This window comes from Paraburkholderia sp. RAU2J, assembly GCF_003634845.1.
In the GTDB taxonomy this organism is placed as follows: Bacteria; Pseudomonadota; Gammaproteobacteria; order Burkholderiales; family Burkholderiaceae; genus Paraburkholderia; species Paraburkholderia fynbosensis.
Genome location: NZ_RBXG01000001.1, coordinates 287,789 through 400,958, shown reverse-complemented (window position 1 = coordinate 400,958; position 113,170 = coordinate 287,789). Strand labels below are relative to the sequence as shown.

Annotated in this window: 106 protein-coding genes, 2 tRNA genes, 1 other RNA gene and 1 pseudogene (1 of these 110 only partly in view); 71 read left to right on the top strand and 39 right to left on the bottom strand. The window is 63.8% G+C overall.

Annotation, left to right across the window (positions count from 1 at the left end):
• Window positions 1–24 precede the first annotated feature (24 nt).
• From ssrA to ompA, 4 genes are all read right to left on the bottom strand, one after another.
• Window positions 25–394, bottom strand: a transfer-messenger RNA (tmRNA) gene (gene ssrA / locus B0G69_RS01845).
• Between the two features lie 96 nt (window positions 395–490).
• Window positions 491–1,204, bottom strand: a complete 714-nt coding sequence (gene gph, locus B0G69_RS01840; protein ID WP_121315394.1) for a phosphoglycolate phosphatase — start codon at window positions 1,202–1,204, stop codon at window positions 491–493.
• A 31-nt stretch (window positions 1,205–1,235) separates the two neighbouring features.
• Entirely contained in the window at window positions 1,236–1,934 is a 699-nt protein-coding gene (gene ubiG / locus B0G69_RS01835) for a bifunctional 2-polyprenyl-6-hydroxyphenol methylase/3-demethylubiquinol 3-O-methyltransferase UbiG (RefSeq protein ID WP_121315393.1), read from the bottom strand.
• A 239-nt stretch (window positions 1,935–2,173) separates the two neighbouring features.
• The gene (gene ompA / locus B0G69_RS01830; protein WP_121315392.1) at window positions 2,174–2,821 is read right to left on the bottom strand and encodes an outer membrane protein OmpA; all 648 of its coding nucleotides are present in this window, start codon (window positions 2,819–2,821) and stop codon (window positions 2,174–2,176) included.
• Window positions 2,822–3,299: 478 nt separating this feature from the next.
• Between ompA and gyrA the strand changes: the two genes are divergently transcribed.
• From gyrA to cysM, 17 genes are all read left to right on the top strand, one after another.
• Entirely contained in the window at window positions 3,300–5,936 is a 2,637-nt protein-coding gene (gyrA, locus tag B0G69_RS01825) for a DNA gyrase subunit A (RefSeq protein WP_121315391.1), read from the top strand.
• 128 nt (window positions 5,937–6,064) lie between these two features.
• On the top strand, window positions 6,065–6,667 hold the full coding sequence (locus tag B0G69_RS01820) for a DUF2059 domain-containing protein (RefSeq protein ID WP_121315390.1): 603 nt from the start codon (window positions 6,065–6,067) through the stop codon (window positions 6,665–6,667).
• Between the two features lie 323 nt (window positions 6,668–6,990).
• The gene (serC, locus tag B0G69_RS01815; protein ID WP_121315389.1) at window positions 6,991–8,073 is read left to right on the top strand and encodes a 3-phosphoserine/phosphohydroxythreonine transaminase; all 1,083 of its coding nucleotides are present in this window, start codon (window positions 6,991–6,993) and stop codon (window positions 8,071–8,073) included.
• 63 nt (window positions 8,074–8,136) lie between these two features.
• A complete protein-coding gene (pheA, locus tag B0G69_RS01810) occupies window positions 8,137–9,219 on the top strand; it encodes a prephenate dehydratase (protein ID WP_121315388.1) in 1,083 nt (360 codons plus the stop codon).
• 95 nt (window positions 9,220–9,314) lie between these two features.
• A complete protein-coding gene (gene hisC, locus B0G69_RS01805) occupies window positions 9,315–10,427 on the top strand; it encodes a histidinol-phosphate transaminase (RefSeq protein ID WP_121315387.1) in 1,113 nt (370 codons plus the stop codon).
• Between the two features lie 65 nt (window positions 10,428–10,492).
• Window positions 10,493–11,434, top strand: coding sequence for a prephenate dehydrogenase/arogenate dehydrogenase family protein (locus B0G69_RS01800; protein WP_121315386.1), 942 nt, complete (start codon window positions 10,493–10,495; stop codon window positions 11,432–11,434).
• A 19-nt stretch (window positions 11,435–11,453) separates the two neighbouring features.
• A complete protein-coding gene (gene aroA, locus B0G69_RS01795; RefSeq protein WP_121315385.1) occupies window positions 11,454–12,758 on the top strand; it encodes a 3-phosphoshikimate 1-carboxyvinyltransferase in 1,305 nt (434 codons plus the stop codon).
• 35 nt (window positions 12,759–12,793) lie between these two features.
• Window positions 12,794–13,480: a (d)CMP kinase gene (cmk, locus tag B0G69_RS01790; protein WP_121315384.1), complete on the top strand. Its 687-nt coding sequence runs from the start codon at window positions 12,794–12,796 to the stop codon at window positions 13,478–13,480.
• Between the two features lie 165 nt (window positions 13,481–13,645).
• Window positions 13,646–15,379, top strand: coding sequence for a 30S ribosomal protein S1 (gene rpsA, locus B0G69_RS01785; RefSeq protein WP_121315383.1), 1,734 nt, complete (start codon window positions 13,646–13,648; stop codon window positions 15,377–15,379).
• Between the two features lie 21 nt (window positions 15,380–15,400).
• Window positions 15,401–15,724: an integration host factor subunit beta gene (locus B0G69_RS01780; protein ID WP_007180889.1), complete on the top strand. Its 324-nt coding sequence runs from the start codon at window positions 15,401–15,403 to the stop codon at window positions 15,722–15,724.
• 405 nt (window positions 15,725–16,129) lie between these two features.
• Window positions 16,130–16,423, top strand: coding sequence for a LapA family protein (locus tag B0G69_RS01775; RefSeq protein WP_121315382.1), 294 nt, complete (start codon window positions 16,130–16,132; stop codon window positions 16,421–16,423).
• A 70-nt stretch (window positions 16,424–16,493) separates the two neighbouring features.
• The gene (lapB, locus tag B0G69_RS01770) at window positions 16,494–17,669 is read left to right on the top strand and encodes a lipopolysaccharide assembly protein LapB (RefSeq protein ID WP_121315381.1); all 1,176 of its coding nucleotides are present in this window, start codon (window positions 16,494–16,496) and stop codon (window positions 17,667–17,669) included.
• 143 nt (window positions 17,670–17,812) lie between these two features.
• Window positions 17,813–19,216, top strand: a complete 1,404-nt coding sequence (locus B0G69_RS01765) for a UDP-glucose/GDP-mannose dehydrogenase family protein (protein ID WP_121315380.1) — start codon at window positions 17,813–17,815, stop codon at window positions 19,214–19,216.
• Window positions 19,182–20,189 carry a D-glycero-beta-D-manno-heptose-7-phosphate kinase gene (rfaE1, locus tag B0G69_RS01760; protein ID WP_121315379.1) on the top strand — a complete coding sequence of 336 codons (1,008 nt, stop codon included), beginning with the start codon at window positions 19,182–19,184 and terminating at the stop codon, window positions 20,187–20,189. Before B0G69_RS01765 ends, rfaE1 begins: the two co-directional genes overlap by 35 nt.
• Window positions 20,190–20,342: 153 nt before the next feature.
• Complete coding sequence (rfaD, locus tag B0G69_RS01755) at window positions 20,343–21,335, top strand: ADP-glyceromanno-heptose 6-epimerase (RefSeq protein ID WP_121315378.1); 993 nt, start codon at window positions 20,343–20,345, stop codon at window positions 21,333–21,335.
• A 77-nt stretch (window positions 21,336–21,412) separates the two neighbouring features.
• Window positions 21,413–21,778: a helix-hairpin-helix domain-containing protein gene (locus tag B0G69_RS01750; protein WP_121315377.1), complete on the top strand. Its 366-nt coding sequence runs from the start codon at window positions 21,413–21,415 to the stop codon at window positions 21,776–21,778.
• A gap of 315 nt (window positions 21,779–22,093) precedes the next feature.
• Window positions 22,094–22,996: a cysteine synthase CysM gene (cysM, locus tag B0G69_RS01745; RefSeq protein ID WP_121315376.1), complete on the top strand. Its 903-nt coding sequence runs from the start codon at window positions 22,094–22,096 to the stop codon at window positions 22,994–22,996.
• Between the two features lie 102 nt (window positions 22,997–23,098).
• Here the strand turns inward: cysM and mltB are convergent, their stop codons facing one another.
• Window positions 23,099–24,247 carry a lytic murein transglycosylase B gene (gene mltB, locus B0G69_RS01740; protein WP_121319023.1) on the bottom strand — a complete coding sequence of 383 codons (1,149 nt, stop codon included), beginning with the start codon at window positions 24,245–24,247 and terminating at the stop codon, window positions 23,099–23,101.
• A 282-nt stretch (window positions 24,248–24,529) separates the two neighbouring features.
• Here mltB and B0G69_RS01735 point away from each other — a divergent pair, with 282 nt between their 5' ends.
• On the top strand, window positions 24,530–25,453 hold the full coding sequence (locus B0G69_RS01735; protein WP_121319025.1) for a histone deacetylase family protein: 924 nt from the start codon (window positions 24,530–24,532) through the stop codon (window positions 25,451–25,453).
• A 53-nt stretch (window positions 25,454–25,506) separates the two neighbouring features.
• Complete coding sequence (locus B0G69_RS01730) at window positions 25,507–26,307, top strand: enoyl-CoA hydratase (RefSeq protein ID WP_121315375.1); 801 nt, start codon at window positions 25,507–25,509, stop codon at window positions 26,305–26,307.
• A gap of 120 nt (window positions 26,308–26,427) precedes the next feature.
• Here the strand turns inward: B0G69_RS01730 and B0G69_RS01725 are convergent, their stop codons facing one another.
• Window positions 26,428–27,330, bottom strand: coding sequence for an alpha/beta hydrolase (locus tag B0G69_RS01725; RefSeq protein ID WP_121315374.1), 903 nt, complete (start codon window positions 27,328–27,330; stop codon window positions 26,428–26,430).
• Between the two features lie 240 nt (window positions 27,331–27,570).
• On the opposite strand from B0G69_RS01725, the gene B0G69_RS01720 reads away from it, so the two are divergent.
• The 6 genes from B0G69_RS01720 (at window position 27,571) to B0G69_RS01695 (ending at window position 33,946) form a co-directional block, all read left to right on the top strand.
• Window positions 27,571–28,605 carry a methionine ABC transporter ATP-binding protein gene (locus tag B0G69_RS01720; protein WP_121315373.1) on the top strand — a complete coding sequence of 345 codons (1,035 nt, stop codon included), beginning with the start codon at window positions 27,571–27,573 and terminating at the stop codon, window positions 28,603–28,605.
• Window positions 28,595–29,248, top strand: a complete 654-nt coding sequence (locus B0G69_RS01715) for a methionine ABC transporter permease (RefSeq protein WP_121315372.1) — start codon at window positions 28,595–28,597, stop codon at window positions 29,246–29,248. Before B0G69_RS01720 ends, B0G69_RS01715 begins: the two co-directional genes overlap by 11 nt.
• Before the next feature lie 44 nt (window positions 29,249–29,292).
• A complete protein-coding gene (locus B0G69_RS01710; protein ID WP_121315371.1) occupies window positions 29,293–30,087 on the top strand; it encodes a MetQ/NlpA family ABC transporter substrate-binding protein in 795 nt (264 codons plus the stop codon).
• A 239-nt stretch (window positions 30,088–30,326) separates the two neighbouring features.
• Entirely contained in the window at window positions 30,327–31,076 is a 750-nt protein-coding gene (locus B0G69_RS01705; protein WP_121315370.1) for an electron transfer flavoprotein subunit beta/FixA family protein, read from the top strand.
• 23 nt (window positions 31,077–31,099) lie between these two features.
• On the top strand, window positions 31,100–32,047 hold the full coding sequence (locus B0G69_RS01700; RefSeq protein WP_121319021.1) for an FAD-binding protein: 948 nt from the start codon (window positions 31,100–31,102) through the stop codon (window positions 32,045–32,047).
• Window positions 32,048–32,155: 108 nt separating this feature from the next.
• Window positions 32,156–33,946 (top strand): acyl-CoA dehydrogenase, encoded by a 1,791-nt coding sequence (locus B0G69_RS01695; RefSeq protein ID WP_121315369.1) that lies wholly within the window; start codon window positions 32,156–32,158, stop codon window positions 33,944–33,946.
• A 122-nt stretch (window positions 33,947–34,068) separates the two neighbouring features.
• Here B0G69_RS01695 and B0G69_RS01690 read toward each other — a convergent pair whose 3' ends face one another.
• Entirely contained in the window at window positions 34,069–35,355 is a 1,287-nt protein-coding gene (locus B0G69_RS01690; protein ID WP_121315368.1) for a D-amino acid dehydrogenase, read from the bottom strand.
• 168 nt (window positions 35,356–35,523) lie between these two features.
• Between B0G69_RS01690 and B0G69_RS01685 the strand changes: the two genes are divergently transcribed.
• Both B0G69_RS01685 and B0G69_RS01680 read left to right on the top strand, forming a co-directional pair.
• A complete protein-coding gene (locus B0G69_RS01685) occupies window positions 35,524–36,012 on the top strand; it encodes an Lrp/AsnC ligand binding domain-containing protein (RefSeq protein ID WP_121315367.1) in 489 nt (162 codons plus the stop codon).
• A 92-nt stretch (window positions 36,013–36,104) separates the two neighbouring features.
• The gene (locus B0G69_RS01680) at window positions 36,105–37,265 is read left to right on the top strand and encodes a PA0069 family radical SAM protein (RefSeq protein ID WP_121319019.1); all 1,161 of its coding nucleotides are present in this window, start codon (window positions 36,105–36,107) and stop codon (window positions 37,263–37,265) included.
• A 16-nt stretch (window positions 37,266–37,281) separates the two neighbouring features.
• Here the strand turns inward: B0G69_RS01680 and B0G69_RS01675 are convergent, their stop codons facing one another.
• The gene (locus B0G69_RS01675; protein WP_121315366.1) at window positions 37,282–37,749 is read right to left on the bottom strand and encodes a TM2 domain-containing protein; all 468 of its coding nucleotides are present in this window, start codon (window positions 37,747–37,749) and stop codon (window positions 37,282–37,284) included.
• Between the two features lie 253 nt (window positions 37,750–38,002).
• The gene (locus tag B0G69_RS01670) at window positions 38,003–39,094 is read right to left on the bottom strand and encodes a sorbosone dehydrogenase family protein (protein ID WP_241991344.1); all 1,092 of its coding nucleotides are present in this window, start codon (window positions 39,092–39,094) and stop codon (window positions 38,003–38,005) included.
• Between the two features lie 265 nt (window positions 39,095–39,359).
• Between B0G69_RS01670 and rpsP the strand changes: the two genes are divergently transcribed.
• The 6 genes from rpsP (at window position 39,360) to B0G69_RS01640 (ending at window position 43,705) form a co-directional block, all read left to right on the top strand.
• Window positions 39,360–39,614 carry a 30S ribosomal protein S16 gene (rpsP, locus tag B0G69_RS01665; protein ID WP_013090118.1) on the top strand — a complete coding sequence of 85 codons (255 nt, stop codon included), beginning with the start codon at window positions 39,360–39,362 and terminating at the stop codon, window positions 39,612–39,614.
• 120 nt (window positions 39,615–39,734) lie between these two features.
• Window positions 39,735–40,469: a ribosome maturation factor RimM gene (gene rimM / locus B0G69_RS01660; RefSeq protein WP_121315364.1), complete on the top strand. Its 735-nt coding sequence runs from the start codon at window positions 39,735–39,737 to the stop codon at window positions 40,467–40,469.
• A 25-nt stretch (window positions 40,470–40,494) separates the two neighbouring features.
• A complete protein-coding gene (gene trmD, locus B0G69_RS01655; RefSeq protein ID WP_121315363.1) occupies window positions 40,495–41,262 on the top strand; it encodes a tRNA (guanosine(37)-N1)-methyltransferase TrmD in 768 nt (255 codons plus the stop codon).
• A 146-nt stretch (window positions 41,263–41,408) separates the two neighbouring features.
• Window positions 41,409–41,795, top strand: coding sequence for a 50S ribosomal protein L19 (rplS, locus tag B0G69_RS01650; protein WP_020069334.1), 387 nt, complete (start codon window positions 41,409–41,411; stop codon window positions 41,793–41,795).
• A 91-nt stretch (window positions 41,796–41,886) separates the two neighbouring features.
• Complete coding sequence (locus B0G69_RS01645; protein ID WP_121315362.1) at window positions 41,887–42,603, top strand: CoA pyrophosphatase; 717 nt, start codon at window positions 41,887–41,889, stop codon at window positions 42,601–42,603.
• A 163-nt stretch (window positions 42,604–42,766) separates the two neighbouring features.
• A complete protein-coding gene (locus B0G69_RS01640; protein WP_121315361.1) occupies window positions 42,767–43,705 on the top strand; it encodes a CobD/CbiB family protein in 939 nt (312 codons plus the stop codon).
• A 686-nt stretch (window positions 43,706–44,391) separates the two neighbouring features.
• Here B0G69_RS01640 and B0G69_RS01630 read toward each other — a convergent pair.
• From B0G69_RS01630 to B0G69_RS01620, 3 genes are read right to left on the bottom strand one after another with little or no spacing between them, the layout of a single operon-like run.
• Window positions 44,392–44,712 (bottom strand): DUF2007 domain-containing protein, encoded by a 321-nt coding sequence (locus tag B0G69_RS01630; RefSeq protein ID WP_121315360.1) that lies wholly within the window; start codon window positions 44,710–44,712, stop codon window positions 44,392–44,394.
• A 1-nt stretch (window position 44,713) separates the two neighbouring features.
• The gene (gene rsgA, locus B0G69_RS01625; protein ID WP_121315359.1) at window positions 44,714–45,664 is read right to left on the bottom strand and encodes a ribosome small subunit-dependent GTPase A; all 951 of its coding nucleotides are present in this window, start codon (window positions 45,662–45,664) and stop codon (window positions 44,714–44,716) included.
• Window positions 45,661–46,920, bottom strand: coding sequence for a M48 family metallopeptidase (locus B0G69_RS01620; protein ID WP_121315358.1), 1,260 nt, complete (start codon window positions 46,918–46,920; stop codon window positions 45,661–45,663). Before B0G69_RS01620 ends, rsgA begins: the two co-directional genes overlap by 4 nt.
• A gap of 189 nt (window positions 46,921–47,109) precedes the next feature.
• Between B0G69_RS01620 and orn the strand changes: the two genes are divergently transcribed.
• Window positions 47,110–47,721 carry an oligoribonuclease gene (gene orn / locus B0G69_RS01615; RefSeq protein WP_121315357.1) on the top strand — a complete coding sequence of 204 codons (612 nt, stop codon included), beginning with the start codon at window positions 47,110–47,112 and terminating at the stop codon, window positions 47,719–47,721.
• Window positions 47,722–47,747: 26 nt separating this feature from the next.
• Here the strand turns inward: orn and mog are convergent, their stop codons facing one another.
• Window positions 47,748–48,401, bottom strand: coding sequence for a molybdopterin adenylyltransferase (gene mog, locus B0G69_RS01610; protein WP_121315356.1), 654 nt, complete (start codon window positions 48,399–48,401; stop codon window positions 47,748–47,750).
• Window positions 48,382–48,993: a ribosome biogenesis factor YjgA gene (yjgA, locus tag B0G69_RS01605; RefSeq protein ID WP_121319017.1), complete on the bottom strand. Its 612-nt coding sequence runs from the start codon at window positions 48,991–48,993 to the stop codon at window positions 48,382–48,384. Before yjgA ends, mog begins: the two co-directional genes overlap by 20 nt.
• 354 nt (window positions 48,994–49,347) lie before the next feature.
• Here yjgA and pmbA point away from each other — a divergent pair, with 354 nt between their 5' ends.
• Window positions 49,348–50,718, top strand: a complete 1,371-nt coding sequence (gene pmbA / locus B0G69_RS01600) for a metalloprotease PmbA (protein WP_121315355.1) — start codon at window positions 49,348–49,350, stop codon at window positions 50,716–50,718.
• A gap of 146 nt (window positions 50,719–50,864) precedes the next feature.
• On the opposite strand, the gene B0G69_RS01595 is transcribed toward pmbA, so the two are convergent.
• The 3 genes and pseudogenes from B0G69_RS01595 to B0G69_RS01585 form a co-directional block, all read right to left on the bottom strand.
• A complete protein-coding gene (locus B0G69_RS01595; protein ID WP_121315354.1) occupies window positions 50,865–51,365 on the bottom strand; it encodes a dihydrofolate reductase in 501 nt (166 codons plus the stop codon).
• 193 nt (window positions 51,366–51,558) lie between these two features.
• A pseudogene (locus B0G69_RS41700) lies at window positions 51,559–51,747 on the bottom strand (hypothetical protein); the annotation flags it as partial.
• Between the two features lie 165 nt (window positions 51,748–51,912).
• Entirely contained in the window at window positions 51,913–52,371 is a 459-nt protein-coding gene (locus B0G69_RS01585) for a hypothetical protein (protein ID WP_121315353.1), read from the bottom strand.
• Window positions 52,372–52,902: 531 nt separating this feature from the next.
• Here B0G69_RS01585 and B0G69_RS01580 point away from each other — a divergent pair.
• Window positions 52,903–54,297: a sigma-54 dependent transcriptional regulator gene (locus B0G69_RS01580; RefSeq protein ID WP_121315352.1), complete on the top strand. Its 1,395-nt coding sequence runs from the start codon at window positions 52,903–52,905 to the stop codon at window positions 54,295–54,297.
• A 363-nt stretch (window positions 54,298–54,660) separates the two neighbouring features.
• Window positions 54,661–55,632 carry a thymidylate synthase gene (locus B0G69_RS01575; RefSeq protein ID WP_121315351.1) on the top strand — a complete coding sequence of 324 codons (972 nt, stop codon included), beginning with the start codon at window positions 54,661–54,663 and terminating at the stop codon, window positions 55,630–55,632.
• Between the two features lie 129 nt (window positions 55,633–55,761).
• Here B0G69_RS01575 and B0G69_RS01570 read toward each other — a convergent pair whose 3' ends face one another.
• Both B0G69_RS01570 and B0G69_RS01565 read right to left on the bottom strand, forming a co-directional pair.
• Window positions 55,762–58,530, bottom strand: coding sequence for a DUF6600 domain-containing protein (locus tag B0G69_RS01570; RefSeq protein WP_121315350.1), 2,769 nt, complete (start codon window positions 58,528–58,530; stop codon window positions 55,762–55,764).
• A gap of 215 nt (window positions 58,531–58,745) precedes the next feature.
• The gene (locus B0G69_RS01565) at window positions 58,746–59,459 is read right to left on the bottom strand and encodes a helix-turn-helix transcriptional regulator (protein ID WP_121315349.1); all 714 of its coding nucleotides are present in this window, start codon (window positions 59,457–59,459) and stop codon (window positions 58,746–58,748) included.
• A gap of 208 nt (window positions 59,460–59,667) precedes the next feature.
• Between B0G69_RS01565 and B0G69_RS41305 the strand changes: the two genes are divergently transcribed.
• Both B0G69_RS41305 and B0G69_RS01560 read left to right on the top strand, forming a co-directional pair.
• A complete protein-coding gene (locus B0G69_RS41305) occupies window positions 59,668–59,811 on the top strand; it encodes a hypothetical protein (RefSeq protein ID WP_199731133.1) in 144 nt (47 codons plus the stop codon).
• A gap of 191 nt (window positions 59,812–60,002) precedes the next feature.
• On the top strand, window positions 60,003–60,509 hold the full coding sequence (locus tag B0G69_RS01560) for an acyl-CoA thioesterase (protein ID WP_121315348.1): 507 nt from the start codon (window positions 60,003–60,005) through the stop codon (window positions 60,507–60,509).
• A gap of 227 nt (window positions 60,510–60,736) precedes the next feature.
• Here the strand turns inward: B0G69_RS01560 and fumC are convergent, their stop codons facing one another.
• From fumC to B0G69_RS01535, 5 genes are all read right to left on the bottom strand, one after another.
• Window positions 60,737–62,137, bottom strand: a complete 1,401-nt coding sequence (gene fumC, locus B0G69_RS01555) for a class II fumarate hydratase (protein ID WP_121315347.1) — start codon at window positions 62,135–62,137, stop codon at window positions 60,737–60,739.
• A 15-nt stretch (window positions 62,138–62,152) separates the two neighbouring features.
• Window positions 62,153–63,727, bottom strand: a complete 1,575-nt coding sequence (locus B0G69_RS01550; protein WP_241991343.1) for a phospholipase D family protein — start codon at window positions 63,725–63,727, stop codon at window positions 62,153–62,155.
• A 382-nt stretch (window positions 63,728–64,109) separates the two neighbouring features.
• Window positions 64,110–65,069 carry a bile acid:sodium symporter family protein gene (locus B0G69_RS01545; RefSeq protein ID WP_121315345.1) on the bottom strand — a complete coding sequence of 320 codons (960 nt, stop codon included), beginning with the start codon at window positions 65,067–65,069 and terminating at the stop codon, window positions 64,110–64,112.
• A 274-nt stretch (window positions 65,070–65,343) separates the two neighbouring features.
• Window positions 65,344–66,756: an MATE family efflux transporter gene (locus B0G69_RS01540; protein ID WP_121315344.1), complete on the bottom strand. Its 1,413-nt coding sequence runs from the start codon at window positions 66,754–66,756 to the stop codon at window positions 65,344–65,346.
• A gap of 281 nt (window positions 66,757–67,037) precedes the next feature.
• Entirely contained in the window at window positions 67,038–67,256 is a 219-nt protein-coding gene (locus B0G69_RS01535) for an RNA-binding S4 domain-containing protein (protein WP_011489423.1), read from the bottom strand.
• A gap of 311 nt (window positions 67,257–67,567) precedes the next feature.
• Here B0G69_RS01535 and B0G69_RS01530 point away from each other — a divergent pair, with 311 nt between their 5' ends.
• From B0G69_RS01530 to B0G69_RS01520, 3 genes are all read left to right on the top strand, one after another.
• The gene (locus tag B0G69_RS01530) at window positions 67,568–68,023 is read left to right on the top strand and encodes a hypothetical protein (protein WP_121315343.1); all 456 of its coding nucleotides are present in this window, start codon (window positions 67,568–67,570) and stop codon (window positions 68,021–68,023) included.
• A gap of 85 nt (window positions 68,024–68,108) precedes the next feature.
• Entirely contained in the window at window positions 68,109–68,375 is a 267-nt protein-coding gene (locus B0G69_RS01525) for a hypothetical protein (protein WP_121315342.1), read from the top strand.
• A 305-nt stretch (window positions 68,376–68,680) separates the two neighbouring features.
• Window positions 68,681–70,810, top strand: a complete 2,130-nt coding sequence (locus tag B0G69_RS01520; protein WP_121319015.1) for an ATP-dependent helicase — start codon at window positions 68,681–68,683, stop codon at window positions 70,808–70,810.
• Window positions 70,811–70,911: 101 nt separating this feature from the next.
• Here the strand turns inward: B0G69_RS01520 and B0G69_RS01515 are convergent, their stop codons facing one another.
• The 8 genes from B0G69_RS01515 to fdxA all read right to left on the bottom strand — a co-directional run bounded on the left by B0G69_RS01515 (window position 70,912) and on the right by fdxA (window position 75,717).
• Entirely contained in the window at window positions 70,912–71,679 is a 768-nt protein-coding gene (locus B0G69_RS01515; protein ID WP_121315341.1) for a DUF4088 family protein, read from the bottom strand.
• A gap of 280 nt (window positions 71,680–71,959) precedes the next feature.
• Window positions 71,960–72,283 (bottom strand): AzlD domain-containing protein, encoded by a 324-nt coding sequence (locus B0G69_RS01510; protein ID WP_121315340.1) that lies wholly within the window; start codon window positions 72,281–72,283, stop codon window positions 71,960–71,962.
• A complete protein-coding gene (locus tag B0G69_RS01505) occupies window positions 72,280–73,086 on the bottom strand; it encodes an AzlC family ABC transporter permease (RefSeq protein WP_241991254.1) in 807 nt (268 codons plus the stop codon). Before B0G69_RS01505 ends, B0G69_RS01510 begins: the two co-directional genes overlap by 4 nt.
• A 194-nt stretch (window positions 73,087–73,280) precedes the next feature.
• Complete coding sequence (locus B0G69_RS01500) at window positions 73,281–74,111, bottom strand: AraC family transcriptional regulator (protein ID WP_121315339.1); 831 nt, start codon at window positions 74,109–74,111, stop codon at window positions 73,281–73,283.
• 202 nt (window positions 74,112–74,313) lie between these two features.
• On the bottom strand, window positions 74,314–74,790 hold the full coding sequence (locus B0G69_RS01495; RefSeq protein WP_121315338.1) for a CreA family protein: 477 nt from the start codon (window positions 74,788–74,790) through the stop codon (window positions 74,314–74,316).
• A gap of 272 nt (window positions 74,791–75,062) precedes the next feature.
• Window positions 75,063–75,138, bottom strand: a tRNA-Asn gene (locus B0G69_RS01490).
• Window positions 75,139–75,200: 62 nt separating this feature from the next.
• Window positions 75,201–75,276 (bottom strand) — tRNA-Asn (locus B0G69_RS01485).
• A gap of 117 nt (window positions 75,277–75,393) precedes the next feature.
• Entirely contained in the window at window positions 75,394–75,717 is a 324-nt protein-coding gene (gene fdxA / locus B0G69_RS01480) for a ferredoxin FdxA (RefSeq protein ID WP_020069367.1), read from the bottom strand.
• A 291-nt stretch (window positions 75,718–76,008) separates the two neighbouring features.
• Between fdxA and pncB the strand changes: the two genes are divergently transcribed.
• From pncB to rmuC, 5 genes are all read left to right on the top strand, one after another.
• A complete protein-coding gene (pncB, locus tag B0G69_RS01475) occupies window positions 76,009–77,205 on the top strand; it encodes a nicotinate phosphoribosyltransferase (RefSeq protein ID WP_121315337.1) in 1,197 nt (398 codons plus the stop codon).
• A 163-nt stretch (window positions 77,206–77,368) separates the two neighbouring features.
• Entirely contained in the window at window positions 77,369–78,031 is a 663-nt protein-coding gene (locus tag B0G69_RS01470) for a lactate utilization protein C (protein ID WP_121315336.1), read from the top strand.
• A gap of 63 nt (window positions 78,032–78,094) precedes the next feature.
• The gene (locus B0G69_RS01465; RefSeq protein WP_121315335.1) at window positions 78,095–79,525 is read left to right on the top strand and encodes a sodium:proton antiporter; all 1,431 of its coding nucleotides are present in this window, start codon (window positions 78,095–78,097) and stop codon (window positions 79,523–79,525) included.
• 54 nt (window positions 79,526–79,579) lie between these two features.
• A complete protein-coding gene (locus B0G69_RS01460) occupies window positions 79,580–80,569 on the top strand; it encodes a D-glycerate dehydrogenase (protein ID WP_121315334.1) in 990 nt (329 codons plus the stop codon).
• The gene (gene rmuC, locus B0G69_RS01455; RefSeq protein ID WP_121315333.1) at window positions 80,566–82,014 is read left to right on the top strand and encodes a DNA recombination protein RmuC; all 1,449 of its coding nucleotides are present in this window, start codon (window positions 80,566–80,568) and stop codon (window positions 82,012–82,014) included. The genes B0G69_RS01460 and rmuC overlap by 4 nt, the downstream gene beginning before the upstream one ends.
• 155 nt (window positions 82,015–82,169) lie before the next feature.
• Here rmuC and B0G69_RS01450 read toward each other — a convergent pair whose 3' ends face one another.
• The 5 genes from B0G69_RS01450 to B0G69_RS01430 all read right to left on the bottom strand — a co-directional run bounded on the left by B0G69_RS01450 (window position 82,170) and on the right by B0G69_RS01430 (window position 89,124).
• Window positions 82,170–82,445: a hypothetical protein gene (locus B0G69_RS01450; protein ID WP_074764961.1), complete on the bottom strand. Its 276-nt coding sequence runs from the start codon at window positions 82,443–82,445 to the stop codon at window positions 82,170–82,172.
• An 82-nt stretch (window positions 82,446–82,527) separates the two neighbouring features.
• Window positions 82,528–83,829 carry a gephyrin-like molybdotransferase Glp gene (gene glp / locus B0G69_RS01445; protein ID WP_121315332.1) on the bottom strand — a complete coding sequence of 434 codons (1,302 nt, stop codon included), beginning with the start codon at window positions 83,827–83,829 and terminating at the stop codon, window positions 82,528–82,530.
• A gap of 60 nt (window positions 83,830–83,889) precedes the next feature.
• Window positions 83,890–84,516, bottom strand: coding sequence for a molybdenum cofactor guanylyltransferase MobA (gene mobA / locus B0G69_RS01440; RefSeq protein ID WP_121315331.1), 627 nt, complete (start codon window positions 84,514–84,516; stop codon window positions 83,890–83,892).
• Between the two features lie 11 nt (window positions 84,517–84,527).
• Window positions 84,528–85,637 (bottom strand): GTP 3',8-cyclase MoaA, encoded by a 1,110-nt coding sequence (gene moaA / locus B0G69_RS01435; protein ID WP_121315330.1) that lies wholly within the window; start codon window positions 85,635–85,637, stop codon window positions 84,528–84,530.
• A 211-nt stretch (window positions 85,638–85,848) separates the two neighbouring features.
• A complete protein-coding gene (locus tag B0G69_RS01430) occupies window positions 85,849–89,124 on the bottom strand; it encodes an Rne/Rng family ribonuclease (RefSeq protein ID WP_121315329.1) in 3,276 nt (1,091 codons plus the stop codon).
• Window positions 89,125–89,857: 733 nt separating this feature from the next.
• Between B0G69_RS01430 and B0G69_RS01425 the strand changes: the two genes are divergently transcribed.
• From B0G69_RS01425 to B0G69_RS01410, 4 genes are read left to right on the top strand one after another with little or no spacing between them, the layout of a single operon-like run.
• Window positions 89,858–90,883, top strand: a complete 1,026-nt coding sequence (locus tag B0G69_RS01425; protein WP_121319011.1) for an RluA family pseudouridine synthase — start codon at window positions 89,858–89,860, stop codon at window positions 90,881–90,883.
• Window positions 90,876–91,535, top strand: a complete 660-nt coding sequence (locus tag B0G69_RS01420) for an HAD-IIIA family hydrolase (RefSeq protein ID WP_121315328.1) — start codon at window positions 90,876–90,878, stop codon at window positions 91,533–91,535. The genes B0G69_RS01425 and B0G69_RS01420 overlap by 8 nt, the downstream gene beginning before the upstream one ends.
• Window positions 91,532–91,936 (top strand): Rieske 2Fe-2S domain-containing protein, encoded by a 405-nt coding sequence (locus B0G69_RS01415; RefSeq protein WP_121315327.1) that lies wholly within the window; start codon window positions 91,532–91,534, stop codon window positions 91,934–91,936. The genes B0G69_RS01420 and B0G69_RS01415 overlap by 4 nt, the downstream gene beginning before the upstream one ends.
• 29 nt (window positions 91,937–91,965) lie before the next feature.
• Window positions 91,966–92,970 (top strand): S49 family peptidase, encoded by a 1,005-nt coding sequence (locus tag B0G69_RS01410; protein WP_121315326.1) that lies wholly within the window; start codon window positions 91,966–91,968, stop codon window positions 92,968–92,970.
• Between the two features lie 87 nt (window positions 92,971–93,057).
• Here the strand turns inward: B0G69_RS01410 and B0G69_RS01405 are convergent, their stop codons facing one another.
• On the bottom strand, window positions 93,058–93,777 hold the full coding sequence (locus tag B0G69_RS01405) for an SAM-dependent methyltransferase (RefSeq protein ID WP_121315325.1): 720 nt from the start codon (window positions 93,775–93,777) through the stop codon (window positions 93,058–93,060).
• A complete protein-coding gene (locus B0G69_RS01400) occupies window positions 93,774–94,391 on the bottom strand; it encodes a Maf-like protein (protein WP_121315324.1) in 618 nt (205 codons plus the stop codon). Before B0G69_RS01400 ends, B0G69_RS01405 begins: the two co-directional genes overlap by 4 nt.
• Before the next feature lie 256 nt (window positions 94,392–94,647).
• Between B0G69_RS01400 and B0G69_RS01395 the strand changes: the two genes are divergently transcribed.
• The 20 genes from B0G69_RS01395 to pdxJ all read left to right on the top strand — a co-directional run.
• Entirely contained in the window at window positions 94,648–95,292 is a 645-nt protein-coding gene (locus B0G69_RS01395) for a DUF177 domain-containing protein (RefSeq protein ID WP_121315323.1), read from the top strand.
• Window positions 95,293–95,393: 101 nt separating this feature from the next.
• Entirely contained in the window at window positions 95,394–95,573 is a 180-nt protein-coding gene (gene rpmF / locus B0G69_RS01390) for a 50S ribosomal protein L32 (protein ID WP_006051932.1), read from the top strand.
• Window positions 95,574–95,697: 124 nt separating this feature from the next.
• Window positions 95,698–96,804 carry a phosphate acyltransferase PlsX gene (gene plsX / locus B0G69_RS01385; protein WP_121315322.1) on the top strand — a complete coding sequence of 369 codons (1,107 nt, stop codon included), beginning with the start codon at window positions 95,698–95,700 and terminating at the stop codon, window positions 96,802–96,804.
• Window positions 96,804–97,793: a beta-ketoacyl-ACP synthase III gene (locus B0G69_RS01380; RefSeq protein ID WP_121315321.1), complete on the top strand. Its 990-nt coding sequence runs from the start codon at window positions 96,804–96,806 to the stop codon at window positions 97,791–97,793. The genes plsX and B0G69_RS01380 overlap by 1 nt, the downstream gene beginning before the upstream one ends.
• Before the next feature lie 98 nt (window positions 97,794–97,891).
• Window positions 97,892–98,827 carry an ACP S-malonyltransferase gene (fabD, locus tag B0G69_RS01375; RefSeq protein ID WP_121315320.1) on the top strand — a complete coding sequence of 312 codons (936 nt, stop codon included), beginning with the start codon at window positions 97,892–97,894 and terminating at the stop codon, window positions 98,825–98,827.
• A 120-nt stretch (window positions 98,828–98,947) separates the two neighbouring features.
• On the top strand, window positions 98,948–99,694 hold the full coding sequence (gene fabG / locus B0G69_RS01370) for a 3-oxoacyl-ACP reductase FabG (protein ID WP_121315319.1): 747 nt from the start codon (window positions 98,948–98,950) through the stop codon (window positions 99,692–99,694).
• Between the two features lie 153 nt (window positions 99,695–99,847).
• Window positions 99,848–100,087 (top strand): acyl carrier protein, encoded by a 240-nt coding sequence (gene acpP, locus B0G69_RS01365; protein WP_121315318.1) that lies wholly within the window; start codon window positions 99,848–99,850, stop codon window positions 100,085–100,087.
• Window positions 100,088–100,306: 219 nt separating this feature from the next.
• The gene (gene fabF, locus B0G69_RS01360) at window positions 100,307–101,545 is read left to right on the top strand and encodes a beta-ketoacyl-ACP synthase II (RefSeq protein WP_121315317.1); all 1,239 of its coding nucleotides are present in this window, start codon (window positions 100,307–100,309) and stop codon (window positions 101,543–101,545) included.
• 138 nt (window positions 101,546–101,683) lie between these two features.
• The gene (locus B0G69_RS01355) at window positions 101,684–102,043 is read left to right on the top strand and encodes a hypothetical protein (protein WP_347232448.1); all 360 of its coding nucleotides are present in this window, start codon (window positions 101,684–101,686) and stop codon (window positions 102,041–102,043) included.
• Window positions 102,044–102,144: 101 nt separating this feature from the next.
• Window positions 102,145–102,744, top strand: a complete 600-nt coding sequence (gene rpoE, locus B0G69_RS01350) for an RNA polymerase sigma factor RpoE (RefSeq protein WP_006051939.1) — start codon at window positions 102,145–102,147, stop codon at window positions 102,742–102,744.
• Window positions 102,745–102,826: 82 nt separating this feature from the next.
• On the top strand, window positions 102,827–103,438 hold the full coding sequence (locus B0G69_RS01345) for an RseA family anti-sigma factor (RefSeq protein WP_121319007.1): 612 nt from the start codon (window positions 102,827–102,829) through the stop codon (window positions 103,436–103,438).
• A 4-nt stretch (window positions 103,439–103,442) separates the two neighbouring features.
• A complete protein-coding gene (locus B0G69_RS01340; protein WP_121319005.1) occupies window positions 103,443–104,486 on the top strand; it encodes a MucB/RseB C-terminal domain-containing protein in 1,044 nt (347 codons plus the stop codon).
• Window positions 104,487–104,521: 35 nt separating this feature from the next.
• Entirely contained in the window at window positions 104,522–106,042 is a 1,521-nt protein-coding gene (locus B0G69_RS01335; RefSeq protein WP_121315316.1) for a DegQ family serine endoprotease, read from the top strand.
• Window positions 106,042–106,305, top strand: coding sequence for a glutaredoxin family protein (locus tag B0G69_RS01330; protein WP_121315315.1), 264 nt, complete (start codon window positions 106,042–106,044; stop codon window positions 106,303–106,305). The genes B0G69_RS01335 and B0G69_RS01330 overlap by 1 nt, the downstream gene beginning before the upstream one ends.
• 204 nt (window positions 106,306–106,509) lie before the next feature.
• Window positions 106,510–108,303, top strand: a complete 1,794-nt coding sequence (lepA, locus tag B0G69_RS01325) for a translation elongation factor 4 (RefSeq protein WP_121315314.1) — start codon at window positions 106,510–106,512, stop codon at window positions 108,301–108,303.
• Between the two features lie 18 nt (window positions 108,304–108,321).
• Entirely contained in the window at window positions 108,322–109,215 is an 894-nt protein-coding gene (lepB, locus tag B0G69_RS01320) for a signal peptidase I (protein WP_121315313.1), read from the top strand.
• Window positions 109,216–109,390: 175 nt separating this feature from the next.
• Entirely contained in the window at window positions 109,391–110,593 is a 1,203-nt protein-coding gene (rnc, locus tag B0G69_RS01315) for a ribonuclease III (protein WP_121315312.1), read from the top strand.
• Between the two features lie 54 nt (window positions 110,594–110,647).
• Entirely contained in the window at window positions 110,648–111,547 is a 900-nt protein-coding gene (era, locus tag B0G69_RS01310) for a GTPase Era (RefSeq protein WP_121315311.1), read from the top strand.
• The gene (gene recO, locus B0G69_RS01305; protein WP_121315310.1) at window positions 111,534–112,439 is read left to right on the top strand and encodes a DNA repair protein RecO; all 906 of its coding nucleotides are present in this window, start codon (window positions 111,534–111,536) and stop codon (window positions 112,437–112,439) included. Before era ends, recO begins: the two co-directional genes overlap by 14 nt.
• A protein-coding gene (gene pdxJ, locus B0G69_RS01300) for a pyridoxine 5'-phosphate synthase (protein ID WP_121315309.1) crosses the window boundary here: on the top strand, window positions 112,436–113,170 show its 5' portion. It continues 30 nt past the right edge of the window; only the first 735 of its 765 coding nucleotides appear in the window; it begins with the start codon at window positions 112,436–112,438; the stop codon falls past the right edge of the window. The genes recO and pdxJ overlap by 4 nt, the downstream gene beginning before the upstream one ends.

Below are 113,170 nucleotides of genomic sequence, written 5' to 3'. Positions count from 1 at the left end.
CAACGCTATTGCTTGCGCGGTGTTTGGTGGAGGCGGCGGGAATCGAACCCGCGTCCAGAAGCACTCTACGACCAGTTCTACATGTTTAGTTCTGTCATTTGATTTAACCCCAGTGACGCGGACGAACACGCTGCACTAAGGCGATTCACTAGATTTTCGACCCTGACGTCGTGACGCCGCCAAGGCTTAACTGACGTATATGACCTCTGTCGGTATTGCTACCGGTCTTGCGACACTAGCCCGTCAGTGAACTAGGCAGAGGACGGCGGCCCTTAGGCTGCCAGTGCGAACGTATCGTCGTTTGCAGTTACGTTTTTCCCATTGATTAACGAGGTGACGGGTCCTCGACATGCCCTAGCCGCTTCGCAACCCCTGTCGAAACCAGGTCGCCCCCGCGGTTCGTTGCTCAAGATTTCTGAGCCAGACGTAGATTTTACAGTAGTTTGACGGCCGCGTCCTGACTCATTGGCATAGCGGCCACCGTGGTGCTTCAGGCGATATCGCGCAGCAGCTTCTGCAGTTCACCCGGCGATTGGACGACATGCTGTGCATGCCACTGCGTCGGTGGAATATCCTTGCCGCAGTAGCCGTACGCGGCTGCCACGGTCTTCATGCCCGCCGCGAAACCGGCCTGCACGTCGCGCAGGTCGTCGCCCACATAGACGATGCGCTCCGGCGCCACGTCCAGTTCCCGTGCGGCGTGCAGCAAAGGCGCCGGGTGCGGCTTCGAATGCGCAGTCGTGTCGCCGCTCACCACGCAGCCCGCGCGCTCTTCGAGGCCAAGCTGCGCGACCAGCGGCTCGGTCAGCCGCGCCACCTTGTTCGTGACGATGCCCCAGCGCACGCCGCGCGCATCGAGATCGTCGAGCAGTTCGGGGATGCCGGGAAAGAGCGTCGTCTCGATGCACAAGTCCGCTTCGTAGTTGGCGAGAAACTCTTCGCGCATCGACGCGAACTCGTGATCGTCCGGGCCGATGCCGAACGCGCCGCCGATCAGCCCGCGCGCCCCCGCCGATGCCAGCGGACGCAGGTCTTCGAGCGGCACCATCTCGAGGCCGCGATCGTGGCGCATCTTGTTGACGGCGGCCGCGAGATCGGGCGCCGTGTCGGCCATCGTGCCATCGAGGTCGAACAGCACAGCCTGGCAAAGACCGAGCGCGTCGTCGTTGTCTTCTCGTTGGGGCAGGGGAGTAGGGTCGCTCATTGTCGGATTGGGTTGGGCATGTCGGGGCGGATCAGGCGTCGCGGCGGCAGGCGAGCAGGTAGTTCACGCTCGTGTCGGCGGACAGCGTGAAATGCTTGCTGAGCGGGTTGTAGACGATGCCTTTGATGTCGGCCGTGCGCAGGCCGGCGGCGCGCACGAAGCTCGCCAATTCCGACGGACGGATGAAGCGCGCGTAGTCGTGCGTGCCCTTGGGCAGCATCCGCGCGATGTATTCGGCGCCGATCACCGCGAACAGATACGACTTCACGTTGCGGTTCAACGTGGAAAAGAACACCCAGCCGCCGGGCTTCACCAGCGTCTTGCAGGCCTCGACGATCGCACCGGGCACGGGCACGTGTTCGAGCATTTCCATGCAGGTGACCACGTCGTACGTTCCCGGTTCGCGGGCGGCGAGCGCTTCCGCGGCGATTTCTTCGTAATTAACGGTTACGCCGCTTTCAAGGCTGTGAAGATCGGCGACGCCGAGCGCTTGGGTCGACAGGTCGATGCCCTTCACGTGCGCGCCGAGACCGGCCATCGATTCGGAGAGAATCCCGCCGCCGCAGCCGATATCCAGCACGTTCTTACCCGCGAGATGCGCGTGGGCGTCGATCCAGTTCAGGCGAATGGGGTTGAGTTCGTGTAGCGGCTTGAATTCGGCATTCGGGTCCCACCACCGGTGCGCGAGGTCGCTGAATTTCTGTAGTTCGTGGGGATCGGCGTTGGTCATGGCGAAAGCTGCCTCGATGAGAGCGGTGAGCGGGCGCTCGAGGATAAACCCTGAGTATATAGGTCGAGGGACAGGGCGGCAAAAGGACGGCGCGTGGCGTCGCCTCGACAGGTGGCCGCGCGGCTTGATGGGCGCCGCTCGCGTCTGCCACAGGGCGGCGCGACCCGCATTGCGCGACCGGGCCATGCATAAAAAAAGCCCCGCCGAAGCGGGGCTTTGATACTGCGGCAACCTGAAGCTTACTGCTTCGGCGTGCCCACAACTTCGACTTCCACGCGACGATCCGGTGCGAGGCAGGCGATGAGTTGCTTGCGGTTCTTCTGGTTGCAACCGGTCGTGACCGGGTTGCGGCGGCCCTTGCCTTCCGTATAGATACGGTTGGCTTCGACGCCCTTGCTGACCAGGAATGCCTTCACAGCTTGAGCACGGCGCATCGACAGACGGTCGTTGTACTTGTCCGTACCGATACGATCCGTGTGACCCGTTGCGACGACGACTTCCAGGTTGATGCCTTGAATCTTCGATGCGAGTTCGCCCAGCTTTTCCTTGCCAGCCGGCTTCAGAATTGCCTTGTCGAAGTCGAACAGCGCGTCAGCTTGATACGTAATCTTTTCGCTAGAGATAACCGGTGCGGGTGCGACCGGTGCCGGCGGGGTCGGAGCCTGGGCAACCAGGGCGCCGTCGCACTTGGCGTTGGCCGTTGCCGGCGTCCAGAATGCATCGCGCCAGCAAAGCTCGTTCGTGCCGTTCATCCACACGTATTCGCCGGTACCATTCACCCAGTTGTCGTTCGTAGCTTGTCGCGACGCCGGCACCGACTGCGCCACGGCGGATGCAGCCATAACTGCGGTAGCTGCAATGAACGCGAGCTTTGAAAGTTTATTCATATTTCTCCTCTCGAAATTGAGATTACCGCAGGTTTACTGCGAGCCTGTTGACGAAGACAAGTCATACATTGCTCGAAGTATAACATTGGTGCGGAACAAAAAACCTGGTGTGTAGACTTCGAGCAGTGTCTAACTCTTTGTGCGTTGGCATTTTGCCATATCGTTCCCTTCCGACGATAAAAAAATCCGCGCCCGATCAAATCCCCGTTTAATTGTGGTGCATGCGCAACAGAAGCAATCGCCTGGAGGGGCCGCCAGTCATGGCTGAGCGGCGGATTGCCCCACGCACGAATCGCGCCTGGCCGGCACGAAAACGGAGTCCCCGCGAGCGCCTCGCGGAACTCCTGCTAGTAGGTATACGTACCCTCGGCGGAGGCGGATTCACGGCATGTTAGAATCGCGTGATGCGTTGCGCCTGCAATGCTTACGCGAAGGCGCGGGGTTGATCCGTTGCCTTGGCATGTAAAAGATACGGATAATGGATCAATTCGCCAAAGAGACTCTGCCAATCTCCCTAGAGGAGGAAATGCGCCGTTCGTATCTCGATTACGCGATGAGCGTGATCGTAGGGCGTGCGCTTCCCGATGTTCGCGATGGCCTGAAGCCGGTGCACCGGCGCGTGCTGTACGCGATGCACGAACTGAACAACGACTGGAACCGCGCGTACAAGAAGTCGGCGCGTATCGTCGGCGACGTCATCGGTAAATACCACCCGCACGGCGACACGGCTGTATACGACACCATCGTCCGGATGGCGCAGAGTTTCTCGCTGCGCTACATGCTGGTGGACGGCCAGGGCAACTTCGGTTCCGTCGACGGCGACAACGCCGCGGCGATGCGCTACACCGAAATCCGTATGGCGAAGATCGGTCACGAACTGCTGGCCGACATCGACAAGGAAACGGTCGACTTCACGCCGAACTACGACGGCAGCGAAAACGAGCCGGCCATCCTGCCCGCGCGCATTCCCAATCTGCTGATCAATGGCTCGTCCGGTATCGCGGTCGGCATGGCGACCAACATTCCGCCGCACAACCTCAACGAGGTCGTCGACGCCTGCCAGCATCTGCTGAAGAATCCGCAAGCGACGATCGACGAACTGATCGAGATCATTCCTGCGCCCGACTTCCCGACCGCCGGCATCATTTACGGCGTGGCCGGCGTGCGCGACGGCTATCGCACGGGCCGCGGCCGCGTGGTGATGCGCGCGCTCACGCACTTCGAGGAAATCGATCGCGGCCAGCGCATGGCGATCATCGTTGACGAGCTGCCGTACCAGGTCAACAAGCGCTCGCTGCTTGAGCGCATCGCCGAGCTGGTCAACGAGAAGAAGCTCGAAGGCATTTCCGACATCCGCGACGAGTCCGACAAGAGCGGCATGCGTGTCGTGATCGAGTTGAAGCGCGGCGAAGTGCCGGAAGTGGTGCTCAACAATCTGTATAAGGCCACGCAGCTTCAGGACACCTTCGGCATGAACATGGTCGCGCTGGTCGACGGCCAGCCGAAGCTGCTCAACCTGAAGGAAATGCTGTCGTGCTTCCTGTCGCATCGCCGGGAAGTGCTGACGCGGCGCACTGTATACGAACTGCGCAAGGCCCGCGAACGCGGTCACGTGCTCGAAGGCCTCGCGGTCGCGCTCGCCAACATCGACGAGTTCATCGCGCTCATCAAGGCCGCGCCGACTCCGCCGATCGCCAAGCAGGAATTGATGGGGCGTCCGTGGGATTCGTCGCTGGTGCGCGAGATGTTGTCGCGCGCCGAGACGGAAAACGCGTCGGCCGGCGGTCGTGAAGCCTACCGTCCGGACGGGTTGAACCCGTCGTTCGGTATGCAATCCGACGGCCTCTACCGGTTGTCCGACACCCAGGCTCAGGAAATTCTGCAGATGCGTCTGCAGCGCCTGACCGGTCTGGAGCAGGACAAGATCATCGGCGAGTACCGCGAAGTGATGGCGCAGATCGCCGACTTGCTGGACATTCTGGCTCGCCCGGAACGCATTACGGCGATCATCGTCGACGAACTCGCGTCGATCAAAGCCGAATTCGGCGACGCGCGCCGCTCGAAGATCGAGCTGAACGCCACCGAGCTGAACACCGAAGATCTGATCACGCCGCAGGAAATGGTCGTGACCATGTCGCATGCGGGCTACGTGAAATCGCAGCCGCTGTCCGAGTACAGCGCGCAGAAGCGGGGCGGTCGCGGCAAACAGGCCACGGCGATGAAAGAAGACGACTGGATCGACACGCTGTTCATCGCGAACACGCACGATCACATTCTGTGCTTCTCGAATCGCGGACGTGTCTACAGCGTGAAGGTCTACGAAGTTCCGCAGGGTTCGCGGAATTCGCGAGGCCGTCCGATCATCAATATCTTCCCGCTTCAGGAAGGCGAAAAGATTACGGTTGTCTTGCCGGTCAAGGAATTTTCGGCTGACAAATTCGTCTTTATGGGCACCGCGTTAGGAACCGTCAAGAAGACGCCGCTGGAAGCCTTTGGCCGCGTGTTGCGCAAGGGTATTATTGCCGTCGGTCTGGATGACGGCGATTACCTGATCGGCGCAGCGATTACGGACGGTCAACACGACGTGATGCTGTTCTCGGATTCGGGCAAGGCGGTTCGCTTCGACGAGAACGATGTGCGTCCGATGGGTCGCGAGGCGCGGGGCGTGCGCGGCATGCAGCTCGAAGACGGACAGAGCGTAATCGCGTTGCTGGTCGCCGGCGACGAGCAGCAGTCGGTGCTCACCGCTACCGAAAACGGCTTCGGCAAGCGCACGCCGATCATCGAGTACACGCGGCACGGGCGCGGCACGAAGGGCATGATCGCGATCCAGACGTCGGAGCGCAACGGCAAGGTCGTCGCCGCAACGCTGGTGGATCAGGAAGCGCAGATCATGCTGATAACCAATACGGGTGTGCTGATTCGCACGCGCGTGTCGGAAATCCGCGAAATGGGACGTGCAACCCAAGGTGTTACACTCATCAGCCTCGACGAAGGGACCAAACTTTCCGGTCTGCAACAGGTTGCTGAGGCGGAAACGGAGGGTGACGTGGAAGGCGACGCCGAAGGTCCTGCCGAAGGTGGCAACGGCAGTGAAGACGGTGGCGCAGCCTGATTCGCGTCGGCCGATTTCAGTCTCGGTTAATGGTTGAAAGCTAAGCTGCGCCGGGAATGATGGCGTGTCGGATCGATACGTATCCCGCGCAGCGCGCAGTTCAAGTTAATTTCTCTCAGGGAGTAATGATGCAAAAACGATTCAAACAACTGATGTTGCTGGCTGCCCTCGTGCCGACCTTCGCTATGGCTCAAGCACTGCAAAGCCAGGCCCCGGCGGCCCCGGCTGCTGCCGCAGCACCGGTTGACCCGGCCAAGCAGGCTGCCATCAAGGACCTGCTGGACGCAATCGACGCACAGAAGCTGGTCGGCGCGATCGGCAACAGCGCGCAGATGCAAGCGAAGCAACTGGTTCCGGCTATCCTGTCGGACGCGCTGAGCGAAAACAAGACGATGTCGGACAAGCAGAAGCAGGCTGCTGTGCCGTCGCTGCAAAAGAACGCCGTGCCGAAGTTGGTTGACGGCGCGGGTCAAGTGTTCGCAACCGACAGCTTCCGTCAGGACGCAATGCAAGCTCAGTACGACGCCTACGCGAAGTACTACAGCACGTCGGAAATCAAGGACCTGACGGCGTTCTACAAGAGCGCCACCGGCCGCAAGTTCATCCAGGTGCAAGACCAGGTTGGCCGCGACGTCGTGAACGGTCTGATGCAAAAGTACATGCCGCAATCGATCAAGGCGACGCGTGACCAGGCTGACAAGGAAGTCGCTTCGGTCAAGCCGGCCAAGTAATTCCAGGTCGAAAGGCTGCGCTGAAGTCGCGCGACCCGCCGCCTGGTGAGCGCGCCTCGTAGCTTGTACGGCGCGCCGGGTTTGGCGGGTTCGCGTTGACAATGCGATAATGGCCGTTTGCGCACACGCGCAGACGGCCATTTTCTTTTTTGGCGCAGAATCCCGGCGGATTCGTTATGGCATTCGCTTTGGCCCGTTCTCGCCAAGCGAACCCAAGCCGTCGAATTCGCTTGGCCCGCTTCACTGTGGCTGCCTACCGGTTGCCACCTTCGCCGATTTTCGCGCGATCTTTCTTTTTTCGCGCCCGCTTCCAGGACTTCACGATGCGCGTCTTTAATTTCTCAGCCGGCCCGGCGGCCATGCCCGAAGAAGTGCTGCGCCAGGCTGCCGACGAGATGCTCGATTGGCAAGGCAGTGGCATGAGCGTGATGGAAATGAGCCATCGCGGCAAAGAATTCATGTCGATCCACGAGGAAGCGCTCACCGACCTGCGCGAGTTGCTCGCGGTGCCGGCAAGCCATCGCATCCTGTTCCTGCAGGGCGGTGGTCTGGGCGAGAACGCCATCGTGCCGATGAACCTGATGGGCGCGAAGCCGCGCGCGGATTTCGTCATCACCGGTTCGTGGTCGCAGAAGTCCTTCAAGGAAGCGCCGAAGTACGGCACCGTGCATCTGGCCGCTTCCGGGCAGACGGCGGACGGCTTTACACGCGCACCGGCGCGCTCGGAGTGGCAGTTGTCGGACGATCCGGCATACGTGCATCTGTGCACGAACGAAACCATCCACGGTGTCGAAACTTTTGAGATTCCCGATCTCGGCGATATTCCGCTCGTCGCGGACGCGTCGTCGCACATCCTGTCGCGTCCGATGGACATCGCCAAATACGGCGTGCTGTTTGGCGGCGCGCAGAAGAACATCGGCATGGCCGGCGTGACGGTGGTGATCGTGCGCGAGGACATGCTGGATCGTGCGCAGGCAATCTGCCCATCGGCCTTCGAGTGGAAGACCGTCGCCGAGAACAATTCGATGTACAACACGCCGCCCACCTACGCGATCTACGTCGCCGGGCTGGTGTTCAAGTGGTTGAAGAAGCAGGGCGGCCTTGCCGCGATGGAAGCGCGCAATCTCGAGAAGTCGAAGCTGCTGTACGACGCAATCGACTCGAGCGGCTTCTATTTGAACAAGGTCGAGCGAGGCTCGCGCTCGCGGATGAACGTACCGTTCTTCCTCGCCGACGAGTCGCGCAACGAAGATTTCCTGGCCGGCGCGAAAGCGCGGGGAATGGTGCAGCTAAAGGGCCACAAGTCCGTCGGCGGCATGCGGGCGTCGATTTATAACGCCGTCCCGCTCGAAGGCGTCAAAGCGCTTGTCGAATACATGAAGGAATTCGAACAGCGCAACGCCTGAGTCATTGACTAGCAGGCGCGCGCATCCTTTCCAGCAGTTACCCGGCAGGACCGTTTTCACGCAATGGACGACGAACTCAATACCCGACTCAAACCCCTGCGCGATCGCATCGACGCGCTCGACGCGCAGTTGATCGCACTGCTCAACCAGCGCGCCGCGGTGGCGCTCGAAGTGGGCGAGGTCAAGAAGCATTTCAACGCGCCGGTGTTCCGCCCCGAACGCGAGCAGCAGGTGATCGCGCGTTTGCAGGACATGAGCGAAGGGCCGCTCGCGAGCGAGCATATCAGCGCGATCTGGCGCGAGATCATGGCGGCAAGCCGCGCGCTCGAAAAGACCATCAAGGCGGCGTACCTCGGGCCGGTCGGCACCTACAGCGAACAGGCGATGCACGAGTACTTCGGTCAGTCGATCGAAGGCCTGCCGTGCCCCTCGATCGATGAAGTGTTCCGTTCGGTCGAAGCGGGCGCGGCGGAATTCGGCGTCGTGCCGGTCGAGAATTCAACGGAAGGCGCGGTGTCGCGCACGCTCGATCTGCTGCTGCAAACGCAGCTCACGATCGGTGGCGAACTGGCCTTGCCGATCCACCACAATCTGTTGACGCTGAACGGCGGCCTCACGGGCGTGAAGCGCGTCTGCGCGCATGCGCAGGCGCTCGCCCAGTGCCAGCGCTGGTTGTCGACCAACGCGCCGCATCTGGAGCGCCAGGCGGTGTCGAGCAATGCGGAAGCCGCGCGGATGGCGGCGGAAGATCCGAGCGTCGCGGCCATCGCCGGCGATCGTGCCGCGACCCACTACGGTCTGCTGGTGGTGAACGCGCTGATTCAGGACGACCCGCACAACCGCACGCGCTTCGTGATGATCGGCAAGCAGCCGGCCGGGCCGAGCGGTTACGACCAGACTTCGCTGATCGTGTCGGTGGTCAACGAGCCGGGCGCGATGGTCAAGCTGCTGGAGCCGCTCGCGCGCCATAGCGTGTCGATGACCCGTTTCGAATCGCGTCCGGCTCGCGTCGGCACGTGGGAGTACTACTTCTACATCGACGTCGAAGGCCATCGCGACGATCCGGCGGTTGCCGCCGCGCTGACCGAACTCGGCGAAAAAGCCGCGTTTCTGAAGATACTCGGCTCGTATCCGCGCGCCCGCTGACGGCGAGCTGCCAACGCAATGCAAGCAATGAGACTCGGGCGGCATCGGGCCGCCCAGCCGCATATTCAATTACACATAGTCGTTCGGAGATATTCATGACAGCGTCTTTCGGCCCCTCCTACGTGCGCGCGATCGCGCCTTACATCGCCGGCAAGCCGATTTCGGAAGTGGCCCGCGAGTTCGGTCTGGACGAAGCGACCATCGTGAAGCTGGCATCGAACGAGAATCCGCTCGGCATGCCCGAGTCGGCGCAACGCGCGATGGTGCAAGCCGCGAGCGAACTCGGCCGCTATCCGGACGCGAATGGTTTCGAACTGAAGGCTGCGCTGAGCGAGCGCTACGACGTGCCGGCCGACTGGATCACGCTCGGCAACGGTAGCAACGACATCCTCGAAATCGCCGCGCACGCGTTCGTCGAGAAGGAGCAGTCGATCGTCTTCGCGCAGTATTCGTTTGCGGTCTACGCGCTCGCGACGCAAGGCGTGGGCGCGCGCGCGATCGTCGTGCCGGCCGTCAAGTACGGTCACGACCTTGACGCGATGCTTGCCGCGATCACCGACGATACGCGCCTCGTCTTCGTCGCCAATCCGAACAATCCGACCGGCACCTTCATCGAAGGTCCGAAGCTGGAAGCGTTTCTCGACAAAGTGCCGCGCCATGTGGCCGTGGTGCTCGACGAGGCGTACACCGAGTATTTGCCGCAGGACAAGCGTTACGACTCGATCGCATGGGCGCGCCGTTATCCGAATCTGCTGGTCTCGCGCACGTTCTCGAAGGCGTTCGGCCTTGCTGGCCTGCGCGTCGGCTTCGCGATTGCCCAGCCTGAATTGACCGATTTGCTGAACCGTCTGCGTCAGCCGTTCAATGTGAATACGCTGGCGCAAGCCGCGGCCATCGCCGCATTGAACGACAAGGCGTTTCTCGAGAAGAGCGCGGAGCTGAACGCGCAAGGCTATCGCCGCTTGACCGAGGCGTTCGACAAGCTCGGTCTCGAGTACGTGCCGTCGGACGGCAACTTCGTGCTGGTGCGCGTCGGCAACGACGACGCGGCCGGCAATCGCGTCAACCTCGCATTGCTGAAGCAGGGCGTGATCGTGCGTCCGGTCGGCAACTATGGTTTGCCGCAATGGCTGCGCATTACGATCGGCCTGCCGGAAGAAAACGAAGCATTCCTCGCGGCGCTCCAAAAGACGCTCGCCACCGCGTAAGCGGTACTTCTCGACCCGCGCGCCTGATCGGCAAACTTGATCGGCATGACTGGCGCGCTTTTCCTGTGACCGACGTGGCCGCGTTTTCTTTTAACAAGCTGGTGATTTTCGGTGTCGGGTTGATCGGCGGATCGCTCGCGCGCGCTCTGCGTGAACGCGGCGAGACCGAGGGAGCACGCAAGGTGATTGGCGTCGGGCGTTCGTCCGCGTCGAGCGAGCGCGCTTTGGCCTTGAGCGTAATCGACGGCGCCGCGGCGTTGAGCGACGACGCCGCACTGCGTGAGGCGCTATCCGGCGCCGACTTCGTGCTGCTGGCGGCGCCCGTCGCGCAGACTCAGCCGTTGCTCGAACGCATCGCGCCGCATCTCGACGCGAGCACCATCGTCACCGATGCTGGCAGCACGAAGTCGGACGTAGTCGGCGCCGCTCGTGCGGCGCTCGGCGCGCGGATCGGCCAGTTCGTGCCGGGGCATCCGATTGCCGGCCGCGAGTCGAGCGGCGTCGATGCCGCCTTGCCCGATCTGTATGTAAATCGCAACGTCGTGCTGTGCCCGCTGCCGGAGAACGCGCCGCAGGCAGTCGAGCGGGTCGCGGCGATGTGGCGCGCCACCGGCGCTCTCGTGCGCGAAATGACGCCCGCGCAGCACGACCGCGTGTTCGCGTCGGTCAGCCATTTGCCGCACGTGCTGTCGTTCGCGCTGGTCGAGCAGATTCTCAATTCACCCGACGCCGCGTTGAAATTCTCGTTCGCGGCGGGCGGCTTCCGTGACTTCACGCGGATCGCCGCGTCGAGCCCGGAAATGTGGCGCGACGTGTGCGTCGCCAATCGCGTCGCGCTGCTCGACGAACTCGACGCGTACACCGCGGTACTCGCGCGGCTGCGCGCGGCGCTCGACGCCGCCGACGGCGCCGCGCTCGAAGCCGTATTCGCGCGCTCGCGGGTCGCCCGCACCGAATGGCAGGAACAGCGCGCGGCGGGCACGGCCCAAAGCGACGCGTCGAAATAACCGGAAACTGGACTCAATCATGGAATTCCTCGATCTCGGACCATTTTCTCGTGCGTCCGGCACGGTTCGTCTGCCCGGCTCGAAGAGCATTTCGAACCGGGTGTTGCTGCTCGCGGCGCTCGCCGAAGGCGAAACGACGATCACGAACCTGCTCGACTCCGACGACACTCGCGTGATGCTCGACGCGCTCGAAAAGCTCGGCGTGCGTCTGAAGCGCGACGGCGACGCCTGCGTCGTGACCGGCACGCGCGGCGCCTTTACCGCGCGCCAGGCCGACCTGTTCCTCGGCAATGCAGGCACGGCGGTGCGTCCATTGACCGCGGCGCTGGCCGTGAATGGCGGCGATTACCGGATTCACGGCGTGCCGCGCATGCACGAGCGGCCAATCGGCGATCTGGTCGACGGCTTGCGCCAGATCGGCGCGAAGATCGACTACGAAGAGAACGAAGGCTATCCGCCGCTGAGGATTCGCCCGGCGCGGATCACCGCCGACGCGCCGATCCGCGTGCGCGGCGACGTGTCGAGCCAGTTTCTGACCTCGCTGCTGATGACGCTGCCGCTGTTGCGCACCGAAAGCGGCGTGACCACCGTGCAGGTGGACGGCGAACTGATCTCGAAGCCGTACATCGAGATCACGATCAAGCTGATGGCGCGCTTCGGCATCGAGGTCGAGCGTCACGGCTGGCACCAGTTCGTCGTGCCGTCGGGCCAGCGCTATCAGTCGCCGGGTACGATCATGGTCGAGGGCGATGCGTCGTCCGCTTCATATTTTCTCGCGGCCGGGGCGCTCGGCGGCGGGCCGCTGAAAGTGGAAGGCGTGGGCCGCGCGAGCATCCAGGGCGATGTCGGCTTTGCCGATGCACTCATCAAGATGGGCGCGAACCTGCAGATGGGCGACGATTGGATCGAAGTGCGCGGTGTCGGCAACGACCACGGCAAGCTCGATCCGATCGACATGGACTTCAACCTGATCCCCGACGCGGCCATGACGATTGCCGTCGCCGCGCTGTTCGCGGACGGCACGACCACGCTGCGCAACATTGCCAGCTGGCGCGTCAAGGAAACCGACCGGATCGCCGCAATGGCGACCGAGCTGCGCAAGGTCGGCGCGAAGGTGCAGGAGGGCGAGGATTTTCTCGTCGTCACGCCGCCTGAAAAGCTGATTCCGAACGCTTCAATCGACACCTACGACGACCACCGGATGGCCATGTGCTTCTCGCTGGTGAGCCTCGGCGGCGTGCCGATCCGCATCAACGATCCGAAGTGCGTCGGCAAGACGTTTCCCGATTATTTCGAGCGCTTCACCGCGCTCGCTCAACCCTGATTCGACCCCGAATCGACTGACGTGCGACTTTTTCGATGAAACCGACCCGTCCCTTTCACCAGACGCCCGTCATTACGATCGACGGCCCGAGTGCCTCCGGCAAAGGCACCGTGGCCGCGCTGGTTGCCGCGAGCCTAGGCTTTCACCTGCTGGATAGCGGCGCGTTGTACCGACTCGCCGCGCTGGCCAGCCTGCGTTACGGCATCGCGCCTGACGATGCCGACGCCCTTGTCGAACTGATCGACGACCTGCATATCACTTTCCGCGAGGGGCTGGCGCAGCTCGACGGCGTCGACGTGTCGGCCGAAATTCGCGCCGAGGACGTCGGCAGCCGCGCGTCGGCGATCGCCGTGCACGCGCCCGTACGAGCCGCGCTGGTGGCGCGTCAGCGGGCCTTTCGCAAGGAGCCGGGGCTGGTTGCCGACGGCCGCGACATGGGCACTGTGATCTTCCAGGACGCCGTGCTGAAGGTGTTCATGACCGCCAGTGTCGAGGCCCGCGCGGCGCGCCGGCATAAGCAATTGATCCAAAAAGGATTTTCTGCTAATATGGATGACTTGCTTCGGGATTTGCGTGAGCGCGACGAGCGTGACAGTCAGCGCGCCGCCGCGCCACTCAAGCCTGCAGCGGATGCAAAGCTGCTTGATACCTCCGCGTTGTCGGTCGACCAGGCGGTCGAACAGGTGGTGCAATGGTATGAAGCTTTGGTCCCGCATGGCTGATCCAGGAGCAGTGTTTTGAGTCAGCGCGTGGGCGCCGTAGAAGTCCGTTGTCAGTAGGTGCTTCGCGATTGTCGCGAAGCGTTGTATTAACCCTTTAACCCCGCGTGGCATTCGCTTTCTTGCCGAAGTTGCTGACCGTCCGGCCAGCCGGGCACCGCGAGAACCATGCAAATTTTGATTTTTATGTCCGACCTGCAAACCTCTACCCCGAATACCGAATCTTTTGCGGCTCTGTTCGAAGAGTCGCTGACCAAGCAAGACATGCGCGCCGGCGAAGTGATCTCCGCCGAAGTCGTGCGTGTTGACCACAACTTCGTGGTCGTCAACGCTGGTCTCAAGTCCGAAGCCTACATCCCGCTCGAAGAGTTCCTGAACGACGCGGGCGAGGTAGAAGTGCAGGCGGGCGACTTCGTTTCCGTCGCGATCGACGCGCTGGAAAACGGCTATGGCGACACGATCCTGTCGCGCGACAAGGCGAAGCGTCTGGCTTCATGGCTGTCGCTTGAAAAAGCGCTCGACAACAACGAACTCGTGACCGGCACGATCACGGGCAAGGTCAAGGGCGGCATGACCGTCATGGTCAACGGCATCCGCGCGTTCCTGCCGGGTTCGCTGGTCGATACGCGTCCGGTCAAGGATACGACCCCGTACGAAGGCAAGACGCTGGAATTTCGCGTCATCAAGCTCGACCGCAAGCGTAACAACGTCGTGCTGTCGCGTCGTGCCGTGATCGAAGCAACCCAGGGCGAAGAGCGCGCAAAGCTGCTCGAAACGCTGAAGGAAGGCGCGATCGTGGAAGGCGTGGTCAAGAACATCACCGACTACGGCGCGTTCGTGGACCTCGGCGGTATCGACGGCCTGCTGCACATCACCGACATCGCATGGCGTCGTGTGCGTCACCCGAGCGAAGTGCTGTCGGTTGGCCAGGAAGTCACCGCGAAGATCCTCAAGTTCGATCAAGAGAAGAACCGCGTTTCGCTGGGCATCAAGCAACTGGGCGACGATCCGTGGGAAGGCATCTCGCGCCGTTACCCGTCGGGCACGCGCCTGTTCGGTAAGGTCACCAACATCACCGACTACGGCGCATTCGTCGAGGTGGAATCGGGCATCGAAGGCCTCGTCCACGTGTCGGAAATGGACTGGACGAACAAGAACGTTGCACCGTCGAAGGTTGTTCAGTTGGGCGACGAAGTCGAAGTCATGGTTCTCGAAATCGACGAAGACCGCCGCCGTATCAGCCTCGGCATGAAGCAGTGCAAGCCGAACCCGTGGGACGACTTCAGCCGCAACTTCAAGAAGGGCGACAAGCTGCAAGGCGCGATCAAGTCGATTACCGACTTCGGCGTCTTCATCGGTCTGCCGGGCGGCATCGACGGTCTGGTTCACCTGTCGGACCTGTCGTGGAGCGAAACGGGCGAAGAAGCAGTTCGCAAGTACAAGAAGGGCGACGAAGTGGAAGCGATCGTTCTCGGCATCGACGTCGAGAAGGAACGTATTTCGCTGGGCATCAAGCAGCTCGAAGGCGACCCGTTCAGCAACTTCGTTGCAATGAACGACAAGGGTTCGATCGTCGACGGCGTGGTCAAGACGGTGGACGCGAAGGGTGCAGTGGTTCAGCTGTCGGCTGAAGTCGAAGGCTACCTGCGCGCTTCGGAAATCGCACAAGACCGCGTGGAAGATGCTCGCAACGTGCTGAAGGAAGGCGACAAGGTCAACGCGATGATCATCAACATTGATCGCAAGTCGCGTGGCATCAACCTGTCGATCAAGGCTAAGGATTCGGCTGAGCAACAGGAAGCCATCCGTGGTTTGGCTTCGTCGGATTCGAGCGCGGCTGCTACCGGCACGACGAACCTCGGCGCGCTGCTCAAGGCCAAGCTCGACGGCCAGAACCAGTAAGCCTGAGAGGTCTGCTGCAGTATGACCAAATCGGAACTGGTCGCCCAGCTGGCTACGCGATTTCCGCAGCTTGTACTTAAAGATGCGGATTTCGCGGTGAAGACGATGCTTGATGCGATGTCGGAGGCGCTTGCCAACGGCCATCGCATCGAAATTCGCGGCTTCGGCAGCTTCGGCCTCAACCGCCGTCCCTCCCGCGTCGGACGCAATCCGAAGTCGGGCGAGAAGGTGCTGGTACCTGAGAAGTACGTACCGCACTTCAAGCCGGGCAAGGAATTGCGTGAGCGGGTAGATCGTCGCGCGGGCGAGCCGTTGAAGGCGGAAGAGCCGGATGACGACCTGTAAATGCTTCGCTGCGCGTTTTGCAGCGTGGCATTGGTAGCGTCAGCGGCCAAAGCCAGTTGGCAAAAGACCAGAAAAAGCGCCTTTGGGCGCTTTTTTTTCGCCCATAGATTTTCTAGCCGCGTTGTCGTAGCTGCTTGACCGCACCAAACCAAGCCAAGCCAAGCCAAGCCAAGCCAAGCTTACGCGCGTGCGTCCCTTCGTCACTTTGCCAGCCCCAGGCACCGCATCCCAATCCCTATTTGCGGCGAGAGCAGGACAAACCCCGCGTAAGCCCGCAATCCGCCACTTCCTGCCCAGCCACGAGGGCTTCAATTACAATACGGGTCACTTCGGCGCGGGCAATACATTGGCGCGACGCGTCATCGAGCCGGCGTCACCCCGCAACTGCCGTCAAGAGACATATTCATGAAATTTATCGTCTGGTTGATCCGTGTGCTGGTGTTCGTGCTGCTGCTGGTGCTGGCGCTCTCCAACACACAACCTGCTACGTTGAATTTCCTCGCCGGCTACGTGTGGTCGGCGCCCTTGATCCTGATCGGTCTCGCGTTCTTCGTGGTGGGGCTGGTGGCCGGACTGGTGTCGGCAATGCCGACTACGGTGCGCCTGCGCATGGAAAATGGCCGGCTCAAGCGCGAGTTGCGCGCGGCGCGCGAAACGCCAGTGGTGGTCGAACAACCACCCATGCCGCCGCTGATCTAAATTTCCTTCCGCCGCGCAAGGTTGAGCGCGGCTTTCCGTTCCTGCTTTCCCGTTCATTTGCATTAATCGCATGGATCTAGACTTCTGGTGGCTGCTCGTCATACCCGTCGCTTTCGCGTTCGGCTGGATGGCTGCGCGCTACGACCTCAAGACGCTGCTGTCCGAAAGCGCCAACCTGCCGCGCTCGTATTTCCGCGGCCTGAACTTCCTGCTCAACGAGCAGCCTGACCAGGCGATCGATGCATTCATCGAAGTGGTCAAGCTCGACCCTGAAACGATCGAGCTGCATTTCGCGCTAGGGAATCTGTTCCGGCGCCGCGGCGAAACGGACCGCGCGATTCGCGTGCATCAGAATCTGTTGAGCCGCGCCGACCTGCCGGTCAGCGAGCGCGACCACGCGCTTTACGAACTGGGCCAGGACTTCCTGAAAGCGGGCCTGCTCGATCGCGCGGAGGAAACTTTCCGGTTGCTCGAAACCGGCGACTACGCGTTGGGCGCGCAACGAGCGCTCCTCACCATCTACGAGATCGAGAAGGACTGGGTCAAATCGATCGACACCGCGCGCCATCTGGAAACGATGGGCGCCGAATCGCTCGGCAAGGAAATCGCGCAGTTCCATTGCGAGCTTGCGCAGGAAGCGCTGCAGCAGAAGAATCCGGACGAGGCCCGCCGCCAGCTCGGCTTCGCGCTGAAGGCGAACCCGACCAACGTGCGCGCCACTATCCTGTTCGGCGACGTCGACGCGGCTGGCGGCGAGCAGGCCGCGGCCATCGACCAATGGCGGCGCGTCGAGGAGCAGAATCCGGCCTATCTGCCGCTGGTCGCCGAGAAAGTGATGAAGGCCTATGAGGCGCTTGGCCGTCCGCAGGAAGGCGCCGATCTGCTTACCGCCTGGGTCGACCGGCATCCGACCAACGATCTGCTCGATGTAGCCTATCAGCACGTCGCGTCCCTGCGCGGTCCCGATGCGGCGCACGCGCTGGCACGTTCGCAGATGCAGAAGTCGCCAAACCTGGCCGGCATGACGCGTCTACTGGAGGCGCAGCAGGCCGTCGCGGAAGAGCCGCGGCGCAGCGAGCTCGAACTGATGCGTACGCTGATCCGTCAGCGCACCAAGAATCTGCCGCGCTATACGTGCCAGAATTGCGGCTTCAGGGCGCGGCTTTTCTATTGGCAGTGCCCGGGTTGCAGCGGGTGGGAAACCTATGCGCCGCGTCGTGTCGAACCGATTGTCGCGTCGAATTGACGCCACTGCGGGCGTCGCGGCATTAACCGCGCGGCCGCCGCGCCCTGCGCATGGCGGCAGCACCGGCGCGGGCGGATTTTGCAGCGAGTTCGTCCCGGCCTCATGACCGGCAATCATCACCGGAACCCTCTACCGGAAGGCGTATGAAAATCACCATTATCGGCACAGGCTATGTCGGCCTCGTCACTGGCGCGTGTCTCGCTGAGATCGGTCACGACGTTTTCTGTCTTGACGTCGATCCGCGCAAGATCGAAATCCTCAATAACGGCGGCGTACCGATTCACGAGCCGGGTTTGCAGGAGATGATCGCCCGCACGCGCGCGGCGCGCCGCATCACGTTCTCCACGGATGTCGAGGCCAGCGTGGCGCACGGTGACGTGCAGTTCATCGCGGTCGGAACGCCCCCTGACGAAGACGGCTCGGCCGATCTGCAGTACGTGCTCGAGGCGGCTCGCAACATCGGCCGCACGATGAACGGCTTCAAGGTGGTCGTCGACAAATCGACGGTGCCGGTCGGCACAGCGCAGCGGGTGCGCGCGGTGATCGCGGAAGAGCTCGCCAAACGCGGAATCGCGGACAGCGAACAGCATCGCTTTTCGGTGGTCTCCAACCCCGAGTTTCTGAAGGAAGGCGCGGCGGTCGACGACTTCATGCGACCCGATCGCATCGTGCTCGGCAGCGACGAAGACGAAGCCGGCCAACGCGCGCGCGAACTGATGAAGCGCCTGTACGCGCCGTTCAACCGCAATCACGAACGTACGCTGCACATGGACGTGCGCTCGGCCGAATTCACCAAATACGCGGCCAATGCGATGCTCGCCACGCGCATTTCGTTCATGAACGAAATGTCGAATCTGGCGGATCGCGTCGGCGCGGATATCGAAGCGGTGCGCCGCGGCATCGGCTCGGACCCGCGCATCGGCTATCACTTCCTGTATGCCGGTTGCGGCTATGGCGGCTCGTGCTTTCCGAAGGACGTGCAGGCGCTGATTCGCACCGCCAGCGAGAGCGGGCACAACCTGCGAATCCTCGAAGCGGTCGAGGAAGTGAACGACAGGCAGAAGGACGTACTGGTTCAAAAGATCACCGCCAAGCTCGGCGACGATCTGAGCGGCCGCACGTTCGCCGTCTGGGGCCTCGCATTCAAGCCGAATACCGACGACATGCGCGAAGCGCCGAGCCGTCGCGTGGTCGCCGAACTACTGGCGCGTGGCGCTCAGGTGCGTGCGTACGACCCGGTCGCGGTGACCGAAGCGCGTCGCGTATTCGAGCTTGATTTGCACGACGCGCCCGAGCAGCTCGCGCGTCTGACCTTCACGAGCACGCAGGACGAAACGCTCACCGGCGCCGACGCGCTCGTGGTCGTGACAGAATGGAAGGAATTCAAGAGTCCGGATTTCGTGTACCTCAAATCGGTACTGAAGTCGCCGCAGATTTTCGACGGCCGCAATCTCTACGAACCGGACGCGATGACCGAGCTCGGCATCGACTATCACTCGATTGGACGCCCCTATGCCCAACCCTCTGAACTTCCGGCCGATGCCTGAGGCCATGCCGGGAGCGCCCGCGTCCACGCCGGCGGCGCAGCTCACGGTCGTGCCGCGCGCGCAGCTCGGCGCGGCGCGCGTGCTGGTGGTCGGCGACGTGATGCTCGACCGCTACTGGTTCGGCGACGTAAACCGCATCTCGCCCGAAGCGCCGGTGCCGGTGGTGCACGTGCAGCGTCAGGAAGACCGTCTGGGCGGCGCGGCGAACGTCGCGCGCAATGCGGTCGCGCTCGGCGCGCAGGCCGGCTTGCTGTGCGTGGTCGGCCATGACGAACCCGGCGAGCGCATCGTGCAGTTGCTCGACGAAAGCGGCGTGACGCCGCATCTCGAACGCGATCCGGCGCTGCTCACCACGATCAAGCTGCGCGTGCTGTCGCGGCAGCAGCAGTTGCTGCGCGTCGACTTCGAAAACTCGCCGGCGCATGAAGTGCTGCTCGCGGGCCTCGCGCGTTTCGACGAATTGCTGCCGTCGCATGACGTGTTCCTGATGTCGGATTACGCGAAGGGCGGCCTGACCCACGTCACGCAGATGATCGCGAAGGCGCACGCGGCGGGCAAGCCGGTGCTGGTCGATCCGAAGGGCGACGACTGGGAGCGTTATCGCGGCGCGACGCTGATCACACCGAATCGCGCCGAGTTGCGCGAGGTCGTCGGTCAGTGGAAGTCCGAGGAGGATCTGCTCGCGCGCGTGACGAAGCTGCGCGCCGAACTGGCGTTCAAGGCGCTGTTGCTGACGCGCTCGGAAGAGGGCATGACGCTCTTCTCCGACGACGGCGTCTTGCACGCTTCGGCCGTCGCACGCGAAGTGTATGATGTCTCGGGTGCGGGCGACACCGTGATCGCCACGCTCGCCGCCATGCTGGGCGCGGGTCTCACGCTGGTCGATGCGGTCGGCCTCGCGAATCGCGCGGCGGGCATCGTGGTCGGCAAACTCGGTACCGCCACCGTCGACTACGACGAACTCTTTCATTGATGCGGCCCGCCGGGTCTTTCGTCACGCGCCATCGCGCAGCGTGAAAAGAACCCGCGGGGCGTCAACCGAAGTCCCATGCAAAGCTGTCGATTGGAGTCGGCGTTTTAGCGCGCGACCCCCGTCCCACGCAGGGCTCATTACCGCAGGATCATCATGACTCTCATCGTCACCGGCGCGGCCGGTTTCATCGGAAGCAATCTCGTGAAGGCGCTCAACGAGCGCGGCGAACAACGCATCATCGCCGTCGACAATCTGACGCGCGCCGACAAGTTCAAGAATCTGGTCGACTGCGAAATCGACGACTATCTCGATAAGACCGAATTCGTCGAGCGGTTCAAGCGCGGTGACTTCGGCAAGGTGCGCGCGATTTTCCACGAAGGCGCCTGCTCGGACACGATGGAGACCGACGGCCGCTACATGATGGACAACAACTTCCGCTACAGCCGCGACGTGCTCGATGTCTGCCTCGCGCAGAACATCCAGTTTCTGTATGCGTCGTCGGCAGCGACGTACGGCGGGTCGAGCCGCTTCGTCGAAGAGCGTGAAGTCGAGCAGCCGCTGAACGTGTACGGCTATTCGAAATTCCTGTTCGACCAGGTGATCCGGCGCGTGCTGCCTACCGCGAAGAGCCAGATTGCGGGCTTCCGTTACTTCAACGTGTACGGGCCGCGCGAAACGCATAAGGCGCGCATGGCGTCGGTTGCGTTTCACAACTTCAACCAGTTCCGCGCCGAAGGCAAGGTCAAGTTGTTCGGCGAATACAACGGCTATGCATCGGGCGAGCAGACGCGCGATTTCGTTTCTGTCGAAGACGTGGTGAAGGTCAACCTGTTCTTCTTCGACAATCCGGACAAATCGGGCATCTTCAATCTCGGCAGCGGCCGTGCGCAACCGTTCAACGACATCGCGAGCACCGTGGTCAACACGCTGCGTGCGCTGAACAACGAGCCGGCGCTGTCGCTAGCGGATCAGGTGCAGCGCGGCCTGATCGAGTACATTCCGTTTCCCGACGCGCTGCGCGGCAAGTACCAGTGCTTCACGCAGGCCGACCAGTCGAAGCTGCGCGCGGCCGGTTACGATGCGCCGTTCCTGAGCGTGCAGGAAGGTGTCGATCGTTACGTACGTTGGCTGTTCGGCCAGGTGTAAATAATTCGGATCCCTCTTTAAACTGGAATCTCCCGGTTGGTGATGGTCGCCAACCGGTTGTACGAGGGAGGTTCCACATGTTTCGAAAAGTTCTGGTCACCGCGGCCATGCTCGCCGCATTCGGTCACGCGTATGCGGCGGTCGACGTCAACACGGCTAACGAGGATGCGCTGCGCGGTATCAAAGGCATCGGTGCTGCCAAAGCGAAAGCCATTCTCGACGAGCGTGCAGCGCATGGTCCGTTCAAGGACCCGGCCGATCTCGGCAAGCGCGTCAAAGGCATGGGCGGGCATACCGTCGAGCGCCTGCAGGCGGAGGGTCTCGCTGTCGGTCCGGCTGGCGCTGCTGCTAACACGCAGGTTGCGGCGGCTGCACAGACCAAAGGCGCCGCCGCTCCGGCCGACGCGTCCAAAAGCAACCTCGCAGTGGCGGTAAAGAAATAAGCCGACGCGGGCCGTGCGCGCGCTTGCTTCACTGTGCGCATGGTCCGCGGCCGTCACCCCCTTCATGGTCGGAGTGAAAAGAACACTCCTTCAGCTGTCGTGCAGATGACTGGCTCCCGCGGTTCCCAGTCGCGGGCTTTTTGCGTGGCGGGGCGCACGGCTCACGTCGGTTTTTTGTGCGTGTCGCAGCATGGCGGATGCGCGCGATGACCGTGTTGCACCCATGCCGCCAGAAGGGCCGCACGGCGGCCGCGGGCACGGTGGTTTAGAATCAATGGATTGAAGACTCCGCGCATCGACAGCACCAGAACCGATATGGCTTACAAAACGATTGAAGATACGATCGGCAATACGCCGCTCGTGCAACTCGTCCGGCTCCCCGACGACGAAATCCGCAGCCGCAATAACGTCGTGCTTGCGAAACTCGAGGGCAACAATCCCGCGGGATCGGTGAAGGACCGCCCGGCCCTGTCGATGATCAAGAAAGCGGAAGCCCGCGGGCGCATCAAGCCGGGCGACACGCTGATCGAATCGACGAGCGGCAACACCGGCATCGCGCTCGCGATGGCGGCGGCGATCCGTGGCTACAAGATGGTGCTGATCATGCCGGAAGACCTGTCGGTGGAACGCCGTCAGAGCATGGCGGCCTATGGTGCGCAGATCGTTCTGACGCCCGTGACCGGTGGCATGGAGTACGCGCGCGATCTGGCCGAGCAGATGCAGCGCGAAGGCAAAGGCATCATCCTCGACCAGTTCGCGAATCCGGACAATCCGGCTTCGCACATCGAGGGCACGGGCCCGGAAATCTGGCGCGACACCGAAGGGCGCATCACGCACTTTGTCTCGTCGATGGGGACGACCGGCACGATCATGGGCGTGTCCACTTATCTGAAGACGCAGAATCAGGCGATCGAGATCATCGGCGCGCAGCCGGAGGAAGGCTCGCGCATTCCGGGTATTCGCAAATGGCCGGAAGCCTATCTGCCGAAAATTTTCGATCGCAGCCGCGTGGATCGCGTCGAGAACGTGAGCCAGGCCGCCGCCGAAGCGATGGCGCGCCGGATGGCATCGGTCGAAGGCATCTTCGCCGGCATTTCGTCGGGCGGCGCATGCGAGGTCGCGCTGCGTATCGCGCGCCAGGTCGAGAATGCGACGATCGTGTTCGTCGTCTGCGATCGCGGCGACCGATATCTGTCCACCGGGGTCTTTCCCGCGTAAGCGTGCATCGCCACGCCCGCCTATGAAAAAGCGCCGGTCGAACCGGCGCTTTTTTTGTGTCCGCTGGTGTGAGACGCACGGAGCATGCGCATCACGATCGCTCTATTGCGAATTGCCATTGGGCGCCGTCGCGCCAGTGGCGCCGTTCGCGGCGTTGCTTGCCTCCATCTGCGCTTTGACCTTCTGGCCCAACTGATACACCGCCAGCGCATAAAAGAAGCTGCGGTTATAGCGCGTCAGCACGTAGAAATTCTTCAGCCCCAGCTTGAACTCGGTGCCGCGCCCCGGCGACGGCAGGTCGACCACCGTCACCGGCGTGCCGGCTTCTGCCGCGACGTCCACGTCCGGTTCGTTCAGCAGCAGCCCGGCGCGCAGCAACTGTTCGAGCGGCCAGTGCGGCTCCGGCAGGCCGTCGGCGGCCGCTTGCGCGACGCCCAGGCTGCCGGCGTCCGAGCCGATCCGCCACACCACAGGCCGGCCGCTTTCCCAGCCGTTCTGACGCAGATAGTTCGCCACGCTGCCGATCGCGTCCGCCGGGCTCGTGCGCAGGTCGATGTGCTTGTTGCCGTCGTAGTCCACCGCGTATTGCGTGATGCTGCTCGGCAGGAACTGCGGAATGCCGATCGCGCCGGTGTACGAGCCGAGCACCGTGGTCGGGTCGATCTGCGCGTCGCGCGTCCACACCAGATAGTCTTCGAGATTCTTGCGGAAGGTGGCCTGACGGTCGCCGCGATTGGCGGTGTTCGGGTAGTCGAAGCTCAGGGTGGTCAGCGCGTCGAGCACGCGGAAGTTGCCCATGTAGCGGCCGTAGATCGTTTCCACGCCGATGATGCCGACGATCACTTCCGGCGGCACGCCGAACTCTTCATACGCGCGTTGCAACGTGGCCTGGTTCTCACGCCAGAAGCGCACACCGGCGTTGATGCGAACCGGGTCGAGAAAGCGCGACTGATACACGCGCCAGTTCTTCACTGCCGGTGACGGCGAGGGCGTGACGAGCTTGACCGCAGTCGCGGAATAGCTGACGCCGGCGAACAGTGTGTGCAGCGCGGACTCGTCGAAGTCGTAGCGCGCGACCATGTCGTTGATGAACGCGTCGACATTCGCATTGTTCGCGTAGCGCTGCGGAACGATCTCTTCTTCAAACGTTTGCCCTTGGGGCACGGACGGTTGCGGCTGGCCTTGCGCGAGCAGCACCGGCTGTTTCTTGCCGACGCCTTGCGCGAGCGCGGGACTGGTTGCCATGACCAAGCACGATGCGACGGACAATGAGGCGGCCAGCGCGCCGAGATGAAGCCGGTTTCGTGCAGACAGAGCAAGCTTGACGGTCATAGTGAGCAAGGGGTGCAGTGTGCGGGAGACGGGGAAAAAGTTTCGGGGGCAGTATACCCGACGCCTTCTGCAAAACCGTGTCGAACTCGTCACAGCGGCATCGTGTGGTAACTTGATGAATGTCGGCGCACCGCGAGGGTGCGCCTCTGGAAGGAGACACGCTACGCGCGCTGCGAAGGCGTTGCGTCGCAGAAGAACATCATGGCAACAGGTTTTTATTCTCACGCCGACTGTCTGCTGCACGACATGGGGCAATGGCATCCCGAATGTCCCGCGCGCCTGCAGGCCATCGAAGATCAATTGATCGCGAGCCGCATCGATTCGCTGATCGAGCGCGAGTCCGCGCCGCTCGCCGACGAAGCCGCGCTGCTGCGCGTGCATACGCAAGCGCACGTCGACTACATCCGCAGCCGTTCGCCCGCCGAAGGCATCGCCGAGATCGATCCCGATACGATGATGAACCCCCACACCTGGCAAGCCGCGTTGCGCGCCGCGGGCGCCGCGGTGGCCGCGACGGACGCGGTGATCGAAGGCCGTTACGACAATGCCTTCTGCAGCGTGCGTCCGCCCGGCCATCACGCGGAGCCGGCGCGCGCGATGGGCTTCTGCTTCTTCAACAACGTCGCGATCGCCGCGCGCCATGCGCTCGACGTGCACGGGCTGCAGCGCGTGGCGATCATCGACTTCGACGTGCATCACGGCAACGGCACCGAAGCGGCCTTCTCGGGCGACCCGCGCGTGCTGATGTGCAGCATCTTCCAGCATCCGTTCTATCCGTTCACCGGCGCCGACAACCAGGCGTCCAACATGTGCAACGTGCCGATGCCCGCGCGTTCGAAGGGCATGGAGGTGCGCGAGGCGGTGGACATGCTGTGGCTGCCGCGCCTGCATGAATTCAAGCCGGAGATGCTGTTCATCTCGGCGGGCTTCGACGCACATCGCGAGGACGACCTCGGTAACATGGGCCTCGTCGAAGACGACTACGCATGGATCACCGATCAGATGCGCGAGATCGCGAAACGTCATGCGCGCGGACGCATCGTCAGTTGTCTCGAGGGCGGCTACAACCTGTCGGCGCTTGGACGCAGCGTGGTCGCGCACATGCGCTCGCTGGCCGGCATCTGAACAGCCTGCCTTGCCATTGGCGGCAACCACGCAACGCAAATGAGGAGCGGGTCATGAACGCGGAGGCGAGCAGCGCTTCACTGATCGAGATCGAACACGATGCGTATCGGGTGCCGGGCGTCGTGCTGTTGACGATGAACCGGCCCGATGCGTTCAACGCGCTCTCCGAGGCTTTGCTCGACGAGATGCAGAATGCGTTGACGCAGATCGCGGCGTCGGATGCGCGCGTGGTCGTCATCGCGGGGGCGGGGCGGGCGTTCTGCGCGGGGCACGATCTGAAGGAAATGCGCGCGGCACCATCGCTGGCTTATTACCAGCGGCTGTTCGCCCGCTGCACGAAGCTGATGATGACGATCCAGCGTCTGCCGCAACCGGTGATCGCGCGCGTGCAGGGCATTGCCACGGCGGCCGGCTGTCAACTGGTGGCGATGTGCGATCTGGCGGTCGCGGCGGACTCCGCGCGTTTCGCCGTGTCTGGTGTGAACCTGGGGCTGTTCTGCGCGACGCCTTCGGTGCCGCTCTCGCGCAACCTGTCGCGCAAGGCGGCGCTCGACATGCTGCTCACCGGTGAGTTCATCGACGCCGCCGAAGCGAAGCAGCAGGGCCTCGTGAACCGCGTGGTTCCCACCGACGCGCTCGACGCGGAACTCGCGCGGCTTGCCGCGACGATCTGCGCGAAACCGGTCGAAGCGGTGAGCGCTGGAAAGGGGCTTTTCTATCGCCAGCTCGAAATGGGCATCGAGGCGGCTTACCAGCTCGCCGGCCAGACGATGGCCTGCAACATGATGGATGACTCCGCGCTCGAAGGCGTGCAGGCGTTCATCGACAAGCGCGCGCCAGACTGGAAGCGCTAGGCGGGCGCAAGGGTTTCGGTGGGTGCTGTGGTGACCTTGGCGGCCAGGGAACATCAAGGTCAGCGCGTTTGCGAGTGGCCACGGCGGGAGGAGCCCGCGCTTCGCCATCGCGTCAAACGCTCAACGCCCCACCGCCCGCTTCTCGATCCAATCGATTAGCGCCCCGATCACACGGTCGCGATCGATATCGTTCATCGTCTCGTGATAGCTGCCTTCGTGCAGCGTGAGCGTCTTGTCCGGCGAACCCGCATGCTGGCCGAAGGCGCGGCTGCCATCGGGCTCGGTGAGTTTGTCGGCGGTGCCGTGATACACCAGCAGCGGCATGCGCAAATTCGCACGGCCACGTTCGATCCGCGCCATCGCCAGCAACAGCTCCGCGCCGGTGCGCGCCGGAATCGCGTCGTGATGCACCAGCGGGTCGTTGCGATTGGCGTTCACCACCGGCTGAAGACGCGACAGCAGCGTGGCGTCGATCTTCATCGCCGGGAAACCTGGGTAGACACGGCTGATCACCTGGCTTAGTGCAAGCATCCAGCGCGGCACGTCGCGTCCCGGCGCGAGCGCGGGGCTCGACAGGATCAAACCGCTCAGCCGCCGGCCGCTCGCGTCGAGCCGCTCGATCGCGTACAGCGCGGCGATCGCGCCACCCATGCTGTGGCCCATCAGAAAGAGCGGCGCGCAGCTTTGCGCGGCGGCGTCGAGCAGGGCCTGCGCGTCGAGCAGATAGTCGTCGAAACGCTTCACGAAGACCCGCTTGCCGGGCGCGTGTCCGTGGCCGCGCAGGTCGATCGCGACCAGTTCGATGCCGGCCGCATTCAGACGCCCGGCCAACGCGGCGTAGCGGCCCGCGTGCTCGGCCAGCCCGTGCAGCAGTGCGACGGTGGCGCGCAGCGACCCCCTGACCGGCCAGCGGTACAACGGCAGTGTGACGCCATCGGCTGTCGTGACCGACGAGCGCTGCGGCCCGTCGATGTTCTGCCTGCCGCCACTCGCGCGCACGTTGTTGTTTTCGGATGTTTCCATGGCTGCGGCTCGTCCTGATACTGGTTCGCCCGATCATAGTCGCGGCGATGCCCCGCGCGCGAGCATTGCATGTCACGCGACCCTCTAATGCCCATAGGTTATGAAAAGATCGTAATTGATTATTAAAGGGAATGACGGCCCTGCGGTAGAATTGCGGCCTCAAATCCAATAAAAAGCAACGGCGGCCGCTTGTCGGGAGCGCACAACGCTCGGCGACAGAGTCCGCCGTTTCGTTTTTCCATGATCGAAATACGCAACATTTCCCAGCGGTTCGCCGGGCCCCGGGGCTGGGTCGAGGCGCTGCACAACGTCAATCTGTCGATTCCGGCGGGTGAGGTGTTCGGCATCATCGGCCGCAGCGGCGCGGGCAAGAGTACGCTCGTGCGCACCATCAACCTGCTGACGCGCCCGTCCGAAGGCAATATCGTCGTCGACGGGCGCGATCTGACCACGCTGCCCGCCGCGCAGTTGCGCGAGGCGCGTCGCGAGATCGGCATGATCTTCCAGCACTTCAACCTGCTGTCGTCGCGCACCGTGTACGAAAACGTCGCGCTGCCTCTCGAACTCGCCGGCATGAAGCGCGACGAGATCGAAGCGAATGTGCTGCCGCTGCTCGAGCTGGTCGGCCTGTTGGCGCAGAAGGACCGCTATCCGGCGCAGATCAGCGGCGGGCAGAAGCAGCGCGTGGGCATCGCGCGCGCACTGGCGAGCAAGCCGAAAGTGCTGCTCTCGGACGAGGCCACCTCCGCGCTCGACCCCGAAACCACGCGGGCGATTCTCGACCTGCTCAAGCGCATCAATCGCGAACTGAACCTGACGATCGTGCTGATCACGCACCAGATGGACGTGATCAAGCAGGTCTGCGACCGCGTCGCGGTGCTGGACGCGGGCCGCGTGGTCGAAGAGGGCAAGGTGATTGACGTGTTCCTGCAGCCGCGTCATGAAGTGACGCGCGCGCTGATCGGCGACGTGATCGCGCAGGAGTTGCCGCCAGCGATGAAGGCGCGTGTCGCAGAGCGCCTGAAGACCGGCAGCGGCCACCTGCTGCGGCTCGCATTCACGGGCTCGGGCGTCGACCAGCCGATCCTGTCGGAAACGATTCGCCGCTACGAACTCGACTTCAACATCCTGCACGGCCAGATCGACGAGATCCAGGGGCAGGCGTTCGGCTCGCTCGCGGTGCTCGCGGGCGGCGAACCGACGAAGGTGGCGCAGGCGCTGACGTACCTGCGCGAACAGGGTGTGGTGGTGGAGGAGCTCTCGCATGTTGAGTGAAATGTTCGATATGTTCGTCCAGTCGTTCTGGGAAACGCTCGTGATGGTGGGCATTTCCGGACTGGTCGGCGCATTGGTGGGGTTGCCGCTCGGCGTGCTGCTGTATCTGACGGACCGCCAGGGCGTGCTGGAAAACGTCGCGGTGAATCGTGTGATGGGCGTGATCGTCAATGCGGTCCGCTCGACGCCGTTCATCATCCTGCTGGTCGCGGTGATTCCGTTCACGCGCCTCGTCGTGGGTTCGTCGATCGGGACGGCGGCGGCGGTCGTGCCGCTGACGATCGCCGCCGCGCCGTTCATCGCGCGGCTGGTCGAGACCGCGCTGCGCGAGGTCGATCGCGGGCTGATCGAAGCGGCCCAGGCGATGGGCGCGACCACCGGCCAGATCGTCTTCAAGGTGTTGCTGCCGGAATCGCTGCCGGGCGTGGTCGCCGGCTTGACGATCACGTTCGTGTCGCTGGTCGGTTATTCGGCAATGGCCGGCGCGATCGGCGGCGGCGGTCTCGGCGACCTCGGTATTCGCTACGGCTATCAGCGTTTTCTGCCTGAGGTGATGTTGACGGTCGTGGTGATCCTGATCGTGTTCGTGCAGCTGGTGCAGTCATTCGGGGATTGGCTCGTGCGTCGTTTGAGCCATAAATAAACACGGGTCATCGGAACCCGCTAACAGAGTCGGAAAGGTCCATCATGCAACGTCGCTTCATTCTCAAGCTCGCGGGAGCGTTCGCCGCCGCGTCGCTGTTCGCCGCCGCGGCTCACGCCGAAGACAGCATCAAGGTCGGCGTCACCGGCGGTCCGCATGCGCAGATCATGGAAGTCGTGAAGACGGTCGCGGCGAAGAACGGTCTGAATATCAAGGTCATCGAATTCTCCGACTACGTGCAGCCGAACGCGGCGCTCGCCGGCGGCGATCTGGACGCGAACAGCTACCAGCACGACCCGTACTTGCAGGCGCAGGTGAAGGATCGTGGCTACAGGCTCATCCGCATCGCGGACACGGTCACCTATCCGATGGGGATCTATTCGAAGAAGGTGAAAACGCTCGCCGAACTGCAACCGGGCGCGAAGATCGCCGTGCCGAACGATCCGACCAACGGCGGCCGGGCACTGTTGCTGCTGCAGAAGCAGGGTCTGCTGAAGCTGCGCGCCGATGCGGGTCTGAAGGCGACGCCGCTCGATATCGTCGAGAATCCGAAGAAGTTGAAGATCGTCGAACTCGACGCCGCGCAAATTCCGCGCTCGTTGAACGACGTCGACGCAGCCGCCATCAACACGAACTTCGCGATGGAAGCCGGCCTGAAGCCGAAGCAGGACGCGATCGCGGTCGAGGATCCGAAGGGGCCGTACGTGAATATCATCGCAATTCGCGAAGCCGACCGGAACAAGCCGTGGGTCGCCAAGCTGGTCGCGGCGTACCATTCGCCGGAAGTGAAGCAGTTCGTCGACAGCAAGTTCGGTGGGTCGGTCATCACCGCCTGGTGAGCCAGCCGCCTGCACATCGGGCAAGAGACGACGGCCATGACGAATTAGAGGCGTAAGTTGAAACCCGGGGTTGCCGCCCGGGTTTTTTCGAGATTAAAATAGAACGATCGTTCGTTATTGCCGTCACGCCGCTGGGGAGCGATATCCTTCTGCTAAAGCGCCCGCGACAAAAGGCTGTCCCGAGGGCAGTCGCTATAATGTTCGTTGGGTTGACGTATTCGTAACTTTGGAGCGTGTGCATGAAAATCCTGGTGCCAGTCAAGAGAGTGGTCGATTACAACGTGAAAGTCCGGGTCAAGTCGGATGGCACGGGCGTCGACATCGCGAACGTGAAAATGTCGATGAATCCGTTCGATGAAATCGCGGTGGAAGAAGCGGTGCGTCTGAAGGAAGCCGGTGTGGCGACCGAAGTGATCGCCGTGTCGGCCGGTGTCACGCAGGCGCAGGAAACGCTGCGCACGGCGCTGGCGATCGGCGCGGATCGTGCGATCCTGATCGAGTCGACCGACGAACTGCAGCCGCTGGCGGTCGCCAAGCTGCTCAAGGCGCTGGTCGACAAGGAGCAGCCTTCGTTGATCATTCTCGGCAAGCAGGCCATCGACGACGATTCGAACCAGACCGGCCAGATGCTCGCTGCTTTGGCGAATCTGCCGCAAGCGACGTTTGCCTCGAAGGTTGTCGTGGCGGACGGCAAGGCAACCGTGTCGCGTGAAGTGGACGGCGGTGCCGAAACGCTGTCGCTCACATTGCCGGCCGTGGTCACCACCGATCTGCGCCTGAACGAGCCGCGCTACGTGACGCTGCCGAACATCATGAAGGCGAAGAAAAAGCCGCTTGAAACGATCAAGCCCGCAGACCTCGGCGTGGACGTCGCGCCGCGCCTGAAGACGCTGAAAGTCGCCGAGCCGCCGAAGCGCTCCGCCGGTGTGAAGGTGCCGGACGTGAAGACGCTGGTCGAGAAGCTGAAGACTGAAGCCAAGGTGCTGTGAGGGAGACGGACGAAATGACGAATCTGGTTAATCTTGTATTGGCAGAACACGACAACGCGTCGATCAAGGCCGCGACGCTGAACACGATCGCCGCGGCGCAGAAGATTGGCGGCGACGTTCACGTGCTGGTCGCGGGTCATAACGCGCAGGCGGCGGCCGATGCGGCGGCGAAGATTGCAGGCGTGTCCAAAGTGCTGCTGGCCGACGCGCCGCAACTCGAAGCGGGCCTCGCGGAAAACGTCGAAGCGACCGTGATGACGCTTGTGCAAAACCCGGCGAATGCCTACACGCACATCCTGGCGCCGGCGAGCGCCTACGGCAAGAACATCACGCCGCGTATCGCCGCAAAGCTCGACGTCGCGCAGATCAGCGACATCACGGCCGTGGATAGCGCCGACACGTTCGAGCGTCCGATCTATGCGGGCAACGCCATCGCAACGGTGCAATCGGCCGATCCGATCAAGGTCATCACGGTGCGCTCGACCGGTTTCGACGCAGTGGCAGCCGAAGGCGGCAGCGCAACGGTGGAGAAGATCGAAGCCGCTGCAGACGCAGGCGTGTCGCAGTTCGTGAGCCGTGAAGTGACGAAGCTGGACCGTCCGGAACTGACGTCGGCGAAGATCATCGTCTCGGGTGGCCGCGGTCTGGGCAATGGCGAGAACTACACGAAGGTGCTCGAACCGCTGGCCGACAAGCTGAACGCGGCGCTGGGTGCCTCGCGTGCGGCAGTCGACGCGGGCTTCGTGCCGAACGACTACCAGGTCGGCCAGACCGGCAAGATCGTCGCGCCGCAACTGTACGTGGCTGTGGGCATCTCGGGTGCGATCCAGCATCTGGCCGGGATGAAGGACTCGAAGGTGATCGTCGCGATCAACAAGGACCCGGAAGCGCCGATTTTCAGCGTCGCCGATTATGGTCTGGTGGGTGATCTGTTCACGCTCGTGCCGGAACTGGTTAGCGAGCTCGGCTAATCGCCGCAGCGCTACAGCGCCGGGAACAAGGCGTCTGGCCGCACACGAAGGGCGCGGGACCGATCAAGTCCGGCGCCCTTTTTTTATCTAGACAGGAGGAGAACCAGAATGAGCTACACCGCGCCCATCAAGGACATGCTGTTCGTGATGAAAGAACTGGCCGGTCTCGAAAGCATTGCGACACTGCCGGGCTTCGAGGACGCGAACCTCGACACGGCTCAGGCCGTGCTCGACGAGTCGGCGAAACTGTGCGGTGAAGTGCTGGCGCCGCTGAACGTCGAGGGCGATCGTAACCCGAGCAGCTGGAAGGATGGCGTCGTCACCGCGACGCCGGGTTTCAGGGAAGCCTTCCGCCAGTTCGCCGAAGGCGGCTGGCAAGGCGTGCAGCATCCGCTCGACTATGAAGGTCAGGGCTTGCCGAAGCTGATCGCCACGCCCTGCGTCGAGATGCTCAACGCGTCGAACCTGTCTTTCGCGTTGTGTCCGCTGCTGACCGACGGCGCGATCGAAGCGTTGCTCACCGCCGGCACCGAAGCGCAAAAACAGACCTATGTGCCGAAGCTGATTTCCGGTGAATGGACCGGCACGATGAACCTGACCGAGCCCCAGGCCGGCTCCGATCTCGCGCTGGTGCGCACGCGCGCCGAGCCGCAGGGCGACGGTTCGTTCAAGCTGTTCGGCACGAAGATTTTCATCACGTGGGGCGAGCACGACATGGCGAAGAACATCGCCCATCTCGTGCTGGCGCGCACGCCGGATGCGCCCGAAGGCGTGAAGGGCATTTCGCTGTTCATCGTGCCGAAGTTTCTCGTCAATGAGGACGGGTCGCTCGGCGAGCGCAACGACGTGCATTGCGTGTCGATCGAGCACAAGCTCGGCATCAAGGCGAGCCCGACCGCGGTGCTGCAGTTCGGTGACCACGGCGGTGCGATCGGTCACCTGATCGGCGAGGAAAATCGCGGGCTCGAATACATGTTCATCATGATGAACGCGGCGCGTTTCGCGGTGGGTATGCAGGGTGTCGGCATATCGGATCGCGCGTATCAGAAGGCCGTCGCGTACGCGAAGGACCGCGTGCAAAGCCGCCCGGTGGATGGCTCCGCGAAACAGTCGGTCGCGATCATCCAGCACCCGGACGTGCGTCGCATGCTCGCGACGATGCGCGGCCTCACCGAAGCGTCGCGCGCGCTGGCTTATGTCGCCGCGGCGCATTGCGACATCGCGCATCGTCATCCGGACGACGCAACGCGTGCCTTGCATCAGGCGCTCTACGAATTCCTCGTGCCGATCGTGAAGGGCTGGAGCACCGAACTGTCGATCGACGTGACGAGCCTCGGCGTGCAGGTGCATGGCGGCATGGGCTTCATCGAAGAAACCGGCGCCGCGCAGTACTATCGCGACGCGCGCATTCTGCCGATCTACGAAGGCACGACCGCGATCCAGGCCAATGATCTGATCGGCCGCAAGACCGTACGCGATGGCGGCAAGGTGGCCAGGTCGCTGCTCGCGGACATCGCCGCAACGGTTGATGCGCTCGGCGCGAAGCAGGGCCCGGCGTTCGACTCGATGAAGCGGTATCTGGCGCAGGGCCATCGTTCGCTGGGTGCGGCAGTCGATTTCGTGCTGGCGAATACGCAGAGCGATCCGAACGCGGTGTTCGCCGGCAGCGTGCCGTATCTGAAGCTCGCGGGCATCGTGCTGGGCGGCTGGCAGATGGCGCGCGCGCTGCTCGTGGCGGCCGACAGACGCGACGAAGATCCGGCGTTCTACGGCGCGAAGATCGCGACCGCGCAGTTCTATGCGGAACACGTGCTGCCGCAGGCAGCGGCGCTCGAAGCGTCGATTGTCAGTGCGAAGGGTGGGGAGAGCGTGCTGGCTTTGTCGGACGATCAGTTCTGACGCGACACTCGCGGCCGGATGCGTCGGCCTGAAAAAAACAAACGGCGCCTCGTGAGGCGCCGTTTGTTTTTATTGCAGCGGTGCGCGCGCGATGATCGATCGGCGCGACCGCTTGCCGAGCGTCAGGCATAAGCCGGCCGATGCGCGCCGCCGGTCTCGCCGAGATAGCGGTGTACCGACAGATCGTCCGCCTTGATGGCGGGCTGTTTGCCCGACATCACGTCGGCCAGCAACTGGCCCGAACCGCACGACATGGTCCAGCCCAGCGTGCCGTGACCGGTGTTCAGGAACAGGTTCGCCACCGGCGTGCGGCCGACGATCGGCGTGCCGTCCGGCGTCATCGGACGCAATCCGGTCCAGAACGTGGCCTTCGACGTGTCGCCGCCGCCCGGGAACAGGTCGTTCACGCACAGTTCCAGCGTGGCGCGGCGCGCCTCGCGTAAAGACTTGTCGAAGCCGACGATCTCCGCCATCCCGCCGACGCGAATCCGGTTGTCGAAACGCGTGATCGCGATCTTGTAGGTCTCGTCGAGCACGGTGGACACCGGCGCGGCCGCTTCGTCGACGACCGGCGCGGTGATCGAATAGCCTTTGAGCGGGTACACCGGAATCTTTACGAGGCCCGCGAGGAACCGGGTCGAATACGAACCCAGCGCGACCACGAACGAATCCGCGCGCACCAGTTCGCCGCCGCATTGCACGCCGGCGACCCGGTCGCCCGCCATCGCCAGCGCGTCGATCGGCGTGTTGTAGCGGAATTGGACGCCCAGTTGCCCGGCCAGCGCGGCGAGGCGCGTGGTGAACATCTGGCAGTCGCCGGTTTCGTCGCCCGGCAGGCGCAGGCCGCCGGTCAGTTTGTGCGAAACCGCGGCGAGCGCCGGCTCGGCTTGCGCGAGTTCGGCCGCCGACAGCAGTTCATACGGCACGTTGGCTTCCTGCAGCACGGCGATGTCTTTCGCGGCGCCGTCGAATTGCTGCTGCGTGCGGAACACCTGCAGCGTGCCGCCGGTGCGGCCTTCGTACTGGATGCCGGTATCGGCGCGCAGTGCCTGCAGGCAGTCGCGGCTGTATTCTGCGAGGCGGACCATGCGGCCCTTGTTCACCGCATAGCGCGCCGACGTGCAGTTCTGCAGCATTTGCCACATCCATTGCAACTGGAATTGCGTGCCGTCGAGACGGATTGCGAGCGGCGCATGCTTCTGGAACATCCACTTGACGGCCTTCAGCGGCACGCCGGGCGCCGCCCACGGCGACGCATAACCGGGCGAGATCTGCCCGGCATTGGCAAAACTGGTTTCGAGCGCCGGGCCGGCCTCGCGGTCGATCACGGTCACTTCATGACCCGCACGCGCCAGGTAATACGCGGTCGTCACCCCGACGACGCCACTGCCCAAAACGACGACTCGCATAGCTGCTCCTGGATACTTGCAAAGAGGTTGGAGGGCGTGCGCTCGTCGATTGGTTCGGTTTCATTCGATTCACGAGGTGTAACGCGGGCCGCCCAGTGTTAACCGCTATACTATTAACAGTCAGGCAGGTTTTGTTATTGTATTTTCAGGATTTTCAGCAAAAACATCATGCGTATACAGCGCCAGCCGGTCCGGGCCCTCGACAAACTCGATCACAAGATCCTGCGACTGCTTCAGCAGGATGGCCGGATGGCTATGAAGGACCTGTCCGAGCAGGTTGGGCTGTCGGTGACGCCGTGCATCGAGCGGGTCAAACGGATGGAGCGCGACGGCGTGATCACCGGCTACCATGCGCGCGTGAATCCCGCCGAGCTGGGCGCGGCGCTGCTGGTGTTCGTCGAGATCACGCTCGATCACAAAAGCGGCAACATGTTTGACCAGTTCCGACGCGAAGTGCAGAAGATTCCTGAGGTGCTGGAGTGCCATCTCGTGTCGGGCGATTTCGACTATCTGATCAAGGCGCGCATCGGCGAAATGGCCGACTACCGCAAGCTGCTCGGGGACATCCTGCTGCAATTGCCGGGCGCGGTGCAGTCCAAGAGCTATGTGGTGATGGAAGAGATCAAGGAAACGCTGACGATCGCGGTAGGAGATTAGCCGCCGCCTTGTCACGAAAACTCGCTCGACAAACGGCGTAAACACTGTATATTTATACAGGTGTTGTGCGCCGTTTTCTGTTTTGCGTGACCCTGGCCGTGGCTAACTCCGATATCCCTTCCGCTCGCGAATTTCCGATCGCACCGCCCGCGCCTCGCAAGGGGCGTGGGGCGGTGACGAACCTGCAAGGCCGTTATGAAGTCGACCAGCGCGAAGCGGTGGACGACGGCTGGCAGCCGGCCGAGGGCGAAGAAGGCGATGAGCCCAAAGTCTTGCGCACGCAGGTCTTCGAGGAGCACGCCAAGTCCATCCTCACGCGCAACGCGTCGCCGGATATTCCGTTCGGCGTGTCGCTCAATCCCTACCGTGGTTGTGAACACGGCTGTATTTATTGCTTCGCGCGGCCTACGCATAGTTATCTGGGGCTGTCGCCGGGGCTCGACTTCGAAAGCCGGATTTACGCGAAGATCAATGCGCCCGAGTTGCTCGAACGGGAACTGTCGAAGAAGTCCTATGTACCCGAACCAATTGCATTGGGCGTCAACACGGACGCGTGGCAGCCCGCCGAGCGTGACTTGCGCCTCACGCGCAGAGTGATCGAGGTCCTCAGCGAACGCCACCACCCGTTTGCGGCCATCACCAAATCGTCGCTGATCGAGCGCGATATCGATCTGCTCGCGCCCATGGCCGCGCGCGGGCAATTCATGGCGGCCATTACGATCACCACGCTGGACGCGGATATCGCGCGCACGCTCGAACCGCGCGCGGCGACGCCCTCGCGCCGGTTGCGCACTATCCGTACGCTGAGCGAAGCGGGCATTCCTGTCGGCGTGAGCATCGCGCCGGTGATCCCGTTCGTCACCGAGCCGGATGTGGAGCGCGTGCTAGAGGCTTGCGCCGAGGCCGGTGCGAGCAACGCGAGCTACATCGTGCTGCGTCTGCCGTGGGAAGTGGCGCCGCTGTTCAAGGACTGGCTGGCCGCGCATTTTCCCGACCGCGCAGACCGCGTGATGAGCCGCGTGCGCGATATGCGCGGCGGCAAGGACTATGACTCGTCCTTTGCCGCGCGGATGAAGGGGGAGGGCTTATGGGCGGATCTGCTCAAGCAGCGATTTCACAACGCCGTGCGCCGTTTGGGCTTGAACCGGCGCGACCGCGGCATTCTCGACATGTCGCACTTCCGCCGCATCGAGCCGGCGCCGGCGCGGGCCGAAGAGCCGGTGCGCGACAATCCGCAGCTGAGGCTCTTTTAGTGCGGCGCGCGCACGGTCATTGCGAGATCGCTTTGGCCGCTTCCACCTGACTTTCGAAGTAAGTCTGGAACGAAATGGCAAGGCCCGTCATCAGCAGGAACGCGCCGATCAGCAGTGAAAAGATCACGATGAACACCACGGTCCAGCCGGAGCGGCTCTTGCGTTGCGTCTGCGCGTTGAATTGCGCGTCCCATTTTTCGTCCGGACGCAGCCCGTAGACGATTGCGGCGAGAAACGCGGCCAGCAGCGAAACGGCGCCGAGAAAGGCCAAGACCCAGCCGAGGATCGAAGCCCGCTCGCTCGCCACGAGCAGCATGACGCCAGGAATGCCGATCAGCGTACCGAGTAGATGAGCCCAGCCGAAAATGTCACGTTTGCCGTACAGATAGAAGCGGTGGGCACCGAGGCTGCCCAGCAGGAACGCCAGCGCGGCGGTAATCGTCTTGGATCTGAAGCGCGGGGAAGTCGAGACAAGGGTGGACATGTAGGCGTGGACAGAGTGACAGGCGCTCGAAAGGAGCGGCGCGCCGTTGGGCGCGGACCGACGCGCATTCTACGCCCGCCGCGGACCGGGGGTCATGTGGCGGGCAGGTGGATGGCTATAAGGGATCGCGGTGTGTATGGCGCGAGTTGTCGGGCAGCCGGACGCTTTGGCGGCGCGCGGCTGATTTTTTACCGAAGAAGGTAGCGGGCGGTGCTCGGCGAGGGAGAGCAGCTTCGCGGCGAGCGCCGCCGCGCTACGGCGCTGCATACGTCACGCGATAGATCGCGCCTGCGTAATCGTCGCTGATCAGCAGGGAACCGTCGGGCAAGGGCAAGACGTCGGCGGGACGGCCCCAAACAGCTTCGCCAGGCTGCAGCCAGCCTTCGGCAAAGACTTGCTGCCGCGCGTGGCTGCCGTCCGGATCGGCCATCACCCGCACGACGCGGTAACCGGCCTTTTTGCTGCGATTCCATGAGCCATGCTCGGCAATGAAGACATTGTTCCGGTAGGCGGGCGGAAACATCGAGCCGGTGTAAAAGCGCATGCCGAGCGCGGCGACGTGCGCACCCAGTTTGGCCACCGGCGGTGTAAATGCGCTGCATGGATGGCCCTTGCCGAATTCCGGGTCGAGCGTGTCGCCGCCATGGCAATACGGGAAGCCGAAATCCATGCCGGCGCGCGGCGCACGGTTGAGTTTGTCGTCCGGCACGTCGTCACCCAGCAGGTCCCGACCGTTGTCGGTGAACCAGAGTTCGTGCGTCACCGGATGCCACGCGAACCCGACCGAATTGCGCACGCCGCGCGCCATGACTTCATAGTGGCTCCCGTCCGGGTTCATACGGCCGATCATCGCGAAGCGGTCGCGGTCTTTCTGACAGACGTTGCAGGGCGCGCCTTGCGGCACGTACAGCTTGCCGTCCGGGCCGAAGGCGATGAATTTCCAGCCATGATGTGTTTCGCTGGGCAGCGTGTCGATCACGACGGCGGGCTTGGGCGGATTGTTCAGATGCGCGTCGATCGCATCGAAACGCAAGATCTTCGACACCGCCGACACGTACAGCGCGCCGTCGTGCCACGCCACGCCTGCCGGCGATTCGAGGCCGGAAGCGATAACGTGGCGGCCTGTCACTCGGCCGTTTTGCAATTCGAGCGCATAGACGTGCCCGTCGAGGCTGCCTATATAGAGAATGCCCTTCGGCGAGAGCGCCATCTCGCGCGCGCTCGGCACGTCGTCCGACAGAACCTCGATGTGGAAGCCGGGCGGTAATTTGATACGCTCGACCGGCGGCGCCGCAGCTGCCGACAGCGCCTGGCCGGCGAGCAACCCAGCCGCCGCATGGCGCAGAACCCGGCTTCGCAACGCGCGTGTGAGACCGGCAAACCACACGAAAACGAGAAAACGAACGGGCAAAAACGCTGTCGGCGGCAGGAGTTTCACGGGCTCTCCGTCAGGTAATTCGGGCGTTTGGGCGTGATTCGAGGCTTCCGTCCGGATGGCCGATGCAACCCCGTCGCTCAGTTTATCCCGGTAAGTGTTTGTTATGGCGTCGGTTTCCCGCTATAATCGCGTGTTTCAGTCGTTCCGAACCCCGGTTTTCAAGGATTCTAGTATGGTCATCATCCGCTTGGCTCGTGGCGGCTCCAAGAAGCGCCCGTTCTACAACATCGTCGCAACCGATTCGCGTAGCCGTCGTGACGGCCGCTTCATCGAGCGCGTTGGTTTCTACAACCCGGTCGCTACGAAGGGTGAATCCCTGCGTATCGCTCAGGATCGCCTGACGTACTGGCAAGGTGTTGGCGCGCAACTGTCGCCGACCGTCGAGCGTCTCGTGAAAGAAGCGCAAAAGGCGCAGCCGGCTGCTTAATGGTAGCCCGCATGCGTATCGTCGTCGGTTCGGCCGGCGGCTCGCGCAGCTTGCGTGAGCAGTCCGATGCGCGAGTTGTTTTACTGAAGCAGACGTCGAAGCTGGCAGCGAGGTGTTCTTATGTCTGAACGTGATTCCGGCAGTTCGGGGGGCATGAAGGCAAAGGCGGCAGCTCCGCGCGCGAAGACGTCTGATCAGGCGCCGTTCGGTGCATTCGTCCGCAAACCGGTCGAACGAGCCGAAGGCAAGGCGCAAGCCAATGTTGCAAAAGCTGGCTCCGCTGCGGCAGAAATGCGCACGGAAACAGTGGAAAGCTGGCCGGCCGATGCGGTCGAGGTCGGCGCAATCGTCGACGCTTACGGCCTCAAAGGCTGGGTCAAGGTAGCCGCGCATGCGGATGCCGGGCACGGCGGCGACGCGTTGCTAAGCGCGAAGCGCTGGTGGCTGTTGAAAGGCCACGAGCGCCAGTCGGCGCCGTCATTGCAGGCGAAAACGCATAGCGACAGTGTGGTTGCCCATCTGGGCGGCGTCACCGATCGCGATGTGGCGCTGGCACTGCGCGGCTCGCGCGTCTATGTCAGTCGCAGCGAATTTCCGGCCCTCGACGCCGACGAATTCTACTGGGTCGACCTGCTCGGCCTGGAGGTGGTGAACGTTGCCGGGGTCAATCTCGGCAAGGTTGCAGACATGATCGACAACGGTGCGCACTCGGTGATGCGTATCGAATACCCGGCTACCGACAAAAACGGCAAGCCGGTCGCAGGCGAGCGTTTGATCCCGTTCGTCGGCGTCTTTGTCAAAACGGTGGACCAGACGGCGAAGCAGATCATCGTCGACTGGGAAGCCGATTACTAAAATCATTCGCTGAACGGAGAGAGCGATGCAGTTCGATGTCGTGACGCTCTTTCCAGAAATGTTCCGCGCGCTGACCGACTGGGGTATCACCAGTCGTGCCGCGAAGCAGGAGCGCTATGGGTTGCGTACGTGGAATCCGCGTGATTTCACGACTGACAACTACCGCACAATCGACGATCGCCCCTACGGCGGCGGTCCCGGCATGGTGATGCTGGCGAAGCCGCTTGAAGACGCGATCGGCGCCGCGAAAGCGGCGCAGGCGGAGCAAGGCATCAGCGCATCGCGCGTCGTGATGATGTCGCCGCAGGGCGCCACATTGAATCACGACCGTGTCATGCGGTTCGCCGCCGAGCCCGGTCTGATCCTGTTGTGCGGGCGTTACGAAGCGATCGATCAACGTTTGCTCGACCGTGTCGTCGACGAGGAAGTCAGTCTTGGCGACTTCGTGCTGTCGGGTGGTGAATTGCCCGCGATGGCGTTGATGGACGCGGTCGTGCGCCAGTTGCCCGGCGTGCTGAACGACTCGCAATCGGCGGTGCAGGACAGCTTCGTCGACGTGCTGCTGGATTGTCCGCACTACACGCGTCCCGAGGAATACAACGGTGTGCGTGTGCCCGATGTGCTGCTCGGCGGGCATCATGCGGAAATCGAAGCGTGGCGTCGGCGTGAAGCGTTGCGCAATACGTTGAACAAACGGCCCGATCTGATCGTGAAGGCCAGAAAAAACAAGATGTTGAGCCGTGCCGACGAGGCATGGCTTGCAAGTCTCGCGAAGGAAGAATCGAAGGCGTAAAGCCGGCGGTCTTTCGAGCGGACACCAGGCGGCGCCGCACATGCGTGTACGGCGCCAGATGTGAACCCATCCTCTATCGGGGCCGTAGCCGAGCATTTTCCGCGAGGCAGGTACGAACGCCGACAAGATGGATCTAGGAGTCAGTGATGAATCTGATTGCAAAACTCGAGCAGGAAGAAATCGCGCGCGCCCTCGGCGAGAAGACCATCCCCGAATTCGCCCCCGGCGATACGGTGATCGTCAGCGTGAACGTGGTTGAAGGTACGCGTAAGCGTGTTCAGGCTTACGAAGGCGTCGTGATCGCCAAGCGTAACCGTGGTCTGAATTCGTCTTTCATCGTCCGTAAGATTTCGTCGGGCGAAGGCGTCGAGCGTACGTTCCAGACGTACTCGCCGCTGCTGGCAAGCATCGTCGTGAAGCGTCGTGGCGATGTGCGTCGTGCGAAGCTGTACTACCTGCGCGACCGTTCGGGCAAGTCGGCTCGAATCAAGGAAAAGCTGGTCTCGAAAGACCGCGCTGCTTCCCAAGCGTAAATGCTGTAAGAAAAGCACCCCTCGCGGGTGCTTTTTTGTTTGCCAGGTCAAAATAGCGGCATGTCCCCTATCCGCTCATTCGAGAGACCCGTTGATCCGCCCCGTCTTTGAGCCTGAAACGCTGCCCGTCGAAGCCACCGGTGCCCATCTGCCGCCGGTCGCCGCCGAGCGCCTTACCCCTGATGGCCTGCGCGCCCGCTTCGAGCAGCCTCTCGACTGGACGCCTGAGCCTAGAATCGAAACGCCGTGGCGCAATACCGAGGGCGATCCGCGCGTGGCCGCGGTGCTGGTGCCGCTCGTGGTCCGCAATCATGGGCTCACCGTGCTGCTCACGCAGCGTGCCGATCATCTGAACGATCACGCCGGACAGGTGAGTTTTCCTGGCGGCCGTCAGGAACCGTTCGATGCCGATGCCACTGCGACTGCGCTGCGCGAAGCGCACGAAGAGGTTGGCCTCGAACCGTCGCGAGTGGAAATTCTCGGCGCATTACCCGACTATTTGACCGGCACCGGCTTTTGTGTGACGCCGGTGATCGGTCTCGTGCATCCGCCGTTCGCATTGCAAATGGATACGCTCGAAGTGGCCGAGGTCTTCGAAGTGCCGCTCGCGTTTCTGATGGACCCGGCGAATCACGAAGTGCGTGTGTTCCGTTACGAGGGTGGCGAGCGACGCTTTTTCACGATGCCGTATCCGCGCAGCGAATCAACGGAGTCGCACGGGCAGGGCGGCGGAGTCGGCGGCCACCATTTCATCTGGGGCGCGACGGCGGCGATGCTGCGCAACCTGTATCGTTTCCTCGCTGCATGAGTCACTGCATGAGTCACTGCATGCGTCGTTGCGCGAGTTACCACACAAATTGCGCGTGACTGTGCACCGGCCCGGTGTTTGCCAGTGTCGGCGCTCAGTCGAATCCGACCCTGTGCTATCGTTATAAAACAATCGTAAAAACTCAAAAAGCACGGCGCATCGCATGACATTTTTCTCCGTATTGCTGGCTCTGATCATTGAACAGGTACGCGCGCTGTCACCGAGCAACCCGGTGTCTGCGCTGCTTCAATACCATGCGGAGTCGGCAGCGCACGGATTCGATGCCGGCAAGCCCAAGCATGGCTTGCTCGCATGGCTCGTGGTAGTGGTGCCCTGGACGCTGGCGGTCGCGCTCGTCTACTACGTGCTGTATCACATCCATTTCGCACTGGCGTTCCTGTGGAACGTCGCGGTGCTGTACTTCACGCTCGGCTTCCGCCAGTTCAGCCATTACTTCACCGACATTCACCTCGCGTTGAACAACGACGACGTGCCGCGCGCGCGTGAAATTCTGAATGAATGGACCGGGCTCGAAACGGTCGACATGCCGGTCAGCGAGATCGTCCGTCATACGCTGATTCATGCGGTGGTTGCTTCGCACCGCCATGTGTTCGGTGTGTTCTTCTGGTTCCTGATTCCGGTCGGGCCGGCGGGCGCGGTGCTGTACCGGGTTGCCGAATATCTGGCGCGTGCATGGGCGCGCCCGGGCGATGAACGCACCGCCGCGTTTTCGAGCTTCGCGCAGCGCGCCTTCTTCGTGATCGACTGGGTGCCGGCGCGCTTGACGTCGCTGGGCTTTGCGATTGTCGGCAATTTCGAGGACGCGATTTATGCGTGGCGCAATCATGCGCGTCAGTGGCCCGATGCGAACGACGGTGTACTGCTGGCCGCGGGAAGTGGGGCGTTGGGTGCACGTCTGAGCGGGCCGCTCGCCGAACCGTCGAGCCTCGACGCGCTTGCCACCGGCGATGGCGGTCCGATGCAGGTCGGCGACGACTGCACGCCGCGCACGCTGCAATCGGCGGTGGGTCTGGTGTGGCGCGCGGTCGTGCTGTGGATGATTCTGCTCTTGATGCTGACCATAGCCGTGTGGCTGGCTTGAGGCGAGCATGTTGGCAGGGCAAACGTAGCGCAATAAAAGAGCCGCCCGTGAGGCGGAATGCCGTTCAGTTAAGCGACTGAACGGCATTTTTGTTGGCCGCGCAAAGTAGTTGTAAGCGGGGCGTGACGATGTTAGCTTGCATCGCCGTGCTGGTTGATGATCTGCGCCTTCTCGTCGAATCACAACCACCGCTCGAATGGGGGCGGCCGGGCGCGGCGCCGCTTGCGTGGCCGTTTCACGAATCAGCCAGAAACTGCATTGCGCAGGATCAGGACCCGTACCTTTTCAAGGGACTATCGCTGTTCGCGATGGATGGCACCACGCTGCGCACCGCCGACAGTGCCGCCAACCGTAAGCATTTCGGCGCCTCTGCCGCTGCACATGGCCGTATTGGCAGCTATCCCAACTGCGCGCGGTCACGCTCACCGCGCTTGCCACGCATCTGGTGCGCGATGCAGTGTTCGGGCCTTACGACATCAACGAAATGGTCTCGGCGCGCGAACTCATTGCGCGTGTGCCTGCCAACTCCATCATCGTATTCGACAGGGGCTTCATGTCGGGCTGGCTCCTGTGCAATCTGAGCGCGGGCGGCGAGAACCGGCACGCCCGGTTTTTTATTTGCCTTCGACCTACGCGCAAACGTCTTGACCAACCTCGCCGGCGCTCGCACGCAGGACCCCCATCCCTCATCCATCCAACGGATCACGCGCAGTCCCGCATTGCCAGCACACCGTGAACTGCGCTTCGAGCAGTTCGCCGCACTGACGGCATCGCCAGCCGGGCGAGTCCGCCGCCGGTCCATGCGAGGCCGCGTCGATCAAGCGCCGGGCCATGGCCTCGTCGCGTTCATCGACGAGCCACAACTCAGGCGCGCACTGATCCGCCGGGATATCGCCGAGCGCGCCGTTCAGATAGCGGTTGTGCAACTCGCACGCGATGCCCGCGGTCTCCAGCACGTTGACCCAATGCTGTCCGGTGATCAGATTCGGTGCGCGCATCAGCTTCATGTCAGCGCACGATCTGGCTGGCTTCGTGCACGAGTTGCGCATAGAGCGCATGCCGCTCGCGGCGGATGCGGCCATCGGCGACCGCTTCTAGAATCGCGCAGCCCGGCTCGTGCAAGTGATGGCAGTTGTAAAAGCGGCAGTTCGGCAACAGCGGCCGGAACTCCGGAAACGCGCGCTCCAGCCTGCCTTCGGTCAGATGATGCAGGCCGAATTCCTGGAAGCCCGGCGAGTCGATCAACGCACCGCCCGTGTTGCTGCCGTCCAGGTTCGGCAACGGATAAAGCCGCGTAAAGGTCGTGGTATGGCGCCCGCTATTCAACGCGGTCGAAATCTCGCGCGTAGCGACTTCGGCATCGGGAATCAGCAGGTTCACGAGCGTCGACTTGCCCATACCGGATTGGCCGAGCAGCAGCGTCGAATGGCCGTGCAGATGTTCGACCAATGCAGCGCGTGCGGCCTCGGGCTGCATCTTGATCGACACCTCGACGACCGTATAGCCCAGCTCGCGATACGACTCGAGCCGCTTGCGCGCACCTTCGAGCTCGCCGGTTACGTCGATCTTGTTGAGCACGATCAACGGTTTCAGCTCGTTCGCTTCGGCGGCGACCAACGCGCGGCCGAGCAGGTCCTCGCTGAAATGCGGCTCGGTGGCGAGCACGATCAGCAATTGATCCAGATTGGCCGCGAACAGCTTCGACTTGTACTGATCCGAGCGATACAGCAGGTTGCGCCGTTCGCCGATCTCGACGATCACGCCTTGATCCGCGGAGGTCGGTTCGTAAATCACGCGATCGCCGACCGCCACCTCGCTGCGCTTGCCACGCGGAAAGCATTGGAGCATCGGCGCGCCATCTTCCGGCGCGACCAGATAGTGGCGGCCATGCGCGGCCACCACGAGGCCGCCTACGCGCGTGCTGGCCGACGCGCGCGGCGCTTTCGGGGAGCGGCTCATGCGTGCCGCAACAGTCGGTCGATCCGCTGCGACGCCGGCGGATGCGAGTAGTAGAACGCGGTGTAGAGCGGATCGGGCGTCAGGGTCGACGCGTTGTCCTCGTACAGCTTGACGAGCGCGTTCACGAGGTCTTGCGCGTCGGTCTGCGTCGCGGCAAACGCGTCGGCTTCGAACTCGTGCTTGCGCGAGGTGAGGCTGCCGAGCGGCGTGACGAAGAACAGGAACACCGGCAGCGCGAGGAAGAACAGCACCAGCGCGAGACCGCTATTGCCGCCGATCAGCGACGGCCGCACGCCCAGCCCTTCGTAGAACCACACGCATTGCGAGAGCCAGCCGAGCAATGCGAGCATCACGAGGCTGATCGCGAAGGTGACGAGCATCCGCTTGATCACGTGACGGCGCTTGAAGTGGCCGAGTTCGTGCGCGAGCACGGCCTCGATCTCGCTACCGGACAGACGCGCGAGCAGCGTGTCGAAAAACACGATCCGCTTGGCCGCGCCGAAGCCGGTGAAGTACGCGTTACCGTGCGCCGAACGGCGGCTGCCGTCCATCACGAAGAGGCCTTTGGCGGCGAAGCCGCAGCGCTTCATCAGCGCTTCGATACGGCTTTTCAGCGCTTCGTCCTTGAGCGGCTCGAACTTGTTGAAGAGCGGCGCAATGAACGACGGATACAGCACGAGCACGAGCATCTGGAACGCCACCCACACGATCCACGTCCACAGCCACCACAAACTGCCGGCCTGGTTCATCAGCCACAGCACGACGAACAGCAGCGGCAGGCCGAACGCGGCGCCGAGCAGCGTGCCCTTGATGCGGTCGAGGAAGAAAATGCGCTTGCTCATCCGGTTGAAGCCGAAGCGCTGTTCGATCACGAACTGCCGGTAGTAATCGAACGGCAGGTCGACCGCGCTCGTGATCGCGATCACGACGGCGACCAGGGCGATCTGGCCGAGGTAGCCACGCCCGAGCCAGTCGGAGATCGCCAGATCGAGCGCCTGCACGCCGCCCAGCAGCGTGAGGCCGATCAGCATGGCCGCGCTGACCACGACTTCGATCATGGTGAGGCGGGTGCGCTCGACGGTGTAGTCGGCGGCGCGCTGGTGCGCGCTCAGCTGGATGGTGCCGGCGAACTGGCTGGGCACCCGCTCGCGATGGCCGGCGACGAAGCGGATCTGCCGCGACGCGAGCCATAGTTTGGTGCCGACCATCGCCACGACGGCGATGACGAACAGAACGGTGAGGTACAGGGTAGGCATCCAGGGATTCCGTGGTATCTATGCGAGAATTATATGTTTGTTCCCGCCTCGTGGCGGGAGATACGCTTAAACGGGCTCAAGCCGCTTCAAATCGGCTCGAGTCAACGCTCAAACCATCTCAAACGAACCAGCGCCGGGGCAGGCAGGCTTTGCACGAAGCCGCCGGCCAGGCCATCAGGGTTGCCCTCAATGACTGACATCCTCGCATCCACCGAACAGCCGCCGCTCGTACGCAGTGACATGAATCTCGTCTGGCTGGACATGGAAATGACCGGGCTCGAGCCCGACTCCGACCGCATCATCGAAATCGCGGTGGTCGTGACGAATTCGACGCTCGACAGGATGGTCGAAGGTCCGGTGCTGGCAATTCACCAGAGCGACGAAACGCTCGCCAAAATGGATCAGTGGAATCAGAACACGCATGGCCGTTCGGGCCTGATCGACCGCGTGAAGGCTGCCACGGTCAGCGAAGCCGACGCCACCGAACAGATTCGCGAATTTCTTGCGCAGTACGTGCCGCCCGGCAAATCGCCGATGTGCGGCAACTCGATCTGCCAGGACCGCCGCTTCATGGCGCGCTGGATGCCGGATCTGGAGCGCTTCTTCCATTACCGCAATCTCGACGTCAGCACGCTGAAGGAATTGTGCCGCCGCTGGCAGCCCACCATCTACAAGGGCTTCCAGAAGCGCGCGATGCACACGGCGCTGGCCGACATCCACGAGTCGATCGACGAACTGAAGTACTACCGCGAGCACTTCCTGATTCCGTCGGCGCCTGACGCGGCTACTGCCGCGGAATAAGCGCTCGAAGCGCCCAGGCTTTAGCGTTAAGCCGGCCGGGGCGCGCGCACCGCGTTCTTCGGCCGGAACGCCTTCACCACGTCGGCGTTGGTTTCCACGTACGGCCCGCCGATCAGGTCGATGCAATACGGCACCGCCGCGAAAATGCCCGGCACCTTCACCGCACCGCGGGTTTCGCCCGCGTCCGCATCGCGCAAACCTTCCAGCGTTTCCTTGATCGACTTCGGCTGGCCCGGCAGGTTGATGATCAGCGCCGCATGCTCCGCCGTTTCGCGGATCACCGCCACCTGGCGCGACAGGATCGCGGTCGGCACGAAATTCAGGCTGATCTGCCGCATCTGCTCGCCGAAACCCGGCATGTCCTTCGTCGCGACCGCGAGCGTCGCCTCGGGCGTCACGTCGCGCCGCGACGGGCCGGTGCCGCCGGTGGTCAGCACCAGGTCGCAGCCCACTTCGTCGACCAGTTCGATGAGCGTGGCGGAGATGGTGGGCGCGTCATCGTGGATCAGACGGGTGACGACCTGCGACGGTGAACTCAGGGCCGTGCCGAGCCATTCCTGCAAGGCCGGAATGCCTTTGTCCTCGTAGACACCGGTCGACGCGCGGTCGCTGATCGACACGAGGCCGATCACGAGTTCGTCGGGGTGCCGGCGCGGGGACTTATTCGTCGCGGTCGTCATCGTCGTCTTCCGGGGCGTCGTCGGCATCGGAATCGCTTTGCGCGGACGGACCGTCCGCGTTCTTGATCCACTGGAACAGCTCGCGGAAATAGCGCGGCGGCTTGCTTTGCTGCGCTTCCTTGCGGGCGTTGCGGATCAGCGTGCGGCCCTGCTGGGGATCGGCGTTCGGGTGCTGACGGATGAACTCGGTCAGCGCGGCGTCGTCGGCGAGCAGTTTGTCGCGAGTGCGCTCGATCCAGTGGAGCTTGGCCGTTTCCGCCTTGTTGACGCCGTTGTAGGTGTCGAGCGCGGTGCGCAGTGCGGCGGTTTCCTCGTCGAGCAGCGAGCGCATCACGCGGCCGACGTATTGCACCTGGCGGCGCTTGCCTTCGTGGTCGGTGATGCGGCGCGCCTCGCGCACGGCGTCGTCGAGCTTTTCGGGCATCGGCATGCGTTTGAGTGCGTCCTTGGGCAGCGCGATCAGCGCCGAGCCCAGTTCCTGCAGCTCGTGCATCTCGCGCTTGAGCTGGGACTTGCTGGGACGATCGTAACCGTTCTCGTCGACTTCCGGCGCGGTGGATTCGATGGTTTGAATGCGGGTTTTGCGTGTCATGCCGATATTGTAGCGTGCCGCGCCCGCCGAACCCGCGCCGGGGCTGTGGATGCACCCTCGCGCCATGCGAAGCCGCAGTCTGAAGCAGGCGGCAGGCAAGTCACGATCGACCTGCGCAAATCCCTGGCCTCCCCTCATTAGCCAGCAAGCCAGCACGCGTTCCAACCCGCAAACCAGGCGCCGCCCAAGCAGGTGGATGCAAGCCCCCGCGAATGCCAGGTACGGCGGCGCGTACCTTGCTATGATCGCGGGATGCGTCAACCATCACGCACGCCACCGCGCATCTGCACGAGCATGGGCGTGGCATGTGCGAACACCCTGGGCCGCCCGGCCCCGAACAGGACGGCAACGACAATGGCAGCAGACATGGACGTCAAGCAGCGCTTTTTTCCGCATACCCAGGATGAACTGAAGGAAATCGCCTCGGACATCCTTCGTCACGCGAAGTCGCTCGGCGGCACCGACGCGGCAACCGAGATCTCCGAGGGCGACGGCCTGTCCGTGTCCGTGCGGCGCGGCGAAGTCGAGACAATCGAGCACAACCGCGACAAGATGGTCGGCGTGACGGTGTTCATCGGCAACAAGCGCGGCAATGCGAGCACCTCGGACTTTTCGTCGCAAGCGCTGAAGGACACGGTCGCGGCGGCCTACAACATCGCGCGCTTCACGGCAGAAGACGACTGCGCCGGGCTCGCCGAAGCGGAGCTGCTCGAGACCGCGCCGCGCGATCTCGATCTCTATCACCCGTGGAATCTGTCCGCCGACGAAGCGGTGGAAATCGCCCGCCGCTCGGAAGACGCCGCATTCGCGACCGACCCGCAGATCAAGAATTCGGAAGGCGCGAGCGTGTCGGCGCAGCACTCGCAGTTCGTGCTGGCCACTTCGCGCGGTTTCCTCGCAGGCTATCCGTACTCGCGTCACTACATCGCATGCGCGCCGATCGCCGGCAGCGGCCGCAACATGCAGCGCGACGACTGGTACACGTCGACCCGCAGCGCCGGCGACCTGGCGGACCCGGAGGCGGTGGGCCGCTATGCGGCGCAACGCGCGCTCTCGCGCATCGGCGCACGCGGCCTCGACACCCGCAAGGTGCCGGTGCTGTTCGAGGCGCCGCTCGCGGCAGGCCTCCTCGGCGCTTTCGTGCAGGCCACGAGCGGCGGCGCGCTGTATCGCAAGACTTCGTTCCTCGTCGACAGCCTCGGCAAGCCGGTGTTCGCGCCGCACGTGCAGGTCGTCGAAGATCCGCACGTGGTGCGCGCCATGGGCAGCGCGCCGTTCGACGAAGAAGGCGTGCGTACCCAGCAGCGTTCGGTCGTGAAGGATGGCGTAGTGGAAGGCTATTTCCTGTCCACCTATTCGGCGCGCAAGCTCGGCATGAAGACCACCGGCAACGCGGGCGGCTCGCACAACCTGTCGTTGCGCAGCTCGAACACGCGTCCCGAGGACGACTTCGAAGCGATGCTGAAGAAGCTCGGCACGGGCCTGTTGCTGACCGAACTGATGGGGCAGGGCGTGAACTACGTGACGGGCGATTACTCGCGCGGCGCATCGGGCTTCTGGGTCGAGAACGGCAAGATCCAGTATCCGGTCGAGGAGATCACCGTGGCGAGTACGCTGCAGGAGATGTTCCGCCATATCGTCGCGATCGGCGCGGATACGATCACGCGCGGCACCAAGCAGACCGGCTCGGTGCTGATCGAACGAATGACGATCGCCGGGCAGTAAGCGGTCAGCGGGGTTGGCCAAGTTGCTCCGGGGCCACCGCGATAAAAAAACGCCACGCAAGGTTTTTGCGTGGCGTTTTTTATGGAGCCGCCCCGGCACGTGTAGTGCAAAGGCGCCGGACGCTTCAGACTCGCGGCCGTGCGATCTCAGGCGTGCTTGCGCTTATACGTGACGAACGCATAGTCGAAGTCGTTCGGCGCATCTGCGCGATGCGTTTCGTGCGCGACTTCTTCCCACTCGTTATCGTCGAGCTTGGGAAACGTGACGTCGCCTTCGAAGTCCGCCGAAATCTCGGTGATGATCAACTTGTCCGCCTGCCGCAAACCTTCCGTGTACAACTGCGCGCCGCCGATCAGAAACGCTTCCGGCGCCTGATCCTGAGCGGCTAGGCGCAACGCGTCCTCGAGCGTCGTGGCAGCGTCGCAGCCCTGAAAGCGGCGCGTCGCATCGCGCGTCACGACGATGTTGCGGCGTCCCGGCAGCGGCCGGCCGATCGATTCATGCGTCTTGCGGCCCATGATGATGGGCGCGCCCATCGTGGTGCGTTTGAAGAACGAGAGGTCTTCGGGCAGTCGCCAGGGCAACTGGTTGTCGCGGCCGATCACGCCGTTGTTGGCGCGAGCGACGATCAGGGTGAGCGTCGTCATCGAGTGGAAAGGGGAACGTAACCGGATCGATTCTACCTGACGCGCCGGCGCACTCCGCCCAGCGGTTCCCCCGTGCCTGCGCGCACGCAGCTCGCCGCCCGCAGCCGCGCCGGCCGGATGCGTCATTGCCGCGCCGTCTCGTCGGCGGCGAAGGCCGCCTTGTCGTCGTCGTCGCTCGGTTCGCGCAAGCCCTCGGATTGAACGTGTTAGCCGGGAAAGTGGTCACCCGCACCGCGACCGGATCCTGACTGCGCGGCACCGGGACGAAGGCGTCGCGCGGCGTGATCGTGCGCTCGACGATGATGTCGCCGGGATCGACGGCCTGCTGCGCGCACGCATGGTCGGCGAGGCAGGCGGTGCATAGGGCGAGTGCGGTGGCCACAGCGACAGGCAGCCGGCGAGCGGGGGCGCCGCCGCCGACGACCCGAGCGCGCGCGGCACCCGGGTAGTGGTGGTCATGTCTCGGACCTTTGCTCTGTTTTGTGCTGTCTGCTGCGGGTGGCAGGTTGATGTGCCGCCACCGGTTTGTATCGTTAACTTGTCCGCGCTACTTTCTCTGGTAGGTAGCGACGTTGCCTTGGGCCGAGCGCGCGGCGTCGACCGGAATCGGCAGCGGTGATGGCGGCGCGATCTCGTCCCAGAGCGTCACCCGGCCGCCGCTGTTGACGCGCAGCAACTGTGGCGTCGCGGCCACCGTCACCATGCCGATCGCGCCGCCGCGTTGTCGCGAGAACATCTGGTCGTCGAGTGAAATAGCGTTCACGGATGTGGCATCAGCCGGGGTGTCCGACGTGTTGGCGGCGAGCGGGCTGGATTCGGCGCTTGTACCGGTCGTCCAGTCAGTCGATGGCGTCGCGTTGAGTTCCGTGCCGGCGCGCGGGGCGTGCGTGGCATTGGCGAATTGCGCCTGAGCAGTCCCAGCGTGGACGCTGACGGGCAAGGCGATTAGAGCGCTCGCGGCGCACGGTGCAAATCTGATTGGATCGATGCGCAAAGCGATTCGCATGATGTATCTCCTCGGTGCACAGCATTTAGCGAAACCTGTGCCATCGCTCGCAATCGCCTGATACGACTGGATGTGACGTGCAACCCTCGGAATAACTTTCATGAAAATCGGACAAAAACGTTTCAACGCTGAAACGGTCGGCACAATATACCTACAATTCGTTAATCCAGACGATACGGATTCCCTAGGATAACGCTGGGAAAGCGCTTCCACTTCGTTTTATTCGTCGGCTGAATAACTGCGGTGGGCCGTCAGGCCTTGCTGGTAAAAGGTTCCGGATTAAATTCGCATAATTGTTTTCCAAGCGGCGCGCGTATAGTAAGCTCTCGAAAACAGCTTCAGATTTAAAAAAGCCGATAACAGGCCGTCTCAAACACACACACGCCGCTTTCTTGGGGATCAGCTGTCCGCACGGAATGGAATGGCCGTTCGGTTTGCGCTATTCGCGAATCCCGAACGAGTCAGCGTGTCTGAATTGCGGTTCAGGTGCGTGCGTCATCCTTAACGTTCGTTGACGAGAGGATCTGAATAATGGAATCCGCAACGCGGCAACTGATTTATGTTTCACGCGATCCGAGCGCGGAACTGCATTCGAGGTTTCATCAGCGCGGCTGGCATGTCGAAGTCGTCGGATCGGCGCGCGATGTGCGCCGGGCGGTTCGCGGCGGGATGGCGGCGGGCGGCCTGCTTGATCTCTCCAGCGATTTCCAGCCGCACGAAATCACCGCTTTCGAATCCTGCCTGACCATGCCGAACGTCGGCTGGGTGGCAGCCACCACGCCCGGCCAATTGCAGGACGCCGCATTGCGCCGGCTCGTGCGCGATTATTGTTTCGACTATGTGACCGTGCCCTATGCGGGCGACCGGATCGTCGATTCGGTCGGGCACGCCTACGGCATGATCTCGCTGGGCGAACCGGCGTCGAACGACGGCTCGCAAGGCGCCGAAGGCGAAATGGTCGGCTCGTGCGATGCGATGCTCGCGCTGTTCCGTTCGATCCGCAAAGTGGCGATGACCGACGCGCCGGTGTTCATCTCGGGCGAATCCGGCACCGGCAAGGAGCTGACGGCGGTCGCGATTCACGAACGCTCGGCGCGGCGCAATGCGCCGTTCGTGCCGATCAACTGCGGCGCGATCCCGCCGCATCTGCTGCAATCGGAGCTATTCGGCTATGAACGCGGCGCGTTCACCGGCGCCAATCAGCGCAAGATCGGCAGGGTGGAGGCGGCCAACGGCGGCACGCTCTTTCTCGACGAAATTGGCGACCTGCCGCTCGAAAGCCAGGCGAGCCTGTTGCGCTTCCTGCAGGAGCGCAAGGTCGAGCGCCTCGGCGGCCATGGCGCGATCGACGTAGACGTGCGCATCATTTCGGCGACCCACGTCGACATGACCGCCGCGATGATCGAAGGGCGTTTCCGTTCCGACCTCTATCACCGGCTATGCGTGCTGCAGATCGACGAGCCCCCGCTGCGCGCGCGCGGCAAGGATATCGAACTGCTGGCGCGTCATATGCTGGAACGCTTCAAGAAGGATGCGAGCCGCCGTCTGCGCGGCTTCGCGCCGGACGCGATCGCGGCGCTGCATAACTATGGCTGGCCCGGCAATGTGCGCGAACTGATCAACCGGGTTCGGCGGGCCATCGTGATGTCGGAGGGCCGGGCGATCACGGCGCGCGATCTCGAACTGGCCGAGTACGTCGAAATCGTGCCGGTGTCGCTCGCCCAGGCGCGCGAGGCGGCGGAGCGTCAGGCGATCGAGTTGGCGCTGCTGCGCCATCGCGGGCGGCTCGGCGACGCCGCGCAGGAACTCGGCATTTCGCGCGTGACGTTGTACCGGCTGCTGTGCTCGCATGGCATGCGTCATATGGAAGGCGAGCCGATGTCGTCGCCCCATGGGGATTTGCCGGCGTCGGTGCCGCATCTTTAGCGGTTTTGGGGCGCCCGGTTTCCACGCGCCCTTTGCCCTTTGCCGCGTTGCCTTTTGCCTGCTGCCAACGGGCCCTGACGGGCTTTGCCCGGGCCTGGCCGGCTTCCGGCGGTGCTTCTGCCGTGCTTGAACCACGCGCTTCGTGAAAGCTTGTCCTCGCGGAGCCATCCTCGCCGGCGAGCCCGACGCGTGCGGAACACCCGCTCGGATTTTTTGGCCCGCGCCGCTTGCCATTCCCCAATTTTCACGCTGCGACGACGTCGCGACCAGGCGTCGGCGGGCTGTGCTTGTTAAAATCGGGTTTTCCGCTCAATCCCGAGGCGCGCGCGTCGACCGTGACTGCGCCTCGTCGAAGGAACCCGCATGAAACAATACCTAGACCTCGTCCGCACGATTCTCGACACCGGCACGTGGCAGGAGAACCGCACCGGCATCCGCACCATCAGCATGCCGGGGGCGATGCTGCGCTTCGATCTCCAGCAGGGCTTTCCCGCCGTCACGACGAAAAAGCTGGCGTTCAAGTCGGCGGTGGGCGAACTGATCGGGTTTCTGCGCGCATCGCGCAGCGCCGCGGATTTTCGCGAGCTCGGCTGCAAGGTGTGGGATGCGAACGCCAACCAGAATCCGCAATGGCTCGCCAATCCGTATCGCGAAGGCCCGGACGATCTCGGCGACGTGTACGGCGTGCAGTGGCGGCAATGGCCGGCGTACAAGGTGCTCGATGCCGGCGCGAGCGCGCAGCTTGCCGATGCGAGCGCGCGCGGCTTCCAGGTGGTGACCGAATTTGAGGAAAACGGCGCGCCGAAGGTGCTGCTTTACAAGGCGATCGACCAGTTGCGCCAGTGCCTGGACACGATCATGCAGAACCCCGCCGATCGGCGCATTCTGTTTCACGCGTGGAACCCAGCGGTGCTGGATCAGATTGCGCTACCGGCTTGCCATCTGCTGTATCAGTTCCTGCCGAACGTCGCGCGCCGCGAAATCTCGCTGTGCCTCTATATCCGCAGCAACGACGTTGGACTCGGTACGCCGTTCAATCTGACCGAGGGCGCGGCATTGCTGCATCTGGTCGGACGCCTGACGGGTTATACGCCGCGCTGGTTTACGTATTTCATCGGCGACGCGCATATCTACGAGAACCAGCTTGATATGCTGCAGCAGCAGCTCACACGCGAGCCTTACGGGAGCCCGGCATTCGCGATCTCGGAGCGTGTGCCGGAGTACGCGAAAACCGGCGTGTACGAGCCGGAATGGCTGGAGAAGATCGAGCCGGCGGATTTCTCCCTGGTGGATTATCGGCATCATGAACCGTTGACGGCGCCGATGGCTGTTTGAGCGCGTCGGCGGTCGTTTCAGCAGGGCGGTAGTCAAACCCCCGCGATGTGAATCGCGGGGGTCATTTTTTGCGCTTATGCCGGAGGCCGCGGTTTTGGGCGTCGACGGAATAGCAGGGCGCGGCCGCGCTCAGCCTTTGTGATGCTCGTCGCGATTGCCGCCGCCCGGATGCTGGTCGGCGTGTTGCTGCTGCGGCTGCGGACGTGGTTCGGGACGTGGCTGCTGCACCTGCTGCGGACGTGGTTCGGGACGCGGCTGCTGCATCTGCTGTGGACGTGGTTCGGGACGCGGCTGCTGCACCTGCTGTGGACGTGGTTCGGGACGCGGCTGCTGCACCTGCTGCGGACGTGGTTCGGGACGCGGCTGCTGCACCTGCTGCGGACGTGGTTCGGGACGGAACTGCTGCACCTGCTGTGGCCGCGGTTCAGGACGTGGCTGCTGGATCTGCTGCGGCCGCGGTTCGAGATGTGGCTGCTGCACCTGCTGCGACCGTGGCTCAGGAGTCGGCTGCTGCACTTGCTGAGGACGCGGCGGTTCGGCCCGGAACTGCTGCATCTGCTGCGGTGGTGATTCGGAACGCGGCGCCTGCATCTGCGGTGGCCGAGCTTGCGCTCCCGCCTGCGGCACCTGCGCGGGACCATAGTCCTGACGCGCCTGCTGGGCCTGAATCTCCGTGGGCCGCGGCACCTGCGGCTGCGCCTGGCCCGGCGTCTGCGTCTGCGGCGAAGGCTGAAATCCCTGCTGACGCCCTCGCTGCTGCATCGCCAGATTCTCCCCGGAACGCGGCATGCCATGCGGTTGCATCCTCGCATTGCCCTGCATGCCGGGCTGTTGCTGCCCGACGCTCAGCTGTCCGGGCTGCCCTTGCGGACCGCTACGCTGCTGCGCCTGCAGTGCCATCGGCGTATGCGGCTGCGTCCACACCGGCTCGCGCCCCGCGTTCAGGCCCGGTTGCCGTGCAGCCTGATCCGGCATGCCGCTACGCTGCTGCGGATAACCTCCCGGATTACCGCCGCCCGCTTGCGGTGGCCGGGGCACGCCAGCCGACGCATGTCCCGTTTCGCCCGCCTGCCGCGGACGCTGATTATCGGCGATCTGCGGGGGCATCCCCGGACGCGCTTGCGGCTCAGCCCCGCGCGGGAGCGCGGCAGCGGCACCGCCCGGCCGCTGTCCAATCTGCGGCACGCCCTCGGGCGCCCCAGGCACCGGGGCACCCGCCGCCGCACCGGGCGTCCTCCCCGCGATATGCGACTGCACGACCCGCACGTTGCGCACCGGCAGTGCGCTCGCGCCAGCGCTCATCTGCGCCGGCACCGAAGTCCTGACCACAGGTTGGCCGCCGCCCGGCACCCGTCCACCGCCTTGCGCGAAACGCTGCGCGAGGCGGTCGTGATAAGCGGCGGGCAGCGCGGGACTGCGCGTCGCGACCACCGGCCGCGCCGCGACGCCCGCCGGCGGCCGGTAATTTGCATTGCGCTGACCCGGCCCGAAACTCTCCCGTACCGGCGCGATCCCCGGCCCGCCGGCGTTGATCCGTGGATGGCGCCAGTCGCGCGGGTCGACCTTTTGCGCGAATCGTCCGACCGGCTGGCCGTGCACGAACGCCGTCGCCGGTATCGCAGTCAGGCCGCCGCGCGCGCGATAGTTGACGTACGTGTTGTGGACATCCACGTGGCGGTTGTCGTTGTTGACGATCGTCGTGCGGTTGACGCGGTTGTAGTACCCGGGGCTCCAGTGATCTCGCCCGCGCCAATGCGGATGCCACGGCTCGCCGGGGCCGAGTGGAAACCACGCGACGCCGGCCGCCACGACCCCGCCGATCGCCAGATTCACGCCCCAGTCGGCCACGCCGCCCGCGCCCTCCTCGTCGCCGACGAACGCCACCAGCGCCGGCGCGTAGGCAGGCTGCGCGTCGGGCTCGACCGGACCCGGCACCCATGCCCACGTATCGTCGACCTGGGCCCAGCGGCCGTAGTGATACGGCGCGAAGCCCCACGGCTGGTCGTCGACCCACGTCCAGCCCCACGGCGCCTGCCAGATCCAGTGGCCGTCGTGGTAGGGCGCCCAGCCGGCGGGCGTGGCGCGCGGCACCCACACTTCGCCATATTGCGGGCTGTCGCGCCACGTGCCGTTGGCGTCGAGATCCTGATAGCCCGGGATATCGCGCGATACGTAGCGCGCCGACACCGAGCGGTCTTCGGCGGCATCGCGGCTCACGGCCCACTGGTCGAGGTTGTCGAGGCCGGGTACCTGGTCGTCGGCGAGTTGTTGCAGCCGGGTGCCGGTGAAGCGGACCTGCCGGCCGGCCGTGACGGGCACCTGGCCGCCGTCGCCGTAGACGGTCGCGCTGCCGCTGCGCACCGTGACAGTGGTGCTGCTGCCGTCGGGTGCGACGTCGACGCGGTAGTCGCCCGGGCCGTTTACGCCGAGCGCGAGGTTCGGCGTATCGATCTCATACGACGAACCCGGGGGCAGTTCGCGCACGCGGGTCGACAACGTGCCCTGGGCGACTTTCAGTTGCGCGCTGTTGTCGTCGAGATTGAGCACGTCGAGGCTGGTGGACTGCCCGAGGCGCACTGCGGTCGAGCCGATGTGCAGCTCGGAGCGCGCGTTCTGATCGTTCCAGAGCTGGTCGCCGGTGGTGAGCGGACGGTTGATCTGCGCGTACGACCAGTCGGTGGCGCCAGCGGGCTCCGTGGTCACGGCGCCGGCAGTGTAGTTCAGGCGGGCGATGCGTCCCGGCGGATCGCTGTCCTGGGTGGCGGCGGTGTCCTGCGGCGCTGGCTGGCTCTCCTGCGCCCACGACGCTTGCGAGGCAAACAGGAAAGCGGCGGCCGCGATCAGCGTGTAACCCGGAATACGGCGCCGCAAATGGTCGTGGGCGGTGGCGGTTCTCATGACTTATCTCCTGCGGACATGGCAAACGGCATCGGTCCGTAAGTGTCCGTAAGTCACTCTACCCGTGGCATCTGTTTCAAGGCCCCCACTTTTGTAAGGCCACCTCGCGGGCGTGTAACAAAAGGTCTCGCCGCGCGTTCCGACGCGGGTTGGGCGTCGCGATTCGTCGGCTCATTGGCGACTATCGGCGCGCAAATCCGGCGCTTGCGAGCAGCTCACGCCGCGAGAAACGCATCGAAATGACGACGCCCCGCCGGCGTGATCCGCAGGATTCTCGGCCGCTCGGTCCGTTCGACCCAGCCATGCGCCGACCAAGAGTCGAGCAGCGCCGCGCCGAGCGCGCCGCCCAGATGCGGACGCCGCTCGCTCCAGTCGGGGCAGGTGCAGGCAAAGCGGCGCCGGCGGCTTTTATGCACCGACATGTCGATGCCCCATTCGGCGAAGCGGGCGGCGCCCTCGGCGGTCGCTTCGAGCGTGGTGCCGTGCAGCGTCAGCAGACCGCGCCCGACGAGCCGCTCGAACACCTGCACCGACAACTCGCCCGCCATGTGGTCGTAGCAGGTGCGGGCGTAACGCATGTCGAGCGGCACGGTGCGCGCCGCGCGCGGCACGGCCCGCTGCGGCGCGCTGACCTGTGCGACATTGGCGAGCGCTTCGATCGACGCGGCGATGTCGGGCGACGCGATGCGGAAATAGCGATGCCGGCCGCGCACTTCGAGCGCGAGCAGACCGCCGTCGACGAGCCGCGCGAGATGCGCGCTGGCCGCCGACGGCGACAGGCCGGCGATCATCGTCAGCTCGCCGGCGGGGCGGGCGCTGCCGTCCATCAGCGCCCACAGCATCGCGGCGCGGCCGGGATCGGCAAGCAGCGCGCCAATGCGGCTCAAGCCTGGAAAGTGGTTCTGGTCGTCGGTGAGCGGGGCGGGCATCGGGGGTCTCCAGGGCGGCGCGAGGCGCCATGCAGTCCACTGTAGCGAACTGCGGCATTCGATGTTTCAGCTTAACGTGAACGATCGAATGCGGCAGCTACGAAAACCCGCTGTGCGCTCGCACTCGCTGTTGGCCCGGCCGGCGCTTCGGCGCCGCGCCGGCCCGCCAGGCTAGAATCGAAGCCTGTCTTTGCAGGAATACGTTGTGATGAAAACTCTTCTTGCCGTCGCGGCGGCGGTGCTGCTGTTCACTGCCTGCGCGCAGGGCGGCGCCGGAGCGGGGTCGGGGGCGGGCACTGGCAGCATCAACATGTACGGCACGATCGACGAAGGGATCACCTTTCGCAAATAAGGCGCCTGCTGGAGGTCTCATCAACCGGTGCGGCGGCGAGCGGCGCCGGGCCCGTCCTCCGCAAGCTCGCCGAACGTCCGCAGGCCTTGCGGACGAAAATTCCGCGTCGTAACCGGCCGAACCTGTCACGCGGTCAATATTGCGCTCGTATAATCGCCTCCTTTCAATGCATCCGATTGACCGGAGTCAAGATGAGTACCCCACCCGTAGCGCCGCTGGACCGTTCGGAAACCACTTTCCGCTTTCTCGCCGAGCCGAGTTCGGTCAATTTCGGCGGCAAGGTGCACGGCGGCGCGCTGATGAAGTGGATCGACGAGACCGCGTACGCGTGCTCGGCGGTGTGGTCGGGACGCTATTGCGTGACGGTCAGCGTGGGCAACATCCGCTTTCGCCGGCCGATCCTGGTCGGCAATCTGGTCGAACTGCGCGCGCGAGTCGTGGCGACGGGGCGCACCAGCATGCACATTCACGTCTCGGTGCAGGCGGGCGACCCGAAGGGTGGCGAACTGCTGCAAACCACCGATTGCCTCGTCGTGATGGTCGCCGTCAACGAGAACGGCCATCCGGTGCCGGTGCCGGCTTTCGTGCCGCAGACCGACGAACAGAAGCGCCTCGCCAAATACGCGATGGACGTCAAGGAAGCGCTCGATGCGATCGTCGAATTGAAGCCGGATGAAGTGGCGCAGGGGAAGATTTGAGCGACGCCCGCGAGGGTGCTGTTCGCGGGCCGCAGGCCTGCGTAGGCCGTAAGCGGCCGCCACGGACCTTCATGGGCCGCTCGAAACAGAAAGGTGGTGCGCGGCATGTGATTCAGCGGCTGCGGGGATCGACATAGGCCGCGAGGCTCCGCTGTCAACCTCCACGGGCCGCCCGAACATAAACGTTCGCGCGGCCCATCACGCCGCAGGCGCAACCGCCGCGCGTTTCACCCCGCCGAATGCCCGACCATATCCTTCGGCCGCACCCATTCGTCGAACTGCTGCTCGGTGACGAAGCCGAGCGCGAGTGCCGACGCCTTCAGCGTGGTGCCTTCCTTGTGCGCCTTCTTCGCGATCTGCGCGGCCTTGTCGTAGCCGATGTGCGGATTGAGCGCCGTCACCAGCATCAACGATTCGTTCAGCAAAGTATCGACGCGCTCGCGATTCGGCTCGATGCCCACCGCGCAGTTGTCGTTGAAACTCTGCGCCCCGTCGGCGAGCAGACGCACCGATTGCAGCACGTTATGCGCGATCATCGGCCGGAACACGTTCAGTTCGAAGTTGCCGCTCGCACCGCCGATATTCACCGCGACGTCGTTGCCGAACACCTGCGAGCAGAGCATCGTCAGCGCTTCGGACTGGGTCGGGTTGACCTTGCCCGGCATGATCGAGCTACCCGGTTCGTTTTCCGGGATCGACAGTTCGCCGAGGCCGCAGCGCGGACCGCTCGCGAGCCAGCGGATGTCGTTGGCGATCTTGTTCAGGCTCGCCGCGACGGTTTTCAACGCGCCGTGCGCGAATACCAGCGCATCGGCCGCGGCCATCACTTCGAACTTGTTCGGCGCCGACACGAACGGCAGGCCGGTCAGCTTGCCGATCGCCGCCGCGACCTTGTCCGCGAACTGCGGATGTGCGTTCAGGCCCGTGCCGACCGCCGTGCCGCCTTGCGCGAGTTCGTACAGATGCGGCAGCGTCGCTTCCACGTGACGGATGCCATGATCGAGTTGCGCGACGTAGCCCGAAAACTCCTGGCCGAGCGTGAGCGGCGTGGCATCCTGCAAGTGCGTGCGGCCGATCTTGACGATGTCGGCGAAGGCCTTCGCCTTGCCGTCGAGCGTGTCGCGCAGCGTCTTCAGCGCCGGCAGCAGATGCTTGACGATCGCATACGCGGCAGCCACGTGCATCGCCGTCGGAAACACGTCGTTGGACGACTGGCCGCGATTCACGTCGTCGTTCGGATGTACCTTGCGCGCTTCGCCGCGCTCGCCGCCGAGCAGCTCGCTCGCGCGGTTCGCGATCACCTCGTTGAGGTTCATGTTGGTCTGCGTGCCGGAGCCGGTCTGCCAGACCGCGAGCGGAAATTCTTCGGGATGCTTGCCATCGATGATCTCGTCGGCCGCCTGCATGATCGCCTTGGCCTTGCTCTCGTCGAGCACGCCGAGGCCGTGGTTCACCTCGGCGGCGGCGCGCTTGATGACGGCCAGCGCGGTGATCAGCTCGGGCGACTGCTTCTCGGTCGAAATACGGAAATTCTGCAGCGAGCGCTGGGTTTGCGCGCCCCACAGACGGGCGTTCGGCACGGCGATCTCGCCGAACGTGTCGCGCTCCATTCGTACGTCTTCAGTCATGTTCCACTCCGCTTTTCAAAGTTCTGCGTTGACGGGCAATAGGGAGAATAGACCTGTTAGCGCGTTCCGGTATAACCCCGCTTGCGGATCGAAAATGTACGTGCGGCGCATGCCGTTTTCGACGTCGGTCCACACGAGCGGCGACAGCGGCGCGCCGATCGAGCGCAGATAGGCGAACTGGGCCTCGTCGGCGAGCGTGACGCGATAGCTCTGCTCGGGCGAGGTGGCGTGCTCGAAGATCTGCGCGACGTGGGCCGCGAGCGGCGGACTGTGGATCACCAGCGCCAGTTCGGTGTTCAGATGGGCCGAGCGCGGATCGAGATTCATCGAGCCGATCACCAGAATCTTGCGGTCGATCACATAGGTCTTCGCATGCAGGCTCGCGCGCGAACGCGAACCGGCAATGCCCGCGAGCGGCGTCTCCTGGCGCGGCTTGAATTCATACAACTCGACGCCGTGTTGCAGCAACGGCACGCGGTACGGGCTGTAGCCCGCCTGCACCGCGACCGCGTCGGTCGCGGCGAGCGAGTTGGTCAGCACGGCGATGCGCACGCCGCGCTGCGTCAGCTCGCCGGCCGCCTTGACGCCGGCATCGTGCGGAACGAAGTACGGCGAGATGATCAGGAAGTCCTGGCGCGCGTCGCGCATCAGTTCGCCGAGCCGCTGCATCGGCGGACTGACGTAGTCCGGCGACGGATGTTCGATCTTCTCCGGCCGATCCGCCTTGAACTCGGCGCGCGCCCACGTCAGGCCGAGTTGCTCGCTCGCGATCTGTGCCGCGAGCGGCGTCGCGTTCAGCGGTTTCGCGTTGTACGGATCGGCGTTGGTGCGCCAGTGCTGGCGCAAGTCGTCGCGGGTCTGGTCGAGCTCCTTCGGGTCGAACTTCTGCTTGTTCAGCGCGCGCAGCGGGTACGCGATGCTGCTGTTCCAGTAGTCGTCGAAACTGGCGGAGATGTCGGCGGTAATGGGGCCGGCGGCGAGCACGTCGAGGTCGCGGAACTGCAGCGTTTCGCTCGCGCTGAAATACTCGTCGCCCAGATTGCGGCCGCCGACGATCGCCAGCTGGTTGTCCGCGATCATCGCCTTGTTATGCATGCGGCGCGTGAAATGGCCGATCTGTGTGAACAGGTTCGTCGCGCGTTCCACCATGCCTTCCTGCGCACTGCCGAACGGATTGAAGACGCGGACCTCGATGTTCTCGTGCGAATTCAGCCCCGCCATGATGCGGTCGATGTCCTTGAAGTTCAGATCGTCGACCAGCATGCGCACCCGCACGCCGTGATCGGCCGCGTAGAGTGCGGCGCCGAGCAGCAGCTTGCCGGTGGTGTCCTCGTTGGCAATGTAGTACTGCATGTCGAGGGTTCTGGTCGCCGCGCGGGCGAGCGCGATGCGCATCTGCAAGGCGTCGGTGCCGTTCGACAGCACACGGAAACCCGACTGCTCCGGATGCGCCGATTCGAGCGGCGCGAGCGCGGTGCGCAGCGGCGTGGTTTCGGTGGCGGGTAGGGCGTGCGTGACCGGACGGTCGAACGCGGTGGCGGGCGGTCTGGTCGCGCAGGCGCTCAGGAATGCGCTGGCACAGCACAGCAGGAAGAAACGTCTCGTTGCCCCCCAAGGGGACTCTCTCCATGATGCGGCAAATACGCGCTTGTGTTGCAGTGCGCTCTGATTTTGTTCGCGATACCCCGGCACGCTGTTTTCCCCCTTGTTTGCAACTTCTCGTGACGGCAGCGCGGATGGCTTGCTCACGCTGTCGAGAACGGCATTCTAAGGGGAATCGCGGCGGGCGCGGCTCTGGGGCCGCCGTGTGAGCGTCCTGACGGACTTTGACGGCGAAGTGGATTGCACTGCGGCCATTGCCGGCACGCGCAGAGCATGCCGGCAATGGCCGCAGTCGAATCGATGCGCTCATGTCGAGCGCTGCCGCCATCGCTTTGCAAACCTGCGATCGCGGCGTATGGGCCGGGTTGCTTTAGCTGCGCCCGGCGTTCAACGCACGCTCGCCGTCGGGATGCGTCGAGCCTTTCGCCGGACGTCCGGCCCAGTAGCCCGCGAGCAGCGAGCCGGACAGGTTGTGCCACACCGAGAACAGCGCGCCCGGCAAGGCCGCGATCGGCGTGAAATAGAGCTTGCCGAGCGTCGCGGCAAGGCCCGAGTTCTGCATGCCCACTTCGATCGCGAGCGTGCGGCAGACGGCTTCGTCGAAGCCGAGCAGACGCCCGCCCCAGTAGCCGCCGAGCAGGCCGATGCCGTTATGCAGCACCACACCCAGCATCACCACGAGACCGACCGACGCGATGCTCTTCTGCGTGCCCCCCACCACCGCGCCGACGATCAGCAGGATCGCGACCATCGAGATCAGCGGCAGAACCGGCTCGATCTTGCGCACGGCTTTGTTGAACAGTTGATTCACGATCAGGCCGACCACGATCGGCAGCGCGACGATATGCAGGATGCTCATCAGCATGCCGTGCACGTCGACGGCGATCGACGCGTCCACATACAGACGCGTAAGCAGCGGCGTCGCGAACACGCCGACGAGCGTCGACAGCGCGCTGATCGTCACCGACAACGCGACGTCGCCGCGCGCCAGATAGATCATCACGTTCGACGCCGTGCCGCTCGCCACGCTGCCCACCAGCACCATGCCGGCGGTCAGATCCGGCGGCATGCGCAGCGCCTTGGCGATCACCCACGCGGCGAGCGGCATCACGAGGTAGTGCAGGACGATGCCGGCGATCACCGGCGCGGGGCGCGTGAAGACACGCTGGAAATCGGCGACCGACAGTGTCACGCCCATCGCCAGCATGATGATCGTGAGCAGCGTGGTGACGTGCGGCGAGATGCCGGCGAACGACGCGGGCGAAAAGTACGCGGCGATCGAAACGAGCACGGCCCAAAGCGGAAATAGGCGGGTGACGCGGGCAAGCATGACGGGTGGTCCTTGGTTATGTTTTATCGCGAGAAACGAGGGTCGGTCGAGCGGGCCGTCGGGGAGCGGCGGCGGGCGTTCGGGAAGTCTGCCGCGAGAAAGCGGCATGCCGGGCGGCGAGGGTGAGCCTTGGGGCGGCGCCGGCCTTTGTGGGGCGTGCTGGCGCAATCCTGGCGCGTGGCGCGGGTGCGCGCCGACGCGTCGAGCCGGCTATTCTACCTTTTGCCGCGCGGCGGCCGTCGGCGGGTGGTTTGCGGGGCGGTTCGGGTGGTGGTCAGGGCGACCGGACCGGCGGCGTAAGCTGTCCGCCCGGCACACGCCGCAAGCTCAGCTTGTGAAAGCGCAGCGTCATCAGCACCGCGACGCTCGCGAGGCCGGCCGCGAGCCCCCACCACAAACCGCGGGCGCCGAGGCCGAAGTGGAACGCCAGCGTATAGCCGGTCGGAAAGCCGATGACCCAGTAACCGAACGCCGCGGCGATCATCGGCACGCGGGTGTCCTTCAGACCGCGCAGGCAGCCGGAACCGACCGTCTGCATGCCGTCGACGATCTGGAAGATCGCGGCCACGCCGAGTAGCGAACTTGCCAGCGCGACCGTCGCCGCATTGGCCGGGTCGTCGAGATGCAGATAGAGACCGACGATCCAGTGCGGCGCCGCGATCAGCACGATCCCCGACAACATCATGAAGCCGACGCCGAGCGCCAGCGCGACGAAGCCCGCGTGGCGCGCGGCGAGCGGCTGCCCGGCGCCGTCCCAGAAGCCCACTCGGACGTTGGCCGCCTGGCCGATCGCGAGCGGCACCATGAAGGCCACCGACGCGACGTTCAGCGCGATCTGATGCGCCGCCAGTTGTGACTCGCCGAGCAGGCCGACCATCAGTCCGGTGGCGAGAAAGAGCGTCGACTCGACGCCATAGGTGATCGCCACCGGCCAGCCGATGCCGAACAGCTCGCCCATCAGCGGCACAGTGGGCCGCGTCGCGACGACGAAATGGCGAAAGCGCGGCCGCAGATGCAGCAGCGCCATCAGCACGAGCGCGGTCAGCCAGACCGTGATCGAAGTCGCGGCCGCCGAGCCGAGAAAGCCGAGGCGCGGCAATCCCCAGGCGCCGTGGATCAGGCCGTAATTCAGAAACGCGTTCACGACGACGCTCGCGATCGACACCCACAAGAGCCGCCGTGCCGCGCCGATCGCCGGCAGGAACGAGCGCATCAGGCCGACGCCGATCAGGCTCGCGGGCGCGCCCCAGCGCAGCACCGCCGCATATTCGCCGACGTTGTGCGCGAGCAGCCCCGGCTCGCCGAACGCGAGCAGGATGTGCGACGAGAACGACAACAGGAAGAACGCCGGCACCGACAGCAGCACGGACAGCACGAAGCCGGTCCAGTAGATATGCGGCACGCGGCTGTCGTCCTGCGCGCCGCGCGCATGCGACACGCTCACGCTGACCGAGGTCAGCACCCCTTGCAGCAGCGTCACGACGACGAAGAACAGGTTCGCGCCGAGCCCGCCGGCGGCGAGCGCATCGGGGCCGAGCGAGCCGAGCAGGATCGTATCGGTGACGCTCATCGCCATCTGCGACAGCTGCGCGATGGCGAGCGGCGCGGCGAGCCGGGCGGTGTCGGCCGCGTGGCGGGAGAAGGTCGGCGGCCGCGTGGCCACCCGGGTGAAGCCGGATTGAGTCATGAAGCGCTTGCGGCGGAAGTGGCGACAGCCTGACGGCGCACGCGGACAGCGCGCGGTGCTTGCCTCGCGCGCCGGTGGCGGCGCGCGTCAGCGGCAGTCCGGCAAGCGTCGGCGAAGGAAAGCGCGGCGCGGGCGTGAGCCGGTCGTGTCGGCCGAGGGTTTGGCTGTCGAAACCGACAGCTTATTGCCTTGCATCGGCGATGTCGATCAAAGAAGCACGCTTTTGGTGCGCGTGATACTGCGAATCTTCGGACGGCGTTCAAGCGCGGGCAGGCGGGCCTTCAGGCCTCATGGACCGCGATCCGCGTGTCGCCCAGCAGCACGACTTGGCCCGCCCGGATTTTGCAGGTTTTACGCGTCTCGACCCGGCCGTCGACGGTCACGGCGCCGTCGGCGACCATCATTTTCGCCGAGCCGCCACTGTCCGCGAGGCCCGTTATCTTCAGCAGATTGTGCAATTCGACGTAGTCGCCGGTGAGCGTGAAATCGAGGTTGGGCATGGCGTTTGCACCTTCAGGCAAAGGGTTCGCATCATAAGGCAGAAGCTTGCTCCAGATGAAATTCATGGTGAAGGCGGGCTCCGCGCAAGCAATTGCAAGCAGTTGTTATGCAACTGTCGGAAAGTGAAACCCTCCGTAACAGGGGTCGCGTATCGTGAATTTCACTCGTAAAGTGCGGCCATGTAGCAAAGCTTGCTGGATTGTCTGAGCATGTCCAGTGTAAGAAGACCGGGCGAGTCACGCGGGACCTACCTGCCTTGCGCGACGCCGGGCACCGCGCCCGCGCCACAACAACTTAGAGAGGATTTGCCATGACCAAGATTCATTCACTCCTGATCGGTACCGCCCTCACTGCCTTTGCCGCTACTGCCGCGGTAGCGCAGACCGCGCAGCCGGCTGCGGGCATCGGTGGCCAGGCACAGATCCAGACCCAGGGCGCCGATCTCGCACCCGCCGCGCCCGCCGCGCAGGGCGTCCAGCCGGTGACGCCGGCGCCGACCCGTCTGACGGCGTCGGGCTCGACCGATCCGCTGGTGCAAAAGCGTGACGCCAACGCGAAGGCGAACGCGGAATATCGCGCGTCGAAGAAGGCGTCGAAGACCGAGCTGAAGGATCAGCAGAAGGCCGCCAAGGCGCAGTACAAGGAGCAGGTGCGCGACGCAAAGATCAACCAGAAGGCGGACAAGCAGGCCGCCAACAATGAAATGAAGATGAACATGGAAGGCCAGACCGCCACCCAGGCGGACGGCGCCGACGTCAAGCATTGAGCGTCGAGCGCGGGCAGACGGCCGGGGTTGGCTCGAGGGTGGCTGTCACGCCGCGCTTTCGTATCACGTCTCACGGAGGTATCGGATGAAGATCACCCAGTCCACGAAGAATCGAATGTATGCCGCGCTGATCGCGGGTTGTCTGTCGTCGGTGGCGTTCGCCCAGGCTAGCGATCCGGCCGCCGCACCCGTCACGCACGCGGACAAGAAGGCCGCCAAGGAGCAGTCGAAGGCCGACAAGAAGGCGGCTGTCGCCCAAGCCAAGGCCGACAAGAAGAAAACCGACGCGCAGGCCGACGCCGACAAGGCCAACGCCGACGCCAACGTGAAGGATGCTAAGAAGCAGCAGTAGGGCTTAGCCACGCGAGGCGCGAGAAACTTCGCGAGCGGCGACTTGCGTTGCCGCCCTTTACAAGAAAATGGCCCGTTGCGTGAAGACGCACGGGCCATTTTTTGCGCGTTCCAAGAAGCCTGTTTTCGCCGTGCACCGCGAGCGCGGATCACTGCAGCGCGTTCGTTTGCCGAGCTGCTGCAGGCGCTCGCCCCCCGTAACCGCACAAAGCAAACAACGCCGAAAAAAGGGTCGCTTGTCGTCGATGGTTGTATGGATATACAGTGTGCGTCGCCATCCTGAATCCGTCCAACGCCAAATCCACCGTGCCCTCCGTCGCCGAATCTCCGCCGCCTTTCGACACCGCCGCCTGGCTGACGAAGCTCAACGATGCGCAACGCGAAGCCGTCGAGTACGGCGCCGATACGCCCAGTGCGCCGCCCGGCGCGTTGCTGGTGATAGCGGGCGCCGGTTCCGGCAAGACCAACACGCTCGCGCACCGCGTCGCCAATCTGGTGGTGAAGGGCGCCGACCCGCGCCGCATCCTGCTCCTGACCTTTTCGCGCCGTGCGGCGCTCGAGATGACCCGCCGCGTCACGCGCATCGCCGGTGCGGCGCTTGGCGCCCGGGCCGCGCTCGCGCAAGGGCTCACGTGGTCGGGCACGTTCCATAGCGTCGGCGCACGGCTGCTGCGCGAATACGCCGATCTGATCGGGCTCGCGCCGTCCTTCACGATCAACGACCGCGAAGACTCCGCCGACCTGATGAACCTGGTGCGGCACGAGCTGGGGCTGTCCGCGAAGGAGCGGCGCTTTCCCGCGAAGGGCACCTGCTTCGCCATCTATTCGCGCGTGGTGAACACGGGCGCATCGCTCGGCCATGTGCTGGAGAACGCGTTTCCGTGGTGCCACGAGTGGGAAGCCGATCTGCGCAGGCTGTTCGCGGCGTACGTCGAGGCGAAGCAGAAGCAGAGCGTGCTCGATTACGACGATCTGCTGCTCTACTGGTCGCACATGGCCGCGGAGCCGGCCATCGCGGCGGACCTGTCGGCGCGTTTCGACCACGTGCTGGTCGACGAGTATCAGGACACCAACCGCCTGCAGGCGTCGATCCTGCTCGCACTGAAGCCGGACGGACGCGGGCTGACCGTGGTCGGCGACGACGCGCAGTCGATCTACTCGTTTCGCGGCGCGACCGTGCGCAACATTCTCGATTTCCCCGCGCAGTTCGATCCGCCCGCGCGCCAGGTCACGCTCGAACGCAACTACCGGTCGACCGCGCCGATCCTCGCCGCGTCGAATGCGGTGATCGAACTCGCCAGCGAGCGCTACACGAAGAACCTGTGGACCGACAAGGCGTCGGCGCAACGCCCGCGTCTCGTCACGGTCGCCGATGAAGCCGACCAGGCGCGCTACATCGTCGAACAGGTGCTGGAGGCGCGCGAGCAGGGCATGAAGCTGAAGTCGCAGGCGGTGCTGTTTCGCGCCGCGCATCACAGCGCCGCGCTGGAGATCGAGCTCACCCGGCGCAATATTCCGTTCGTCAAATTCGGCGGGCTGAAATTTCTCGATTCGGTGCATGTGAAGGACGTGCTCGCGGTGCTGCGCTGGGCGGAGAATCCGCGCGACCGCGTCGCCGGGTTTCGCGTCGTGCAGTTGTTGCCTGGCGTCGGGCCGGCCACGGCGGCAAAGGTGCTCGACGAGATCGTCGCGCGCGCGGGTGGCGGCAATCCCGTCGACACCGCTGCGAGCGCGCTGGCAGCGTTCACCGCGCCAGCCCGCGCGCAGGAGGACTGGCACCCGTTCGTCAAGCTGATGTCGAGCGTGTATGGGCAGCAGTCGCCGTGGCCCGGCGAATTCGAAATGGTGCGGCGCTGGTACGAGCCGCATCTCGAACGCAATCACGAGGACGCCGCGATCCGTCACGCGGACGTCCTGCAGATGGAAAGCATCGCGGGCACGTACCCGTCGCGCGAGCGTTTTCTGACCGAGCTGACGCTCGATCCGCCCGACGCCACCAGCGACGAATCCGGCGTGCCGCTGATCGACGAGGACTACTTGATCCTGTCGACGATCCATTCGGCGAAAGGGCAGGAGTGGCGCAACGTGTTCGTGCTGAATGGTGTCGACGGCTGCATTCCTTCCGATCTCGGCACCGGCAGCGAGGACGAAATCGACGAGGAGCGGCGCCTGCTCTATGTGGCGATGACGCGTGCGAAAGAGGATCTGCATATCGTCGTGCCGCAGCGTTTTTACGTGCACAACCAGACGCATATGGGCGATCGCCACGTGTGGGCGTCGCGTACGCGCTTCATTCCCGCGCACCTGATGCCGTTGTTCGATGCCTATGCGTGGCCGCGCGTGCCGGTGCCCAGCGCACCGACGGCGGCCGGCCTCGCCGCGGCCGCGCGCGCGAAGATCGAAATCGGGGCGAAGCTCAGGAAGATGTGGGATTGAGCGCCGTAGCGGGCGCTCCGGCTCGCTAGAACGGGGTGAGTGCTGCGGGCCGCAGAAGTGCAGCCCGGATAGTGCGCGGTGCTGGCGCACCGCGTGCAAATTCAGCGCGACTGCCGTTGCTGCTGTTGCGGCGCCGGACGCGGCGGCACGAAGAAATTGCGCAGCCAAGCCGCGAGACGAGAAAACACGTCATACGGCTCTTCGACGAAAATCTCCGGCTTGAGCAGACGCAGGTATTCCATAATCTGCTGCGCTTCCTGCTTCTGGAACGAGCCGTGCGAAATCCCCAAGCGCAACAATCCCCGCAACTCGCCGAGCTTCTCGCGCGCGGTACTGCCCACGCTCGTTTCGCACGCCACCTTCGCCTCGTAGACCCGCTGGCGCAACGATTCGACGAGCCGCCACGCAGGCGTCTGCATGACTTCCTCGAGTGCCTGAATGTCCTGCGCCGCGCTCTTGATCTGCGCGGCGAGCGGATCGACCTGCGCCGCGTCGCCTTCCGCTTCCTTGACGATCGCCGCCGCCCAGTCGCGACATTGCTTGGCGAGCTCCTCCGGGGTCCATTCCGAACGGGCCGCGAAGCCGAAACCGAACTCGCCCGCCTGCCGCATCAGGATCGCGACGACGTCGGGAAACTCCTTGTCCAGGGTGCGTTTGGCCCAGGCGTACTGGCCGCCCTGCAGCATCCGTTGGACCGCGTGTTCAGTCAGGGGCACCATATTGTCGAGCAGCTTGGCGCGCAAAAAGTCCTCAAACGACGGTGTCGCGAACTGCGGGTCGAGCTTCAGCGAGACCCGCAGAAAAGCGTCGAAATCCTTGCGCAGCGACGCAATGGTCTCGTCTTTGAGCTTGAGGGTGATTTGACCCATGTGTTTTCCCGTTTGATCCTGCCGCATGGCATCGTCACGACTTCCGGCCGCTGGCGGACCCGGATGACGCGACGCCGGCTGCCGACGCGGTTGATTCCAGCGTGTTGCCGCGCAATCAACGGGACGCATCCCGATACGCGGACCTCGACTTGATATCGGCGGATTTGAGGGGAACTTGAGGGCGCGCGAGTCGGGCGCTCTAGAGGAAAGCGTCGCCAGGCAGGCCTGCGCGCGGTGCAAGCCCGGGCGGCGCCGATGTCGCGATGACGGGTGCCCGGCGCTATTTCAGCACCACGCATTGCCAGACGAAGAACACTGACAGGCCGACGGCGATGGTCAGCAGCGGCCGCCGCGTGAGCGCGCTGACGACGACGGCGGCCAGCGCGCCGACCAATTGCGGATTGCGCCAGGTCAGTTCGGCGTCCGCGCCGTGCGGCGAAATCGCCATCGGCACGATGATCGCCGTCAGCACCGTCACCGGGACGAAACCGAGCGCGGTGCGCACGAGCGGCGAGAACACCAGCCGCTCGCCGAGGACGAAAACGGCGGCCCGGATCACCCACGTGATGACCGCCATGCCGAGGATCAGGACGACGTAGTTCATCGCGAGGCCTCCGCGGTGTCGCGGGCGCCGCGGGTGTGACGAGTGCCGTGCGTGCCACGGGTGTTGCGTGTTTTGCGTGGATTGGACCGTGACATCGACAGCAGGACGCCGACCGCGACGCCTGCGAACACCGCGCCGAGCAGGCCGAGCTTGTATGGCCACGCCTGCCAGAAGAACGCCAGCGTGCCCGCGGTAGCCGCCGCCGCGATATAGCGCAACGCGACAAGCTGCGGCACGACGATCGCGATGAAGGTCGCGACCATCGCGAAGTCGAGGCCGAGCGATTGCAGGCCCGGAAAGGCCGCGCCGAACAGCAGGCCGGCGACCGTCCAGAGCTGCCAGTTCAGATACATCGCCAGTCCTGCACCGAAGAAATAGTGCGGGCCGACCGCGCCGGGTTCGCGATGCCGGTAGTGCTCCCAGGCGACCGCGAAGACTTCGTCGGTGAGCAGCGCGCCGAGCACGCAGCGCCAGCGCGCCGACAGATGCGCGACGTGCGGCGCGAGCGTCGCGCTATACAGCACGTGACGCAGATTGACGACGAGCGTGGTCGCCCAGATCACGGCGAAGCTCGCGTGGCCGGCGATCAGGCCGAGTGCGATGAACTGCGCGGAGCCCGCGAATACGACGAGCGACATCAATTGGCCGTGCCACAGATGCAGCGGGCCGGATGCGACGAGGGTGCCGAAAATGACACCGAACGGCGCCGCGCCGACCATCATCGGAATGATGTCGCGCGCGCCGGCGGTGAATTCTTTGAAATGGCCTGTGCGAGTGGACTGGCCGAGGGTGGAATGGGTCAATCTTGCCTCCTTGATTGGGGAAGCATAGTGGGAGTCGAGCGGGGCAGTCTTGTACGTTCTTGCGGCGGGGTGGGGAGTGGCCCGGTTCAGATCGGCTTAGCTCGGTGAGGTGAGGGGAAAGGTGGAAGCAGAAGGCACGCAAACCTCCATACCTCGTGCGCAACGCGTCCGGCCGCATCCCGCCCAAACGCCGCTCACACTCCCTGCCAGCGCCCCGGTGGCACTCCGAACATGCGTCGGAAATGCCGCGTGAAATGACTCTGATCGGTGAAGCCGCTCGCCGCAGCCACATCCGTCACGGACACGCCGGCGCGCAACGGCGCGAGCGAGCGCTGCAAACGCACCTGGTTGCGCCAGGCATGGGGCGGCAAGCCCGTCGCCTGCGTGAAAAGGCGCGCCGCGTGAAACGGCGACAACCCAGCCGCCCGCGCAACGTCGGCGAGCGTAACGGGTTCGATGAGATCGCCGGTCAGACGCTCCTGCATGATCGCGACGCGCGCATCGTCGGTGGCGAGCGGGGACGGCGCCGGTTGCGTCTGCGAGTAACGGACCAGCAGCGTGGACAGCGCGTCGAGCATCGCGGCTTCGGCGGCGAGCGCATCGTCACCCGCTTCCAGCAGACGGTGTGCGCGCGCGAGCCGCATGGCCAGATCGGGATCGCGGATCACGCCGGGCGCAAAAAACGGCAGCGCCTGCGGCTTGCCGCTGAGCTCGCTCGCGAGATTGTGGATGAAATCCACCGGCGCATACATCACGCGATACCGCCAGCCCGCCTCCACCGCCTTCGAACCCGTATGGAGCTCGCCCGGATTGATGATCGGCACGCCGCCCGCTTCGGCGACGTAATCGGCGCCGCGATACCGATACCCCTCCGCGCCCGCGACGATCACCGGAATCGTGTACGCATCGTGCCAATGCGGCGTGAACTCGTGATCGTGGTATTCGGCGGTGAGCAAGTCCGCGCCGGGCAGAAGCGGCGTGCGCCAGTAGCGGGCAGAGTCCTGGAAGCGATGGGCGGCGGGCATGATGAAGGTCCGGCAGGACGGTCAGTGTAGCGCGTCGTGAGCGCTCGCGGCACCGGCCTGGCATTTGGCCGCCGCGCGAGTTCGACGGGTTGGCTTGAGTTGCAACGTCTGACGAGCAGGCGGTGGCGGGAGTGTCGGACCGCGGCATTGCCGCATCGAGGCGTCCCGCAGCGTGTCCCGCGTGTCTGGCGTAACGTGGTGCTTACCTGACGGGGATCGTCGTCCCGGCCGGCATCGGTACGGCGCTCACGCTGTTTTTCGCGCTGCCGCTGACGACCCGGTCGCTGTACGTGAGATACACCAGCGTGTTGCGCTTCGCGTCGACCACGCGCACCACGTGCAACGATTTGAAGATGAGCGACATGCTGACGGTGAACACATCGGCCTGCTGCTTCACCGGTCCCGCGAAATGAAGCGCGCCGACCTGGCGGCAGGCGATCGACGCCTCGGTCGGATCTTCGGCGATGCCGAGCGTGCCCTTGACGCCGCCCGTCCGCGCGCGCGACACGTAGCAGGTCACGCCTTGAACGATCGGATCGTCATAGGCCTCGACGACCACGCGGTCGGAACCCGTGATGTGAAAGTTGGTATTGACGCTGGCGACTTCTTCGCTATGCGCCGAAGGCAGCATCAGCGCTGCGGCGACGGCGAGCGCGATGCGCAACGAGGTGGGTTTCATGGGCGTGGCGATATGAATATGAGCGAGCGGTTGGGCGCGGCGTGCGCCGGGAAACCACCATCGTATAACGGCATGCACGGAAGAGGGCCGGGGCCAATGAGCCAGATGATCTGCGTCGGCAGCCGCCGATGTTCGCGAGCAGGCAATACGAAGCAGGCAACAGAAATGCGAGCCTCGAGCGGACCATGATGACGATCCAGCGATCGGGTCCAGCGACGCGCGGCGCACAAAAAGAAAAAGGCCCGCACGGATGCGGGCCTTTCAAAATTTTTTGGCTCCTCGACCTGGGCTCGAACCAGGGACCTACGGATTAACAGTCCGGCGCTCTACCGACTGAGCTATCGAGGAACAGCAGTACAACTTGATCTACATAAAAAAACCCGTCTTGGTTAACGGGCTTTTGCAATTCTTGGCTCCTCGACCTGGGCTCGAACCAGGGACCTACGGATTAACAGTCCGGCGCTCTACCGACTGAGCTATCGAGGAACAGAACAACAACAGCAGAGAAGCGAAATTTTAGAGGCAGCTTTAGCGCCTGTCAATACCCGGCGTTCATCTTGATCTAATTTCGAATCTGGCGGGGCACGTGACAGGCTGCGGCGCTCAGCGTGCGAGCAGCGCGAGCTTTTCCTTCACATCCTTGAACTCGTCGGCTTCCGGCAGCGGGGCCTTGGTCTTGGTGATGCTCGGCCAGTTCTTCGCGAGATCGGCATTCAGCTCGATGAAATTCTGCTGGTCGCCCGGCACATCTTCTTCGGCATAAATGGCGTTCACCGGGCATTCGGCGACGCACACGGCACAGTCGATGCACTCATCGGGATCGATCGCGAGGAAGTTGGGACCTTCGCGAAAGCAGTCCACCGGGCACACATCGACGCAGTCGGTATAGCGGCACTTGATGCAGCTTTCGGTCACAACGTGAGTCATTCAGGCAGCTCCTGCATGCGGAATCAGGGGAGGCGCAAGCGCCAAAAGCGTTATTGTAACGTAACGTCAAGAGGCACATACAGCATCGGGCAATGCCTTTTATATGTTTTCGTGATTAGTTTATGGCGCCCGCGAGGGGGATTTCTTCGGGCCCGTGATGCAAGCGTTCGCCGGCGCGCTGAATTCGGGCGCATTCGGGTAACATGCGTCAAGTCGGCGCGCACGGGCGTGTCCTACGCGCATGGCTTGAGTCCGGCCTTTCGTTTTTCCCGCGGTCCAGTTCGCACCATCATGATTATTACTTCGCTGCTCGATACCGATCTGTACAAGTTCACGATGATGCAAGTGGTGTTGCATCATTTTCCCGCCGCGAATGTGGAGTACCGTTTCCGCTGCCGTACGCCGAATGTCGATCTCGTGCCGTATATCGGCGAGATTCGCGACGAAGTGCGCAAGCTCTGCGACCTGCGTTTCACCGACGACGAACTCGACTACCTGCGGCGCATGCGCTTCATCAAGGGCGACTTCATCGAGTTTCTCGCGCTGTTTCATCTGAACGAGAAATACATTTCGATCGAGCCGTCGCCGAAGGGCAATGGCGAGATCGACATCGAGATCAAAGGGCCGTGGCTGCATACGATCCTGTTCGAGATTCCGATGCTCGCGATCGTCAACGAGGTCTATTTCCGCAACACCCAGCAAAAGCCCGATTACAGCGAGGGGCGCGGCCGTCTGGTCGAGAAGATCCAGTTGCTGGGCGCGCGCCCCGAATTCGCCGACTGCAAGATCGCCGACTACGGCACGCGCCGCCGCTTCTCGAAGCAATGGCATGAGGAGGTGATCCTCACGCTGAAAGACGGTCTCGGCGAGCAGTTCGCCGGCACCAGCAACGTCTTCTATGCGATGAAGCACGGCCTCACGCCGCTCGGCACGATGGCGCACGAATATCTGCAGGCGTGCCAGGCGCTCGGCCCCCGGTTGCGCGACTCGCAGACCTTCGGCTTCGAGATGTGGGCGAAGGAATATCGCGGCGACCTCGGTATTGCGCTGTCCGACGTGTACGGCATGCAGGCCTTCCTGCGCGACTTCGACATGTACTTCTGCAAGCTGTTCGACGGCGCGCGCCACGATTCCGGCGATCCGTTCGACTGGGGCGAGCGCCTGCTCAAGCACTACGAGGCGAACCGCTGCGACCCGCGCACCAAGATTCTCGTGTTCTCCGACGCGCTCGACATCCCGAAGGTGCTGCAACTGTACGAGCGCTTTCGCGGCCGCTGCAAACTGGCGTTCGGCGTCGGCACCAATCTGACCAACGACCTCGGCTACAACCCGTTGCAGATCGTCATCAAGATGGTTCGCTGCAATGGTCAGCCGGTGGCGAAGCTGTCGGACTCGCCGGGCAAGAACATGTGCGAGGACAAGGCTTATCTCGCGTATCTGCGCCAGGTATTCGGCATCGCGCAACCCGAAGAAGAGGCAGCGAAGTAACGCACTTCACACCTCGCACGAGTTCATGCGCCCGTTCACTGGTGACTACTTTGAATGCGCACGAGCTGGCTGGCAATATGCCGTTCGGCCAGGGTGTTCGCGTGGAGGGTGGCCGGTATAATCCTCGTCACTTTGCACGGCTGTCGACACGAGGACTTCGCCCATGGACACTTCGATTGCCCGCCGCAACATCCTGGCGCGCATCCGCGCCGCGCAAGGGCGCGAGCCCGAGCCGTCCGCTGCCGAGCGCGAGGCAGCGGCAGATTATGTGACGCGCCATCCGGCCGGCCCGCGTCCGGAGATGCCTGCCGATCTGACTGTGCGTTTCATCGAAGAAGCGCAGAAGCTGTCGACCACGGTCGACAGCGTTCAGACGCTCGCCGACGTGCCGGCCGCGGCGCATCGCTACCTCACCGGGCATGCGTTGCCGTTGCAGGCGATCGCCTGGCAAACCCTGCAAGATCTCAATTGGGCCGAAGCCGGCCTCAGCGTCGAATTCCGCAAGCCGCGCGACGGCGACGTCGTCGGTCTCACCGGCTGCTTCTGCGCGACCGCCGAGACCGGCACGCTGGTGCTGCTGTCCGGCCCGCAAACCTACGCGTCGGCCGGCTTGCTGCCCGAAACGCACATCGCCATCGTGCCGGCATCGCGCATCGTCGCGGGTCACGAAGACGCGTTCGGCCTGATCCGCAAGGAGCGCGGCGAACTGCCCCGTGCGGTCAATTTCGTCTCCGGGCCATCGCGCACTGGCGACATCGAGCAGACCATCGTGCTGGGCGCGCATGGCCCTTACCGGGTGCATGTGATCCTCGTGCAGGATGCGTGAACGGGCCGCGCGGCGACGTCTCGCAGCGCACACGGCCACCTCCATTGCAAGGATTTCAACGATATGAAAGGGTATACCGTGAGCGCGAGCGCGTGGATTGCCGCCGCGCTGACGCTGGGCGGATGGTCTCAATCGGCGTCTGCTGCGACGCTCGATGGCGCGACCCTGTCGGCGCTGTGGAGCCTGCCGTTCGCGGGCGTGCTGCTGTCGATCGCTATTTTTCCGCTGATCGCGCCGGCGTTCTGGCATCACCATTTCGGCAAGATCGCGGCAGCATGGTCGCTCGTGTTCCTCGTGCCATTCGCGCTCACGTTTGGCATGAACGTGGCCTTCGGCAAGCTGATACACGCGCTGCTCGACGAGTACATTCCGTTCATCGTTCTGCTAACCGCGCTTTATACCGTCGCGGGCGGTATCTGCGTGCGCGGCAATCTGCACGGCACGCCGCGCCTGAACACGGCAATTCTCGCGCTCGGCACCTTGCTGGCGAGCGTGATGGGGACGACCGGCGCGGCCATGTTGCTGATCCGTCCATTGCTGCGCGCCAACGACAATCGCCAGCATGTGGTCCATGTGGTGGTGTTCTTCATTTTTCTCGTGGCGAACGTGGGCGGCTCGCTGTCGCCGTTGGGCGACCCGCCGCTCTTTCTCGGCTTCCTCGAAGGCGTCCGCTTCTTCTGGACCACCCAGCATCTCGCGCTGCCGATGCTGTTCGTCAGCGTCGTGCTGCTGACCGGCTTCTACGCGCTCGACTCGTACTACTTTCATCGGCGTGAAGAGACGCGCTCACGCTTTCTCGATCCGACGCCCGAGGGCGCGCCACGCAGTATCGACGGCAAGATCAATTTCGTGCTGCTCGCCGCGGTGATCGCGCTGGTTCTGATGAGCGGGTTGTGGCGGCCGCAGGTCACGTTCGACGTGTTCGGTACGCAGGTCGAGTTGCAGAACGCGGTGCGCGACGTTGCGCTGATCGGCGTGACGTTGCTGTCGCTCGCGGTGACGCCTCGCGCGGCGCGCGCGGGCAACGATTTCAACTGGGCGCCGATTGAAGAGGTGGCCAAGCTGTTCGCCGGCATCTTCGTGACGATCGCGCCGGTCATCACGATGCTGCGCGCGGGCGAGGCTGGCGCGTTCGCGGGCCTCGTCCATCTGGTCCACGATTCCGCAGGCCAGCCGCGCGACATGATGTACTTCTGGGCGACCGGCCTGTTGTCTTCGTTTCTCGACAACGCACCCACTTATCTCGTGTTCTTCAACCTGGCAGGCGGCGACGCGCAGACGCTGATGACGAGCGGCGCGACCACGCTCGCCGCGATCTCGGCCGGCGCGGTGTTCATGGGCGCGATCACGTATATCGGCAATGCGCCGAACTTTATGGTGAAAGCGATCGCGCAATCGCGCGGCGTTCGCATGCCGAGTTTTTTCGCTTATCTGGGCTGGTCGGGTGCAGTGCTGTTGCCGCTGTTCGCCGTCACCGGCTGGTTGTTTTTCTGATGCTGATTTCGACGCCGAGGCATGCCCGCTCGACGCGCCATACGGAGAATTGCAATGCCGAAGATCCTCGTCGCCCGTTCGATCTTTCCCGATGTGATCGAACGACTCAAGCAGTATTTCGACGTCGACTGGAACCAGGGTGATGTGTTGGCCGCCGACGAACTGAAGCGCCGTCTCGCGGACAAGGACGGTGCGCTGACCGCGGGCGAGCCGATCGACGCCGGCGTTCTGGCGGCGGCGCCGCGCCTGCGCGTGGTGTCGAACATGGCGGTGGGCTACAACAACTTCGACATGGCCGCGTTCAACGCGGCGAACGTGCTCGGCACCAACACGCCGGACGTGCTGAACGAGTCGACCGCCGACTTCGGCTGGGCCCTCATGATGGCCGCCGCACGCCGCATTGCCGAATCGGAGCACTGGCTGCGCGCAGGCAAATGGCAGAAGTGGAGCTACGACGGTTTTCTCGGCAGTGACCTGTACGGTTCGACGCTCGGCGTGATCGGCATGGGCCGGATCGGCCAAGCGCTCGCACGGCGCGCGAAGGGCTTCAACATGCAGGTGATCTATCACAACCGTTCGCGCGTGGCGCCGGAGATCGAGGCTGAACTGAATGCCGAATATGCATCGAAGCAGGACCTGCTGCGGCGTGCCGATCATGTCGTGCTGGTCGTGCCGTACTCGAAAGAAAGCCATCACACGATCGGCGCGGCCGAACTCGCGCTGATGAAGCCTACCGCGACGCTTACCAACATCGCGCGCGGCGGCATCGTCGACGACGCGGCGCTGGTCGAGGCGCTGCGCTCGAAGCAGATCGCCGCGGCCGGTCTGGACGTGTTCGAAGGTGAGCCGCATCTGAATCCGGATCTGTTGAGCGTGCCGAATGTCGTGCTGACGCCGCACATCGCCAGCGCCACCGAAGCCACGCGGCGTGCGATGGCGAATCTCGCCGCCGACAATCTGATCGCGGGGCTGGGCGTTGGGCCGCGTGCCGGCCAGCCGCCGAATCCGATCAATCCGGACGTGATCGGTAAGGCGCGCTCATGATGATGATTCTGGTGGCGGCCGTCGCGATGCTGGCGGTCGTCCTGCTGATTGCGCTGGCGTTGTTGATGCGCGCTCATGGCCGCGCGGACGACAGTGAGCAGTTCGAGTTGCTCAACGAGCGCATCGACGTGGCGGCCGACACGCAGGCGCATGCCTACGAGCGCCTCGAGAGGCAATTGCGCAACGACATCACCGAGACCGCACGGGTGTCACGCACCGAGCAGAGCAGTGGGTTCGCACATTTTCAACAGACGCTCGCCGCGCAGTTCAGCAGCATGACCACGGTGCAAGGCGGCAAGATTGACGCCTTCGCGCAGCAGCTCGACGCCGTACGCCACAGTTTGCAGGCGCAGGCCCAACAGGCGCGCGACGAACAGGGCCGCTCGCTCAAGCAGTTTGGCGACACGCTGAGTTTGCAACTGGGACAACTGACCGAGGCGAACGACCGGCGCTTCGCCGAAGTCCGCGCGACCATCGAGCAGCGGCTCAAGGATATCGAGGCGAACAACTCGGCCAAGCTCGAAGAAATGCGCCGCACTGTCGACGAAAAACTGCATGCCACGCTTGAACAGCGGCTGGGCGAATCGTTCAAGCTGGTCTCCGATCGGCTCGAACAGGTGCATCGCGGTTTGGGCGAGATGCAGACGCTGGCGGCCGGCGTCGGCGATCTGAAAAAGGTACTCACCAACGTCAAGACGCGTGGCACGTGGGGCGAAGTGCAACTGGAGGCGCTGCTCGAACAACTGCTCACCGCTGACCAATACGCAAAGAACGTCGCGACGGTGCCGAAGAGCGCGGACCGCGTCGAGTTCGCGATCCGGTTGCCGGGACGCACGGAGCAGGGCGGGGCGGCCACGCCCGTCTGGCTGCCGATCGACGCCAAGTTTCCGCGCGAAGACTACGAGCGTCTGATCGAAGCGCAGGAGCGTGCTGATCCGGCCGCCGTGGAAGAGGCGTCACGCGCGCTCGAAGCGCGCATCCGCGCGGAGGCGCGCACGATCGCGGAGAAGTATGTGTCGCCGCCGCACACCACGGATTTCGCGCTGCTGTTCCTGCCGACCGAAGGCCTGTACGCGGAAGTACTGCGCCGGCCCGGACTCACGGACTTGCTGCAACGCGACTATCGCGTGACGATCGCGGGGCCGACCACGCTGACGGCGCTGCTCAACAGTTTGCAGATGGGCTTCCGCACGCTCGCCATCGAAAGGCGTTCGAGCGAGGTCTGGCAGGTGCTCGGCGCGGTGAAAACGGAGTTCGGCAAATTCGGCGACGTGTTGGCCAAGACCAAAGCGCAGCTGGAGACCGTCACGCGTTCTATCGAGGCGGCCGAAACGCGCACCCGCATGATGAGCCGCAAGCTGCGCGACGTCGAGGCACTACCGGGCGACGAGGCGAGGGGTTTGCTCGGCGATGCGTTGTCGGGCGTCGAGGCCGACGAGCAGTAGGGCGGCGCGGGTTTGGCGCGTCGTATGGAGCACGAGCCTGTCAAGCCGGTTCACAGGTGCGCCTCAAGCGTGCGCGCCGGATTCCGCCAGCCCGTACGTCAGCGCGAAGATGGCGCGCGTGTCCGTGGGCGTGGCGGTGCGGATCGTCGCAGACATTACGCCTCTTCGGGCGCGTCGGTCAGATGAATTTCAATGCCGCCGAAACGCGATGCAACCCAGTTGTACGCGTGGCACGCAATCCACAACAGCACGAAACCCAGAATCGCATTCAGCAGCAAGGCGCTGAACACCGTGCTCAATTCCACCGAACCGTAGCGGATGAATGCAACCAGCACGCCGAGCAGCACGATCGGCACCGAGAACGTCAGGTACACGAGGATGAGTGCTTTGGCCGTCTGTCCAGGTGCAATGAACGAGATCTGTTTTTTCATGTAAGTCAAACCCGTGTGTTTTGGTGGTAATGGGTAAAGCAAAGCTGCAACGTTGCCGGTGGCCGCGCCGGGTCCGCAGGCGTCAGATGAGACCGTCGAACAGCATGATGGCGACGCGTTCTCCCTCGGCAATCGCGCCTTCGTCGTGACCGAGCACGATAAAGCAATTGGCCTCGCTCATCGAACTCAGCACGCCCGAGCCTTGCGAGCCGGTCGGCGTGACGTGCCACTGTCCGTGCCCGTCCTGTTCGGCGACACCGCGCTGGAATTCGGTGCGGCCAGCGCGTTTGCGAATCGCCTGGCGGCTCGCGGCGTGGATCGTCGGCAGCGGGTGCGGCGTCGCGCCGGACATCAGCAGCAGCACTTCGCGCACGATCTGATAGAACGCCACCATCACGGCGACCGGATTGCCGGGCAAACCGAAGAATAGCGCAGGCAGCCCCACGCCCGGCCGCTCGCCGGACCAGATGCGGCCAAACGCGAGCGGACGGCCCGGGCGCATCGCCAGGCTCCAGAAAGCGACGTCGCCGAAAGTTCGTAGCAGCTGTTGGGTGAAATCGGCCTCGCCGACCGATACGCCGCCCGAGGTCAACACCACGTCGGCGCTCGCCGCGGCGCTGCGCAATGCGGCTTCGAGCGCGGCGGGTTCGTCGCGCACCACGCCGAGGTCGAGCGTATCGACGTTCAGGCGCCGCAGCATCGCAAACAGCGTGTAGCGATTGCTGTCGTACACGGCGCCCGGGTCGAGCGGTTCACCGAGCGAGCGCAATTCGTCGCCGGTCGAGAAGAACGCGACGCGCAAGCGCCGCCGCACATTCACTTCGCCGATGCCGAGCGACGCCAGCAAACCGAGGTCCGACGCGCGCAGGATGCGGCCGGCGCGCAGAGCGGCATGGCCGCGCGCGAGATCTTCGCCGGCGAGGCGCCGGTTGGCGCCGGGGGTCACGGCGTCGGTGGCGAAGCGGATCGATCCGCCATCCGCGCTGCGCTCGACCAGCTCCTGCGGCACGACGGTGTCGCAGCCTTGGGGCATGCAGGCGCCCGTCATCACGCGCACGCACTGGTTCGCGTCGACGCGGCTCGCGAACGGATGCCCGGCCAGCGCCTTACCGGCAATCGTCAATTCGATGCTGGATGCGTCGGTTGCGAACGCCGCTCGCTGGAACGCGTAGCCGTCCATCGCAGAATTGTCGTGCGAGGGCACGTCGATCGGCGACACGATGTCGGCCGCGAGCACGCGGTCGAGCGCGTCGCGCAACGCCACGCGTTCGACGGCCGCAACCGGCGCGGCCCACTCACGAACAATCGCCTGAGCGGCCGAAACGGGGAGCGCGTGAGGATCGTACTGCGCGACGCAGCGGGAAAATTCGTTAAGCGTGGTCATGAGGAGCTGGGCGTCGCGACCGGAGACGGGCGCGGCAGTTGCCGTGCGGCCGGGCGGATCTCAACCGGGGCCTCGATCGCGTTCGAGGTCGGCGAGTTCTTGTAACGAGTTGGCATTGTAAAACGTGCGCTCGTCGGTAAAGACGACTTCCACCGTCGTGTGGCGTGCGTACCACGCGCGAACTTTGCGCTCGCCGGCGTCGAGGAACACCGCGAGGTCGTCCGCGAGACTCGTGCGCAGCAGCGCGAACACGGGGTGAAGGGACGCGTCGCCGTTGGCGTCGACGGTCGTGACGGTGGCGATGTCAGCTTGCCGGGCGTCCAGCGCTTGCGCGAGGCGCGCGGCGAGGTCGGTGGGCAGCCACGGAGAGTCGCAGGGCGCGCTCAGCAGACAGGCGGTGCCGGCAGCGCGCATACCGGCGAGCAAACCCGCCAGCGGGCCGGGAAAGCCGGCCAGCGTATCGGCGACGACCGTCGCGCCAAACGGTGCACCCAGTGCGGCGTACGTGTCGGGATGACGATTGGCGCTAATCAGCAGCGCGCCGGTTTGCGGTGCGAGGCGCTTCAGTACATGCACGGCGAGCGGCTCGCCATGCAGCGTTTGCAGTCCCTTGTCGACGCCGCCCATGCGCATGCCGCGGCCGCCCGCGAGCAGCAGGCCAGTGATCTGTTCGCGCGTGGGTTGCATGCGGCGGCCGCTCAGCCGCCGATGTACGACATTTCGACGCGGCGGCTCGTCTGCTCGCCCGATTCGGCCGGCTGGCTGCCGCGCAGTTGCGAGTAGCGGTCGCTGCGGCCTTGCCAGATTTCGGCGACGGCCGTCGCGATGTCGGCGTCGCTCGCGCCGCCGCGCAGCAACGCGCGCAGGTCGTGGCCGGACGACGCGAACAGGCACAGGTACAGCTTGCCCTCGGTCGACAGCCGGGCGCGCGTGCAACTGCCGCAAAACGCCCGCGTGACGCTCGAAATCACGCCGATCTCGCCGCTGCCGTCCACGTAGCCCCAGCGCTGCGCGGTCTCGGCGGCGCTGTGAGCTTCGAGCGGGACGAGCGGAAACTGTTCGGCGATGCGCGTCACGACGTCGGCGGACGGCAGCACTTCGGTCATGTTCCAGCCGTTCGAGGTGCCGACGTCCATGTATTCGATGAAACGGAGCACCGCGCCCGAGCTTCTGAAATGACGCGCCATCGGCACGATTTCGCCGTCGTTGGTGCCGCGCTTGACGACCATGTTGACCTTGACCGGCGCGAGCCCGACCGCATGCGCCGCAGCGATCCCGTCCAGCACGTCGGCCACCGCGAAGTCGGCGTCGTTCATGCGGCGAAACAGCGTGTCGTCGAGCGCGTCCAGACTGACGGTCACACGGGTCAGTCCAGCGTCCTTCAGACTGCGCGCCTTGCGCTCCAGCAGCGAGCCGTTGGTGGTCAGCGTCAGATCGATAGGGCGGCCCGCCGGCGTGGTCAATTGCGCGAGCCGTTCGATCAGGAATTCCAGATTTTTGCGCAAGAGCGGCTCGCCGCCGGTCAGGCGGATCTTCTCGACACCATGTGCGACGAACAGCTGCGCGAGCCGTTCGATTTCCTCGAAGCTCAGCAACGCGCTATGCGGCAGGAACGCGTAGTCCTTGTCGAACACTGCGCGCGGCATGCAGTAGACGCAGCGAAAGTTGCAGCGATCCGTCACCGAAATGCGCAGATCGCGCAGCGGGCGTGACAGCGTGTCGTGCAGTACGCCTCGGGGCGTCTGCACCGGGCCGGCGATGACCGGCGCCGCGCTGAGATCGGCTACTGGGATGATGCGTCGGGACATGGCGTGCTTTGTCTGGGTGCTTGAGAGGATCTCTGAATATTGAATTCTATCGGAAATGCGCCTAACGGCATCCGGACTCCGGGCCGTGTCGGGGTATACGGGGAGCCGCGGATCGAGCTGCTTGCGGCGCGGCGCTCGTACCCATGTTCAATACCCATGAAAACAAAAAGCCCGCCGGTGAGGGCGGGCTTTTTGAGTGAAGCGGGGCGGCTTACTGCGGATGCTTGCCCGTTTCCACCTGTTGCATAGGCGCGCTGTCGAGCGGCGGCAGCGGCTTGCGCTCACGCACCCGGCGAGCCGGCTTGACGGTCTGCGCAGCGGCTTCCTGCGCGGCACGCAATTTGTCGGCGTCAGTGTTCACCCAGACGAGACCGGCTTGTTCCAGCACCGGCTTCAGGGCTTCCGCCGAAACGGCGCCGCTACGCGGTGCCTGCGATGTGGCAACGGGCGCCGGCTCGATCTCGGCCGGCTGTTCCGCCGGCACCACCGCCGGCTGCAATTCGACGATCTCGTCCTGCGGCGCCGGCGCAACCGCCGGTGCCTCGACTGTCACGGCCGGAGCCGGGCTGTCGGCCGGAGCCGGTGTGGCCGGGGTTTCAACCACTGGCGCTGCTGCCGGCGTTTCGACCTGCGCTTGAGCCGGAGCTTCGGCACGTGCCACCGGTTCGACCAGCGAAACCGTTTCGCTGGCGGCCGGTGCGGCTTGCGCCGTTTCGACCGGTGCGACGGCGGCTTGTGCCACCGGCGCTTCCACGACCGGCTCCGCCACCGCCGGCGCGACCGGCGCCTGCTCGACCGGCACGACGGTTTCCGTCTTCGCAGCCTTCTCGACGGCCAGTGCCGGCGTTTCGGCTGCCGCGTGCAGTTCTGTCACGACAGCGGTTTCGGTCGCGACAGCGGCGACCACCACTTCGACCGGCGTCACGTCTTTTGCTTCGCTGACCTCGGCCTTGTGCTCGACCGGCTGACGAGCCGCGCGCACCTGCGCGTCGTCGCTGACGTTGGCGTTATCGCCTTCAGCTTCCGCGACGTCCGCTGCGAGGTTGCCGTTCACGTCCTCTTCACGCTCACGACGGCCACCGCGACGGCCGCGACGGCGACGACGACGCTCTTCACCTTCACCGGTCACCGCTTCCTGATCGACCGGCGCACCGTTTTCGCTCAGGGCAACCTGGCTGCGTGCCAGTTCGTCTGCCGTTTGCGCGTCGGGTTGCGCGGTGGTCAGCGCATCCGTGGTTTCCGTTTGCTGCTTGCGGCGTTCGCCGCGCTCGGCACGCTCGCCACGTTCACGGCGCTCGCCGCGTTCCGGACGTTCGCCACGCTCGGCGCGCGGTGCGCCTTCGACAGCTTCCGCACGATCCGCACCGCGATTGTCGCGATCACGGTTGTCGCGGCCCTCGCGCGCTTCACGCGGCTCGCGGCCTTCGCGGGCCTCACGCGGCTCACGTGCTTCACGATTGCCACGCGGTTCACGCGCTTCGCGCGGCTCGCGACCTTCGCGTGGTTCACGCACGTCACGGCCTTCACGCGGTTCGCGTTCCTCGCGACGCTGCGACGGCTGCTGGCCTTGAGCCTGACGGCCAGCGGTCGTGCTTTCGCCGCGACCCGCCGCATCGCGGCCACCCGCGCCGCCACGGCGATTGCGGTTGCGATCGCCGCCGCGTTCGCCGGTGCGCTCACCGCGCTCCGTGCGTTCGCCGCGTTGCGGACGCGCCTGCTTCTCAGTCGTAGACGGCGCGACAGGCGCCGGTGCGGCCGGCTGCATGCCGAACAGATTCTTCAGCCAGCCGATGAAACCGCCGCTCGCCGGAGTGACCGCGACCGGAGCCGGGGTTGCCGCCGGACGCACCGGCGCGCTCGGCGCCGGCTTTTCAGGCGTGATGCCCTTGACCGCCGCTTCCTGCTTCGGCTTCACTTCCTCAGCGCGCTTGCTATAACCGGTTTCCGATTCCAGCTCGCGAGCCGCTTCTTCGGCCATCTTCCACGAAGCGCGCGGATCATCGAGGCGCGCATCGTCGTGACGCAGGCGCTCGAGCTTGTAATGCGGCGTGTCGAGGTGCTTGTTCGGGATCAGGACGACATTGACTTTGAAACGCGACTCGATCTTGTTGATTTCGGCACGCTTTTCGTTCAACAGGAAGGCGGTCACTTCGACCGGCACCTGGCAATGGATCGCCGCGGTGTTTTCCTTCATCGCTTCTTCCTGAATGATCCGCAGCACTTGCAGTGCGGACGATTCGGTATCGCGAATGTGGCCCGTGCCGTTACAGCGCGGGCAGGTCACGTGGCTGCCTTCCGACAGGGCCGGGCGCAGACGCTGACGCGACAGCTCCATCAGGCCGAAGCGCGAGATCTTGCCCATCTGGACGCGCGCGCGGTCATGCTTGAGCGCGTCTTTCAGGCGCTGCTCGACTTCACGCTGGCTCTTGGCCGATTCCATGTCGATGAAGTCGATGACGATCAGACCGCCCAGGTCGCGCAGGCGCAACTGGCGGGCGACTTCGTCGGCGGCTTCGAGGTTGGTGCGCGCGGCGGTTTCCTCGATGTCGGCGCCCTTGGTGGCGCGCGCCGAGTTCACGTCGATTGCGACCAGCGCCTCGGTGTGGTCGATCACGATCGCGCCGCCCGAGGGCAGCGGCACCGTGCGCGAGTACGCCGTTTCGATCTGGTGTTCGATCTGGAAGCGCGAGAAGAGCGGCACGTCGTCGTGGTAGCGCTTCACCTTGCTGACGTTGTCCGGCATCACGATGTCCATGAAGGCGCGGGCCTGGTCATGGATTTCGGTGGTGTCGATCAGGATTTCGCCGATGTCCGGTTGGAAATAGTCGCGGATCGCGCGGATCACGAGGCTCGATTCGAGATAGATCAGCATCGGCTGGCCGCTCGACCCGCTTTGCGACGCGGCTTCGATCGCGCGCCACAACTGCATCAGGTAGTTCAGATCCCACTGCAGTTCTTCGGCGCTGCGGCCGATGCCGGCCGTGCGCGCGATGATGCTCATGCCTTCCGGCAATTGCAGCTGCGCCATGGTTTCGCGCAGTTCCTGACGGTCGTCGCCTTCGATCCGGCGCGACACGCCGCCGCCGCGCGGGTTGTTGGGCATCAGAACCAGATACCGGCCGGCGAGCGAAATGAAGGTGGTGAGAGCAGCGCCCTTATTGCCGCGCTCTTCCTTTTCGACCTGGACGATCAGTTCCTGACCTTCCTTCAGTGCATCCTGAATGCGCGCGGAGCGCATGTCGACGCCGTCGCGGAAGTACTGACGGGCGACTTCCTTGAACGGCAGGAAGCCATGGCGGTCTTCGCCGTAGTTGACAAAGCACGCTTCGAGCGACGGCTCGATGCGGGTAATGATGCCCTTGTAAATATTGCCTTTGCGCTGTTCGCGGCCGGCGGTTTCGATGTCGATATCGATGAGTTTTTGCCCATCGACGATGGCGACGCGCAGTTCTTCCTGCTGCGTCGCGTTAAACAACATTCGTTTCATTGAACGGCTCCAGAGCGGCTCAGCTTGCCCTTGGCTGCGCGGTTGTCAGTCGCGAGAGCCTTGAGGGCAGCGGCATGGCCGCGCCTTATTGTGTTTTCACAAGCACGCTGGAGCGGGAAAAATGGCGGGAGAATTGCCTGAGAGGGCCCGGCCCCATTAAAAAATGGGCGCGGTGCCGTAGGGCACATGCGAACACGGCTTCAAATAACGACCCGACACGCCGCGGGTTCTGCCGGCAGACCTTCATAAGCCTTTCGTCCACTCTCGCCGGTGCGCCAACTGGGCGCGTGACCGGAGGGTCGGAGGCTGCGGTCGTGCCGCAGCGGGAAGTTCGCGCAGGCGGCGCGTCTTTTCCTGCTGGGGGTGTCTCGCCTCATTTTGACGTCGCCATGTCTTGTACTTTCTACAAGACGCCTCGGGCGCACGCCGTATTTTCGCAACCTGCAGCTTCGTACAACTGGGCGTCCAACCGCCCGATACCGAAGCTGAAAGTTAAATTCTTTCTTACCAAAATTCCGTTACCGTCGAAGCCGACCTTGACCGAACGCGCCTGTGGGCACCGTCCCTGCCGGGTACTGACTTCGTGCGTGCAACTTGTTGCATCTCATTTGAGGGTGAGCAACCAGACCCCGGCGCAAGTAAAATGACGGTTTATCGCTTGCACCTGCGCAATCCGCCCGAATTCCGGTCACTGCGCCGGCCGCCGCAGACTGCTGGGCAAATTATATTCAGAATGAAAGAGTTAGGCAAAATATCCCAGAAATCGGTCGCAAGCGACCAGGTCTCCATGATCGAGATCGACGACAGCGCGGCCGGACAGCGCATCGACAACTTCCTCTTGCGCGTCTGTAAAGGTGTGCCCAAGAGCCATATTTATCGCATCCTGCGCAGCGGCGAAGTGCGGGTCAATAAGGGCCGGATAGATGCGCAGTACCGGCTTGAGCTCGGCGACCTGGTGCGCGTGCCGCCTATTCGCGTCGCGCAGCCGAACGAAGCCGTCGCGCAGGCGCCCGTGCCACATGCCAATTTCCAGGTCATTTTCGAAGACGACCACATGCTCGTCATCGACAAACCGGCTGGCGTCGCGGTTCACGGCGGCAGCGGCGTCGCGTTCGGCGTGATCGAGCAGATGCGCGAAGCGCGGCCGCAGGCGAAATTCCTCGAACTGGTGCATCGGCTGGATCGCGAAACCTCCGGCATCCTGATGCTCGCCAAAAAGCGCAGCGCGCTCGTCAATCTGCACGAGCAGATTCGCGAGAACAAGATGGATAAGCGCTACTATGCTTGCGTCCACGGCGAGTGGGCAAGCGACTGGGGGCGCCGCCGCGCGGTCAAGGAGCCGCTGCACAAGTATCTGACCGCGGACGGCGAGCGCCGCGTGCGCGTGCAGGCGGACGGTCTCGCGTCGCACACGGTTTTCAATCTGATCGACCGCTGGGCGGAGTATGCGCTGCTCGAGGCGGAACTCAAGACCGGCCGCACGCATCAGATCCGCGTTCATTTGCAGCATCTGGAACTGCCAATCGTCGGCGACGCCAAATACGGCGACTTCGCGCTGAACAAGGCGTTGGCGCGCGCCAACGCCAAACCCGGTCTGAAGCGCATGTTCCTGCACGCTTACCGGCTGAAACTTGCGCATCCCGCCACCGGCGCGCCGCTGCAGTTCGAGGCGCCGTTGCCGGCCGAGTGCCGCGGCTTCATCGCACAGCTCAACGAATTACGAAATGGGTCAAACCCGGAGACGACACTGCATGGCTAGAGAGCAATTTGATCTGATCGTCTTCGATTGGGACGGCACGTTGATGGATTCGACCGCGCACATCACGCGCAGCATCCAGGCGGCTTGCCGCGATCTCGGCCTGCCGGTCCCCGCCGACGAAGCCGCGAGTTACGTGATCGGCCTCGGCTTGCGCGAAGCGCTGCAGATTGCCGCTCCGACGCTCGATCCGTTCGAATATCCGCGTCTGGCCGAGCGTTATCGCTTCCATTATCTGGTGAAGGATCAGACCACCGAGCTGTTCGCCGGCGTGCGCGAAATGCTGCAGGAATTGCGCGACCAGGGCTACTTGCTGGCCGTGGCGACGGGCAAGAGCCGTGTCGGGCTGAATCGCGCGCTCGACCAGTCGCGCCTGATCAGCCTGTTCGACGGCACCCGCTGCGCCGACGAGACCTTCTCGAAGCCGCATCCCGCCATGCTGCATGAATTGACGCGCGAACTGGGGCAGGATCCGGTGCGCACCGTGATGGTCGGCGATACGACGCATGATCTGCAAATGGCGATCAACGCGGGTGTCGCGGGTATCGCCGTGACCTATGGTGCGCATCCGGCCGGCTCGTTGAGCGCGCTGTCGCCGAAATTCATCGCGCCGAGCGTGAGCGCGTTGTCTGGCTGGTTGCAAGAGAACGCATGAACAGCGACATGGCCGAAGCGGCAGCGCAAGCGGTCCGCGTTTGCGCGGCGGAAGAACTGGCCGACGGCGGCGCGGGCGTGAGATGCGCCGCGCGGCTCGGCGGAGGCGACGTCGTGGTGTTTTTCGTTCGCTACAATGGGCGGCCCTACGGTTACCTGAACCGCTGCGCGCACGTGCCGATGGAGCTTGACTGGGCCGAAGGGCAGTTCTTCGAATCGTCCGGTTTATACTTGATGTGCGCGACACATGGCGCGATTTACGCGCCCGATACGGGCAAATGCGTCGGTGGCCCGTGCCGCGGCGGCAGATTGCGTCCACTTCAGGTGGAGGAGCGGGATACGCCGCAAGGCCGCGCCGTGTTCTGGCTGCCCGACGGCGAACTGACTCCCGCGACGCCCTGATTTTCTCCTTCGATCTTTCCAGACCCCGCATGTCCGACAATTTGACTCCCGAGCCGCAGGACCCGTCCCCGACTGGCCGCTCCCGCTTGCCCACCGATGAGCCCGGCTGGGAGCGGGCGGCGCTCGAGCGTATTGCGCTCGCGGCGATCACAGAACAGCGCGCCGCGCGCCGCTGGAAGATTTTTTTCCGGTTTCTCTTTCTTGTCGTCCTGCTGCTGCTCGTCTGGGGCGCGTTCAGCTTTTCCGGCGACAGAGTGGCGGTGACAGGTCGTCACACGGCGATGATCACACTTGACGGTGAAATCTCCGCGGATACCAATGCGAACGCCGAAGATGTTAACGCGGCGTTGCAGAGCGCGTTCGAGGACTCAGGCACCGCAGGCGTGATCCTGCGGTGTAACAGCCCGGGCGGCAGTCCGGTGCAGGCAGGGATCATTTATAACGAGATTCGCCGGCTGCGTGCGAAATATCCGTCGATTCCGCTCTATGCCGTGGTCGGCGACATGTGCGCGTCGGGCGGCTATTATGCGGCTGCGGCGGCTGACAAGATTTACGTGGACAAGGCGAGCATCGTTGGTTCCATCGGCGTGCTGATGGACAGCTTCGGCTTCACCGGCTTGATGGACAAGCTGGGGATTCAACGCCGTCTGCATACATCGGGCGAGAACAAGGGCTTTTTCGATCCGTTCTCACCAGAAACGCCGAAGATGGACGCCCATGCGCAGGACATGCTCGATCAGATCCACGCGCAATTCATCGACGCGGTGCGTCAGGGGCGCGGCAAGCGTCTGCATGAAACGCCGGACATGTTTTCAGGCCTATTCTGGACGGGGCAAAAGAGCGTCGAATTGGGCCTCGCGGACGGTTTCGGCGACGCGGACCATGTGGCGCGCGATTTTTTCAAAGCGCCGGATATCGTCGATTACACGGTGAAAGAGAGCATTACGGACCGCGTTGCGCGCAAATTCGGTGCGGCGGTCGGCAGCGGCGCCGTCAAGGCAATGGCGTTAGGGGAAAAACTGAACCTGCGTTGATCAGCTATACGAATATAAAAAGCCCCGCGCGATCACAGCCGATCGCGCGGGGCTTTTTTGCGCACGGGGCGCATGTTTGGCGCAGCGTCAAACCGCCAGAATCAGGAAAATGGCCGGCCGTTTGTGCAAGTCGAGTGCCGGTTTTCTCTTCCAGTCGGCTACAGTGCGGCTGGCGATGGTTTCCGTGTCGAGCGTCAGATCGACCGCCACGCATACGAGCGTGGACGGTGCGCATGTCGCCAGCAAGGTGTCGAGCAGCTGACGGTTCCGGTACGGCGTCTCGATAAAAATCTGCGTCTGCTTGCCCTTGCGCGACTGCTGTTCCAGGTCGCGCAGGCGCTTGGCACGCTCAGCGGCGTCGACCGGTAGATAGCCGTGGAACGCGAAGCTCTGGCCGTTGAGCCCGGAAGCCATCAGGGCCAGCAGGATCGAACTCGGTCCGACAAACGGCACGACTTTCACGCCGCGTTCATGCGCGCGGCGCACCAGCAGTGCACCCGGGTCCGCGACGGCCGGACAGCCCGCTTCGGAGACGAGGCCCGCGTCCGTGCCGGCGAGAACCGGCGCGAGCAGTTTGTCGATTTCGCCTGCCGGTGTATTGACGTTCAATTCGCGAATCTCGATTTCCTGGATCGGCTTTTCGGTGCCGACTTTCTTCAGGAACGCGCGCGTGGTTTTCGCGTTTTCGCCTATGTAGTAATGGAGGGCCGCCGCGCGGGCGCGTACCGGCGCGGGCAGGACGGCGTCGAGCGCGTCGGTGTCGCCTTCGCCGAGCGTGTTTGGAATCAGATAGAGCGTGCCGCTCATTGCGCCTCCAGAAGTGGATAGCCCGCTGCCAGCAACATACGCGTCAGTGCGATCAACGGCAGGCCGACGAGGGCGGTGGGGTCGTCGGAATGGATGGCTTCGAGCAGTGCGATGCCGAGCCCTTCGGATTTGGCGCTGCCGGCAACGTCATAGGGCGTTTCGGCCCGGAGATAGGCTTCGAGCGCGACGTCCGGCAGATCGCGAAACTGCACGCGGGTAATCACATCGACGGTTTGCGCGGTGCCCGCGCGGCTGTCGAACAGGCACAGCGCACTATGAAACAGCACTTCGCGACCACGCATTGCCTGCAATTGCGCGAGCGCTTTGTCGTGCGAGCCGGGTTTGCCGATCTGCAGGCCGTCATAGGTGGCGACCTGGTCGGAGCCGATCACGAGTGCGGCGTCGGCGGCGCCGAGTGCGCCGGCCACCGCGCGGGCCTTGGCCCCGGCGAGCCGCAACGCGGTGACTTCGGGCGTTTCGCCAGCAAGCGGCGTTTCATCGATCTCCGGCACGACGACGTCGAACGGAACGCGCAGGCGTTCGAGCAACTCGCGACGATACGGCGAACTCGACGCCAGAATCAGGCGTGGCGGGCGATTGGGGGAATCTGGCATGGTCAACCAACGGCTAGGGAGGCGGGGCGTACGGCGTTGCGCGGAGTTCGCGCACGTACGGGCTTAAGTGTTTGACTCGAAAAGACAAAACGGATATGATTTTGGGCTTTTCATCGGTATGCTTGCGTCAGGCGAGTCCCGGTGTGTTCGATAAAGCTCCACGCGGGCAGTCAGTTGAACACGGTGCCGCGGGCTTCACGGGCTGTCTCGCAAACCGGTTTACCCCGGCGAAATCCTTGCCGACGCAGGAGCGCACATGACTCAACATCCTGGCAACCCTGCAGGTCTACCCGACCCGCATGAGCTCGATCTGTTCGAATTTGCGCGAAGTGGGCGTCAGGCCGCGGGTGTCGTGCGCGTCTCGCAACTGCCGCGCATGTTAAACGAAGTCCCGGCAGAAGCGCCAGACCGCGATACCGCGTTCACCTGGCAAGCCGAAGGGGCGACGCAACCGGAATTGCAGGATGACGGCACCGAGGGTCCGCAGCCTTATTTGAGGATGGCGGTTCACGGCGCCGCATGGCTCGAATGTCAGCGATGCATGACGCCGTATCCGCAGGCGTTCAACGTCGATGCGACTTACCGGATCGTCAGCACCGAGGCGGAAGCCGAAGAGTTTCCGCTCGACGAGGATGAAGTCGAAGTGATCGTGGGCTCGCGCCAGTTCGATCTCGTCGACTTGATCGAAGAAGAGTTGCTGCTTTCCTTGCCGCTCGTGCCAAAGCACGAGGTCTGTCCCGAGGTGCACGAGAGCCTGGTCTCTGGTGCGGCCGGTGCCGAAGGCGAGGGCGGAGAAGCCGCGCAGGACGAAGCTGGCGAGGGCGATGAGCCCAAGCGGCCCAATCCGTTCGCGGCGCTCGAAAGTCTCAAGCGCGGTGAGCCGGGCGACAAGAAGCACTGAACAGTTGCATGGGAGCGCGATGCGGGCGCATTGGCCATTCGGCCAATGGCGGACACCGGATCGGGCTGTGTTAGAATTCGGAAAATTTTTAGGAGTTAGTCATGGCAGTTCAACAAAATAAGAAGTCGCCGTCGAAGCGCGGTATGCACCGTTCGCACGATTTCCTGACGGCAGCGCCGCTGGCCGTGGAACCGAGCACGGGCGAAGTGCATCTGCGTCACCACGTTAGCCCGAACGGCTACTATCGCGGCAAGAAAGTCGTCAAGACGAAGAACGACTAATCGTTTCACTGCGTTGCGCCCTTTGGCGTTTCGCGTGGCGATCGGCTCGCTTGACATTTTCCTGGTTCGGCAAAAAGGCGGCATTCAACTGCCGCTTTTTTGTGCCTGAAATTCGTCGCACTCCATGACAGTAAAGCTCACGATAGATTGCATGGGAGGCGACCACGGCCCGTCCGTGACCGTTCCCGCTGCCGTCAACTTCGTTCGTTCGCATCCCGACGCGCAGCTGCTGCTCGTCGGCATTGAAAGTGCGATTCGTGCGCAGCTGAAAAAGTTGAAGGCTCAGGACCTTCCGGCGCTGACCGTCGTGCCTGCTTCCGAGATCGTCGCGATGGACGATCCGGTCGAGGTGGCGCTGCGCAAGAAAAAAGATTCGTCCATGCGCGTGGCGCTGAACCGCGTCAAGGAAGGCGAGGCGCAAGCCTGCATTTCCGCCGGCAATACCGGCGCGCTGATGGCGGTCTCGCGTTATGTGCTGAAGACGCTGGCGGGCATCGAACGCCCGGCCATCGCGTTCGCACTGCCCAATCCCAATGGCTACACGATGATGCTCGACCTGGGCGCCAACGTCGACTGCGAGCCGCAGCATCTGCTGCAGTTCGCCGAGATGGGGCACGCGCTCGTGTCGGCGCTCGAAAGTAAGGAGCGGCCCACCATCGGGCTGCTCAACATCGGCGAAGAAGTCATCAAGGGCAACGACACCATCAAACGTGCCGGCGAAATGCTGCGCGCGAGTACACTTAATTTTCACGGCAACGTCGAAGGCAACGATATCTTCAAAGGCACGGTCGACGTCATCGTCTGCGACGGTTTTGTCGGCAACGTCGCGCTGAAGACGTCGGAAGGTCTCGCGCAGATGCTGACCAACATCATCAAGGAAGAGTTCGGACGTTCGTGGCTCACCAAAGTGATGGCGGTGCTCGCGATGCCGGTATTGATGCGTTTCAAGAAACGCGTCGATCATCGGCAATACAACGGCGCGGCGTTGCTCGGCCTGCGCGGACTGGTGATCAAAAGCCACGGTTCCGCCGATGCCTACGGGTTTGAGTGGGCTATCAAACGCGGGTATGATGCCGTCAAAAACGGCGTGCTGGAGCGCCTTGCGCGAGCGATGGAAGAGAACGCGGGTTCTCTCGAACAGGCGGCGCGCGACGCAAGCGGTGCGGGTCACGCAAGCCCGATCGCCGGCCAGCCTGCCGAGCCCTACGCTGCGCAATCCTCGAAGGCATAATGGCTCAATCCACAATCTATTCTCGCGTGCTGGGTACCGGCAGCTATCTGCCGCCCAACCGCGTCACCAATCAGGATCTGGCTGAACGTCTCGCCAGCCAGGGCGTCGAGACGAGCGACGAATGGATCGTCGCCCGCACGGGTATCCATGCGCGCCACTTCGCCGAACCTGATGTCACGACCAGCGATCTCGCATTGATCGCGTCGCAGCGCGCGATCGAAGCGGCCGACATCGATCCGCAATCCATCGATCTGATCATCGTCGCCACCTCCACGCCGGACTTCGTGTTTCCGAGCACGGCGTGCCTGTTGCAGAACAAGCTCGGCATCAAGAACCACGGCGCCGCGTTTGACGTGCAGGCCGTCTGTTCCGGCTTCGCGTACGCGGTGGCGACGGCGGACAGCTTCATTCGCAGCGGCCAGCATCGCACGGCGCTCGTGATCGGTGCGGAAACCTTCTCGCGCATTCTCGACTTCAACGACCGCACCACCTGCGTGCTGTTCGGCGATGGCGCTGGCGCCGTGATCCTGCAGGCGTCCGAAGAGCCGGGCGTGCTCGCGAGCGCATTGCACGCGGACGGCAGCCATTCGAACATTCTCTGCACGCCGGGTAACGTGAACGGTGGCGTGGTCGCCGGCAGCGCGTTCCTGCACATGGACGGGCAGGCGGTGTTCAAGCTCGCCGTCAACGTGCTCGAAAAAGTCGCGGTCGAGGCGCTCGAGAAAGCCAATCTGACAGCCGAGCAGATCGACTGGCTGATTCCGCATCAGGCCAATATCCGCATCATGCAAAGCACTTGCCGCAAGCTCGGCTTGCCGCAGGAACGCATGGTCGTCACGGTGGGCGAGCACGGCAATACATCGGCTGCGTCCATTCCGCTCGCATTTGACGTCGCGGTGCGCGACGGCCGCATCAAGCGCGGCCAGAATGTGCTGATCGAAGGCGTCGGCGGCGGTTTCACCTGGGGCGCGTCGGTTATCCGCTTCTGATAGCGGCCGCGACGAGCGCTGCGTGCGGCGCCCGCGTGCCGGCGTGAGGTCGACGCCGCGCGCCACCCACATCTGACTAAATCGATTTTGGGGACGTTATGAAATTTGCGTTCGTTTTTCCTGGGCAGGGTTCGCAGTCGGTCGGCATGCTCAACGCATTCGCCGATCACGCGATCGTGCGCGAAACGGTTCAGGAAGCGTCCGACGCGCTCAATCAGGACCTTGGCAAGCTGATCGCCGAAGGCCCCGTCGAAGATCTGAATCTCACCACCAACACCCAGCCGGTCATGCTGACCGCGGCCTACGCGATCTATCGTGCATGGCAGCAGGCAGGCGGTCCGGCGCCGGCGATCGTCGCAGGCCATAGCCTCGGCGAATACACCGCACTGGTTGCCGCCGGCGCGATCGCGTTTCGCGATGCCGTGCCGCTCGTGCGTTTTCGCGCGCAAGCGATGCAAACCGCGGTGCCGGTCGGCGAAGGCGGCATGGCCGCGATTCTCGGCCTCGACGACGACACGGTGTGCGCAGTGTGCGCGGAAGCGTCGGTGGCGGGTGTCGTCGAAGCGGTGAATTTCAATGCGCCTGCGCAAGTGGTGATCGCCGGCCATAAGGCTGCGGTCGAAAAGGCCTGTGAGGTGGCGAAGGCGAAGGGCGCGAAGCGCGCGTTGCCGCTGCCGGTGTCGGCGCCGTTCCACTCGTCGCTGCTCAAGCCGGCGTCGGACCAGTTGCGCGAGTATTTGGCGAGCGTCGACGTGCAGGTGCCGGCCATTCCGGTCATCAACAACGTCGATGTCGCCGTGGTCAACGAACCGGCCGCGATCAAGGATGCGCTAGTGCGCCAGGCAGCCGGCGCAGTGCGCTGGGTGGAGAGCGTTCAGGCAATGGGCGCACAGGGCGTCACGCACGTGATCGAGTGCGGTCCGGGCAAGGTCCTTGCGGGTTTGACAAGGCGTATCGACGGCAATCTGGTCGGCGCGTCGGTGTGCGATCCGGCGTCGCTCGAAGAAACGCTGAAGCTCGTGACGGCAGGCTGACGGCCGCGTCGCATCGTAAGCGCCGGAAGAGCGGCGCTTGAGCGCCGCCGCATCATGTATCGACACAATGCATCGGCATCAGGAATCAATCAGCCCTTAGACGGGCATCCGGACTGACAGATGGAAAAGACTCTCGACAAGCAGATCGCAATCGTGACGGGTGCCTCGCGCGGCATCGGCCGTGCGATCGCCATGGAACTGGCGCGCCAGGGCGCGACGGTGATCGGCACGGCGACCAGCGAAAGCGGCGCCACGGCGATCACCGAAGCGTTTAATGCGGCTGGCGTGAACGGTCGCGGCGCTGTGCTCGACGTGAACGACGCGGCCGCGGCGCAGGCGCTGATCGATGACACGGTGAAGGAATTCGGCGCGCTGCACGTGCTGGTGAACAATGCCGGTATCACGCAGGATCAGCTCGCCATGCGTATGAAAGACGACGACTGGGACGCGGTGATCGACACCAACCTGAAGTCGGTGTTCCGTCTGTCGCGCGCGGTGCTGCGTCCGATGATGAAGGCCAAGGGCGGCCGCATTATCAACATCACTTCCGTGGTCGGCTCGTCCGGCAACCCTGGGCAGATCAACTACGCCGCCGCTAAAGCGGGCGTCGCGGGCATGACCCGTTCGCTCGCACGCGAGATCGGCAGCCGCAACATCACCGTGAATTGCGTCGCGCCGGGCTTCATCGATACCGACATGACCAAGAGTCTGCCGGAAGAGCAGCAGACCGCGCTGAAAACGCAGATTCCGCTGGGCCGTCTCGGCAGCCCGGAAGATATCGCGCATGCCGTCGCGTTCCTCGCGTCGCCGCAAGCGGGCTATATCACCGGCACGACGCTGCACGTGAACGGCGGAATGTACATGTAGTGGCCAAATTCGGTTACTATCCGCGCCTTGACGCGTTTGCAAAAGCGTAAGGCGCATGCCTTGACAGGAACCCGATGCGCTGCTTTTTGCCGGGTCAAACCTGATAAAATGCGCGCACCTGTATTTTTGAACTTCTTTTCCCTTGGAGGGGTAATGGACAATATCGAACAGCGCGTCAAGAAAATCGTCGCAGAACAACTGGGCGTTGCGGAAGCTGAAATCAAGAACGACGCTTCGTTCGTGAACGACCTCGGCGCCGACTCGCTCGACACCGTTGAGCTCGTGATGGCCCTCGAAGACGAATTCGGCATGGAGATTCCGGATGAAGAAGCCGAGAAGATCACCACCGTTCAGCAAGCGATCGACTACGCTCGCGCGAACGTCAAGGCCTAAAGTCATTCGCGCCTGCGTTTCTGCGTTGGCGGCGTATGACGCCCTGCCGTGTCGGTTGCCGACGCCAGCGGGGCTGGCGCTATTTGCCGTGCAGAGGCCAGCGATGCTGACAGCGCAATTTTTCGCGCGATTGCCGACTTAACAGCCACAGGGCACACAGGGCAGATTCCTGTGGCCGCTGTGGCTTTTGCTTTTGTCATCTATGAAAAAGGGGTTACCGTGAGCCGCCGTCGTGTTGTTGTTACAGGCCTGGGGCTGATTTCGCCTGTTGGCAATAATGTTGCCGACGGCTGGGCCAATCTGGTCGCCGGCAAGTCGGGTATTGCCAATATCACGAAGTTCGATGCGTCGAACTTTTCGACTCGTTTCGCCGGCGAGGTGAAGGGCTTCAATATCGAGGACTACATTCCCGGTAAGGAAGCGCGCCATATGGATACGTTCATCCATTACGGCGTGGCTGCGGGCATCCAGGCGATGCAGGACAGCGGCCTCGAAGTCACCGAAGAGAATTCGGAGCGTATCGGTGTGGTGGTCGGCTCGGGCATCGGCGGTCTGCCGATGATCGAAGTGACGCAAACCGAACTGCTCAATCGTGGTCCGCGCCGTATTTCGCCGTTCTTCGTGCCGGCGTCGATCATCAACATGATCTCCGGCCATCTGTCGATCAAGTTCGGCATCAAGGGTCCGAATCTCGCTATCGTCACTGCATGTACCACCGGTCTGCATTGCATCGGCGAGGCTTCGCGCCTGATCGAATACGGCGACGCCGACGTGATGATCGCGGGCGGTGCGGAATCGACCGTGTCGCCGCTCGGTGTCGGCGGCTTCGCGGCGGCGCGTGCGCTGTCTCAACGCAACGACGATCCGGCCACCGCGAGCCGTCCGTGGGACAAAGACCGCGATGGTTTCGTGCTGGGCGAGGGTGCCGGCGTGATGGTGCTCGAAGAGTACGAACACGCGAAGGCGCGTGGTGCGAAGATTTATGCCGAAGTCAGCGGCTATGGGATGAGCGGCGACGCCTATCACATGACTGCGCCGCTGGAAGACGGCGACGGCGCACGCCGCTGCATGCTGGCCGCGTTGAAGAACGCGGGCATCAACGCCGATCAGGTGAATTACCTGAACGCGCACGGCACGTCTACGCCGCTCGGCGATCTGGCTGAAACCACCGGCATCAAGCGCGCATTCGGCGACCATGCCAAAGACATGGTCGTGAACTCGACCAAGTCGATGACGGGTCACCTGTTGGGTGGCGCGGGCGGTCTGGAGTCGGTGTTTACCGTGCTGGCCGTGCATCATCAGGTGTCGCCGCCGACTATCAACATCTTCAATCAGGATCCGGCCTGCGATCTCGATTACTGCGCGAACACCGCGCGGGAGATGAAGATCGACGTCGCGCTGAAGAATTCGTTCGGGTTCGGCGGCACGAACGGCACGCTGGTCTTCAAGCGCGCCTGATTGTCTGAACGGGTGACGCGCCACTCGACGACGCCGGCCTGGCCGGCGCTCCCCCTTGCATCGGCAACGCCCGCAGGAGCGACGCAGCGGATTGCGCTGCGTCGCTCCTTGTCCATTTGCCTGGCATTGGCAATCTTCGTGCTGGTTGCAACGTCGGCCGTCTACACCAGCGTCGCCTCGCATCTGGCCGCGTTGCAGGCCGTTCCATTGACGCTTGCGGTGGGGGCGTTGCTCACGCTTTGTGCGATCAGGCATGCGCGTGCGCAGCCAGTCGCGCTGCGGATCGCTCCGGACGCGTTATCGGTCTGGGGCCGCTCAGGCACGCTGCTGGCGCATGGACGGATCGCTGGCTGTTCGCAGTGGAGCGGCCGATTGCTGGTCCTCACGCTCAAGCCGGAAGAAGGGCGGACGAGCACCCTGCTGCTTGCTGCCGACTCGCTTCCGGCGCCCGTTTTCCGTGAATTGTCGGTGTTGGGCCGACGCGCCGCTGGCGCCTGACTGTAACGACTGTAACCGCTGTTACCGGAGTAACGTGCCCTCATGACGGGAACGCTACAATGGTGCCCCGCCATGCGCCCTATAGTTAACGGATTTATCAGGTGAGCGAAAAAGAAATTGATCAGGTGCTGGTCGAGCGCGTCCAGAAGGGCGACAAGGCCGCGTTCGAGCTTCTGGTCTCCAAATACCACCGCAAGATTCTCCGGCTGATCTCACGCCTCGTGCGAGACCCCGCCGAAGTGGAAGATGTCGCGCAGGACGCCTTCATCAAGGCGTACCGGGCATTGCCACAGTTTCGCGGGGAATCGGCTTTCTATACGTGGTTGTACCGGATTGCGGTCAACACGGCAAAGAACTACCTTGCCACCCAAGGACGGCGGGCACCCACTTCGACCGAAGCAGATGCTGAAGAAGCTGAAACTTTCTCGGACGCCGACCAACTAAGGGATATCAACACGCCTGAGTCGATGTTGATGAGCAAGCAGATCGCTGAGACGGTCAATGCTGCGATGGCGGTTTTACCGGAAGAGTTGCGCACCGCCATTACTCTTCGTGAAATTGAGGGTTTGAGCTACGAGGAAATCGCTGAGATGATGGGTTGCCCGATCGGCACCGTCAGATCACGAATTTTCCGCGCTCGCGAAGCCATTGCGGCAAAATTGCGTCCGTTGCTTGACACACCTGAAGGCAAGCGCTGGTAATTCCCAGCCGGCCGATCGGGGCACGGCTGCAATATCTGGATTAGTGGTGTCACTACGGGGTATTTGTAAGATGGGGAGCATCATGGGGTCAGTCTCGATGCAATCGCAAGCCAGTTCGCGCGGCGAGCGTCTGTCCGCCTTTGTCGACGGTGAGTTGTTCGGCGAAGAGCATCTGAATCTGGACAAATTTGTTTCCGGGCTGGACGGTGAAGACCGTGCGGCCTGGTCGAGCTATCACCTGATCGGCGACGCGCTGCGTTCAGACGATCTGGCGCTCAGCCCAGCAACCAGCAGCGCGTTCCTGAACGGTTTCGCCGCGCGCTTCGACAACGAGCCGCACGTGCTTGCGCCTGCTGCCATGCAGGTCGCGCGTCGTCTGCTGGCGCTGCGCCGCCGTGTCGTGCCGGCTTTTGCGGTGGCGGCCGCAGCCGCTACGCTGACGTGGATCGTCGTGCCGCAACTGCAGGGCGCCCCGGGCTCGCAACTCGCGTCGGTCCATGGCGATGCGGTGCAACGCGTGGCGATGGTGCCAGTGCCCGCGGCGGCTCAGCCGATCGCGCAGGACGCGAACATCATCCGTGACGCAAGTCTCGATCAATATCTGGAAGCTCACCAGCAGTTCGGGCAACAACCGGTCATGACGGGCTCGATGCCGGTGATTCGCGCTGCCTCAGTCTCTACGCAAGGCCAATAGTTTGATGCAGACTCTGCGGTTGAATAAAACGACTATCTGGGGGCGGCTGCCGGCATTTCTGTTCTGCGCAGCCGTATTGTTGTCCGCCACGCCGCGGGTCTTTGCACAAACCGCCGATCCGCTCGTCGTCCGTCGCACGGCCGCCGATCTGCTCGATCGCATCCATCAGGCCGCTCAGCAACAGAACTACGAAGGCGCGTTCGTCTATCAGCGCGGCAATTTCGTGCAGACGTCGCGTATCGCGCATTACTCGACCCATTCCGACGGCGAATTCGAGCAGCTCGAAAGTCTCGACGGCAAGCCGCGCAAAATGCTGCGCCATAACGACGACCTCTACACGTTTGTGCCGGAGCGGCGTCTGCTGGTGGTGGAGAAGCGTCAGAACAAAGACTCGTTCCCGGCATTGCTTGCGGTGAGCGGCGAACAGGTTCTGTCCGTCTATGAGCCGAAGCTGCTCGGAGACGACCGCGTTGCGGGCGTCGACAGCCAGGTGATCGAGCTCGATCCGAAAGACGCATATCGCTTTGCCTACAAGCTGTGGGCCGACAAGAAGACGGGCCTGCTGCTGCGCGCGCAGACGCTCGACCCGAACGGCCAGGTGCTCGAGCAACTGTCGTTTTCGCAGATTCGCATCGGCGTACCGGTCGACAAGGCCGGCATCGTCAACGGCATTCGTAACACGGCGGGGTGGACCGTGGTGCGTCCGCCAGTCGAACCAGTCGACATGGCCGCGCAAGGCTGGCAGATCGCGCCGAGCGTGCCGGGCTTCCGGATGATCCGTCAGTTGCGCCGTCCTATGGCTGCGCGCGAAGCGGGTCAGCCGACCATTCCGGTGGACCAGGCCGTATTCTCCGACGGCCTTGCGGCCATTTCGGTGTTCATCGAGCCGGTCGAGAACAACACGCGCAAGGAAGGCTCCGGCAACAGCGGCGCCACGCACGTGCTGGTCAAGCGCCGGGGTGAGTTCTGGATTACTCTGCTTGGTGAAGTACCCCAGACCACGTTGCAGCAATTCGCCGCTGCCATAGAATACAAATCTCCGAAGTAACCCTCCGAATCCTGAATCCCTCGGCTTGCTACGATATGACGACTTTCTCGGTGCGCAAATTCCTCGCGGCCGCGGTGGTAGCGGCGTGTTTGCCGCTCGTACCGCAAACGGCGTCGGCGGTTCCGGCCGCTAATCTGCCCGACTTCACTGATCTGGTCGACAAGGTGGGCCCGGCGGTCGTCAACATCCGCACGACCACGCGCGTGTCGAGCAGCGGTCCCCGCAGCGGCCTGCCCCCGGGCATGGACGACGGTGATATGTCGGAATTTTTCCGCCGTTTCTTCGGCATTCCGATGCCGCAGTCGCCGCAATCGCCGCAATCGCCCGGTTCGCCGCGTGGCGGCGACAACGGCAGTGGCAGTGGCGGAAGCCAGGACACGCCGGATAGCAATGATCCGGAACAGAATAGCGGGGTCGGCTCGGGCTTCATCCTGTCGGCCGACGGCTATGTCATGACCAATGCGCACGTCATCGACGACGCGGACACGATCTACGTCACGCTGACGGACAAACGCGAATTCAAGGCGAAGCTGATCGGTGTCGACGATCGTACCGACGTTGCCGTCGTGAAGATCAGCGCCGCCAATCTGCCGACCATTACGATCGGCGATTCGAACAAGGTGCGTGTGGGCGAGTGGGTGGTCGCGATCGGCTCACCGTTCGGTCTCGAGAATACGGTGACGGCCGGCATTGTCAGCGCGAAGGGGCGCGACACGGGCGACTATCTGCCGTTCATCCAGACCGACGTGGCCGTCAATCCCGGCAACTCGGGCGGTCCGCTGATCAACATGCAAGGCGAAGTGATCGGCATCAACTCGCAGATCTATAGCCGCACCGGCGGCTTCATGGGCATCTCGTTCGCGATTCCGATCGACGAGGCGATGCGCGTGGCCGATCAGCTGAAGAGTTCCGGCAAGGTAGTGCGCGGCCGTATCGCGGTGGCGATCGGTGAAGTCACCAAAGACGTCGCCGATTCGCTCGGTCTGCCCAAGGCGCAGGGTGCGCTGGTCAGCAGCGTCGAGCCGGGCGGCCCGGCGGATAAGGCCGGCGTGCAGCCGGGCGACATCATCCTGAAGTTCAACGGCCATTCGGTCGACACGGCAACGGACCTGCCGCGTATGGTCGGCGATACGAAGCCGGGCACCAGGTCAACAATCACGATCTGGCGCAAGGGTCAAACACGCGATTTGCCGGTCACGATTGCCGAGATGCAGCCAGACAAAACCACGAAGGCGGATCAGAAGAAGCCGCAGCCGCCGAAGCAGCGCGCGACGAACGCGCTGGGTCTGGCCGTCAGCGATATCCCGGCTGATCAGCTGAAGGCGCTGAAGCTGCAGAATGGCGTGCAGATCGACGCAGTGGACGGCCCGGCGACCCGTGTTGGCCTGCAGAAAGGCGACATCGTTCTGCGGGTGGGCGATACGGACATTACGAGCGCGAAGCAGTTCGACGAACTGAGTGCACATCTCGATCCGACGAAGATGGTCGCGCTGCTGGTTCGTCGTGGCGATAACACGCAGTTCGTGCCCATCCGTCCGCGCAGCACGCAGAAATGATGACCCAGGCGGCGCCGCTCACGCTCTACGGGCGGGCGTGGTGCCACCTTTGCGACGATATGCGCGCCGCGCTCGAGCCATTGCTGGCCGAATTCGGCGCGCAGGTCGAGGTGGTGGACGTCGATAGCGATCCGGTGCTGGAAGCCCGTTACAACGAACGGGTGCCGGTTCTGGTCTGCGACGGCGTCGAGTTGTGTCACTATCACGTCGATGCAGCGCGGGTTCGCGCCGCACTGGCCGTGCGCGTCGTAACGCCCCGCTGAAGTTGCTCCCGAGTTCTCAAGCGATGTGCCGACCCGCATCGTTCTCATCAGATTTCACGCTTCTCCCGAGCCGTCTTTTCCCCCGGGCTTCGCAAGCTGCGCCGGGCGATAGCCTTTTCGGCTAAAATAGATAGGTTTTTCACCTACTTACAAGGCGTGCTCCGCTATTGTCCGAGCGCGCCTTTTTCGCTTGATCGGCACTGAATGGATCATATTCGTAACTTCTCGATCATTGCGCACATCGACCATGGCAAGTCGACGCTCGCCGATCGCATCATCCAGATCTGCGGCGGCCTATCCGACCGCGAGATGGAATCCCAGGTGCTCGACTCGATGGATCTCGAGCGCGAGCGCGGCATCACCATCAAGGCACAAACCGCCGCACTGACGTATCGCGCCCGCGACGGGCAAGTCTACAACCTGAACATGATCGACACGCCGGGCCACGTCGACTTCTCGTACGAAGTCAGCCGCTCGCTGTCCGCATGCGAAGGCGCGCTGCTGGTCGTCGACGCGAGCCAGGGGGTAGAGGCGCAAACCGTCGCCAACTGCTACACGGCGATCGAACTCGGCGTCGACGTGATTCCGGTGCTCAACAAGATCGACCTGCCGGCGGCCAACCCCGAAAGCGCGATCGCTGAAATCGAAGACGTGATCGGCATCGACGCCACCGACGCGACGCGTTGCAGCGCGAAGACCGGCCTCGGCGTCGAAGACGTGCTCGAAGCGCTGGTCGCGAAAGTGCCGCCGCCGAAGGGCGATCCGGAAGCGCCGCTGCAGGCGCTGATCATCGACTCGTGGTTCGACAACTACGTCGGCGTCGTGATGCTGGTGCGTATCGTCAACGGCACGCTGCGTCCGAAAGACAAGATCCGCATGATGGCGACCGGCGCGCAATATCCGGTCGAGCACATCGGCGTGTTCACGCCGAAGTCGAAGAATCTCGAATCGTTGTCGGCGGGGCAGGTGGGCTTCATCATCGCCGGCATCAAGGAGCTGGCCGCCGCGAAGGTGGGCGACACGGTCACGCTGGTGAACCGTCCGGCTCCCGAACCACTGCCCGGCTTCAAGGAAGTGAAGCCGCAGGTGTTCGCCGGCCTCTACCCGGTCGAAGCGAACCAGTACGACGCGCTGCGCGACTCGCTCGAAAAGCTGAAGCTCAACGACGCGTCGCTGCAGTACGAGCCGGAAGTGTCGCAGGCGCTCGGTTTCGGTTTCCGTTGCGGCTTCCTGGGCTTGCTGCACATGGAAATCGTGCAGGAGCGTCTCGAGCGCGAGTTCGACATGGACCTGATCACCACGGCACCGACCGTGGTGTACGAAGTGCTGCAACGCGACGGCACGATCATCATGGTCGAGAATCCGGCCAAGATGCCGGAGCCGTCGAAAATCGAAGAAGTGCGCGAGCCGATCGTCACCGTGAATCTGTACATGCCGCAAGACTATGTCGGCTCGGTGATCACGCTGTGCACGCAAAAGCGCGGCACGCAGATCAACATGCAGTATCACGGCCGCCAGGTGCAGTTGACGTACGAAATCCCGATGGGCGAAGTCGTGCTCGATTTCTTCGATCGTCTGAAGTCGATCTCGCGCGGCTATGCGTCGATGGATTACGAGTTCAAGGAATACCGCGCGTCCGACGTCGTGAAGGTCGACATGCTGATCAACGGCGACAAGGTGGATGCGTTGTCGGTCATCGTGCACCGTTCGCAAAGCCAGTATCGCGGCCGCGAAGTGGCGGCAAAAATGCGCGAGCTGATTCCGCGCCAGATGTATGACGTGGCGATCCAGGCGACGATCGGCTCGAACATCATCGCGCGTGAAAACATTAAAGCGTTGCGTAAGAACGTGCTGGCAAAATGCTACGGCGGTGACATTTCGCGCAAGAAGAAGCTGCTCGAAAAGCAGAAGGCAGGCAAGAAGCGAATGAAGCAGGTGGGCTCGGTCGAGATTCCGCAAGAGGCTTTCCTCGCGATCCTGCGTGTCGAAGACAAATAAGTTGAATAACGGAACGCTATGAATTTTGCGCTGATTCTTTTTGTGCTCGTCATTTTGACGGGCGTCGCATGGGTCGCGGACAAACTGGTTTTTCTGCCGAAACGGCGCCGCGCGGCGCAAGCCGCGGTCGCTGAGTTCGACAGTCAGCAAGCACGCATCGGCGAGCGTTTCGCCGATGAAAACGCAGCGCAAACACGTGCGCGTCTGCGTGATGACAAGCTGCGTCAGCCGTGGTGGCTCGAGTATTCGGCGAGCTTCTTTCCGGTGATTCTGGTGGTGTTCGTCGTGCGCTCGTTCGTAGTCGAGCCATTCAAGATTCCGTCTGGCTCGATGGTGCCGACGCTGCTGGTGGGCGACTTCATCCTCGTCAATAAATTCGAATACGGCATCCGTCTGCCGATCATCAATACGCAGGTCACCCAGGGCAGTCCGCTCACGCGTGGCGACGTGGTGGTGTTCCGTTATCCGAAAGACGAATCGGTCGACTACATCAAACGCGTGATTGGTTTGCCGGGCGACGTGGTCGAGTATCAGGACAAGAAGCTCACGGTTAACGGCAAGCCGGTGCCCGAAACGCCGCTGCCCGATTATCTCGACGAAGAGCGCCTCGGTTACGCGAAGCAATTCGAAGAAGATCTCGACGGCCGCAAGAACGCGGTGCTGAACAATCCGGCCGTGCCGCCGTTCATTGTGGGTGCCGAAGATTTTCCTTATCGCGACAACTGCACGTACAACGCACGCGGCGTCATTTGCAAAGTGCCGCCGGGCAATTACTTCATGATGGGCGACAATCGCGATAACAGTGCGGACAGCCGTTATTGGGGTTTTGTGCCGAACCAGAATATCGTCGGCCGCGCATTTTTTATCTGGATGAACTTCAGCGATTTGAAACGCATCGGCCCATTCCACTGAGTTCTTTTGCGTCGATCGCACGACACGCCGCGCTGATGACCGGCATATCGGTCACATCACTCGCGGCGTGTTATCACGCTACTTTAAGAACCCGCGGTAACGTCACTTCACCACGCTTTTTCCGCTGGCCACCCCGCGTTTTCGCCGGGTCAGGCACCCGCGCTATACTCTGCCCATGCCCCTATCTCCGTTGGAAAGCCGACTGCGCTACGAATTTCGCAATGCGGAATTGCTGCGCCAGGCTTTAACGCACCGTAGTCATAGTTCCACGCATAACGAACGGCTCGAGTTTCTCGGCGACTCCGTTCTGAATTGCGCGGTGGCTGCGCTTTTGTTCCAACGTTTCGGCAAACTGGACGAGGGCGATCTGTCGCGCGTTCGCGCCAATCTGGTGAAGCAGCAGTCGCTTTACGAAATCGCCCAGGCGCTCAATATTTCAGAAGGCTTGCGGCTCGGCGAAGGCGAGCTGCGCAGCGGCGGCTTCCGGCGGCCGTCGATTCTCGCCGACACGCTGGAAGCGGTGCTGGGCGCGGTGTTTCTCGACGGCGGCTTCGACGCCGCGCAGACGGTCATCAAGCGCCTCTACGTGCCGATTCTCGATCACATCGACCCGCGCACGCTCGGCAAAGACGCAAAGACGTTGCTGCAGGAGTATCTGCAGGGCCACAAGATCGCGCTGCCGACCTACACGGTCGTCGCCACGCATGGTGCGGCGCACAATCAGCAATTCGAAGTCGAATGCACGGTACCGAAGTTGGACGTGAAAGTGTCCGGCTCAGGCGCGAGCCGCCGTGCGGCGGAGCAGGCGGCCGCCAAGAAGGCGCTGGACGAAGTGATGGCGGCGGCGCCCGCCGTCGTCGCCAAGCCCAAGCGTTCGAAGGGCGCGCGTGCAGCAAAAAACGCCGAGCCGGAGATCGTGCCGGGCGTGACGGGTGTCCAGGCTGCGCTGGATTTGCGCAGCCCGGAGCGTAAGGGCGAACGCGGCGCAGCGCGGGGCGAGCCGCGCGTGGCTGCCGCTGCGGAATCCGCCGTCGAAAAGCCCGCTGCCGAACGATCCATACTGACTGCCACCGGCGCGCCGCTCGCCGTTATTCGTGCCGCGCATGTCGAATACAGCGGGCAGGACAAAGTCGAGCGCGCCGAGAAGGCCGAGAAATCGGACAAGGCGAGCACGCACCCGAACGAGAAAACCGCCGACAAGCCGGCCGACGGCAAAGCCGACACCGTCTCCGCTCGCCACGCAGACCGGCAGCGCGGTCGCGAAGCCACACCCGGTACTGCCCCCGTATCCGTGCCAGCGGCGCAGCCGGCACCCACCGAACACGAACCCGGCGTAGCCGACGCGGTGCAAACGCGCGTCGCCGACGCGGGCCATTGATTGCCCTCGGCGCGCCATTTCCGCGTGCCGCTCTGAACTTGCCGTAGCCTGAATATGAACGCTCCCACTCCCACTGGTTTTCGCTGCGGCATGGTCGCGATCGTCGGCCGCCCTAACGTCGGCAAGTCCACGCTGATGAACGCGCTGGTCGGCCAGAAAGTCAGTATCACGTCGCGCAAGGCGCAGACCACGCGCCATCGCATCACCGGCATTCACACGCTCGAAGACGCGCAGTACATCTTCGTCGATACGCCGGGTTTTCAGACCAAGCACAGCGGCGCGCTGAACCGCTCGCTCAATCGCGCGGTCACCTCCACGCTGACCTCCGTCGACGCGATTCTGTTCGTGATCGAAGCCGGCCGCTTCGGCGCGGATGACCAGAAGGTGCTCGATCTGATCCCGCCGTCGGTGCCGACGCTGCTGATCGCGAACAAGCTCGACCGCGTCTCGGATAAAGACTCGCTGTACCCGTTCATGCAGCAGGTCAGCGCATTGCGCCAGTTCAACGAGATCGTACCGCTGTCGGCCAAGCATCCCGACGACATCAAGCGCTTGATGGCGACCGTCAAGCCGTTCCTGCCGGAAGGCGCGCCGATCTACGGCGAAGACGACCTGACCGATCGCAGCGAGCGTTTTCTCGCCGCGGAAATCCTGCGCGAAAAAGTGTTCCGCTGGACCGGCGACGAACTGCCGTACACGAGTACCGTGCTGATCGACAAGTTCGAAACCGAAGGCCGCCTGCGCCGTATTTTCGCGACCATCATGGTCGACCGTGACATGCACAAGGCGATGATCATCGGCCAGAAGGGCGCCAAGCTGAAGCAGATCAGCACCGAAGCGCGTCTCGACATGGAAAAGCTGTTCGACGGACCGGTCTATCTGGAAACCTTCATCAAGGTGAAGAGCGGCTGGGCCGACAACGAAGCCGGACTTCGTGCGTATGGGTACGAATGACGCGTGGATGACGCTGAATTCCGACGCAGCGCCGGACGAGCCGCAACCGGCCGCGCCGGCGCGCGAGCCGTCGAAACCGGCGCGTAGTAGCGCCAAAAAATCTTCCAGCAAAAGCGCCGAGGGCGCCGAAGGCGAGCCGCGCAAAGCGCCGACCCGCGCGCCGCGCACCTCCGCTTCCCAATACCGGATCGCGGAGCAGCCCGCTTTCGTTCTCCATAGTTATCCGTATCGCGAGACCAGTCTGATCATCGACGTGCTGTCGCGCGACCACGGCCGGCTCGCGCTCGTCGCGAAGGGCGCAAAGCGTCCGCATTCCGCGCTGCGCGGCGTGTTGCAGACTTTCCAGCCGCTCGCGCTGTCGTGGTCGGGCAAATCCGAAGTGCGCACGCTGACCGGTGCCGAATGGGTTGGCGGCATGCTGCCGTTGACCGGCGACGCGTTGCTCTGCGGTTTCTACGTCAACGAACTGCTGGTCAAATTCTGCGCGCGCGAGGACCCGCATCCCCAACTGTTCCATCACTACGTCGTCACGATGACGCGTCTCGCGCACGACGAGCCGCCCGTGCAGGTGCTGCGCTCGTTCGAACGCGTGCTGCTGCGCGAGACCGGTTACGCGATGTCGCTCGATCGTACCGTCGCGCGTAAAGCCGTGCTGCCCGAGGGGCGCTATGTGTTCGATCCGGAACGCGGCGTGCGCGAAGCGTCCGACGACTGGCCCGCGCAATGGCCGGTCGTCGCCGGACAGACCTTGCTCGATATGGAACAGGACGATTACCATCGAGCGCAGACCGTGGCGCAAAGCAAAACGCTGATGCGCTTCCTGCTCAACACTTACCTTGGCGGCACGCCGCTCGCGACGCGCCAGATCCTGATCGACTTGCAGAACTTATGAGCTTCTTTCTTACGTCGCCGACTGTCATTGACCTGGGCGTGAACATCGATCACGTCGCCACGCTGCGCAATGCGCGCGGCACGTCCTACCCCGATCCGATCCGCGCGGCGCTGATGGCCGAGGAGGCCGGCGCGGATGTGATCACGCTGCATCTGCGCGAAGACCGCCGGCATATCGTCGACGCCGACGTGCGTAAGCTGCGTCCGCTGCTGAAGACACGGATGAATCTCGAATGCGCGGTCACGCAGGAGATGCTCGACATTGCCTGCGAAGTGCAGCCGCATGACGTGTGCCTCGTGCCGGAAAAGCGCGCGGAACTGACGACCGAAGGCGGCCTCGACGTCGCCGGCCAGTTCGAAGCGGTGCGTGCCGCCTGCAAACAACTCGCTGACGCGAACTCACGCGTATCGCTCTTCATCGATCCCGACGAAACGCAGATGCGCGCCGCGCATGAAGCGGGCGCGCCGGTGATCGAACTGCATACGGGCCGTTACGCGGAAGCGCACGACCCCGCCGAACAGCAGCGCGAATACGAGCGCGTGGTGCGTGCGGTCGAAATCGGCATGACGCTCGGCATCAAGGTCAACGCGGGCCACGGCTTGCACTACACCAACGTGCAGCAGATCGCGGCGATCGACGGAATCGTCGAACTGAACATCGGCCATGCGATCGTCGCGCACGCGATCTTCGCCGGCTGGGACAACGCGGTGCGCGAGATGAAGGCGATCATG

Excerpts from the sequence above, each read along its gene's own strand:
- gph (WP_121315394.1), bottom strand. The coding sequence starts at position 1,204 with ATGAGCGACCCTACTCCCCTGCCCCAACGAGAAGACAACGACGACGCG.
- ubiG (WP_121315393.1), bottom strand. The coding sequence starts at position 1,934 with ATGACCAACGCCGATCCCCACGAACTACAGAAATTCAGCGACCTCGCG.
- ompA (WP_121315392.1), bottom strand. The coding sequence starts at position 2,821 with ATGAATAAACTTTCAAAGCTCGCGTTCATTGCAGCTACCGCAGTTATG.
- gyrA (WP_121315391.1), top strand. The coding sequence starts at position 3,300 with ATGGATCAATTCGCCAAAGAGACTCTGCCAATCTCCCTAGAGGAGGAA.
- B0G69_RS01820 (WP_121315390.1), top strand. The coding sequence starts at position 6,065 with ATGCAAAAACGATTCAAACAACTGATGTTGCTGGCTGCCCTCGTGCCG.
- serC (WP_121315389.1), top strand. The coding sequence starts at position 6,991 with ATGCGCGTCTTTAATTTCTCAGCCGGCCCGGCGGCCATGCCCGAAGAA.
- pheA (WP_121315388.1), top strand. The coding sequence starts at position 8,137 with ATGGACGACGAACTCAATACCCGACTCAAACCCCTGCGCGATCGCATC.
- hisC (WP_121315387.1), top strand. The coding sequence starts at position 9,315 with ATGACAGCGTCTTTCGGCCCCTCCTACGTGCGCGCGATCGCGCCTTAC.
- aroA (WP_121315385.1), top strand. The coding sequence starts at position 11,454 with ATGGAATTCCTCGATCTCGGACCATTTTCTCGTGCGTCCGGCACGGTT.
- cmk (WP_121315384.1), top strand. The coding sequence starts at position 12,794 with ATGAAACCGACCCGTCCCTTTCACCAGACGCCCGTCATTACGATCGAC.
- rpsA (WP_121315383.1), top strand. The coding sequence starts at position 13,646 with ATGCAAATTTTGATTTTTATGTCCGACCTGCAAACCTCTACCCCGAAT.
- B0G69_RS01780 (WP_007180889.1), top strand. The coding sequence starts at position 15,401 with ATGACCAAATCGGAACTGGTCGCCCAGCTGGCTACGCGATTTCCGCAG.
- B0G69_RS01775 (WP_121315382.1), top strand. The coding sequence starts at position 16,130 with ATGAAATTTATCGTCTGGTTGATCCGTGTGCTGGTGTTCGTGCTGCTG.
- lapB (WP_121315381.1), top strand. The coding sequence starts at position 16,494 with ATGGATCTAGACTTCTGGTGGCTGCTCGTCATACCCGTCGCTTTCGCG.
- B0G69_RS01765 (WP_121315380.1), top strand. The coding sequence starts at position 17,813 with ATGAAAATCACCATTATCGGCACAGGCTATGTCGGCCTCGTCACTGGC.
- rfaE1 (WP_121315379.1), top strand. The coding sequence starts at position 19,182 with ATGCCCAACCCTCTGAACTTCCGGCCGATGCCTGAGGCCATGCCGGGA.
- rfaD (WP_121315378.1), top strand. The coding sequence starts at position 20,343 with ATGACTCTCATCGTCACCGGCGCGGCCGGTTTCATCGGAAGCAATCTC.
- B0G69_RS01750 (WP_121315377.1), top strand. The coding sequence starts at position 21,413 with ATGTTTCGAAAAGTTCTGGTCACCGCGGCCATGCTCGCCGCATTCGGT.
- cysM (WP_121315376.1), top strand. The coding sequence starts at position 22,094 with ATGGCTTACAAAACGATTGAAGATACGATCGGCAATACGCCGCTCGTG.
- B0G69_RS01735 (WP_121319025.1), top strand. The coding sequence starts at position 24,530 with ATGGCAACAGGTTTTTATTCTCACGCCGACTGTCTGCTGCACGACATG.
- B0G69_RS01730 (WP_121315375.1), top strand. The coding sequence starts at position 25,507 with ATGAACGCGGAGGCGAGCAGCGCTTCACTGATCGAGATCGAACACGAT.
- B0G69_RS01725 (WP_121315374.1), bottom strand. The coding sequence starts at position 27,330 with ATGGAAACATCCGAAAACAACAACGTGCGCGCGAGTGGCGGCAGGCAG.
- B0G69_RS01720 (WP_121315373.1), top strand. The coding sequence starts at position 27,571 with ATGATCGAAATACGCAACATTTCCCAGCGGTTCGCCGGGCCCCGGGGC.
- B0G69_RS01715 (WP_121315372.1), top strand. The coding sequence starts at position 28,595 with ATGTTGAGTGAAATGTTCGATATGTTCGTCCAGTCGTTCTGGGAAACG.
- B0G69_RS01710 (WP_121315371.1), top strand. The coding sequence starts at position 29,293 with ATGCAACGTCGCTTCATTCTCAAGCTCGCGGGAGCGTTCGCCGCCGCG.
- B0G69_RS01705 (WP_121315370.1), top strand. The coding sequence starts at position 30,327 with ATGAAAATCCTGGTGCCAGTCAAGAGAGTGGTCGATTACAACGTGAAA.
- B0G69_RS01695 (WP_121315369.1), top strand. The coding sequence starts at position 32,156 with ATGAGCTACACCGCGCCCATCAAGGACATGCTGTTCGTGATGAAAGAA.
- B0G69_RS01690 (WP_121315368.1), bottom strand. The coding sequence starts at position 35,355 with ATGCGAGTCGTCGTTTTGGGCAGTGGCGTCGTCGGGGTGACGACCGCG.
- B0G69_RS01685 (WP_121315367.1), top strand. The coding sequence starts at position 35,524 with ATGCGTATACAGCGCCAGCCGGTCCGGGCCCTCGACAAACTCGATCAC.
- B0G69_RS01675 (WP_121315366.1), bottom strand. The coding sequence starts at position 37,749 with ATGTCCACCCTTGTCTCGACTTCCCCGCGCTTCAGATCCAAGACGATT.
- rpsP (WP_013090118.1), top strand. The coding sequence starts at position 39,360 with ATGGTCATCATCCGCTTGGCTCGTGGCGGCTCCAAGAAGCGCCCGTTC.
- rimM (WP_121315364.1), top strand. The coding sequence starts at position 39,735 with ATGTCTGAACGTGATTCCGGCAGTTCGGGGGGCATGAAGGCAAAGGCG.
- trmD (WP_121315363.1), top strand. The coding sequence starts at position 40,495 with ATGCAGTTCGATGTCGTGACGCTCTTTCCAGAAATGTTCCGCGCGCTG.
- rplS (WP_020069334.1), top strand. The coding sequence starts at position 41,409 with ATGAATCTGATTGCAAAACTCGAGCAGGAAGAAATCGCGCGCGCCCTC.
- B0G69_RS01640 (WP_121315361.1), top strand. The coding sequence starts at position 42,767 with ATGACATTTTTCTCCGTATTGCTGGCTCTGATCATTGAACAGGTACGC.
- B0G69_RS01630 (WP_121315360.1), bottom strand. The coding sequence starts at position 44,712 with ATGAAGCTGATGCGCGCACCGAATCTGATCACCGGACAGCATTGGGTC.
- rsgA (WP_121315359.1), bottom strand. The coding sequence starts at position 45,664 with ATGAGCCGCTCCCCGAAAGCGCCGCGCGCGTCGGCCAGCACGCGCGTA.
- B0G69_RS01620 (WP_121315358.1), bottom strand. The coding sequence starts at position 46,920 with ATGCCTACCCTGTACCTCACCGTTCTGTTCGTCATCGCCGTCGTGGCG.
- orn (WP_121315357.1), top strand. The coding sequence starts at position 47,110 with ATGACTGACATCCTCGCATCCACCGAACAGCCGCCGCTCGTACGCAGT.
- mog (WP_121315356.1), bottom strand. The coding sequence starts at position 48,401 with ATGACGACCGCGACGAATAAGTCCCCGCGCCGGCACCCCGACGAACTC.
- yjgA (WP_121319017.1), bottom strand. The coding sequence starts at position 48,993 with ATGACACGCAAAACCCGCATTCAAACCATCGAATCCACCGCGCCGGAA.
- pmbA (WP_121315355.1), top strand. The coding sequence starts at position 49,348 with ATGGCAGCAGACATGGACGTCAAGCAGCGCTTTTTTCCGCATACCCAG.
- B0G69_RS01595 (WP_121315354.1), bottom strand. The coding sequence starts at position 51,365 with ATGACGACGCTCACCCTGATCGTCGCTCGCGCCAACAACGGCGTGATC.
- B0G69_RS01585 (WP_121315353.1), bottom strand. The coding sequence starts at position 52,371 with ATGCGAATCGCTTTGCGCATCGATCCAATCAGATTTGCACCGTGCGCC.
- B0G69_RS01580 (WP_121315352.1), top strand. The coding sequence starts at position 52,903 with ATGGAATCCGCAACGCGGCAACTGATTTATGTTTCACGCGATCCGAGC.
- B0G69_RS01575 (WP_121315351.1), top strand. The coding sequence starts at position 54,661 with ATGAAACAATACCTAGACCTCGTCCGCACGATTCTCGACACCGGCACG.
- B0G69_RS01570 (WP_121315350.1), bottom strand. The coding sequence starts at position 58,530 with ATGAGAACCGCCACCGCCCACGACCATTTGCGGCGCCGTATTCCGGGT.
- B0G69_RS01565 (WP_121315349.1), bottom strand. The coding sequence starts at position 59,459 with ATGCCCGCCCCGCTCACCGACGACCAGAACCACTTTCCAGGCTTGAGC.
- B0G69_RS41305 (WP_199731133.1), top strand. The coding sequence starts at position 59,668 with ATGAAAACTCTTCTTGCCGTCGCGGCGGCGGTGCTGCTGTTCACTGCC.
- B0G69_RS01560 (WP_121315348.1), top strand. The coding sequence starts at position 60,003 with ATGAGTACCCCACCCGTAGCGCCGCTGGACCGTTCGGAAACCACTTTC.
- fumC (WP_121315347.1), bottom strand. The coding sequence starts at position 62,137 with ATGACTGAAGACGTACGAATGGAGCGCGACACGTTCGGCGAGATCGCC.
- B0G69_RS01545 (WP_121315345.1), bottom strand. The coding sequence starts at position 65,069 with ATGCTTGCCCGCGTCACCCGCCTATTTCCGCTTTGGGCCGTGCTCGTT.
- B0G69_RS01540 (WP_121315344.1), bottom strand. The coding sequence starts at position 66,756 with ATGACTCAATCCGGCTTCACCCGGGTGGCCACGCGGCCGCCGACCTTC.
- B0G69_RS01535 (WP_011489423.1), bottom strand. The coding sequence starts at position 67,256 with ATGCCCAACCTCGATTTCACGCTCACCGGCGACTACGTCGAATTGCAC.
- B0G69_RS01530 (WP_121315343.1), top strand. The coding sequence starts at position 67,568 with ATGACCAAGATTCATTCACTCCTGATCGGTACCGCCCTCACTGCCTTT.
- B0G69_RS01525 (WP_121315342.1), top strand. The coding sequence starts at position 68,109 with ATGAAGATCACCCAGTCCACGAAGAATCGAATGTATGCCGCGCTGATC.
- B0G69_RS01515 (WP_121315341.1), bottom strand. The coding sequence starts at position 71,679 with ATGGGTCAAATCACCCTCAAGCTCAAAGACGAGACCATTGCGTCGCTG.
- B0G69_RS01510 (WP_121315340.1), bottom strand. The coding sequence starts at position 72,283 with ATGAACTACGTCGTCCTGATCCTCGGCATGGCGGTCATCACGTGGGTG.
- B0G69_RS01500 (WP_121315339.1), bottom strand. The coding sequence starts at position 74,111 with ATGCCCGCCGCCCATCGCTTCCAGGACTCTGCCCGCTACTGGCGCACG.
- B0G69_RS01495 (WP_121315338.1), bottom strand. The coding sequence starts at position 74,790 with ATGAAACCCACCTCGTTGCGCATCGCGCTCGCCGTCGCCGCAGCGCTG.
- fdxA (WP_020069367.1), bottom strand. The coding sequence starts at position 75,717 with ATGACTCACGTTGTGACCGAAAGCTGCATCAAGTGCCGCTATACCGAC.
- pncB (WP_121315337.1), top strand. The coding sequence starts at position 76,009 with ATGATTATTACTTCGCTGCTCGATACCGATCTGTACAAGTTCACGATG.
- B0G69_RS01470 (WP_121315336.1), top strand. The coding sequence starts at position 77,369 with ATGGACACTTCGATTGCCCGCCGCAACATCCTGGCGCGCATCCGCGCC.
- B0G69_RS01465 (WP_121315335.1), top strand. The coding sequence starts at position 78,095 with ATGAAAGGGTATACCGTGAGCGCGAGCGCGTGGATTGCCGCCGCGCTG.
- B0G69_RS01460 (WP_121315334.1), top strand. The coding sequence starts at position 79,580 with ATGCCGAAGATCCTCGTCGCCCGTTCGATCTTTCCCGATGTGATCGAA.
- rmuC (WP_121315333.1), top strand. The coding sequence starts at position 80,566 with ATGATGATGATTCTGGTGGCGGCCGTCGCGATGCTGGCGGTCGTCCTG.
- B0G69_RS01450 (WP_074764961.1), bottom strand. The coding sequence starts at position 82,445 with ATGAAAAAACAGATCTCGTTCATTGCACCTGGACAGACGGCCAAAGCA.
- glp (WP_121315332.1), bottom strand. The coding sequence starts at position 83,829 with ATGACCACGCTTAACGAATTTTCCCGCTGCGTCGCGCAGTACGATCCT.
- mobA (WP_121315331.1), bottom strand. The coding sequence starts at position 84,516 with ATGCAACCCACGCGCGAACAGATCACTGGCCTGCTGCTCGCGGGCGGC.
- moaA (WP_121315330.1), bottom strand. The coding sequence starts at position 85,637 with ATGTCCCGACGCATCATCCCAGTAGCCGATCTCAGCGCGGCGCCGGTC.
- B0G69_RS01430 (WP_121315329.1), bottom strand. The coding sequence starts at position 89,124 with ATGAAACGAATGTTGTTTAACGCGACGCAGCAGGAAGAACTGCGCGTC.
- B0G69_RS01425 (WP_121319011.1), top strand. The coding sequence starts at position 89,858 with ATGAAAGAGTTAGGCAAAATATCCCAGAAATCGGTCGCAAGCGACCAG.
- B0G69_RS01420 (WP_121315328.1), top strand. The coding sequence starts at position 90,876 with ATGGCTAGAGAGCAATTTGATCTGATCGTCTTCGATTGGGACGGCACG.
- B0G69_RS01415 (WP_121315327.1), top strand. The coding sequence starts at position 91,532 with ATGAACAGCGACATGGCCGAAGCGGCAGCGCAAGCGGTCCGCGTTTGC.
- B0G69_RS01410 (WP_121315326.1), top strand. The coding sequence starts at position 91,966 with ATGTCCGACAATTTGACTCCCGAGCCGCAGGACCCGTCCCCGACTGGC.
- B0G69_RS01405 (WP_121315325.1), bottom strand. The coding sequence starts at position 93,777 with ATGAGCGGCACGCTCTATCTGATTCCAAACACGCTCGGCGAAGGCGAC.
- B0G69_RS01400 (WP_121315324.1), bottom strand. The coding sequence starts at position 94,391 with ATGCCAGATTCCCCCAATCGCCCGCCACGCCTGATTCTGGCGTCGAGT.
- B0G69_RS01395 (WP_121315323.1), top strand. The coding sequence starts at position 94,648 with ATGACTCAACATCCTGGCAACCCTGCAGGTCTACCCGACCCGCATGAG.
- rpmF (WP_006051932.1), top strand. The coding sequence starts at position 95,394 with ATGGCAGTTCAACAAAATAAGAAGTCGCCGTCGAAGCGCGGTATGCAC.
- plsX (WP_121315322.1), top strand. The coding sequence starts at position 95,698 with ATGACAGTAAAGCTCACGATAGATTGCATGGGAGGCGACCACGGCCCG.
- B0G69_RS01380 (WP_121315321.1), top strand. The coding sequence starts at position 96,804 with ATGGCTCAATCCACAATCTATTCTCGCGTGCTGGGTACCGGCAGCTAT.
- fabD (WP_121315320.1), top strand. The coding sequence starts at position 97,892 with ATGAAATTTGCGTTCGTTTTTCCTGGGCAGGGTTCGCAGTCGGTCGGC.
- fabG (WP_121315319.1), top strand. The coding sequence starts at position 98,948 with ATGGAAAAGACTCTCGACAAGCAGATCGCAATCGTGACGGGTGCCTCG.
- acpP (WP_121315318.1), top strand. The coding sequence starts at position 99,848 with ATGGACAATATCGAACAGCGCGTCAAGAAAATCGTCGCAGAACAACTG.
- B0G69_RS01345 (WP_121319007.1), top strand. The coding sequence starts at position 102,827 with ATGGGGTCAGTCTCGATGCAATCGCAAGCCAGTTCGCGCGGCGAGCGT.
- B0G69_RS01340 (WP_121319005.1), top strand. The coding sequence starts at position 103,443 with ATGCAGACTCTGCGGTTGAATAAAACGACTATCTGGGGGCGGCTGCCG.
- B0G69_RS01335 (WP_121315316.1), top strand. The coding sequence starts at position 104,522 with ATGACGACTTTCTCGGTGCGCAAATTCCTCGCGGCCGCGGTGGTAGCG.
- B0G69_RS01330 (WP_121315315.1), top strand. The coding sequence starts at position 106,042 with ATGACCCAGGCGGCGCCGCTCACGCTCTACGGGCGGGCGTGGTGCCAC.
- lepA (WP_121315314.1), top strand. The coding sequence starts at position 106,510 with ATGGATCATATTCGTAACTTCTCGATCATTGCGCACATCGACCATGGC.
- lepB (WP_121315313.1), top strand. The coding sequence starts at position 108,322 with ATGAATTTTGCGCTGATTCTTTTTGTGCTCGTCATTTTGACGGGCGTC.
- rnc (WP_121315312.1), top strand. The coding sequence starts at position 109,391 with ATGCCCCTATCTCCGTTGGAAAGCCGACTGCGCTACGAATTTCGCAAT.
- era (WP_121315311.1), top strand. The coding sequence starts at position 110,648 with ATGAACGCTCCCACTCCCACTGGTTTTCGCTGCGGCATGGTCGCGATC.
- recO (WP_121315310.1), top strand. The coding sequence starts at position 111,534 with ATGGGTACGAATGACGCGTGGATGACGCTGAATTCCGACGCAGCGCCG.